Origin of the sequence: Pseudomonas sp. AU12215, from assembly GCF_001675465.2 — a bacterium.
Lineage (GTDB): Bacteria > Pseudomonadota > Gammaproteobacteria > Pseudomonadales > Pseudomonadaceae > Pseudomonas > Pseudomonas nitroreducens.
The window spans coordinates 1-98,472 of sequence record NZ_MACM02000183.1 but is presented as its reverse complement, the minus strand read 5'-3'; the positions used below and the strand labels follow the sequence as shown (position 1 = coordinate 98,472).

The following is a 98,472-nucleotide window of genomic DNA, read 5'->3' as shown; positions in this document are numbered from 1 at the left end:
CGCGAACGCTTGGGCGCCGGTATCAAGCGGTTCGCGAGCAAGCTCGCTCCTACAACCAGCCGCTTGGCGCCGGCGGAATCACAACTCCTCGCGGTACTCCCCCGGCGTCTTGCCGAACCAGCGGCGGAAGGCACGGAAGAAGTTGCTCGGCTCCGAGAACCCCAGCAGGTAGGCAATCTCCAGCAGTGTCATGCGCGGCGTGGCGAGGTACTGCTGGGCCAACTCGCGGCGGGTGTCGTCGAGCAGTTGCTGGTAGCTGGTGCCCTCTTCCTGAAGGCGGCGCTGCAGGGTGCGTTCGGACAGGTGCAGCGCCTGCGCCACGTTCTCGCGCTTGGGCTCGCCCTGGGGCAGCAGGCGGCACAGGACCTGGCGCGTCTGGTGGCTGAAGCGGCTGCTGACGAAGCGCGCCAGGTATTCCCCGGCAAAGCGGTCGTGCAGGCGCGCCAGTTCCTCGTTGGCAGTGGGTAGCGGCGCAGCCATGTCCTCGTGGGAAAACAGCATCGCGCAGTCGGCGTGGCCGAAGCTCAGCGGCGCCTGGAACAGTTCCCGGTAGGGCTCGATGTCCTGCGGCGGCTCGCCCGCCAGGCGTACCTCGAGCGGCTTGATTGCCCGCCCGGTAATCCAGCGCAGCATGGCGGTCAGGCTGGCCAGCGAGCATTCCGCGCTCTGCCGCGGCACCGGCAGGCGGTCGCCGTGGACCACGATGCGGTAGAGGCAGCCTTCGGGGAGGCGGCGGAAGCTCAGGTCGGCGCCCTCGGCAATGATCCGCTGGTAGCGCTCGAGCCGCTCGAAGCCCTCGCCCAGGTTGCGGCTGGACATCAGCGCGTAGCCCACCACCGGGAACGCCGGAGTGTGCACGCGGGCAATGTTCAGGCCGATGGCCGGATTGCCGGACAGCTCCACGGCGCGGTTCCACAGGCGGCTCATGGCGTCCTGCGGGAAGCGCGCATCGGGGTCGTCGAGGGCAGCGAAATCCAATCCCAGTTCGGCGAACAGCGCTCGGCTGTCCAGGCCTTCCAGTTCCAGGGACTGGACGATTCCCCGCACCCAACTGGACAGGGTCGTACGCTCAGGCATGCGTTTTCTTCTGGTTATGGTGGTCAACGGCGCCACCGCCAGTCAGCTGGCGGCGCAGGGGGATACTAAACTGGTCCCCTATGCCATCCGCAAGTCCGATAGCTCCAGCCTACACTGGGCCACCACAACAACAGGAGGTGCGCCATGAGCACCCAGACCGCCGATCGGTTCCGGAGCTTCGCCGAGTTCTACCCGTATTACCTGCAGGAGCACAGCAATGCCGTGTGCCGTCGCCTGCATTACGTGGGCAGCCTGCTGGTGCTGTCGATCCTCGCCTACGCCATCGTCAGCGGGCACTGGTTGTGGCTGCTGGCCATGCCATTGGCCGGCTACGGCTTCGCCTGGGTCGGCCACTTCGTGTTCGAGAAGAACCGCCCCGCCACCTTCAAGTACCCGTTGTGGTCGCTGATGGGCGACTGGGTGATGCTCAAGGACGCCTTTACCGGACGCATCCGCTTCTAAGGCTGCAACGCAACGCGTGCCCTCAACGCGCCGCGTTACGCTGCGCCGTGCGCTCGAAGAGGATCGCCTGCACCTCGCCGCCGGCGTGTTGCGCCACCCGTTTCCAGGTGGCCGGCACGTCGGGAATCTCCTGGTCGTTGTAGCGGCTCATCACCAGCCAGACGCGCCCCTGGTCCTGCGGCAGGTCCGCCAGGTGGTCGACGAAGGCATGCTGGCGGTCGTCGATCAGCGAACCAAAGCCATAACGCCCCGGCCGGCCCGAGCTGCCATCCGCCGCCGGTGCGGTGTAGAGCAATGGTTCGTGGCCGGTCTGGTTGTAATAGCGGAAGGTCAGGTACCAGAGGATGTCATCGACCACCACCCGGTCGCCGGCGCGGTAGTGGGCGTTGACGTAGGCCGCCATGCCGTCGAACTGCTCGTCCGGGTCGATGGCGATCGCGCGCCCCACCCCGATGCCCTGCAACCCCAGCAGGGTCACCAGCAGCACCGTCCCCAGCGCACGGCGCTTATCCAGCAGGCGATCCAGCGCCAGCGCCAGCAGCAGCGGCAAGCCCAGGGCGAAAGCCGTGAGGTAGCGTTCGACGAAGACCGGGGAAATGAACGAGATGCCATACAGCAGCAGCAAGGGCATGCCGCAATAGAGCGCCAGCAGTACCCCGCCACGCTGGGGACTGCGGTCGGCGCGCAGCACCAATGCAGCCGCCGCCACCAGCAGCAGCGGCACGCCGAGCAGCACGGGCCAGGGCAACTCGTTGCCATCGGATTGCGCCAGCCACTGCCAGAGCATCGAGGGTAGCGAGCGCGCATCCACCGGCGGCTGCCAGCCCACGTCGCCACCCGCTTCCAGCACCGCCATGTGGCGGATCAGGTCGAACAGCCCGGGCAACCAGGGCAGGAACAGCACGGCGATGGCCAGGTTGGCCAGCCACCAGTCGCGTCGGCGCAGCGGGCTGTTCGGCAGCGTTGCCAGCCACAGCCACTGCACGAGTGCGCCGAACAGGCTGAAGTAATGGGTGTAGAAGGCCGCGGTCATCAGCGCGACATACACCAGCAGATAGCGCCGCCGCTGCACCTGCCGCCAGTACAGCAACGCCAGGGTCGCCGCCAGCAACCAGCAGCCGAGCAGCGAATACATGCGCACTTCCTGGCTGTAACGTACCGCCGTGGGCAGCATTGCCAACAACAGCACGGCGATGAAAGTGGCCCGCGGCGAAGCCAGCCGCCATACCAGCCAGCCGCCGAGAAACACCGCAAAGGTGCCGAACACGGCGCTGAACGATCGCAGCGAAAGAACGCCCTCGCCCGCCACTGCGACCCAGGCATGCAGCAGGAAGAAGTACAGCGGCGGATGCACGTCGTGGGCGGCGTGCTGCCAGAGCTGGACGGGCGAATAGCGGGCGAGGAACAGGCTGGAGGTCTCGTCCCCCCACAGTGCCGAATCCGACAGACCATAAAGGCGCAGGCACAGGGCGAGCACCAGCAGCGGCAGGAACCACCACTGGCGCAACAGGACAGGCAGAGTCGGCGGCTCGCGGGACAGCATCACACCCTCGTAGGAAAGACGTGCGTGCCGCTGAGTGTAAGCCAGGCAAGGCCGAAATCAGCGACGGATCAGCAGCTCCCGCGCACGGGCCTGGTCCGCGGGCGGCAGTTCAGCCAGCAGTTCCACCTCACCGGCGATCAGCGCACCCACCGGCACGCCATCGCGATAGAGCACGCGGTTGCCGCTCACTGCCGGCACCTTGCGTCCCGGCAGCAGCGTGCCGGCGAGGTTCAGCGGATCCACCGCGGAGACCACCACCCATTCGCCGTTCGCCTCCCGGCGCCGGACTTCGCGCAGCAGGCCGACCGCTTCAGGGAGGGCGAACTGCTCCCCGGTCAGCCCGGCGACGAAGCGCCCGCCGCGGATTTCCCCGCGCGCCTCCAGGCGATGGTAGACCCGCAACAGGTCGCGCCACGGCGGCAGCCAGTCAGCCTCGCGGTCAAGCAGGCGCCAGCAGACCACGCCATAGCGGCGCAGCAGGGTCATGGCGACGTGTTCCAGGGTTTCCGCCGGCAACCGTGCTCCGGGCTCCAGCGCGGAGCGCCGCAGCAACGCCCAGCGCCCGGCATCGGCCATACCGAACAGCGGCGTGCGCGAACGGCGCTGCGGATGGCGACGCGCCGCCGGCATCAGCAGGGCGCGCAGGCCGGCGAAGCTGTCGGCATTCACCCGCCCAGCCGCCACCAGCTCGCCCAGCACGCTTTCCAGTTCGGTGCGCAGCAGGTGGCTGTCGCTGGCCAGTTCCTCGAAGAACGACGCGCCGTGCTCCTTGAGCACGTCAAGCACCTTGCCGGCCTTGGCCGACAGCTCGGCATCCGCCTGCCCCGCACTCAGCTCGCGCCACTGCGCCATCTGCGTGCGCGGAAGCAGCACGATGGGCGTGCTCTTCAGTGGCCCGCCGCGGGCCTTACCGGCGCTGCGACCGGGCAAGCGCGCCCAGACGATGCGACCGGCGCGGCAGAGGTCGTCCAGCCAGTTGATCCCGTAGTCGGCCACGCGGCTGGGCAGGATGTCGCTCTCCCAGGCCGAGGCTGCGGCCTGGAAGCCTTCCAGCTGACTGAGCACGCCGGCCAGGGACTCGGCCCCGCGCACCCGCGTGCCGCTGGCGACGCGCTGCCAGTCGAAGAGGAAGCGCATGAAGTCGGCACGTTGCACCGGTTCGATTTCCCGGCGCAGGCGCTTCACCGTGTAACGATGGATACGCGCCAGCAAGTGGCGCTCGCACCACTCCTCTTCCTGCGCGCCCGGCGTGAAGCGGCCGCGCAGTACGTAACCCTCGCGCTCCAGGCTGGCCAGGGCGAAACCGGCATCGCCGGTGGATATCCCCAGGTCGTCGGCCAGCTCGCGCAACAGCCGCGGGCCGAAACCGGTCAGGCGCGCCCGTACCAGTTCGACCTGCGCCTCATCGGTCATGCAGGGTTGAAGCAGTGACGGTGGCAGGTCCAGCAGTGGCGTCCGTGTGACCTGCGGATGCAGCGCCAGCCACTGGCTGAGCCGCTCCGCCGCCACCCAGACATCGCCCACCGGCAGCGCCAGGCGCGTCGCCCGGCCCGCCCTGGCCAGCGACTTGAGCAGGAAGGGCCAGCCCTCGTTGGCCTGTGCCTCGCTCTCGCGAATACCGCCCAGGCCCGTCAGCGCCTCATGCATCTCGTCGGCGTCGCGAGCCTCCGGCCAGGCCTCGGCGCGCACCGCGTCGATGGCGTCGGCATCCAGCGCACCGAGGTCGTCGGCGCTGTCCGGATCGGTCCAGCGACGGCTCTGCACCGCCTGGGTACGCCGCTCCTCCAGTGGCGCATCGTCGAGGAAGGCATAGGGGCTGGCCGACAATACTTCCGCCGCCAATGGCGAAGGTGCTGGAAGGTCGCGCGCCAGCAAGGTCACCTCGCCGCGCTCCATGCGCCGCAGCAATGCCAGCCAGCCCTCGCAGTCCATGGCTTCGTGCAGGCAGTCGTCGAGGGTCTGCGCCACCAGCGGGTGATCGGGAATCTCTCGCTCGCCAACGATGTTCTCCAGGCACGCCACCTGGTCGGGGAACACCGAGGCCAACAGGTCTTCGCTGCGCATGCGCTGCAACTGCGGGGCGACCTTGCGGCCGCCGCTGTAGCGCGGCAACGCCAGCGCCGTGGTGGCGTTCCAGCGCCAGCGCACGCCGAACAGCGGCGCGTCGAGCAGCGCCTGGGTCAGCACGTGCTCGGCGCTGTTGGAATGCAGGTAGCGCCAGACCTCGTCCAGCGGGAAGCTGTGGCTGGTGGACAGCGACAGGATGATCGCGTCTTCGGTGGCGGCGGCCTGCAGTTCGAAGTTGAAGGTGCGACAGAAGCGCTTGCGCAGCGCCAGGCCCCAGGCGCGGTTGAGGCGGCTGCCGTAGGGCGAATGGATGACCAGCTGCATGCCGCCGGATTCATCGAAGAAACGTTCGAGTATCAGGGTCTTCTGCGTCGGCAGTGCACCGAGGGCATGGCGCGCACGGGCCAGGTATTCCACCAGTTGCCACGCTGCCGCATCGATCAGGCCGAGCTGTTCCTGCAGCCAGTCGATGGCCCGCGCCAGCGGTTCAGGATCGTTCTCGCCTTGGGCCAGCAACTCGTCCAGCTGGCCGCGCAGACGAGCGACACTGGTGGACAGCTCGTCGCTGCGCCCCGGCGCCTCGCCGAGCCAGAAGGGAATGTTCGGCGGTTGGCCCTGGGCGTCCTCGACGCGCACGCGGCCCGGTTCGACGCGCAGGATGCGGTAGGAAATGTTGCCGAGCTGGAACACGTCGCCCGCCAGGCTTTCCACGGCGAAGTCCTCATTCACCGTGCCCACGGTCAGGCCTTGCGGCTCCAGCAGTACGGCGTAGTCGCCGGTATCGGGGATGGTGCCGCCGGAGGTCACGGCGGTCAGCTTGGCACCGCGCCGGCCGCGCAGGCGCTGGTGGACCGCATCGCGGTGCAGGTAGGCGCCGCGCTGGCCATTACGGCTGGTGTAGCCCTCGGCGAGGGTGCGCAACATGCCGTCGAAGTGCTCGCGGCTCAGTTCGGCGTAGGGCTGCGCGCCGGTGAACAGGTCGAACAGCGCGTCCTCGCGCCATTCCTGGCAAGCCACTTCAGCGACGATCTGCTGGGCCAGGACGTCCAGCGGTGCGCGGGGAATTGCCAGCGCGTCCAGCTCCCCCAGGCGCACGCTGTCGAGCAGCGCTACGCATTCGATCAGATCGTCCCGCGAGGTCGGGAACAGCCGCCCCTTGGGCGTGCCGCCAACACTGTGCCCGGAACGCCCCACACGCTGCAGGAAGGCTGCGATGGAGCGCGGCGAGCCGAGCTGGCAAACCAGCTCCACGTCGCCGATATCGATACCCAGCTCCAGCGAGGCCGTGGCTACCAGCACCTTCAACTGCCCGGCCTTGAGCCGCTGCTCGGCGCCCAGGCGCAGTTCCTTGGAAAGGCTGCCATGGTGCGCCGCCACCCAGCCGGCGCCGATGCGCTCGGCGAGATGCCGGGTCACGCGCTCAGCCAACCGCCGGGTGTTGACGAACACCAGCGTGGTGCGGTGTTCGCCGGCCAGTTCGGCGAGGCGGTCGTAGACCTTGTCCCAGACGTCGTGGGACATCACCGCTTCCAGCGGCGCGGACGGCACCTCCAGGTTCAGGTCGCGCTGGCGGCTGTAGCCGATGTCGACGATACGGCAGGCCGGGTGGCGGCCGACCAGGAAACGCGCCACCGCTTCGATGGGTTTCTGCGTGGCAGACAGGCCGATGCGCACCAGCGGCGCCTCGCACAACGCCTGCAAACGCTCCAGCGACAGCGCCAGGTGGCTGCCGCGCTTGCTCGCCGCCAGTGCATGGATTTCATCGACGATCACGCTGCGCGCCCCGGCCAGCATGGCGCGGCCGGAGTCCGAGCCGAGCAGCACGTAGAGCGATTCGGGCGTGGTCACCAGGATATGCGGCACCTGCCTGCGCATGGCCTCACGTTCCTTGGTCGTGGTGTCGCCGGTGCGCACGGCAGTGCGGATCTCCACTTCCGGCAGGCCCATCTCGCCCAGCACGGCGCGGATACCGGCCAGCGGTTCCTCGAGGTTGATGCGAATGTCGTTGGACAGCGCCTTGAGCGGCGAGACATAGACCACCGTGGTGCGGTCCGGCAGCACGCCGCCGTTATCCAGCCCCTCGCGGACCAATGCATCGATGGCCGAGAGGAAAGCCGTGAGCGTCTTGCCCGAACCGGTGGGTGCGGCGACCAGTGTCGATTCCCCCGCCTGGATCGCCGGCCAGGCCTGTACCTGCGCCTGGGTCGGCGCCTTGAAATGCGCACGGAACCAGCCGGCCACCGCCGGGTGGAAGGCGGACAGCACATCGGCGCGCTTGCCGCGGGTGGAGGTTCGAGGGGCAGTCATGCAGACCAATATGGTGGTGCGCGAAGCCCGTCACAAGGACCACTGATCGCGCCTCGCCGCACGCGGCGCCAGCCGTTACGCTGCACCCATCCAGCCGGCGGAATGACACTCGATGAGCGAGCGTGATCGCGACTACTACTGGGAACAGGTCAAACAACAGAACCGGCAGAAGCCGCCCGATGCGCCGAAGCGCAAGTGGCGGATGCTGGTGAAGGCGTTGCTGTGGTTCCTCATCCCCTTGCTGATCGTGGCGGCAGGCGCAGCCCTGTGGCGCAACCCCGCCAGCCAGTTCTGGCTCCAGGAACGCTGGGGGCTGCTGCAGACACGCCTGGGCATTTCCCCGAGCGGCCTGCAGGCCACTCCGCCAGCTTCGCCCTACAGCGACAGTCCGCGCAGGCTGTCGGACTGCATCAAGCCGGGCAACGTGATCGACGACGAAGTGCGAGCCTGCGTCAAAGGCTATCGGCCGAAGACCTGGTGACGGGCAGCCTGCGGATCATGGCCATGGCCGCACAGCGCGATGAGAACCCCGCCCGCTCGGGCGGGGTATCGGCCGATCACTTGGCCTTGTAGATGATGCCCGGGCTGCACTGGACCATCTGGTAATGATCCGGCAGCGCGTTGAGCGCCTCGGAAGCGCCGAGGAACAGGTAGCCGCCGGGCTTGAGGGTGGCATGGATGCGCAGCAGGATGTCGCGCTTCACCTCGGCCGAGAAATAGATCAGTACGTTGCGGCAGAACACCATGTCGAACTTGCCCAGCGTCGCGTAGCTGTCCAGCAGGTTCAGCGCGCGGAACTCCACGCGGCTCTTGATCGCTGGCTTCACTGTCCAGCGTCCCGGGGTCTTCTGGTCGAAGTAGCGCGCCAGGCGCTCCTGCGACAGGCCGCGGCCAATCGCCAGGCTGTCGTACTCACCGGCCTTGCAGGCACTGAGCATCGAGCCGGAGAGATCGGTGGCGACGATCTGCACGCCCGCCTTGAGCTGGCCGAGGTTGGTGCGCTCGAACTCGTCGATGGCCATCGACAGCGAATAAGGCTCCTGCCCCGAGGAACAGGCCGCCGACCAGATGCGCAGGCGCTGGCCGGGCGCAGCCTTGATCATCTCCGGCAGCACGCGGTTCTTCAGTACTTCGAAGGGGTAGGTATCGCGAAACCACAGGGTCTCGTTGGTGGTCATCGCGTCGACCACCTGCTCGCGCAGCTGGCTGCGCATCTGGATCTTCTGCACCAGCTCGCCCAGGGACTTGATGCCCTGCTGTTCCATCAACTTGTTCAAGCGGCTGGAGACCAGGTACTGCTTGTTGGCGCCCAGGAGGATGCCGCAGGTCTTCTCCAGGAAATCCCGGAACAGCTCGAATTCAGAATTGGTGGATGTCACAGATAAACCTCTTTGCTCGTGGACGGCTGCCGACGGTGCGGCGGCAACTGCCTGACCGGTGCTCAAAAAAACATAGACGATGCGGGCGGCACCGGCGCCACCCGCACCTCGTCACTGCCCGTCAGGCCGACGCGCCATCCACGGCCTTGATCCGGTCCGACACGCGGGCCGCCAGGTCATCGGGACGGAACTTGGCAAGGAAGTCGTCAGCGCCGACCTTCTTCACCATGGCCTGGTTGAACACCCCGGACAACGAAGTATGCAGGAGAATGTGCAGATCCTGCATGCGCGGGTCGTGACGGATTTCCGCCGTGAGCGTGTAGCCGTCCATCTCCGGCATCTCGATATCCGAGATCACCATCAACAGGTCGCTGCCCGGATGCCCGCCGGCCTCCACCATCTGGTGCAGGTAATCCAGCGCCTGGCGGCCATCGTTGAGTGCCAGCACCTCGACGCCGACGGTTTCCAGGCAACGCACCAGTTGCTTGCGCGCCACCGAGGAGTCATCCACCACCAGCACGCGCTTGCTCACCGCGCGGGCCTGAGTGTCGGCATCCAGCACGCCTTCGGAGATATCCTCCGAGGTCGGCGCCACTTCGGCGAGGATCTTCTCCACGTCGATGATTTCCACCAGCTGGTTGTCCACCCGCGTCACTGCCGTCAGGTAGTGGTCGCGACCGGTGCCCTTGGGTGGCGGATGGATCGATTCCCAGTTCATGTTGACGATGCGCTCCACCGAGTGCACCAGGAAGCCCTGCACCTTGGTGTTGTACTCGGTGATGATCACGAAACTGTTGGCGACATCCCGCAGGGCGTGACGCCCCGTGGCCAGCGCCAGATCGAGGATCGGGATGGTACCGCCGCGGATGTTCGCCACCCCGCGCACCACCTGGCTGGACTTGGGCATCACGGTCAGGCGGGGGCACTGCAGCACCTCCTTCACCTTGAACACGTTGATCCCGTACAGCTGGCTGCCGTTCAAACGGAACAGCAGCAGTTCGAGACGATTCTGGCCAACCAGCTGCGTACGCTGGTTGACCGAATCCATGACTCCGGCCATTGAGCCTCCTGTGCACGCAACGCCGCCCTGCTGGCAGAGACGGCATGACCATTGCTTAAACCGTTGCATGAAACAGGCAACGACATTTTTCCGACATCCGAGACCCGCGCGCGCCCCGGTGGCTGCGCTACTCGGCATGGCGGGTGCGCTGACCCTCTCCCCGGCTGGGGCGGAAGGCTTCACCGCGCCTGAGATCCTTATCGGCTCCACCCAGGGCTTTCTTGAGTTCAAGGTGGAAGATTATCTGCAGACTTCCGGCATAGACGCACGCTACGAGATCGAAGTCGCCCGCATCGACCCCCGGCTGCGCCTGGCGCAGTGCGACAAGGACCTGACGCAGAAGCTGGAAAGCCCGGCACAGCCCGTTGGTCGGGTCACCGTGCGGGTCATCTGCGAAGGCAGCTCTCCCTGGACGGTATTCGTTCCGGCGACGGTCAGGCTGTACCGTCAAGTTGTCGTCACCACCCTGCCCCTGCAGCGCAACCGGGTCATCGAGCCTGGCGATATCAGCGTCGTCGAGCGCGACGTCGGGCAACTGAACCAGGGCTACCTGACCGATCCGCAGCAGGTGGTCGGCATGAAGCTCAAGCGCCCGACGGTCAACGACCAGGTACTGGCGCCGGTGTTCCTCGAACAGGCAGCGGCCGTGCGCAAGGGCGACCAGGTGGTGATTCGCGCCAAGACCAATGCGATCAACGTATTCATGCCCGGCGAAGCGCTCTCGGACGGGGTGCCCGGCGAGCAGATCCGCGTGCGCAACCTGCGCTCGCAGCGTATCGTCAGGGCTCGCGTGGTCGAGCCGGGGACCGTGGAAGTCAGCCTGTAGCGCTCGGCCCCGGCGATTTTCTGGCATGATGAACGCAGCCCTCTGCAAAATGTGCTCGGGCGCACGAAAATTCGGCCTAAAGTTTCTCTCAGGACGGCCGAAAAGCTTGGCAAGCGTCCAATACCTCCAGAGGTTTCCACCATGGTCATCGACTTCAACCGGCTGAACCCAGCCTCTACGACAGCCAGCACTGGCCGTAGCAGTGCTGCCCAGAGCGGTCGCAGCGAAGCCGCCGCAGAGAATGCCTCCGTCAACGCCCCGGTCAAGAGCGGCGAGTCGGTACAGCTGAGCGATACCGCGCAGCAACTACAGAAAGTAAGCGATCAACTGAAGGACCAGCCCGTGGTCGACAACGAGAAAGTGGCTCGCATCAAAGCGGCCATCGCTGACGGCAGCTACCAGGTCGACAGCCAGAAAGTCGCCAGCAAGCTGCTCGATTTCGAATCCCAGCGCTGAGTTCACTCAGCGCCTGGTCAACCGCTAGTACGCCGAGCCCAAGATGTCCGACGCCCTGCTTTCCCTGATCAACGGCGACATCGAAGCAGCCAGCACCCTGCTGCAACTGATCGACGACGAGTACCAGGCGCTGCAAGCGCGGGATCTCGATCAGCTGCAGAAGCTGCTCGACGGCAAGCTGCCGCTTCTGCAGCAGCTTGAGCAGAATGGCCGCATCCGCGCCCAGGCACTGCTGCAGGCCGGCGTCAGCGTGGATCGCGAAGGGCTCGCGCAGATCGCCCAGGCCACCGGCAATCCCCTGCTCCCCGCACGCGCGGAAGAACTGGGTGCGCTGCTGGAACGCTGCCAGGAAGCCAACCAGCGCAACGGCCGAATCATCCGCTCCGGCCAGGCCAGCACCGAGCGCACGCTCGACATCCTGCGCGGCCAGGACACCCCACGCCTCTATGACCGCTACGGCGGTTCGACCCAGGGCAACCGCCAGCGTCCGCTGAGCCAGGCCTGAGCGTTCGTCGGAAAGCTGGCCTGGCAGCCAGCCTTTGGGCAAAATGCCACTATCGATCCTGCCCCGTGCCTTACTCATAACAAACACAATGGAGATTCGCGGACCGTGTCCAATCCGTTCGTCGAGGAAAATGGCCCTCAACCACCGAAGGTCCTGAAAGCTCCGGTGGAGATCCACGCCAGCCTGAAATTACTGATGGACAGTCACGATCCCCTGGTCATCACCTTCGAAGGGCGCGGCCAGCGCTTCCAGAGCTTTGTCGTCGAGGTCAACCGCGAACGCAACATCGTCGCCCTGGACGAACTGATCCCCAACGATGGCGAGCGCTTCCTGCAGAACGGCGAGCAGTTCCGTATCGAAGCCTTCCATGAAGGCGTGCGCATTGCCTGGGAGAACACCCAGAACGCCTACTTCTCCGAGATCGACGGTGCCCGCTGCTACTGGCTGCCGGTGCCGACCGAGATGCTCTATCACCAGCGCCGCAACGCCTTCCGCGCCCCCGTGGGCCAGGGCCAGCCGGTGGCCGTGGAAATTGCCGGCAGCAAGCTCAAGGCCCCGCTCAAGGGCAACCTGATCGATATCTCCGCCACCGGCTGCAAGATCCGCCTGGAAGGCAACGCTGCCGAGCGCCTGCAGCCCGGCCAGATCTACGAGGAATTCACCGCGCGCCTGCCCTTTGGCGCCCTGACCATGGAAGTCGAACTGCGCCACGTGCATTTCGAGGAAAAGGTCGGCTACAGCTTCGCTGGCGTACGCTTCCACCAGATGAGCGGCCTGGCCCAGCGCAACATCGAGCGCTTCGTCTACCAGCTGCAGCGCGAAGCCCGACGCTTCGAGAAGGACGAACTGTTCTAGTCCCTGCGGGGCGGCAAGCACCTGCCGCCCTTCCCTCTCGGCCTCACGCGGGCCGGCTTTCTTCCTCTGCTTCCGTGCCCTTCTCGGGTACCGGCGCGCTGTTGTCGTTGCCCTTCATCTGCTCTTCCACGGCGGCCTCGTCGACCCGCGGGTCGAGCGCGGCGGACAATGGCGAGGATGCCAGGCTGTCCGGCGTGGCGACGTGCTTGACCGGCGCCTCGTCGACCCGGTGTACGCCGCTGACCCTCTCCGGGCGCACGCGCCAGATCAGGATCAGCGAACAGGCGCAGACGAACGCATAGAGCATGTTCGCACCGAAGACCTTCATCAGCGCACCGGCCGCCAGCGGGCCGATACAGGCACCGACACCGAAGGTCACCAGCAGCATGGCGGTCAGCGAAACGCGCCGCTCGCCTTCGACGTGGTCATTGGAGAACGCCACCGCCAGCGGGTAGAGGGTGAACTGCACCAGGCAGACCACGAAGCCCAGCGGCAACAGCCAGGCCAGCGTCATCGGCGGCAACGGCAGCACCGGCAGCAGGGCCAGCGGCAGGGCGACCACCAGCAGCAGTATCGCGGCATTGCGGATGAGCGCCGCGCGGTCATAGCGATCCGACAGCCAGCCCAGCGGCCACTGCACCACCAGCCCGGCGAAGATGCAGCCGCCCATGAACAGGCCGATTTCCTCGGTGCTCAAGCCCTGGCGCACCGCGTAGAGCGGCGCCAGGCCGTAGAACGAACCGATCACCAGCCCCGACACCAGCACCGTGGTCAGCGACTGCGGCACCCGCTGGATGAAGAAGCGCGGCTCCAGTGGCGCCGGGCGCAGCGGCGCGGGGTGGACCTTGTGGGTGATCGCCACCGGGATCAGCGACAGCGCAAAGCACAGCGCAATCAGCATCGGCAGCTCCGGGCCCAGGCCCGGATGCACCACCAGCACCAGTTGGCCAAGTACCAGGCCCAGGTATGACGCGACCATGTAGCCGGCGAACACCAGCCCGCGCTGGCGCGCCTCGGCCTGCTCGTTGAGCCAGCTTTCGATGACCATGTACTGGCACATCATGCCCAGGCCGATGGCGACCCGCAGCACCAGCCAGAAGCCCACCCACGGCAGCAGACCAATGCCCAGCACGGCGGCGGTCACCAAGCCGCCACAGGCGACGTAGGCGCGGATATGGCCGACGCGGGCGATCAGCCGGTGGCCGATCTTGCCGCCCAGCACCAGGCCAAGGTAGTAGGCGGCCATCATGGCGCCGATCCATAACCCATCGACCTTCTCCGCGCCCAGGCGCAGGGCGAGGTAGGTACTGAGCAGACCGGAACCGGTCAGGAGCATGACGGCGGCGAAGTACAGAGCGCGGAAGGCAGTGACGATCCGAAGCATTGGACCTCCTGGTCCAGAACAACCCCGGCACAGTGTCCGGGCAGCGGAAAGCGGGACTTGCCGTGACACATTAGAGGCTGCCAATCGACGCGTCGAGAGCCCTGCCGGGCCCGGAATAGCGAGTGTCGCCCCCGGTGATGCGGGCCAGTTCGAAGGATACCGGCGGGATGAGCGAGGATGGCTTGAAGATCGCCTGGAGATAGGCGCCGATCACAGCTGCATCAGACTTTCGCCGCAGCTGTGTCGGCGGGCACGCGGCTCACGACCTTGACATCAGGCTTTCGACTTCAGGCCTGGGCTGCGAGTACGCGGCGCTCCCAGGGGCTGATCTCGTCGAAGAAGCTGGTCAGCTCCATGGACTTGGTCGCGCAGTAGCCGTCGATGAACTCGTTGCCGAATACCTCGCGGGCCAGCTCGCTGCGCTTGAGGCGCTGCATCGCGTCGTACATCGTGCACGGCAGCAGCAGCTCGTCCGGCACCTCGAACTCACCCTGGATCGGCGCGGTGGGCTCCAGCGCCTGCTCGATGCCGTGCAGGCCGGCCGCCAGGCTCGCGGCGATGGCCAGGTAGGGGTTGGCGTCGGCGCCGGCCAGGCGGTTTTCCACTCGCCGGGCGACCGGTGCGCTGGCCGGAATGCGCAGGCCGGCGGCGCGGTTGTCGTGGGACCAGCAGGCGTTGTTCGGCGACGCGTAGGGGTGGCACAGGCGCTGGAAGGAGTTCACGTTCGGCGCGAACAGCAGGGTGAAGTCCGCCAGGCACGCCTGCTGGCCGCCGATGAAATGCCGGAACGCCGGCGTGGCCTCGCCATGGGCATCGGTGAAGATGTTGCGGCCCTCGCCATCGACCACGCTCTGGTGGATGTGCATCGAACTGCCCGGCGTGTGCGCCAGCGGCTTGGCCATGCACACCACGATCAGCCCGTGCTTGAGCGCGACTTCCTTGAGCAGGTGCTTGAAGAGGAAGGTCTGGTCGGCCAGCAGCACCGGGTCGCCGTGCAGGAAGTTGATCTCGAACTGGGTGGTGCCCATCTCGTGCATGAAGGTGTCGCGTTCCAGCCCCACCGCTGCCATGCAGCGGTAGACGTCCTGGAAGAACGGCCGCAGGCCGTTGTTGGAAGACACGCTGAAGGCCGAGTGGCCGATCTCGCGGCGACCGTCGAGGCCGACCGGCGCCTGGAAGGCTTCGTTGGCGTCGGGGTTGGGCGCGAAGACGAAGAATTCCAGCTCGGTCGCCACCACCGGGCTCCAGCCGCGCTCGGCGTAGCGCGCGACGACTTGCTTGAGCAGGCCGCGGGTGGACAGGCCGGACGGCTTGCCGTCGAGCTCCACCGCATCGCAGATAGCGAAGGCGCGGGGTTCGTCGCTCCAGGGCAGGCGGTGGATCTGGGTGGGCTCGGCGATCAGCGCGAGGTCGCCGTCGTCGCTGCCGTAGTACTTGGCCGGCGGGTAGCCGCCCATGATGCATTGCAGCAGGACGCCACGCGCCAGTTGCAACCGGCGCCCGGTGAGGAAGCCCTCGCCGGTCATCACCTTGCCACGCGGCACCCCGTTGAGGTCGGGGGTGACGCACTCGATCTCTTCCACTCCAGCCAGGCGTTCGGCGAGCGGGATTCCTAGATCGTTACTCATGACTTCTTATCCTTGTTCTTCTTGTCCTTGTCACAGGACGCCGCGCGAGGTGCGCGAGCCCGTACAAAATACGCACCACGCGTTCGATATTTCAAGCGGGCGAAGATCGGATTTTCCTCGCCGGATCGCAGGCAGGACACGTGTGGAATGAGTTCGCGCGAATGAAGACGCCGCTCCCTGGAGCGGCGTCTTCATTGAGTCACCCGCCCTCAGAACAGGTGGGTGAACAGCCAGTACAGCGAAGCAGAGAGCACGATGGCCGCCGGCAGGGTCAGCACCCAGGCCATCAGCAGGTTGCGGATGGTGCGCATCTGCAGGCCGGAGCCGTTGGCGGCCATGGTGCCGGCGACGCCGGAAGACAGCACGTGGGTCGTCGATACCGGCAACCCGTACATGTCCGCTGCGCCGATGGTCATCATCGCCACCAGCTCCGCCGAGGCGCCCTGGGCGTACGTCAGGTGGGTCTTGCCGATCTTCTCGCCGACGGTGACCACGATGCGCTTCCAGCCGACCATGGTGCCCAGGCCGAGGGCGATGGCCACGGCAACCTTCACCCACAGCGGGATGAAGCGGGTCGACTCGTCGATCTTGCCCTTGAACGCCGCCAGCTTGCTGGTGGTATCGGCGTCGAAGTTGCCGACATTGTCCTTGTCCATCAGGCGGATCGCCTCGCTGGTCAGGTACATGTCGTTGCGCACGTTGCCCATGGCTTCGGCCGGCACGCGAGCAAGGCTGCCGTAGCCCTTCACTTCCGCGCCGATGGCGCCGGTCAGCGCCGCCAGCGACGGGATCAGTTCCGGCCTGGCTTCCTTGGTACGCACGTACTCCGACAGCACCGCGCGCGGGTCGGCCGGGGCCGGCTGCGGCGCGGCGCGGACCAGCGCCTGCTGGGTGACTTCGGCGATGGCGACGAACTGCACGGTCTGGTCCGCCGGCATGGTGCGGTTCAGCGCGTAGGCCATCGGCAGGGTGCCAACCAGGATCAGCATGATCAGGCCCATGCCCTTCTGCCCGTCGTTGGAACCGTGGGCGAAGGAGACGCCGGTGCAGGTGAGAATCAGCAGGCCACGAATCCACCACGGCGGCGGCGTCTTGCCCTTGGGCGCCTTGTACAGCGCGCGGTTCTTCACCAGCAGGCGCAGCGCCAGCAGCAGGAGCGCGGCGCAGACGAAGCCGATCAGCGGCGAGAGCAGCAACGAGTAGCCGACCTTGGTCGCCTGCGCCCAGTCGACGCCGCTGGTGCCGTCGCGGCCGTGCATCAGCGCATTGGCGATGCCCACGCCGATGATCGAGCCGATCAGGGTGTGCGAGGACGACGCCGGCAAGCCCAGCCACCAGGTGCCGAGGTTCCACAGGATGGCGGCGATCAGCAGGGCGAAGACCATGGCGAAACCGGCCGAGGAACCGACCTGCAGGATCAGCTCCACCGGCAGCAGGGCGATGATGCCGAAGGCCACCGCGCCGCTGGAGAGCAGCACGCCGAGGAAGTTGAAGCAGCCCGACCAGACCACCGCGAAGTGCGGCGGCAGCGAGTGCGTATAGATGACGGTGGCCACCGCGTTGGCGGTGTCGTGGAAACCGTTGACGAACTCGAATCCCAGGGCGATGAACAGGGCGACCCCGAGCAGCAGGAACGGCGTCCAGGTGGTGACCGCAGTGGTGACGTCGTCGACGTCACGCACCAGGCTCCAGGCCGAGAACAGCAGGCCGACGGCGAGCACGGCGAAGAAGACGAAGGCGGTCAGGCGGCCGGGTTTGTGCTCCAGATGGGGCCGTCCTTCGGCGATGGGAACGGCCAGGGTATCGGTGGTCATGCTGGGAGTCCGCGTGGGGGATGTCCCAGTCATGATCGGCGGGGAATGTTACAGGTTATGTCTCTGCCGGAGCTGTCCGCAGGTGGGCTTTACGTAGGAGCGGACTCCGTCCGCGATGTGCCGCCGGCCGGCTCGGAGCCGCTGGAAAACGATCGCGGACAGAGTCCGCTCCTACCCGACAGTCCTGTACTCGGATCAGCCCTCACCCCAGCCCTCTCCCTCTGGGAGAGGGCTGGGGTGAGGGAAGGCACTAGCACGGACTTACCTGAAGAAGACAGTTGCTCCTACGGGGTATGCAACGCCTCAGTAAACCTCTGGCACCACGATTTCCCGTGGGGTCGGCGTGCGCGAGTAATCCTCGTTGCGCTGCCGCGCGGGCAGGATCACCGACGGATGCTCCACGTCCTCATAGGGAATCAGGTTCAGCAGGTGGCTGATGCAGTTCAGCCGCGCGCGCTTCTTGTCGTCGGCCTGCACCACCCACCAGGGCGCCTCGGCAATGTGGGTGCGCTCCAGCATGATTTCCTTGGCCTTGGTGTAGGCCTCCCAGCGCCGGCGCGACTCCAGGTCCATGGGGCTGAGTTTCCACTGCTTGAGCGGGTCGTGGATGCGGCTGAGGAAGCGCAGGTGCTGTTCGTCGTCGGAGATGGAGAACCAGTACTTGATCAGCTGGATGCCCGAGCGCGCCAGCATGCGCTCGAACTCCGGCACGCTGCGGAAGAACTCCTCGTACTGCTCGTCGTTGCAGAACCCCATGACCCGCTCGACGCCAGCGCGGTTGTACCAGCTGCGGTCGAACARGACGATCTCCCCCGCCGCCGGCAGGTGCGAGACGTAGCGYTGGAAGTACCACTGGGTCTGCTCGCGGTCGTTSGGCGCGGGCAGCGCGGCGACCCGGCACACGCGCGGATTGAGGCGCTGGGTGATGCGCTTGATCACGCCGCCCTTGCCSGCCGCGTCGCGGCCCTCGAARAGGATGACCACCTTGTGGCCGGTCTTCACCACCCAGYTCTGCAGTTTCACCAGCTCGCCCTGCAGGCGGAACAGCTCGCTGAAGTAGCGACGGCGGGCGAGCTTCTCCTCGTCGACGTCGGCGTGCTCGTCGAACAGCTCATCGAGGTTGCGCACGTCTTCCAGCAGTTCCAGCTCCAGCTCTTCGTCGCTGTGGTCGAGCAGTTCGCGGTGGATGCGGCGGATCACGGATTCATGGGTCAGGGGCATGGCAGCGGCCTACGCGTCGGGGCTTTGCCGCCAGACTAGGGGCGCCCGGTGTCAGGCTGGTGACAGCCTTGCTCGGCCCTCTGTGCTGAGGCTTGCCCCTCTCCCCCGCCCTGGCTGCGCGCCCCGATCCGAAGGGAGAGGGAGCCGTTCGGCGCAAGCTGATAGATCGGAGAGTTCATGACGCTGCCTGCACTGAGGACAGTTCCCTCTCCCTTCAGGGAGAGGGAAACCGGCACACGCACCGACCTCGTATCCGCTCTCGCTGCTATCTCCCTACTTCTCGCGCAGTTCCATCACCTTCAGCTCCGGATCGGCCTTGATCTGCTCGTCGGTAAACGGCAGCTCCGGCCATTGCTGCCGGGCGAACAGCTCCGTCTGGTCCCGATGGTGCGGCGAGCCGGGTTCGCTGGACTGCGAGAACGCCAGCAGCCCGCGCGCCTTCGGCCCGTCGGCGGTGAAGTCGACCAGCTGGATATAGCTGCTGCCGCTGAGCACGCGATAATGGTCGCCCTGCCACTGCGAAGTGATGGCGTTGTACACGCCCTCGTTGCCGGTGCCGCCAGGGATGCCCAGGGGATTGGCCTGGTCGCCGGTCAGTTGCAGTTCGCCCCAGGTCTCATCTGCCTGGATCTTGCGGGCGCCGATCTCCTGCCCGGCTGCCACCAGGGCCTGCTGCGCCTGCTGGCGGACCTCCGGCTTGTCCAGGGCGATGCCCGAGGGCGTGGCCAGCGGCAGCTTGGGATCGAAGGGCAGGCGCCAGCCACCCTCGATCTTCAGGAAGCGCGCGACAAACGCCTGGAAGTAGGCGAAGCCGGGATTGCTGTCGAGGTTGACGTGGCGGTCCCACGAGCCCAGCGCGGCGCAGGCCGCCTCCGCGCCCGCCGGGGCTGGCTTGCACAGTTGCAGCAGGTCGTCGAGGAGCATGTCGGCGACGTAGACGCGGTTGTCAGTGACCAACTTCTGCAGGTCATCCGGGCCGATCTTGCCGTCGCCCTTCAGGCGTTCCAGGGCGAAGCGAGCACGGGCACTGACCGGGATCGAATCGCGGCTCACCAGCGGCGAGAAGCCGGTCAGCGGCTGCGCCGGGTTGCTCAACCAGGCGCTGTCATTGGAGTTCTGCACGAAGTCCTGGCGCTCCAGCGCCGGCATCTGCTCCGGCGGAGTAAGGCCGGCATGACGCGCCCCCGGTGCGCTGGACCAGTTGCAGGCACGGCGTCCGCCCTGCAGCACCGGCAGGCCCTGCTTCTGGAACGCGGGGATCGCGCAGTCGGCCAATTGTTGCTGGCTCAGGTAAGGCACCACCGATTGATTGAGGTAGAGCACCTTGCCTTCTGCGTCAGTGGCCAGGGTGTTGACCCACGGAATCCCCTGTATCCGCTCCACGCTGTCGCGCAGCTCATCCAGGCTGCGCGCGTGATCGATGGCGTACCACTGCTGCAGCACGCGGTCGTTGCCCAGGTTGGCGTCGCGCACGGCGAAGGCTTCATTGGCGTTCCAGGGGAATTTGCCGGGCACGCTGAGCAGCGGGCCGTACTCGGACTCGTACAGCGTATGGCTGCGCGTGCCCACGCGGCCGTCGGCCTCACGTACCCGCACGCGCAGGGTGACTTCCTTCAACGGCCGCGACTGGCCATCGACGCGGTAGCTGTGCGGGTCCTGCGGGTCGAGATCCAGTCGATACAAGGTGAAGTGGCTGGAGGTGTCCACCGTATGGCTCCAGGCCAGGTCCTTGCCGAAGCCGATGTTCACCAGCGGCATGCCCGGCAGCGAAGCGCCCATCACATCGAGCTGGCCGGGAATGGTCAGGTGCATCTGGTAGAAACGCAGCGCGCCGAACCAGGGGAAATGCGGGTTGGCCAGCAGCAGGCCGTTGCCGTCCACAGAACGCTCGCTGCCCACCGCGACGGCGTTGCTGCCGTGGTTCTGATGGAAGTTCTCGCGACGCTCCATCGCCGCCAGCACCTCGCCGTCGCTGACGATGGAGGACGTTGCCTGGCCCGGCGGCGTCGCTGCCATCATCGCCTCGGCGAACTGCCCGGCACCGGATTGCACCAGCAGCCGGCGGGTCAGGCGCAGCAGGTCGTCGCTCTCCAGCGGGCGCAGCCAGGCCTTGCCCGCGCACTGCGTGCCGGCCGCCTGGGTATCCCACAGCCAGCGGTTGTAGCCGGCCGCGTAGCCATCGAGCAGGTCGCGGATCGGCTGCGGCTGGGCGCTGCGCAGGCGACGCAGGGATTCGTTGTCGTTGAGCCAGGTGTAGAAGAAGTCCGAGGGCAGGTTGCCGATGCCGGCGGAGGACTTGCCGTCCACGCCGAAGTAGCGCGAGCGTTCGCCCCGCGCAGTGAGGACTTCCTCGGCCAGCAGGCAGGCGTTGTCGCGGGCATAGGCGTAGCCGATGCCGTAGCCCAGGCCCAGTTCGTCCCTGGCCTGGATGTGCGGGATGCCGTAGCGGGTCCAGCGGATCTGCGCCTCGAGTTCGGCGCCATAGGCCAGCGCGGGTAGTCCGGAAGCCAGCAGGCTGCCGGCCACGGCGGCCAGTCGGAAGGTCTTGCTCATTGATTCCCTCAATGCTCGGATGACGGCCGGATGCCCGGCCAGGGGCACGCGGCCGCGCCGCTCGCGCGGTGCCGGTGCAAGGGTTGAGTGGCGGCTCACGCCGGCCAATGCAGTGCGCTGAAGGTCATCGCGCCGCGCCTTCCGAGGCACGCGCGCAGGCAGGTTGCTGAGGACATGGGTTCTCCTTTTTCTTGTCGGTCGCCTCGCGAAAAAAGCGACGCGCCTCTTCAGGGGAACGGATGGGCCGCACGCGAAATTAACCCGCGACCGATGGCGATCGGCCACACAGCAAGGCTCTATCTCGCGGCTTTCGCCCGTTCCAGAGGCGTCGCGGGCGGTTCGACTTCAGGGCGCCGGGAGGGTTCCGGACTGACGCTTCCAACGACCGGGCGACTGCCCCGTCCAGCGCTGGAAAGCGCGGGAGAAACTCGCCGCCTCGGCGTAGCCCAGGCACTGCGCGATGCCATGCAGATCCATCCGCGATTCGCATAGCAGGCGCTCGGCCAGACGCCGTTTGATGCCGTCGTTCAGCCCCTGCAGGCTCTGCCCCTCCTGCGCCAGGCGCCGTTGCAGCGTGCGCTCGGAAAGACCCAGTCGCTCGGCCACCGCGGCAGCGCCGAGCAGGCTGGCGGAATCACGCAACAGCAGTTGCTGGACCTGCCGAGCGGTCGGTGTGGCGGCCAGGGTCAGCGCCAACTCTCCACAGAGGCGCTCGCAGAGCTGCTCGCCGCTGTCGCGCGCGCTGATCTGCGCTTGCGGCAGCGGCGCCTGCAGGTCTTCCAGGGCAAAGAGCATGGCGTTGCGTGGCGCCTCGAACAGTGGCTCGATGCCGAAGATGTCGTGGAACACGCTGGCATCGGCTGGCGCCGCGCAGCGCAATTCGATGGCCAGGGGCTGCAGCGGCCGCTGCAGCAACTCGCCGGACAATTGCCAGCAACCGGCAATGCCGCGCTCCACCACGAAAGCTCGGGCATCCTCGGGCAGTACGCGATCGTCGTACACCAGCCACACCCCGCGCGCCTCCACCTCGCTGCTCACGGGGCAAAGGGTCAGGGCCAGGCTCTGGTAACGGCCGAAGGTTTCGAAGGCTTCCTGCAGGGTGCGGCTGGCGAGCATGGTGAAACCCAGCAGCCCCAGCGACGTCAGGTGATAGCGCCGCCCGGTGGCCAAACCCAGGCCCGGCCTGTTCCTGCGCTGCAACAGGTTGCGGATCACCGCCAGTTCCTGCCACGCCTGGATGCGCCCGGCGCGCGCCTGCAGGTCGGCGGGCGAGATGGCGCTGCCCACCAGGCAATCGTCGGCGTCGATGCCTTCGTCGCGGGCGCTGTCGAGCAGGTACTGCACTCCGGTGATTTCGCGGGTCTGGCGCCAATCCATCACGAATTCCTCATTGGCCGCCGCATGGCGGGAAAAGTCAATTTTTGGCGGCTTTGATCATGGAAGAAAGTGACGGCGCTGACCATGCTTGAGGTGCCAATAACACTCACAAGAGGCTTCCCCATGTTCGAGTTCTTCTACGCGTTGCCCAGCCAGAACCGCGCCGCCGAGTACAAGCACTTCCGCATCGTCCCGGCCACCGGCGCCATCGGTGCGGACGTCAGCGACCTGGACCTGACCACCCTGGGCGACGACGGCTTCGCCGAGCTGCGCCAGGCACTGCTGGCGCACAAGGTGCTGTTCATCCGCGGGCAGAACCTGAGCGTGGAAAACCTCGAAGCCGTGACCCTGCGCTTCGGCGAATTCGGCCGCGAACCCTATGTGGTCGGCATGGAAGATCACCCGCATGTGGTGCGGGTGGTGAAGGAAGCCAACGAGAAGACCCCGGTGGTGTTCGGCGGCGCCTGGCACAGCGACTGGTCGTTCCAGGAACGCCCGCCGGCCTTCACCCTGCTCTACGGCCATGACATCCCGCCGTTCGGCGGCGACACCCTCTACGCCAACCTGGCGCTGGCCTACGAATGGCTGTCGCCGAAGCTGCGCGCGCAACTGGAAACCCTCGACGCCATCCACAGCCCCGAACGCGCCTACGGCGCCGAGGCCAAGCACAACGACCTGATGGAGAACATGGCGGTGCGCTACGGCAGCCACGATGGCGAAGTGCGCTCCCACCCTCTGGTGACCCGGCACCCGGAAACCGGCAAGAAAGTCCTCTACATCAACCCGGCCTACACCAGCGGCATCAAGGGCATGCGCCCGGCCGAGTCGCAACCGCTGCTGGACTACCTGTTCGGCATCGCCACCCAGCCGGCCTTCACCTGCCGCATGCGCTGGACTGCCGGCACCCTGGCGATCTGGGACAACCGCAGCACCTGGCACTACCCGGTGTCGGACTACCACGGCATGCGCCGGGAGATGTACCGCACCACTGTGGTGGGCGAAGTACCGAGCCGCTGAGGAGCCCCACGATGAACACGGACAAGTTCCACGCCGCCGCCCACGCCCTGGCCGAGGCGCGGGCCAGCCGAACGCCCATCGCCGCGCCAGCGGCACACTTTGGCCTCACCGGGCTGGACGACGCCTATCGCGTGCAGGCGCTGGGCATCGACCTCGCGATGGCCGGCGGCGAGCGCCTGGCGGGCGCCAAGGCCGGGCTGATCTCGCCGGCAATGCAGGCGGCGCTCAAGGTCGACGAACCGGTTCACGGCCGCTTGCTCGCCAGCCTGCGCTGTCGATCCGGCGCGCTTATCGCCCGCAAACGCCTGCTGCAACCGCGAATCGAGGCAGAACTCGCCCTGCTCATCGGCCGCGACCTGCCGACGGGAGAGCTCAATCTGGCCACTTTTCGCGCCTGCATCGAAGGTGCGGTCCCGGCCATCGAGATCAACGACACCGCCGTGGCCAACTGGCAGATCGGCCTGCTCGACTCGGTGGCCGACAACCTCTGCGCGGGCCTCTACCTGACCGGCGACCAGCCGGTGGCGCTGGAAAGACCGGACGACGCCGCGCTGGCAGTGCAACTGCTGCGCAATGGCGCGCCGGCCTTCCCGCCGACCCGGACGACCTTCGGGGCGATGCTTGACATCGGCCTCTGGCTGGCGCGGCGCATGGCACGACTGGACGCACCGTTGAAGGCCGGCGACGTCTTGCTATGCGGGGCTCTGGCGCCGATGTCGCCGGTTGCGCCGGGGGATGCGTTCGAGCTGGAAATGGGGGGTGTGGGACACGTCGGCTGCAGCTTCGAGCGGTGAGTGACTGGACGGCCCGCTCGAGATTCGCGCGCGTGGTCTCCTACAACCCCGCCCCAAACCGCCCTGCATGCTCGCGCAGCATCCCCCGCAGCAACTGTGCGGCGGGCGACAGGTAGGCTCCCTCCCGCACCGTCAGCCCGATGGTCCGCGTCAGCGTGGTCTCGGCCAACTGCACCTCGCGCAACTGATCCATCCCGTGCCCGCCCGCCAGCGCCTCGCGGGCGATGAAACTGAGCAGGCGGGTGCGGGCGATCAGGTTGGGCAGCATGGGAATCGCGTTGGTCTCGATCTGCACCTGCGGCAGTGGCAGTTGGTAGGCCTGGAAGGTGGCGTCCATCCAGCGTCGCGACGACACCCCGGTAGCCGGCAGTACCCAGCGATAGCGGCACAGGTCGGCCATGGCTACGGGTGCGTCGAAGATCGGATGGTCGTGGCTGGCGACCACCACTACCTGGTCCTGCAGCAGCGGTTCGCTGCTCAGTTGCGGGTCGTCGACGATCCGCGAGCAGATCGCCATGTCCAGTCGCCCGCTGCGCAACGCTTCGCGCAGCACGTCGTCCTGGCCCAGCACCAGGCTCATGGTGACCTCCGGCGCACGGGCCAGCAGGTCCTCGGTGAGGCGCGGCAGCAGGTACTCGGCCATGGTCGCCGCGCAACCCAGGCGGATGTTACCTACGACACCACTGGCGAAGTCGCGCACCTCGCGGCGGGTTTCCTCGATGTCCTGACGCAATTGCCGGGCCCGCTGGAGCATCAGTTCACCGGCCGGTGTCAGGCGAATCCGTCGGCCGTCACGCTGGAACAGGCGCGCGCCAAGGGACTCCTCCAGGCGCTGGATGCTCTTGGTCAGCGCCGGCTGGCTGCGCCCCAGCCGCTCGGCGGCGCGCCCCAGGTGGCCGAGCTCGGCGATGGTTTCGAAGTAGGCGAGATCACGCAGGTCCATGGCGGCCAACCGATAAATTTCAGGAATGGATTCATGACTATTAGAAAATAGACTTGATCGATCCGGCTACCGATAATTCTTCCGTCTTCCCCGTCCGGAGCCGTCCGTGTCCAGTCGCCCCGCCCTCTTCGTCGCCCGTATCCCCGTCAGCCTGCAATGGTTGACCCTGGCGCTCGGGGCCGCAGGCGCCGGGCAACTGCTCACCTGGCTCGGCATTCCCGCCGCGCTGTTCCTCGGGCCCATGCTGGTGGCCATCGCCTTCGGCGTCAGCGGCGCGGAAATCCGCCTGCCGCGCAGCGCCTTCCGCCTCAGCCAGGGCTGCATCGGCCTGCTGGTCGCCCACGCCATGAGTTGGTCGGTACTGCAGGCGATGGTCGCCTCCTGGCCGCTGATGCTCAGCGCCACGGTGCTCACCGTGCTGCTGTCCGCTGCCGTCAGCTATGCCATGGTGCGCTTCGGCGGCATCCCCGGCAGCACCGCCGCCTGGGGCACCGCGCCGGGCGGCGCGGCGGCCATGGTGTCGATGGCCGAAGCCAACGGCGCCGACCCGCGCGTGGTCGCCACCATGCAGTACGTGCGGGTGGTCTGCGTGGTCATGGCCGGTGCGCTGGTGGGGCGCTTCCTCGGCATCGAGGGCGGCGGTTCAGTGGCGCACAGCACGCCGATCATCGACACCGCCACCCTGCCCGACCTGATCAATTGCCTGTTGCTGATCTTCGTCTGCACCACTGCCGGCGCGAAGCTGCCGGCCGGTCCGCTGCTGGTACCGCTGGTGGCCGGAGCGGTTCTTCAGCTCACCGGCGTGTTGCACATCACCCTGCCGCACTGGTTGCTGGCCAGCGCCTACGGCGTGATCGGCTGCTACATCGGCCTGCGCTTCGACCGCGAAAGCCTCGCCTACGTCGGCCGCCACCTGCCGGCCATGCTGGTCAGCGCACTGGCGCTGATCGCCAGCTGCGCCGCATTCGCCTGGGTGCTGGCGACCATCACCGGCATGGACTTCCTCTCCCTCTACCTCGCCACCAGCCCCGGCGGCCTGGATGCCATGGCGATCATCGCGGTGGACACCCATTCCGACGTCGGCCTGGTGCTGGCGATGCAGACACTGCGGCTGTTCGTGGTGCTGTTCACCGGGGTTTCCGTGGCGCGGACGGTGATTCGCCTGAGCCGCGCCTGAGGCTGGCGCCGGGCCTGTAGGAGCGACAGTCTTCTTCGGTCAATTTGTGCCACTGAATTCCCCTCACCCCAGCCCTCTCCCACCGGGAGAGAGCTGGGGTGAGGGGGCTCTTGATTTTGCAGGAGCGAGCTTGCTCGCGAACCGCCCAACCCTGGAGACGCCGGCTGACTCCGTTCGCGAGCCAGCTCGCTCCTACACAATGCGCCCACCCGTGCCCTTGTGCCGGCGAACCCACCCCCGCTAAGGTCGTCGCTCCTTCACCGAGCGAGCCCGCCATGGATAGCCTTCGCTACCGCCCCACTGCCTTCCACGTCACCCACTGGAGCACTGACCCGTTCAGCCGCGGCGCCTACAGCACCCTGCTGCCCGGCGGCACGCCTGAGCATCGGCGTCGGCTCGGCGAAGTGCTGGGCGGCAAGCTGGTGCTGGCCGGCGAGGCCTGCAATCCCGTCGCCCCGGCCATGACCCATGGCGCCTGGAACGATGGCCTGCGCGCCGCCGAAGCCGCCATCGAAAGCGCCGCCCGCCGGGTGCTGGTGATCGGCGCAGGGTTCGCCGGGCTCGCCGCCGCGCGCCGTCTCAGGGAGGCGGGAATCGAGTGCGTCGTTATGGAGGCCCGTGGCCGCATCGGTGGCCGCGTCCACAGCATTTCCCTCGGTCCGGTGCGAGTGGACGAAGGCGCCGCCTGGCTGCAGCACTTCGACGATAACCCGCTGGCCGCTCACGCCCGGCAGCTCGGCCTGCCGCTGCGGGAAACCGATTTCGGCCAGCCTCTGGCCGCTGCGGTGGATGGCCCGGTGCCCGATATCGACGCGGCCTGGGAAGCCCTGCGCGCCGGAATCGACCGCAGCCTGCCGCTGGCGGAAGGTGTCGCGCGCTATCTCGAAGAGCGCGATGAGCCAACCCGCCGCGCCACCCGCTTCGCCCTGGATGCCAACCTGATCCTGGAAGCCTGCCTGCCGCTGGAATCGCTGTCGGTCGATGCACTGGACGAAGAAGGCGTCGGTGCCGGCGACCGTTTCCTGCCGCAGGGGTACTCACAACTGGTCGAGCATCTGGCCGAAGGGCTGGATATCCGCCTGAACCAGCCGGTGACCGCCATCGACTGGTCCGAAGCCTCGGTGCGGGCAGGCGGTGAAAGCGCCGATTTCTGTATCTGCACCGTGCCCATCGGCGTGTTGCGTGATATCCGCTTCACCCCGCCCCTGCCGGCGGCGCAGCAGGACGCGCTGGAGCACCTGGGCATGGGCCGACTGGAGAAGGTCGTACTGCAGTTCGACGAGCGCTGGTGGCCGGTGTCACCGTCGGGTTACCTGCGCTGGTACGACGAGCCGGCCAGCTTCGGCGAGTGGTTGGATCTCACCGACGCGGTGGGTACGCCGACCATTGCCGGGTTGATCGCGGCGGATGCGCTGGAGCGGGTGTTTGCGGGCCGCAGCGATGAGGAGATTGCGCGCGCGGCCTCTGAAGCTCTGCAGGCGTGGGCGAATGCCATTCGAAACGCCGGCGCTCCGAGTTGAAACGTAGGATGGGGTGGAGCCTAGGCGATACCCATGCTGCCGGTGCCAGGGTCGATAGGTATCGCTGCGCTCCGCGCCATCCTACGAATGCGCCAATGGCAGGCAGGAAGCCTGTCCACGAATCCGCTACACCCCGTCCAGCGTCAGATCGACCAACCGCTCGACATAGCCCGTATCCAGCTCCTCGGCGGAAAACAGGATGCGGTACACCAGCGGCGCCATCAGCCGGTCGACGATGCGGTCGACGTCCGGCAGCTTCTCGCCGCGCTCCCTGGCGCGCAGCAGGATGATGTCGAACTGGCCACAGGCGATGGCCATGCAGCGCCCTGAGCAGCCACCGCCGGCCGCGAGCAGATCGAGCACCACCGCGCGGCCGGGCACCGAGGCGGTCTCCTCCATGTACTGCTCGCCCCAGGCCAGCAGGTCGCCACGCAGGCTGCCGGTATCGGCCGGCTCGGCATCCGGGCGGATGCGCTCCAGCGCGACATCGCCGAGCAACTCGCTGAGGTCGCCCCAGCGCCGGTAGATGGTCGAGGGCGTGACACCAGCGCGCGCCGCGATCAGCGGCACGGTCAGTTCCGCGCGGTCGCGCTCTTCCAGCAACTCCTGGACAGCCTTGTGCACCGATGCCTGCACCCGCGCGCTGCGGCCGCCTGGACGAACACCCTGATTAATTGCCATGAGCACCTTAACGCAAAGAATTTGCTTTTATCCGAAATCGGGTCCAGCATCTCGCAAAAGCAAAATCTTAGCCTTTGCGAGCTGAATCATGGCACAGACCTTACCCAAAAGCGCGCCCGGCTTTTTCCCGGCCCTGCTGCTGACCGCGATCCTCATGGCCTTCCTCGCCGCCGCTGCCGCGCCCACGCCGCTCTATGCGCTGTACCGCGAGTCCTGGCAATTCTCCCCCGCCCTGCTGACGCTGGCCTTCAGCATCTACGCCGGCGGGCTGATGCTGGCGCTACTGGTGTTCGGTTCGCTGTCGGACCACCTCGGCCGTCGCCCGCTGATTCGTGCGGCACTGATCATCGAGTTGCTGGCGATGAGCGTGTTCCTCTACGCCAACTCGGTGGAACTGCTGATCGCCGCGCGCCTGCTGCAAGGCTTCGCCACCGGCGTCGCGACCGCTGTACTGGGTGCCGCCATGCTCGACATCGACCGCGAGCGCGGCCCGTTGATCAACAGCGTCGCGCCCATGCTCGGCATGGCGCTGGGCGCACTGGGCAGCAGCGCACTGGTGCAGTTCGGCGGCGACCCGCTGCACCGCGTCTATGTCTGGTTGCTGGCGGTATTCGCGCTGGCCCTGGTGCTGTTGCGCTGGCTGCCGGAAAGCGTCAGCAGGCAGCCCGGCGCGCTGGCCTCGCTGAAGCCGCGCATCCGCATTCCCCCGCAGGCGCGCCGGGCGTTCTGGAGCGTGGCGCCGCTGAACGCCAGCCTCTGGGCGCTGGGCGGTTTCTACCTGTCGCTGGGCCCGACCCTGGCGCGCCAGGTGACCAGTCTGCCGGTTCCGATGATCGGCGGTGGGCTGGTCTCGCTGCTGTGCTTCTGCGGCGCCGTGGCGATCTTCGCGCTGCGCAACCGGCCGGCAGCGGTCATCCTGCGCCGCGGCGGGCTGGCCCTGATCATCGGCCTGCTGATTACCCTGCTCGGCGTGGATTCCTCCAACCTCTGGCTGTTCTTCCTCGGCACCGCGGTGGCGGGCCTTGGCTTTGGCGGCGCCTTCCTCGGCGCATTGCGCTCGGTGGTGCCGCTGGCCCACGCCCACGAGCGCGGTGCGCTGATGGCGAGCTTTTATGTGCTCAGCTACCTGGCGTTCAGCGTGCCGGCGATCCTCGCCGGGCTGGCGATCCAGCGTTATGGCCTGGTCGCCACCACCAACGGCTATGCCGGCCTGCAGATTCTCGCGGCGTCGCTGGTCCTGCTGCTGTCCCTGCGCGCACCCGCCGCGCAGAAGGCGCCGGCCTGAATCAGGCCGCCTCGCGGGCGCGCAGGAAGTCGTAGAGCGCGCGCACGGCCGGCTGCTCCAGCGCCTGGGCGGCGTGGCAAAGGCCGATGCGGCGCACGGGTAGCGGCAGGTTCAAGGTTCCGCTGCGCACGGCCGGGGCGCCGCCGAGCAACGAGGCCGGAAGGATCGCCGCGCCCAGGCCGGCACTGACCAGCCGCAGGGCAAGATTCAGGGTGCTGGCCTGCGCGACCACCGGTGCGCTGCCGTAGGCAGTCATCAAACGCTGGTGCGACGGGTGCGACGGACAGGTGATCCACGCGTCGACTGGCACACTCTCGGCGCCGGGCGGCAGCGCCAATACGTACGGATCGTCCCACACCGGAACGAACAGTTCGTCTTCGCAACAGAACTCCTCCGCCGCCAGCCGCGCCTCCCCCACACAGCCTTCCTCCAGGTGCAGTTGCAGGTTGGGGATCGCTTGCCGGGCCAGGCCGACGAAGCGCTCGATCTGCTCGGCGCTGATGTCCCCTTCCACCCCCAGGTGCAGCGGCTGCCGCTCCGACGACTGGCGGAACAGCTTGCGCAAAACCTCCGCCTCGGCCAGCAGGGCACGGGCTCGCGGGTACAGGGTACGCGCCGCTTCGCTGACATCCACACCGCGCGGTTGGCGCACGAACAGCTCGGTGCCCAGGCTCTCCTCCAACTGGCGAACGGTGGCGGACAGCGTGGGTTGGCTGACGAACAGGCGCTGCGCGGCGGCGGTGATGTTGCGCTCTTCGAAGACCGCGACGAACGCGGCGAGCTGTCGAATATCCATAGGAAATCCCGATACCAGGCACAGGAATAAGCCATTTTTCAGGCAGCAATGCGCTAAATATACTTCACTGCATCGTCCAGGCATCCAGATTTTCGATTGCAGGAGAACCATCATGAGCAAGCCCCTGATCATCGTCACCGGCGCCAGTTCCGGCATCGGCGAAGCCACCGCCCGCCTCTTTTCCCGGCAAGGTCACCCGCTGCTGCTGCTCGCCCGGCGCATCGAGCGCCTGGAAGCACTCAAGCTGCCAAACGCGCTGTGCCGTGCCGTCGATGTGACTGACCGCGAAGCCCTGCTGGCCGCCGTCGAGGAGGCCGAGAAGCGTTTCGGCCCGGCTGACGCGCTGGTGAACAACGCCGGCGTGATGCTGCTGGGCAATATGGTCGAGCAGGATCCGGCCGAGTGGGAGCGCATGCTCGACGTCAACGTGAAGGGCCTGCTCAATGGCGTGCACGCCGTGCTCAAGGGCATGGTCGAGCGCAACCAGGGCAGCGTGATCAATGTCAGCTCGGTGGCCGGGCGCAAGACCTTCCCCAACCACGTCGCCTATGTCGGCACCAAGTTCGCCGTGCACGCGATCTCCGAGAACCTGCGCGAGGAAGTCGCGGCGCATAACGTCCGCGTGGTGACCATCGCTCCCGGCGCGGTGGAAACCGAGCTGCTCAGCCACACCACCGACGAGGCGATCAAGAGCGGCTACCAGGACTGGAAACGCGAGATGGGCGGCAAGGTGCTCAGTGCCGAGGACGTGGCCAACGCCATCGGCTACGCCTACAACCAGCCGCAGGGCGTGTGCATCCGCGAGATCGTGCTGGCGGCGACTCGGCAGCAGGCTTGATCGGCCAGGCCCGAGGGTTCTCGCAAGAGCGCATGCGCGAACTCCCCGGAAGAACACCACCGTAGGATGGGTGGAGCCTAGGCGATACCCATGCTGCCAATGCGGCAGGAGTCGAGGGGTATCGCTTCGCTACACGCCATCCTACGAAGGCGTCAGCCGGTGAAGATCATCCCGCCTGCCTAGCCGCCCAGCGGCGGTACTGCTTGGCCCGGCGCAGCGTGCGCCACTGCTCCATCACCAGCGTGCGCCACGGCGAAGCCTGCGGGTTGGGCGCACGGTGGGCGCCGATGCGGTGCAGCTGCAGCTTGACCAGCGCCATGTAGGCCAGCGCCGCCAGCGGCTTGGAGCGCCAGCGGATCGGCGGAAGTTGCGGCTGGGTCTGGCTGCCACGCTGCCAGTGCAGTACCAGTTGCGGCTCCAGGGCCAGGGCGGTGCCGATGCCGACCATGTCCAGCCCGCTGTCCAGCACCTGTTCCGCCACCGGCAGACGACGGATGCCGCCAGTGACCATCAGCGGCATGCGCGCCGCTTCGCGCATCTCGCGGGCGAATTCGAGGAAGTAGGCCTCCCGCGCCAGGGTACGGCCGTCACGGGCGTCGCCCTGCATCGCCGGCGCCTCGTAGCTGCCGCCGGACAGCTCGACCAGGTCGACCTTCTCGTCGTTCAGCCACTCGATCACCTGGCGCGCGTCGCTGGCGTCGAAGCCGCCGCGCTGGAAGTCCGCGGAATTGATCTTCACCCCCACACAGAATTCCGGCGACACTGCGGCACGCACCGCACGCACGACCTCGAGCAGCAGCCGCGCACGGTTTTCCAGCGAACCGCCCCAGCGATCCCGGCGCTTGTTCGCCAGCGGCGAAAGGAACTGGCTGAGCAGGTAGCCGTGGGCGGCGTGGATCTGCACGCCGGTGAAGCCGGCCAGTTCGGACAACTGCGCGGCGCGGACGAAGCGCCGGATCACCTCGGCGATATCGGCCTCGGTCATCTCGCGGGCGACGGCGAACAGCTTGGAGAACTTGCCCATCTCCAGCGGCACCACCGACGGCGCGATGGCGCCCTGGCCGAGGTTGGTCTGCACCTGGCGGCCAGGATGGTTCAACTGCAACCAGAACTGCGCCCCCCGGGAACGGCCGATGCGCGCCCATTCGCGGAAGCGCTCCAGATGCCGGTCATTTTCCAGCACCACGCCGCCGGGGCCGGTCATGGCGCGGCCGTCGATCATCACGTTGCCACTGAGGATCAGGCCGACGCCGCCGTCCGCCCAGGCCTGGTAAAGGCGCAGCAAGGCAGCCGAAGGCGCCTGGTCGGCATCGGCCATGTTCTCTTCCATGGCGGCCTTGGCAATACGGTTGGGGACTTCGCCGCCGTTGGGCAGGCGCAGGGGCTGGAAGGGCGACATGGCTAGGCTCCGAGGTTGTCCTGATGGGTTGTGACGGCAGCGAGGTTAAGCTTAAAGTTCACTTCAAGGTCAAGCCCCTTCGGAGCCCTGCATGAAAATCGGTGAACTGGCCAGGCTCAGCGGCCTCGCCCCCTCGCGCATCCGCTTCTACGAAGCCAGCGGGCTGATCGCTCCGGCGCGCCGCCTGGCCAACGGCTACCGCGAGTACCCGGCAGAAACCCTCGACCTGCTGGAAATCATCCGCAGCGCCCAGCAGACCGGTTTCACCCTGGAGGAAATCCGCAGCCTGCTGCCGCACTCCAGCCCCATCGAGAACGGCCACGGCGAACTCGTCGCCGGCCTGCGCCGCAAGGTCGCGGAGATCGAGGCGATGGAGCGGCAACTGCGGCAGAACCGTTTACGCCTGCTGGAAGTGATCGAGGGTATCGAGAACAAACCCGAGGGCATGGGTTGCGCGGCGAATGCCGAACGCATGCTGGCGGAGATGCGCGAGCGCAAGGAACGGCGCTGACGCAGAACCTGTAGGAGCGAGCTTGCTCGCGAACCGCTTCGCGCCGGAGCTGCCTGGAACACCGTTCGCGAGCAAGCTCGCTCCTACAAAAAGACTCCGCGCCAGTATGTAGGGCGCATAACCTGGAACAGGTTATCCGCCGCCAGTCCCGAAACGGCGGATAACGCTGGCGCGTTATTCGCCCTACGGTTGCGTCTCACGCTCCCCAGTTATTTCCAACCCTCGAGTCGCAAGGTCGCGCGCACCAGCCGCTGTTCCTCCTGCTCGATCTCCCGCAGATTGTCGCGCACGCCGTGGATATGCTCGCGGGCGGCGCGCTGGGCCTGTTCCGGCTGGCGCTCGACGATGGCGCGATACAGCCGCGCATGCTGGCGATCGATCTGGCGCTTTTGCGGCGGGCGGTTGTAGAGGTTGTTCACCGAGGCGAACACAGTGCTGAGCATCAGTTCGTTGAGCGACTGCAGCGTATGCACCAGCACCGGGTTGTGCGAGGCCTCGCTGACCGCCTGGTGGAAGGCGTGGTCGCGCCGCGCGTGTTCGCGTGGGTCCAGCGGTTGCGGCTCGTCGAAACCCGCATGCATCTCCTCGAAGCGCCGGCCGATCAGCAACAGGTCGACCTCGGTGGCGCGCAGGGCGGCCAGCCGGGCGGACTCGCCCTCCAGCAGCGCGCGCACTTCCAGCAGGTCGTAGAGCGTGCGCGGCTGCGAGCGGAACAGGTGCATCAGCGGCGAGATATCCTCGGCGCCGGTCAGGTCGGCAACGAACGATCCCCGCCCCTGCTCGGTATCGACGATGCCGCGTCCGCGCAACGCGCGCAGCCCTTCACGCAACGCCGAGCGCGAGCAGCCGAGCTTCTCCACCAGGCGCCGTTCCGACGGCAACGCCTGGCCGACCTTGAGTACGCCATCGACGATCAGGCGCTCGATCTTTTCCGCCACCTGGTCGGCGACGCGCTGCTTGCGCTGCTGGATGCTGGTCATCGAATGGCTCCACAACTGGTAGGACCAGCAGGTAACCACCTGCCTCATGCCCAACAACCCTAGCCGCCATGACGGGGCGTTTCCAGCGCAGCAGCACGCAACAACTGGTCCGACCAGTGTGAAAGCCGATGGACGCCCGCGAAGCGGCGGCCGCATGTTCACGGCGCTGTGGCTCATGAAGCCCGCCTGACGGGCTCGTCCAATAACAAGATCAGAGCACCGTGGCCCATGAATATCCTCTACGACGAGCGCGTCGACGGCGCGCTGCCTGCCGTCGACAAGTCCGCCCTGCTCGCCGAGCTGCGCGCGACACTGCCCGACCTCGAACTGCTGCACCGCGCCGAAGACTTGAAGCCCTATGAGTGCGACGGCCTCTCCGCCTACCGCAGCGTGCCGATGCTGGTGGCGCTGCCCGAGCGTATCGAGCAGGTGCAGGCGCTGCTCAAGCTCTGCCATGCGCGCCAGGTACCGGTGGTGGCGCGTGGCGCGGGTACGGGCCTGTCCGGCGGTGCGCTGCCGCTGGAGAAAGGCATCCTGCTGGTGATGGCGCGCTTCAACCGTATCCTCGAAGTGAACACCGCCGGCCGCTTCGCCCGCGTGCAACCCGGCGTGCGCAACCTGGCGATCTCCCAGGCCGCCGCGCCGCACGGGCTTTACTACGCACCCGATCCGTCGTCGCAGATCGCCTGTTCCATCGGCGGCAACGTCGCCGAGAACGCCGGCGGTGTGCATTGCCTCAAGTACGGCCTGACCGTGCACAACCTGCTGAAGGTGGACATCCTCACCGTCGAAGGCGAGCACCTGACGTTGGGCAGCGACGCCCTCGACAGCCCCGGCTTCGACCTGCTGGCGCTGTTCACCGGATCCGAAGGCATGCTTGGCATCGTCACCGAGGTCACCGTCAAGCTGCTGCCCCGGCCGCAGGTGGCGCGGGTGCTGCTGGCCAGTTTCGATTCGGTGGAAAAGGCCGGCCGCGCGGTGGCCGATATCATCGCCGCCGGCATCATCCCCGGCGGGCTGGAGATGATGGACAACCTGTCGATCCGTGCCGCCGAGGACTTCATCCACGCCGGCTACCCGGTGGACGCCGCGGCCATCCTGCTGTGCGAACTGGATGGCGTGGAAGCCGACGTACAGGACGACTGCCAGCGCGTCGACGGCGTGCTGCGCGCAGCCGGCGCCACCGATGTGCGGCTGGCCTGCGACGAGGCCGAGCGCGTGCGCTTCTGGGCCGGGCGCAAGAACGCCTTCCCCGCGGTGGGGCGCATCTCCCCGGACTACTACTGCATGGACGGCACCATCCCGCGCCGCGAACTGCCGCGCGTGCTGCACGGCATCGCCGAGTTGTCGAAGGAATTCGGCCTGCGCGTGGCCAACGTATTCCATGCCGGCGACGGCAACATGCACCCGCTGATCCTCTTCGACGCCAACCTGCCCGGCGAGCTGGAGCGCGCCGAAGCCATCGGCGGCAGGATCCTCGAACTCTGCGTGGCGGTGGGCGGCAGCATCACCGGCGAACACGGCGTGGGGCGCGAGAAGATCAACCAGATGTGTGCGCAGTTCAACAGCGACGAACTGACCCTGTTCCATGCGGTGAAAGCGGCCTTCGACCCGGACCGCCTGCTCAACCCCGGCAAGAACATCCCGACCCTGCACCGCTGCGCCGAATTCGGCGCCATGCACGTGCACCACGGCCAGTTGCCCTTCCCCGACCTGGAGCGTTTCTGATGGCCGATGCCAGTGCCGACCTGCTCGAACAGGTGAACCAAGCGCTCCACGCTCGAACGCCGCTGCGCCTTCGCGGCGGTGACAGCAAGGCCTTCCTCGGCCGCCCGGTGAACGGCGTGGACCTGGATACCCGCGCCCATTGCGGCATCGTCAGCTACGACCCGACCGAGCTGGTGCTCACCGCCCGCGCCGGCACGCCGCTGGCGGAGATCGAAGCGGCGCTGGAGGCCGCCGGGCAGATGCTGCCCTGCGAGCCACCAGACTTTTCCACGGCAACCTTCGGCGGCATGGTCGCGGCCGGGATATCCGGCCCGCGCCGGCCCTGGTCGGGCTCGGTGCGCGACTACGTGCTGGGCACACGGGTGATCACCGGCCATGGCAAGCTGCTGCGCTTCGGCGGCGAGGTGATGAAGAACGTCGCCGGCTATGACCTCTCCCGCTTGCTCGCCGGCAGTTTCGGCTGCCTGGGGCTGATCACCGAAGTGTCGATGAAGGTGCTGCCCAAACCCCGGATGTGCGCCAGCCTGCGCCTGCAAATGGACGTTCACCAGGCGCTGGGAGAACTGGCGGAATGGGGTGCGCAACCGATCCCGATCACCGCCGCCTGCCACGACGGAGCGGCGCTGCATCTGCGTCTGGAAGGCGGCGAAGGCTCCGTGTGTTCCGCCCGCCTGCGCCTGGGTGGCGAGGAGATCGACAGTACCTACTGGCAGGACTTGCGCGAGCAGCGCCTCGGCTTCTTCACCGGCCCCGGCACGCTGTGGCGGCTGTCACTGCCCAACGCGACCCCGGCGATAGCCCTGCCGGGTGAACAACTGATCGACTGGGGCGGCGCGCAGCGCTGGCTGAAGTCCGACGCGGACGCCGAGCTGATCCGCCACAGCGTCGCCGAGTTCGGCGGCCACGCCACTCGCTACGCGCCGGGTGACGATGCGTTCCATCCACTGCCTGCCGCCCTGCTGCGCTACCACCGCAGCCTCAAGCAGCAGTTGGACCCGCAAGGCATCTTCAACCCCGGCCGGATGTACAGGGAGCTCTGATGCAAACCAACCTGAGCGAACAGGCCAGGCACCTGCCGCGCGCCGAGGAAGCCGAGCGCATCCTGCGCTCCTGCGTGCACTGCGGCTTCTGCACCGCCACCTGCCCGACCTACCAGTTGCTGGGCGACGAACTGGACGGCCCGCGCGGGCGCATCTACCTGATCAAGCAGGTGCTCGAAGGCGTTGATCCCAGCGCCAGCACCCGCGAGCACCTGGACCGCTGCCTGAGCTGCCGCAATTGCGAAAGCACCTGCCCTTCCGGGGTGGACTACCACAACCTGCTGGACATCGGCCGCGCGGTGGTCGAGGAGCAGGTGCCGCGAACCTTCGGCGAGCGCGCGATGCGTCGCGGCCTGCGCGCCGTGGTGCCGAATGCCGCTTTGTTCGGCGCGCTGGCCAAGGCCGGGCGGACCTTCTACCCACTGCTGCCGGAGAGCCTGCAGAGCAAACTGCCGCGCCATCCGCACCCACCCGTGGAACGCCCGAAACCACACCACACCCGGCGCATGCTGATGCTCGAAGGCTGCGTGCAACCGGCGCTGTCGCCCAACACCAATGCCGCTGCAGCGCGGGTGCTGGATCGCCTGGGCATCAGCGTGATCCCGGCGGCGGACGCCGGTTGCTGCGGCGCCGTGGACTATCACCTGAATGCCCAGGCGCAAGGCCTTGAGCGCGCACGCCGGAACATCGACGCCTGGTGGCCGTCCATCGAAGCCGGCGCCGAGGCCATCGTGCAGACGGCCAGCGGCTGCGGCGCCTTCGTCCGCGACTACGGCCATCTGTTGGAACGCGACACCGCTTACGCCGCCAAGGCGAAGCGGATCAGCGAGCTGTCCCGCGACCTCTCCGAAGTGCTGCGCGACGAGCCGCTGGAAGAACTCCACCTGCAGGGCGACCGCCGCCTGGCCTTCCACTGCCCCTGCACGCTGCAGCACGCGCTGAAGCTTGGCGGCGCGGTGGAAAGCGTGCTCACACGCCTGGGCTTCAGCCTCACCGGCGTGCCGGACAGCCACCTGTGCTGCGGCTCCGCCGGCACCTATTCGCTGACCCAGCCGGCGCTGTCCAGGCGGCTGCGCGACAACCGGATGCAGGCACTGGAAAGCGGCAACCCCGAGGTCATCGTCACCGCCAATATCGGCTGCCAGACACACCTGGGCGGCGCGGGACGCACGCCGGTTCGGCACTGGATCGAACTGGTGGAGGAAGCGCTGGCCGACGCGCCGCAACCCCACTCTCAAGGCGAGGTGCAAGCATGCTCAACAAAGCCGTTCTGACCCAGCAGGAGGTCGGCCGCATCCTCGCCGCCGCCCGCGATGAGGCGCAGCGCAATCACTGGGCGGTGTCCATCGTGGTAGTGGACGACGGCGGCCACCCGCTGGCCCTGGAGCGCCTCGACGGCTGCGCGCCGGCCAGTGCCTATATCGCCACCGAAAAGGCCCGCAGCGCGGCGCTGGGTCGGCGTGAAACCAAGGGTTACGAGGACATGGTCAACAACGGCCGCGTGGCCTTCGTCAGCGCGCCGCTGATCACTTCGCTCGAAGGCGGCGTGCCGGTCGTCGTCGAAGGCCAGGTGATCGGCGCGGTCGGCGTCTCCGGCGTGAAAGCCGGGGAAGATGCGCAGGTCGCCAGCGCAGGCGTGGCGGCGCTGTGAAGTCGTCCACGCGGCTCTGGCGTCAGGTGCCCAGCGTCCGGGCTGCAGTCGCCGTCGGCTTCAAGCGGGCCGGCGGCGACCCCCGCGAAAGCTTGCCCGCCTCGTTGTTTAGAAGCCCCGCTACGCGCCGCGTGCCGGGGCTTTTTCCATGGGCGCCGGCACATCGCCGACCGCCGTCCAACGCACCACCGACAAAAGTTATCCACCGCTGACGCTTTGCCGTGTGCATCCACAACAACAAGGGACAATCCCCATGCAAACCTGGCAACAGCTCTACACCCCGCTCGGCAGCCTCGGGCTGTCGGCACTGGCGGCCCTCGTGCCGATCATCTTCTTCTTCCTCGCCCTGGCGGTGTTCCGCTTGAAGGGCCACATCGCGGGGGCGATCACCCTGCTGCTGTCGCTGCTGATCGCCGTCACCGTCTACCATATGCCGGTGGACAAGGCGCTGGCCTCGGCGATCTACGGTTTCTTCTACGGGCTCTGGCCGATCGCCTGGATCATCGTGGCCGCAGTGTTCCTCTACAAGCTGACGGTGAAGAGCGGGCAGTTCGAGATCATCCGCAGCTCGGTGTTGGCGATCACCACTGACCAGCGTTTGCAGGTGGTGCTGATCGGCTTCTCCTTCGGCGCGTTTCTCGAAGGCGCGGCGGGCTTCGGCGCACCGGTGGCGATCACCGCGGCGCTGCTGGTCGGCCTGGGCTTCAACCCACTGTATGCGGCAGGGCTGTGCCTGATCGCCAACACCGCGCCGGTGGCCTTCGGTGCGCTGGGCATCCCGATCATCGTCGCCGGGCAGGTGTCGGGCGTGGATGCCTTCAAGATCGGCGCCATGGCCGGGCGGCAGTTGCCGATCCTGTCGGTGATCGTGCCCTTCTGGCTGGTGGCGATGATGGACGGCTGGCGCGGAGTGCGCGAAACCTGGCCGGCGCTGCTGGTGGCCGGCGGTACCTTCGCGATCAGCCAGTTCCTCACCTCCAACTTCATCGGCCCGGAACTGCCGGACATCACCTCCGCACTGCTGAGCATGGTCTGCCTGACGCTGTTCCTGCGCGTGTGGCAACCGGTGAACCTGCGTGAGACGGAGTTCTCCAGCCTCAACGCCGACGGCACCACGACGCTCGGCGGCCTGGGTGGTGGAGGCGGCGGAAGGCAACGCGAATCCCAGTACAGCTTCGGGCAGATCTTCAAGGCCTGGTCGCCGTTCCTGATCCTCACGGTGCTGGTGACCATCTGGACCATGAAGCCGTTCAAGGCGCTGTTCCTGCCCGGCGGCGCGCTGGAAAGCTGGGTGGCGGTGATCGCCGTGCCCTACCTCGACCAGCTGGTACTGAAGGCCGCGCCGATTGTCGCCAACCCGACGCCGATGCCGGCGGTCTACAAGTTCGACCTGGTCTCGGCCAGCGGCACGGCGATCTTCCTTGCGGCGCTGGTCTCCATGGCCATCCTGCGTATTGGCGCGAAGAGCGGCGCAGCGACCTTCGGCGAGACACTGAAGGAGTTGAAGTGGCCGGTACTGACCATCGGCATGGTGCTGGCCTTCGCCTTCGTCACCAACTACTCGGGGATGTCCACCACCCTGGCGCTGGTGCTCGCCGGAACCGGAGCGGCCTTCCCGTTCTTCTCGCCTTTCCTCGGCTGGCTGGGGGTATTCCTCACCGGGTCGGACACGTCATCCAATGCCCTGTTCGGCTCGCTGCAGGCGACCACCGCGCACCAACTCGGCGTGAGCGACACGCTGCTGGTGGCCGCCAACACCACCGGCGGGGTGACCGGCAAGATGATCTCGCCGCAGTCCATCGCCGTGGCCTGCGCGGCCACCGGCATGGTCGGGCGCGAGTCGGACCTGTTCCGCTTCACGGTCAAGCACAGCCTGATCTTCGCCGCGTTCATCGGGCTGATCACCCTCGCGCAGGCCTATGTATTCACGGGGATGCTGGTGCGCTGAGTCGCCACTGGAGTTTCCTGCAGGAGCGCGTGTGGTGCGCTCCTGCAGGGCGCGTTATCGCTTCAGAAGTCCACCTTCCCCCGCCCCGCCTTGATCGACCCACGCTTGCTCTTGCCCTCCAGCCGGCGCGTCTTCGAGCCCAGCGTCGGCTTGGTCGGGCGGCGCTTCTTCTCCACTTTCGTGGCGCTGCGGATCAGCTCCGCCAGGCGGTTGAGCGCGTCCTCGCGATTCTGTTCCTGGGTCCGGAACTGCTGCGCCTTGATTACCACCACGCCGTCGCTGGTGATGCGCTGGTCGCTGAGCGCGAGCAGGCGTTCCTTGTAGAACTCCGGCAGGGACGAGGCGCGCACATCGAAGCGCAGGTGCACCGCGCTGGACACCTTGTTGACGTTCTGCCCGCCGGCGCCCTGGGCGCGGATGGCAGTCAGCTCGATCTCCGCATCGGGGATCTGCACGGTGTTGGAAATCTGCAGCATGGGAAGCATTCAAAGTGGAAATGAACGTCAGGATACCGCGCAGCGCCGCTGGTGTCCCGAAGCCATCTAGCCCGCCGTGAAGCGCCCGTTCCTGACTTCTGCGTCAATTTTTGTATACGAATTTGTGTACAAGTTTTTTCTTGCAATGTCATCAATTCACCATTAGAACCCAGCCTGTCACCGACCGCAGTTCCTCCTGCGGGACGCCGGCCCCCCAGCCACAAAAACAAGAAAAAGACAGAGGTGCAGCATGGTTTCATCCGCGACGACGGCCGTTGGCGCCGCCCGCCCCCAACCGCGTTCCAGCCGCCGCCTGAGCAACGGCCGCCGGTTCGCCCTCGGTACTGCACTAGTCCTCGCCCCGCTGGGCATGGCGCAGGCCGAAGACGATCGCTTCTTCGAGTGGACCAGCAACACGCTGGGCTTCCGCTACGGCAAGGGCTTCACCAACCCGAACAACCCGCACGACATCAGCAAGCGCATCTTCAGCTTCAGCCACGCCGACGGTTACCGCTACGGCAGCAACTTCTTCCACCTCGATGTGCTGCAGTCCGACAGCGATGATCCGCGCAAGGGCACCGACCACGGCAGCAGCGAGGTCTACGGGGTATTCCGCAGCCAGCTGTTCGCCTCGCGGGTGTTCGACCTGCCGCAGGGCAAGGGCCTGGTGAAGGACCACGCCTTCACCTTCGGCTTCGACGCCAGCCGCAACAACAACCTGGGCTCGGCGAAGAAGCGCGCGCTGGTGTTCGGCCCGACCATCAAGTTCAACGGCCCCGGCGTGCTGGACCTCTCGCTGTTCTACTACCGCGAGAAGAACCACTCCGGCATCCCCAACGCGAAACACCCGGACCACACCTTCGACACCACCTACATGCTCAACCTGACCTGGCTGAGGCCGTTCCAGCTGGGTGATCACGGTGCGAAGTTCCAGGGCTTCCTGAACTACACCGGGGAGAAGGGCGAGGACTACAACGACAACGACACCGCGCCGGAAACGCTGGTCCGTACCTCGCTGATGTTCGCCACCCTGCCCGGCACCAAGCGCCAGCCGAACCTGTGGCTGGGCGTGGGCTACGAGTACTGGCACAACAAGTTCGGCGTGGATGGCGGGCGCGGCACCCGTACCTCGACGCCGACGGTGAACCTGGAGTTCACTTTCTGATCATTTGGCTCGACGGAGGGTGGGTGGAGCTTGCGATACCCATCAGCGATGCCGTGAAGAGTCGATGGGTATCGCTGCGCTCCACGCCATCCTCCGGCTGCTCCCGTTGTCGACGCAGATTGATCTACCCATGAAAAAGCCCGGCCAATGCCGGGCTTTTTCGTCAGCGCAGTGCAGGAAGCATCAACGCTCCTTGCAGGCCACGCCATCGGCGGGCTCGCCGCCTTTCCAGTCCTTGTACAGAGTCGCGTCTTCGCCCTTGGTCCACCAGACGTACTGCCCGGCGGCATAGCGCGCACCGGAGGCGGAGATGACGTTGGCGAAGACCAGGCTGGAGGCGTCCGTCACCGGCACTACGGCCAGGCTGTTGTCGCCCTTGTTCAGGTACTGCACGCTGATCTTGCGGCCGTCCTCGCACTTGTACGAGACGCTGCGCGAATCCAGCTTGGCGTCGCCGGGCAGGACCAGCGCATCGACCTGGGGTGCTTTCTTCTCTTCGCCGCCGCAGGCGACGAGGATGACCGGCACGGCCGCCGCGAGCAGCCAAAGTGCTTTTTTCATGAGTATCCCTCTGACGAAAAATGGCCCGGTCACTCTAGGAAGGATCGGGCCACGCGGTCAATCGCGCGCGGCTCGACCCAACGTAGGATCAGGCCGCCAGGTCAGTCAGCCAGCGCGGCGCTGGCGCTGCTGTGCGCCGCCGGCTGGCGCTTGAGGCGATAGCAACCGTACATCACCAGCAACCACACCGGGATCGCGTAGACCGAGATCTGGATGCCCGGCGTGAGCAGCATGACGCCGAGGATGAACACCAAGAAGCCCAGGCACAGCCAGTTGGCCGCCGGATAGGCGACGGCCCGGAAGGCGCTGCGCTTGCCCTCGGCATCCATGTGCGCGCGGAACTTCAGGTGCGCCAGGCTGATCATCGCCCAGTTGATCACCAGCGCGGCGACCACCAGGGACATCAGCAGCTCCAGCGCGCGGGCCGGCACCAGGTAGTTCACCAGCACGGCGAGGAAGGTCACCGCCGCGGAGACCATCAGCGAGCGTACCGGCACGCCACGGCTGTCCACCTTGGCCAGCGCGCGCGGGGCATCGCCCTGCTCCGCCAGGCCCACCAGCATGCGGCCGTTGCAGTAGGTGCCGCTGTTGTAGACCGACAGCGCGGCAGTGAGCACCACGAAGTTGAGCACGTGCGCCGCGGTGCCGCTGCCGATCATCGAGAAGATCTGTACGAAGGGGCTGCCGCTGTAGGAGTCGCCGGAGGCGTTGAGGGTCTGCAGCAGGCTGTCCCATGGGGTCAGCGAGAGCAGCACGGTGAGCGCGCCGATGTAGAAGATCAGGATGCGGTAGATCACCTGGTTGATCGCCTTGGGGATCACCTTTTTCGGCTGGTCGGCCTCGGCGGCGGTGAAGCCGAGCATCTCCAGCCCGCCGAAGGAGAACATGATGATCGCCATGGCCATCACCAGCCCGCTGATGCCATTGGGGAAGAAGCCGCCGTGGGCCCACAGGTTGCTCACGGTTGCCTGCTCGCCCCCGGTGCCGCTGGCCAGCAGGTAGCAGCCCAGGGCGATCATGCCGACGATGGCGGCGACCTTGATGATGGCGAACCAGAACTCCGCCTCGCCGAAGGCCTTCACGTTGAACAGGTTGATCGCATTGACCACCACGAAGAAGACTGCCGCCGTCGCCCAGGTCGGTACGTCCGGCCACCAGTAGTGGATGTACTTGCCCACCGCGGTGAGCTCCGACATGCCCACCAGGATGTACAGCACCCAGCAGTTCCAGCCCGAGAGGAAGCCGGCGAAGCCGCCCCAGTACTTGTGCGCGAAGTGGCTGAAGGAGCCGGCCACGGGCTCCTCGACGATCATTTCGCCGAGCTGGCGCATGATCAGGAAGGCAATGAAGCCGGCGATGGCATAACCGAGGATCATCGACGGGCCGGCGGACTTGAGCACCCCGGCCGAGCCGAGGAACAGCCCGGTACCGATGGCGCCGCCGAGGGCGATCAGCTGGATATGGCGATTCTTCAGGCCGCGCTGGAGCTGGCCTGCGTGTTGAGTTTCACGCGTCATGCGTCACCTGTTGTTTTTATCTGTGACGGGATTCGGCCGCCCGGCTTGTGGCCAGGCGGTGCGGGCAAGGCAAGGCTAAAGAGCGGTGGAGCGGGAAGGCTGGTTTACAGGGTTACTGGGCGTCGGGCTGCACCTCCGGGGCGGCCTGCTGGAAGGCTTCGAGGAGCTCGCAGCGCGCGGCGATGGCGAGCAGGCGCGGGCAGCCGGAGAGGTCGCAGTCAAAGCGACGGGCGTTGTACAGCTGGGGAATCAGGCAGGCCTCGAAGTAGCCGGGACGCTCGCCGAGGGATAGCGGGCCGCTCCAGTTGGTTACGCCCTCCTCCAGCGCGTGCAGGCCGGTTTCGACCCAGTGGCGAATCCATGCCGTCTTCGCCTCGTCCGCCACCGCCAGCGGGCCGCTGAGGTACTGCAGCACACGCAGGTTGTTCAGCGGGTGAATGTCGCAGGCGATATGCAGGGACAGTGCACGAACCTGCGCACGCTGCAGCGCATCGCGCGGCAGCAGGCCGGGTTGCGGATGGGTTTCGTCGAGGTATTCGAGGATGGCCAGGGACTGGGCAATGCGCGCGTCAACGTCCACCAGCAGCGGCACCAGTTCCTGGGGATTGAGCGCCTTGTAGTCGGCAGCGTGCTGCTGGCCGCCGTCCTTCACCAGGTGCACGGGCACCTGGCGGTAGGCCAGGCCCTTGAGGCCAAGCGCGATGCGCACACGGTAGGCGGCGCTGGAGCGCCAGTAGGAGTACAGGGTGAGCATGGCGTTTCTCCGAGGGTGGCCACGCTACGCGCAGCCACCCTGCTAGCGATTTACTGATCGGAGATCACGCCACGGCGAATCTGGTCTTCCTCGATGGATTCGAACAGGGCCTTGAAGTTGCCCTCGCCGAAGCCCTGGTTGCCCTTGCGCTGGATGATCTCGAAGAAGATCGGGCCGATCACCGTGTTGGTGAAGATCTGCAGCAGGATGCCGTCGTCGCCCGGCGCGCCGTCGATCAGGATGTTCAGATCGCGCAGGTCCTTCAGGGATTCGCCGTGGCCGGCGACGCGGGTATCGACCTTCGCGTAGTAGGTGTCCGGGGTGCTCATGAAGTCCACGCCGTTGGCGCGCAGCTGGCGCACGGTTTCGTAGATGTCGTTGGTGGACAGGGCGATGTGCTGGATGCCTTCGCCGTGGTACTCGCGGATGAATTCCTCGATCTGCGACTTGTCGTCCGCCGACTCGTTGATCGGGATGCGGATCTTCCCGCAGGGCGCGGTCATCGCGCGGGACAGCAGGCCGGTGAGCTTGCCTTCGATGTCGAAGTAGCGGATCTCGCGGAAGTTGGCGATGCGCTCGTAGAAGCCGGACCAGACGTCCATCTGGCCGCGCTTGACGTTGTGGGTCAGGTGGTCGATGCACAGCAGGCCGACGGCGTTGTCGGTGGCGCTGCGGCCTTCGATGAACTCGAAGTCGACGTCATAGATGCTCTTGTCGCCATAACGGTCGACGAGATACAGCAGCGAACCGCCGATGCCCTCGACGCAGGGGATGTTCAGCTCGCCGAAGTTGGCGTGGCTGCCCACCAGCTTGGCGCCCTGGGACTCGACGTAGGCGGCGGCCTGGGCGGCATTCTTCACCCGGAAGGCCATGGCGCAGGCGCTCGGCCCGTGCTTCCTGGCGAACTCGTGGACGTGGCCGGTGGGGCTGCCGTTGAGCACGATGTTGATGTCGTTCTGCTGGAACAGGAAGACTTCCTTGGAACGGTGCTTGGCGGTCTCGGTGAAGCCCATGCCGGTGAACAGCTGGCGCAGTTGCTCGATGCCCTGGGCGTCGGGGGCGGTGAATTCGACGAACTCGAAGCCGTCGGTGCCGATGGGGTTGTGTTGCTCGATCTTGGTCACGGCGTTCATCCGGCCTCCTCGTTGTCGTTATCGGCTGGTTCGGCGCAGGGGCCGTCCAGGCGTTTGGAATACCTTCATCACAACCGTCGCGGCGCTTTGGAACAAGCCACCGGCGGGGCGTTACCGGGGCCACGGGAGCCGCGGCGCGGCAAGAAATCCTTACGTCGCCCAAAGCCCCGTGCGGCATGCCGCCGCACCGTAAAGAATTCGTGACAAGGTGGAGCGCCGGCGTGCCAGTGCGAGTGCCGCGTACTCGTCAGGCCGTCACGCGGCGGCTACCATGCGGCCCATCTCCCCTGCCCGAATCGTCCCATGGCCCGCGCCGCTCCCCCCGATTTCGACGCCACGCCCGCTCCACTGCGCGCCCTCGCCCGCAGCTATCCGCGCGGCCTGCACATCGAGCCGCACTCCCATGACTGGGGGCAGGTGCTCTATGCGATGTCCGGGGTGATGTGGCTGGAGACCCCCTCCGAAGCGCTGCTGGTGCCGCCCAATCGTGCCGTCTGGCTGCCGCCCCAGGTGCCCCACGGCATCCGCGTGGTCAGCGAGCTGCAGATGCGCAACATCTATCTGCGGCCGGGCACGGCGGACTCGCTGGGTGAGCAGGTGCAGGCATTCGAGGTCGGCGGGCTGCTGCGCGAGCTGATCGTCACGCTGGTGCAGCACGAGCGCGAGCCAGACACTGACTACTACCAGGCGCTGTCGCAACTGGCCGTGCTGGAGCTGCAAAGAGCCCGAAGCCTGCTGCTGCGCGTACCGCTGCCGGAGGATTCCGACCGCCGCCTGCTGAACCTGTGCCTGACGGTGATGGCCAAGCCGAGCCAGGAGATTTCCTTCGAGCAGCACGCCGCCGACGCCGGCGCCAGCGTGCGCACCCTCGCCCGCCTGTTCCAGCGCAGCCTGGGCATGGGCTTCGCCCAGTGGCGGCGGCAGGTGCAGTTGGCCACGGCGGTGGCGCAACTCAACGAGGGTATGCCGGTGAGCCAGATCGCCCATGGTCTGGGGTACCAGCCGGGCAGCTTCAGCGAGATGTTCCGGCGCGAGCTGGGCGTGGCGCCTTCGGAGTATTGCGCCCGGTAGCGCATCGTTTCGGGAGCGGCGCTTCTTCGTGATCCGCGATCAGCGCCGGCACGGGGCGGGTTCGCGAGCAAGCTCGCTCCTACAGGAAAAGCATGCTCCACGCTTCGGCTCTGGCTCCGGCTTCTGGAAGACTTCCAGAGAAGTATCCGCACACTCCGGACTGCCCCKTTCAACGAGGGAATTTTTCGCCTARGCGAAAAACCGGATGGAGGGGCAAGACTTTTTGGTTCCTTTTGTGGCGTTTGACAAAAGGGACTCGCCGAGAGGCGAAACCCAATCCATCAGCACACGCCGAAGCGACGCAGGAAACTTCAGAGCAAGGCAGGCACATCGCGGACGAAGTCCGCTCCTACGCGGGTGCACGCCCATCCCATACTCCCCACCGACATCTGTCCGATATTCCGAAGTCCCTGACCGGCGACACCCTCCAGCAGTCCCTAGACTGCCCCTATCCCATCCAGCCGCCGGAGCGATCCACGGAGGACACATGAGCTACCTGATCTCCCTGGCCATCGGCATTGCCGTCGGCCTGGCCTACCACTTCCTCGACTTCCGTTCGCCAGCGCCGCCGCTGGTGGCGCTGGTCGGCCTGCTGGGCATGCAGATCGGCGAGAACGCCCTGCCGCTGCTGACCCGCTGGTTCCACTGATCCCATCTCCCACTGCTTGCCAAGGACCCGTGCCATGAAAGCCCTGCAATTCGACCGCACCGGCGACCTCGCCGCCCTGAGCTTCACCGAAATCGCCGATCCGGTGCCCGCCACCGACGAGGTGCTGGTGGAAGTCCACGCCGCCGGCCTGAACCCCAGCGACGTCAAGAATGTCCTCGGCCGCTTCCCCTACACGACCCTGCCCCGCGTGCCCGGCCGCGACTTTGCCGGCACCGTGGTGAAAGGCCCGACCGAGCTGCTCGGCAAATCCGTCTGGGGCACCGGCAAGGGCCTGGGCTTCACCCGCAATGGCAGTCACGCCCAACTGATGAGCGTACCGCTCGGCGGCGTGGCGCTGATGCCAGAGCGCATGAGCTTCGCCCAGGCCGCCAGCTGCGGCGTCCCCTTCACCACCGCCTGGGATGCCCTGGAGCGTAGCCAGGTCGGCAACGGGACGCGCCTGCTGGTGATCGGCTCCGGCGCTGTCGGCGCGGCGGCCATCTCCCTGGCCAAGGCCCGAGGCGCGCAGGTGCTGGGCGCAGTGCGGCGCGCCGAGTCGCAGGTGGAACTGCAGGCCCAAGGCATCCCGAGCCTCCTGCTGGACTCCGCGGAAACGCTGGCGGCGCAGGTGGACGAACATTTCCCCGGCGGCGCCGAGGTGATTTTCGATACCACCGGTTTCTGGCTGCCGGCCGCCGTTTCCGCCCTCGCCACCTTCGGCCGTATCGCTATCATCGCCGCGCCAGTGGACGGCCACGTGCAGTTGCCGGCCCTGGCGCTGTATCGCCGAGGCGGTTCGGTGGTGGGGGTGAATTCGCTGCTGTACGACACGGTCGCCTGCGCCGCGATGCTGCGCCAGTTCGGCCAGTGGTTCGACGACGGCAGGCTGCCGCTGCCCGGCGGCCTGCGCGAAGTGCCACTGAGCGAGGGTATCCAGCGTTATCACGAGATCAACGAAGGCAGCAGCGAGAAGATCATTCTCGTGCCTTGAAGCTGGATCACCGAGCGCTGGAAGCGCCCCTAACCTCGGCCCTCTGCCGAGAAAGAGGGGGCGCCCGGCGTGCCCCCGGGGAAAAGGGTCATTAAGGCGGCTATCCGGCAGGCACCGAGGCAGGCCATCACACCGAACCGCCCCCTTTCCCTCTGCAAAGGGGTGCACAGCCAGGGTGAGGGGATGGCATCACCCCGCTCCCATGCCGACAGAGACCTGAGCGCGGGTGAAGACTACCCCGCCGCCTTCATCGAAGCAGTGCGCCGCGCCCCGCCCTGCGCCTGTTCCAGCGCGAGGCAGTGGTCAAGGAACATGCGCATGTAGCCGTAGCTCTTGCAGACGGCCTCGCGCAGCGCCAGCACACGCGGCACCGGTACCTGCGGGCCACAGAGGGTACAGATGATCTCCAGCGCTTCCCAGGGGTGATCGTCATCGTAGCGGGCGTGCATCTTCAGCCAGCGCATGGCGTCCTTGCGGGCGCCACTCGGGAGGGTGCGTTCGTAGGTATCCAGGGAACAGACCAGTGCCGACCAGTCCCCCGTCGCACCTTCGATGGCGTAATTGGTGGCCGCCATCGCCAGCGCCAGATCGTCGGTAGCGCAGGTGTGCCAGCACCAATGACCGAGGGCGTGCAGCTCCGCCGGCACCAATTGCGCCTTGAGCTCGGCGAGGGTCACGCCGTAAGCCTCGGCCCAGTGCAGCCAGTAATCAGCGTGATTGAGCTCGACGCGAATGTTACGCATCAACCAGCGCCGCGCCATGTCTTCGCCGGGGCTGCGGCCAAAGCGCGTCTTGAGCAGGTTCTGGGACATGTACAGGGGGAACTGCTCGACTACCTGCCAGCCGCCGATGAGGAAGGCGCGCATGGTCTGCCGGCTCAGGTGGCCGTCTCGCATGCGAGCGTAGAGTGGATGGCCCACCACCGCCAGGCGGCTGATCTCGCACTCCTGCACCAGGCGTTGCGCCCAGTGCGGATAACTGGAAAGCTCCTTGAGCGGCCCACTTCGAACAAAGGTGTCGTTCATCCAAGGCTCCGTGCTGGTCGATCCATGCGAGCACCGGTAAATCAGGCCTCAGGTTAGTCCCCTATAGGCTGCGCGTCACCGTCCGGAGGTTGTGTCGGTTGCCACGACTGAGACGTGCGTCTCACGCAGGAAGCTGCGATTGAAGGGTTGCGGCCGAGCCAGGCCGTAACCCTGGGCATAGTCGATGCCTATTTCGCGCAGGACTTCGAGGATTTCCTGCGTTTCGACGAACTCCGCCACGGTGCGTTTGCCCATCACGTGGCCGATCTGGTTGATCACCTGGACCATGGCACGGTCGATGGGGTCTTCGAGCATGTCCTTGATGAAACTGCCATCGATCTTCAGATAGTCCACCGGCAGATGCTTGAGGTAGACGAAGGAGGACATGCCGGCGCAGAAATCGTCCAGGGAGAAGCGGTACCCGAGGGCCTTGAGCTCCTGGATGAAGCGCGTGGCGTTGACCAGGTTGGCAATGGCGCTGGTCTCGGTGATCTCGAAGCACACGCTTGACGGCTCGATGCCATAGCGCGGCTGCATCTCGCGGAGGAAATCGAGGAAGGTGTCGTCACCGATGGTAGCGCCGGAGAGGTTGATGGCGCAGGTGTGGATCGGTTCGTAACCACCATCGGCGATGCGCTCGGCCAGGGTCCGGAAGGCGTTCTCGACCACCCAGCGGTCGATGTCCGGCATCAGGCCGTAGCGTTCCGCGGCGGGGATGAAGTTGATCGGCGCCACCAGCCGGCCGCACTCGTCGTTCAGGCGCAGCAACAACTCGACGTGTGCGCCTTCCATCACACTGTCGTCGACCGGGAAGATCGACTGGGCGTAGAGACAGAAGCGCTCTTCCTCCAGCCCCAGGCGGATGCGCTGCACCCAGGCCATTTCGCCGACGCGGTTGGACAACTCGGTGTCATCCGGGCGGAACACCTGGGCTCGGTTGCGGCCCTTCTCCTTGGCCATGTAGCAGGCCATGTCGGCGCAGCGCAGCGCCTCCTCCACCGACACCAGCATGGCGGAAATGTGCACCACACCGATGCTCACGGTGATGTTGAAGCCACGGCCTTCCCACATGAAATGCAGGGCCTGGACGGTCAGGCGGATGCGCTCGGCGATCTGCACCGCCATGTCCGGCGGGCAATGCTCCAGTAGGATGCCGAACTCGTCGCCACCAAGGCGCGCGAGGGTGTCGCCGTCACGCAGGCACTGCTGCAACACCGAGCAGACCTGGCGCAGCAGTTCGTCGCCGGCGGCGTGGCCGCAGGTGTCGTTGACCAGTTTGAACTGGTCCAGGTCCAGGTACATCAGCGAATGCTGGTCGTGGGAGTCCGCCGAGCTTTCCAGCGCCTGCTTGAGGCGGAATTCGAATTCGCGGCGGTTGGTCAGGCCGGTCAGCGCGTCGTGGGTCGCCTGCCAGGAGAGGCTGGCCATGTACTGGCGCTCGCGGGTCATGTCGTGCAGCACCAGCACCACGCCGACCACCCGCCTGTCGGCATGGATCGGCGTGGCCACCAGGGTCACCGCCACACTGGTGCCATCCAGGCGCTGGATCAGCTTGCTGGTCTCGCTGCCGCCGTCCACTTCGCCACGCAGGATCTGCCCGACCAGCGGCAGGCCCTCAACCTGGGAGCTCTCGTCGAGCACCCGTAGCAACGAGCGCAGCGGCAGGCCGACAGCCATGGAATTGTCCCAGCCGATCAGGCGCTCCGCCGCGGGGTTGAAGTAGGCGATGCACTCATGTTCGTCGAGGGTGACCACCCCGTCGCCGATGGCCGCAAGGGTGGTCTGCGCGCGCTCCCGCTCAGTGTCCAGGGCACTTTCGAAGGCGCGTTGCTGGTGCAGAAGCTTGCGCGTGCGCCACACGGCCAGAAGGATCAGCGCCAGGCCAGTGACGCCGTTGGTGACCAGCAGCACCCACATGATCATCCGCGAGCCCTGCCCCAGCGCGGCCGAGAAGGCCATGGCCGCCGGTGTGACGCCGTCGTTGATCGCCTGGATACGGCTGTTCCAGTAGCTCAGGTCGCCCGGGCGGACGTCATTGGCGCGGATCCTCGCATTCATCTCCTCGGACAGTTGCTCCAACTGATCGAGATAGGCGTCGCCGATGATCCACATCTTCACCGCCTGATCGAAGTAGCTGTACTCGTGGAAGTAGCGGTACAGCCAGATCAGCACGCCAATGTCGTCGGGATGGATACCGCCCTGCAACGCTCCGGCGCGAGCCAGCGCAAAGTCCGGTTGATTGAGGTCAAGGGCGGCGCGGAAGGTCCGGTCGCCCTGGGGAATGGCGATGGCGGCGCGGTAACGCGCGTAATCCGCGCTGTCCCGACTCTGGCCGTAGAGTTGCAGGTAATGGATGGCGTCCTTCTGACCCTTTGACCAGAGGCTCTCACCGCCGACGTAAGCGCGCACGCCAGAGAGGATGAAGAAGCTGCCGCTGCCGATCAGCGTCTGCAGCAGGACCACGACCATGAAGGGCCAGACCAGCTTGAGCAGACGCGTCGTACGCCGGGTCGGCAAGAGTCCCATTGCATCCATAACCAGTTTCGACTTCCCTCTTCTGATCCCTGCCAGGCCACAGGGCGGAGTTACCCTCTCCGCCTCGGGGACATCTCTGTCAGGCCGCCCCTTCTTAACTTCTAGCCGATCACGGGAAATCCACAAACCAGACGGCATGACGCTTGGTCGGCTAGATACCCGCCGTCCGGCGGAAAATGTCGGGAACGTGCAGGGAAAATGCCTTGGTCGCCTGCCAGGTACTAGCCGCGAACAGCCGATTAGTGGCCTTGCGACAGCTAAGGCCATGTGCCATACCTCAGTCGATCGTGCAAAGTGCAATCCGCGAGCAACCGATGGAGCGACCATGCCGCAGCGGGATATGGAGATGCAGTACGACCGGCTGGTGGGCCTGACCTACGAGTGCGTGCTCGATGAGGCCAATTGGCTGCCGCTGCTCACCGAGCTGATCTGCGCCAGCGGCCGTCAGCAAGGCGCCCTGCTGTTCTGGGACCAGACCGAGAGCGGCGCGCTGGCGAGCGAGATCAACCTCTGCGATCCCGGCGCCATCGAAACCTATAACCGCGAGTTCTGCACCATCGACCCGTCCAAGGGGTTCATGCTCCACCGCCCGGTAGGCCACTGGTACCACGATCGCGACGAGTACGGCCCGCAGCGCATCGCCCGCGATCCGTACTACCAGGAGTTCCAGCGCCCCAACGGCATGCACAACGTGTCCTGCCTCAAGCTCAACGAACAGGCCAACTGCGGCGTCTACCTGTCGGTGCTGACCAGCCTCGGCGCTCGCTATCCAGATACGCAGGAACAAACCTTGCTGACCCGCCTGAGCGAGCATCTGACCCGTGCGGCACGGATGTTCGGACGCATCGATGAGATGCGCCAGCAACTGGCCCACCGCGACCTGCTGCTGGACCGGCTCCCCACCTCGCTGTGGCTGCTGGAGGGCAATGCCCGCGTGCTCTACGCCAACCAGGCGGCGCGGCAACGGCTCGGGCAGCGCGCCGGGCTGTTCCATGAAGTCTTCGGCCGCCTGCACTGCCGCCAGCACGACTCGAGGCTCCAGGCGCTGGTGCGCCAGGCCGCGCCACGCGCCGGCAAGGCAAAGGCCGGTTGGCTACCGCTGGACGATGGCAGCGGGCAGGAGCTGCTGGTCACCCCGGTGCCTGCCGAAGCAAGCTTCAACCAGCCCTTCCAGCGCCCGCTGGTGCTGCTGGCGCTGCTCGATGCGCACCGCCAGAGCGGTCTGCTGGGCGACCTGTTCGGCCTCACCCCGGCCGAACAGCGCCTGGGCGCCCTGCTGGTACGCGGCCTGACACCCGAACACTGCGCCGACCAGCTCGGCACCTCGATCAATACGGTACGCAGCCAATTGCGCGCGCTGTTCCGCAAGACCAACACCAGCCGCCAGGCCGAACTGGTCAGCCTGCTGGTGCGGCTCGGGCAGCGCTGAGTTTTCGCGGCCGTCATTCATTCAGATGATGGCCCGGGGCCAACTGCCCCCTAAGGTGTTGGACGGATCACCGGCCAGGCCGGTGGCGCTTTCTTATCACTGAGCATTCTCTCAGGTGGACGGCATGGACAACGGCACCCAGCAGAATCCGAACTCGCTTACCGAAGCCATCGAGCAACTCGAACAGCATCTGCGTCACCTGAGGGATGACGAGGCCGACCTGCTGGCGCTCGCCACGGGTGGCGCGCCGCCGTCCGCAGCACCGCGTGTGGTGCCCTTCCCCCGGCGCCGTGAACGGCCGATGGGAGAAGGCGCCGGCAACGCCGTGCTGATGGACTATCTCTACGGCATCGACAGCACCCTGCGCTCACTGCTGCCCGACGGACCAACCGATGAGTTGTTCCGCTACGCCAGCTCCGCCCCTGCGTCTCGCGCACTGCGCTCGCGCCGCCAATTGCTGGCGCGAGAGATCGACCGCTGCTGCGATCAGCTCAGCGGCCAGGCGCGCATCCTCTGCGTGGGCTGCGGACACCTGCGCGAGGTCGAGCTGGCACGCTCGCTGCGCCACGGTCAGTTCCGCGAGTTCGTTGCCCTCGACACCCAGACACTGTCGCTGCAGACCGTGGAGGCCTGCTACGCCGCGCTCGGTGTGCTGACGCAGCAGTGCACCCTGGACGACCTGTTCTACGGCCGCCCCGACCTCACCCGCTTCGATCTGATCTACTCCCCCGGCTTGTACGAAGTGCTCGACGACCACGACGCCCGCGACCTGACGCGCAACCTGTTCGCCCGCCTGCTGCCTGGCGGTCGCCTGCTGATGGGCAACTTCCTGCCCGGCGTACCGGACATCGCCTACCTCGAAGGGCTGCTCGACTGGCGCCCGCATTACCGCAGCGACGCCTGCCTGCTCGACCTGCTGCTGGGCATTCCCTACAACGACATTGGCGGCGCGCGGGTCTTCCACGATCTGGGCAATTGCGTGGCCTTCCTCGAAGTCACCCGCTACGGCTGATCAGCCCTGCTGCAGGTGGCCATACAGGCGAGCGTAGAGCCCGCCTTCGGCGATCAGTTGCTGGTGATCACCGTCCTCGGCGATGCGCCCACCGTCGAACACCAGCACGCGGTCGGCCTGTTTCACCGCGGACAGGCGGTGGGCGATGATCAGCGTGGTGCGGCCTTCGAGGAAGCGCTGCAGAGCCTGGTGCAGGGCATATTCGGTGGCGGCATCCAGCGCCGAGGTAGCCTCGTCGAGGATCACCACCTTCGGCTCGGCGAGCACCATGCGAGCGATCGCCAGGCGCTGCCGCTGGCCGCCGGAGAGGCGTACGCCGGAACGCCCGACCACGCTCTCCAGCCCCTGTGGCAGGGCGCGAATGGTGTCCGCCAGCTGCGCCACATCCAGGGCGCGCCAGCAGGCTTCGTCGCCGCGCTCGCGGCCCATGGTCAGGTTGGCGCGCACCGTGTCGTTGAACAGCGCCGGATGCTGAAGGACCACGGCGACATGCTCGCGCACGCAGTCCAGGCCAATCTCCTCCAGCGCCGCGCCGCCATAGCGGATGGTCCCGGACTGCGGCTGGTAGAGACCCAGCAGCAACTGCACCAGGGTGCTTTTGCCACCGCCGCTGGCGCCGACGATGGCAACCTTCTCGCCGGGGGCGATATCCAGGTCGAGACCGTCCAGCACCAGCTCATCGCGGTAGGCAAAGCTCAAGTCGCGCACCTGGATGCCGACGCTGCTCTGCCCGGCGAACGGATCGCGGCGATGTTCGTAATGCGGTTCATCGGCGCGGGCCAGTAGCTCGTTGATCCGCGCCAGCGCACCGCCGGCGGCGTAATACGCGTATTGCAGGCTGAGCAATTGCTCGACCGGACCGATCATGAACCAGAGGTAGCTGAATACCGCCAGCATCTGGCCGATGGACAGGTCCGAGAACAGCACGGTGACCATGGCCGCAGCGCGGAACAGGTCGATACCGAACTGGAACAGCAGGCCGCTGGCGCGCCCGGCGGCATCGCTCTTCCATTGCGAGGCGACGGCATAGTCACGCACTTCGCGGGCGCGCACGCCGAGGCGGCCGAGGAAGAAGCCCTGGCGATTGCCGGCGCGCACTTCCTGGATGGCTTCGAGGGTTTCGGTCAGGGCCTGGGTGAAGCGCGAAGTGCTGTCGTTCTCCAGCTTCTTCAGGTGCTTCACGCGCTTGCCCAGTTGCACCGTGGCGAAGATCACCAGCGGGTTGAACAGCAGGATCAGCAGTGCCAGCTTCCAGTGCATCCAGATCAGGATGCCGGCGGTGCCGCACAAAGTCAGCAACGCCACCAGGAAGCGGCTCAGGGTGTCGCCGACGAACTTGTCGAGGGTGTCGAGATCGGTCACCAGGTGTGCGCTGACCGAGCCGCCACCGAGAGTCTCGTACTCGCTCAGGGCGATGCGCTTCAGACGCTCGACCAGGCGCAAGCGTATGCGGTACACCACGTCCTTGGACAGCCGCGCGAACAGCTTGGCCTGCAGCACGTTGAACACCAGCGCGCAACTGCGCAGCACCAGGGTCACCAGCAGCATCAGGCCGATGTAGCCGGCGGGCTTGTGCCAGCCGGCGGGCAGCCAGAGGTTCATCACCTGGAGGGCAGCGTCGCCCTTGCCCAGCAGCACTTCGTCCACCAGCAGCGGCAGCAGCAGCGGGATCGGCACGCTGCAGGCGGTGGCCAGCACGGCGACCAGGTTGGCGAGGAGCAGGGCCTTGCGATGACGGAAAGCGAGCCGGCGAATCTCCGCCCAGCTCAGGCGGTCAGCGGACAGCTCAGGCATGCCGCCCACGCTCCAGCCAGCGCGCCAGCAGCGGCGCGAGTTCGCCCAGCGGCTGGTAGCCGTTGGTCAGCAGGGCCAGTTGGCCATCGCGCTCGGCCAGCAGCGTGGGGAAACCGGCGATGCCCAGGTCGCGGGCCCAGGAGAAGTCGGCGAGCGTTGCCAGGTGATTATCCTGGCTGTCGAAGGCTTCGGCGAATTCGATGCGCGGCAGGCCGACCTGTTCGGCCAGTTCGGTAAGCACGCTGGCCTGGGTGACATCGCGGCCTTGCACATAGAAGGCCCGCTGGATTTCGCCGACCAGCGCCCAGGCGCAGTCTTCATCGAGGCGGCGCGCGGTAACGATGGCGCGGCAGGCCGGCTCGGTGTCGTAGACGAAGCCATCAGGCAGCGCGTCTTCGAAGCGGAACGGCTGGGCAGTGGCACGGTGCACCGCTTCCCAGTGTTCGAGGATGTAGCGCTTGGTGGTCGGCTCCAATGCCGCGCCCTGCCCCGTGCGCAGGCCACCCATCACCAGTGCCAGCGGCACGCCGGCGGTGCGCGCCTGCTCTGCCAGTGCCTGGGCAACCGGGGCAAAGCCCCAGCACCAGGAGCACATCGGGTCCATCACGTAGAGCAGGCGACTGGTCATGGATCAGTTCTCCGCGCGGGGATCACGGCCAATGGGGTGCGGCTGGTTGCGCTGGCGCGCCAGCTCGATCTGTTTCTGCCGTTCGCGGGCACTGGCACGGGTCTTCTCCGAGAGCGAGTCCCAGCAGTGCGGGCAACTGATGCCGGGGGCGTAATGTTCGGAGGCGCGGTCCTCGACCGAGATCGGGTTGCGGCAGGCGTGGCACTGATCGTAGTCGCCTTCGCTCAGGTCATGGCGCACGGTCACGCGGTTGTCGAACACGAAGCAGTCGCCACGCCAGAGGGTTTCGGCCTCGGGCACTTCTTCCAGGTACTTGAGGATGCCGCCCTTGAGATGGAAAACCTCTTCGAAGCCTTCATTGAGCATGTAGCTGGAGGCCTTCTCGCAACGGATACCGCCGGTGCAGAACATCGCGACCTTCTTGTGCTTGGCCGGATCGTAGTGCTCGCGGATGTAGTCGGGGAATTCACGGAACGACTTGGTCTTCGGGTCGATGGCGCCCTCGAAGGTGCCGATGGCCACTTCGTAGTCGTTGCGGGTGTCGATCAGCAGGACTTCCGGGTCGGAGATCAGCGCGTTCCAGTCCTTGGGTTCGACGTAGGTACCGACCTTGGCGTTGGGGTCCACCCCAGGCACGCCGAGGGTGACGATTTCCTTCTTCAGCTTGACCTTGGTGCGGTAGAAGGGTTGCTCGTCGCAGTAGGACTCCTTGTGGTCCACATCGGCCAGGCGCGGGTCGTTGCGCAGCCAGGCCAGCAGGCCGTCGATACCGGCGCGGGTGCCGGAGACGGTGCCGTTGATGCCCTCTTCGGCGAGCAGCAAAGTGCCCTTCACGCCGTTTTCCAGCAGGGTTTGCAGCAGGGGCTCGCGCAGGGCGACGTAGTCGGGCAGGGAGACGAACTTGTATAACGCCGCGACGACGATTCTTTCGGTGGTCATGCATCACTCCAGTGGTCGCCCGCGTAAAGGGCGGACCGGGTCTTTATCAACAAGAGCTGAAACGAACAGCTGAAAATGACAGCGCCGGCAGAAGCCGGCGCTGGGTGTCGCATTCTACCGGAGCGGGACGAAGCCCGCATCCGGCAGCCGATCAATGCGGAAGATCGTGCTTGCTGCCGCCACGGCAGGTCGGCGAATCCGGCGCTTGTCCCTGCTGCGCCCACTCCTCGGGGGTGTAGGTGTGCAGAGCCAGCGCATGGATCTGGCCCATCAGCTCGCCGAGCGTGGCATAGACCTTCTGGTGCCGCTTCACCGCGTTCAGCCCGGTGAACGCCGGGCTGACGATCACCGCCTTGTAGTGCGTTTCCTGCCCGCGGCTGTGCATGTGGCTCTCGTCCAGCACGTCGAGGTGCTGAGGTTCGAGGGCGCCCAGGGCGGTCTGGAGTCGGTCACGCATGCTCATGTCGGGTCTCGCTGGCAATCAGTACGGTTCAGGCAAGTGGTAATCAGGACGATCAGGGCTTCTTGGCCGGAGCGGCCGGGGCTTTCACGCCCAGTTCCTTGTCCATGTCGGCCATCAGCTTGTTCACCGGCTCCACCGCGGTCTGCAGTTTGGCCTGGGTCAGCTGGGCGGATTCGGCGGTCAGGCGCGGCATCTTCTCCAGCACCTTGCGGCCCAGGGGGGATGCGTAGAAATCGTTCAGCTGCTTGAGCTCGGACTCGCTGAAGTTGCTGGTGTAGAGCTTGACCAGTTCGGGCTTGAGCTTGTCCCAACCCACGGCACGGTCCAGCTCGGCGTTGGCCTTGGCCTGGTAGCGGTCGAGCACGGCCTTCTTGCTGTCCGGTGCCTTGGCCTGGGCGAAGCGCTGGGCGAGCATCTGCTGGACTTGCGCGTAGACCGGCACGGTCAGCTTGTCGGCGTGCACCTGCTTGAGGAATTTCTCCGCCTCGGCGTTGGCATCAGCCAGTGCCACGGAACTGAAGCCAACCAGAAGTGCTGCGGTGCAGAGGGAACGAAGAACGGTCATGGGGCAGTCCTGTGAGTCTGAAGGGTGTCCGTGTCGGACCCGCCATTCTGCGCCTAAGTTCGGAATGCGCTCAAGTGAGTGCCAATTGAGCGGGAAGTGACCGGCTTCTCTTGTAGGACAGTTCATGAAACGGCATGCTGCGGCGCGTTGCCACATGGATGTGACCGATGAACACCCTCAGCCACCCGCCGACTTCCATCGCCGCACCGCCCCTGTGCGATGCGCGCGGCCGCCTGAACAGCGCGGCCGTGGGCTGGTCGTCGCGGCCACAGACGCTCTGCCAGCTCTCCGGCAACGCCGGCCGGCGCAAGCGCTGGAACCACTGGTGCATCAACGCGCCGGGCTGGATGCTCTCGATCACCATCGCCGACCTCGATTACCTGGGCTACGGCGCCGTGTACTTCCTCGACCTGGAAACCGGACAGTCGGTGCACCGCACCCAGTTCAGCCCGTTCGGCCTGGGCTGCCACCTGCCGGACATGCCGAATCAGAGCCACCGTTTCGCGCATGGCCAGCTCAGCCTGGGCTTCGACGAGCAGCCGGGCCAGTTGCGCATCACCGCCTGCGCGCCGAACCTGGGGGGCCAGCCGCTCAACCTCTCCCTGGAAGTACAGCGCCCGGCGCACCTGGAGTCGGTCAACCTGGTGGTGCCGATGAGCGGCAAGTGCTTCCACGCCTGCAGCCGGCAGATGGGCCTGCCGATCAGCGGCAGCCTCAGCCTCGGCCACAAGACCTACCGCTGCAGCGAGGGCCAGAGCTTCGCCGCGCTGGATTTCGGCCGCGGCGTCTGGCCCTTCCACACCCGCTGGACCCGCGCCGCCTTCGCAGCGCCCGGCGGCATCGCCGGCAACTTCGGCGCCGGCTGGACGGAAAACAGCCACCTGAGCGAGAACGCCTTGTGGTTCGGCGGCGAACTGCAGGCGCTGGCCGGCCCTGTGGAGATCCACCAGGTTCCCCACGACCCGCTGTCGCCGTGGCAATTGCGAGATGCCGACGAGCGTGTCGACCTCACCTTCACTCCGCGCAAGCTGCATCGCGCCAGCCCGCGCCTGGGCCCGCTGTTCGCCGAGACCAGCCAGTGGTTCGGCCGCTTCGACGGCTCCCTGCGCGAAGCCGGCGGCGAACTGGTGCCGGTCAACGGCGCGCTCGGCTGGATCGGCGCCACTCACGCCCGCTGGTAACCCGGCGCGTCGTTGAAACCGCTCTATCACGGCCATTGAGCCAGAGTGGAACCCGGAAGCCCCGTGGCGGCCTAAACTGGCCGGGACCCTTTTCCGGAGAAGCACCATGAGCCGCACCGAAACCGACAGCCTCGGCCCCATAGAAGTCCCCGAAGACGCCTACTGGGGCGCCCAGACCCAGCGTTCGCTGGAGAACTTCGCCATCGGCGGGCAGCGCATGCCACTGGCGGTGGTCCACGCCCTGGCGCTGATCAAGAAGGCCGCTGCCCGCGTGAATGCACAGCTGGGCGAGCTGCCGGAGAACATCACCAGCCTGATCGAGGAAGCGGCTGACGAAGTGCTCGCGGGCGAGCACGACGACCAGTTCCCCCTCGTCGTCTGGCAGACCGGCAGCGGTACCCAGAGCAACATGAACGTCAACGAGGTCATCGCCGGGCGCGCCAACGAGATCGCTGGCAACGGCCGCGGCGGCAAGAAGCCGGTGCACCCCAATGACCATGTGAACCGCGCGCAGAGCTCCAACGACAGCTTCCCCACCGCCATGCACATCGCCGCCGCCCAGGCGGTGCAGAACGACCTGCTGCCGGCCATCGCCGAACTCAGCGGCGGCCTCGCCCAGCAGGCCGCGCGCCACGCCAACCTGGTGAAGACCGGGCGCACCCACCTGATGGACGCAACGCCGGTCACCTTCGGCCAGGAACTTTCCGCCTTCGTCGCCCAGCTCGACTATGCCGAGCGCGCCCTCCGCGCGGCACTGCCGGCCGTCTACGAGCTGGCCCAGGGCGGTACCGCCGTCGGCACCGGGCTGAACGCGCCGAAGGAGTTTGCCGAGGCCATCGCCGCTGAACTGGCCGACCTTTCCGGTTTGCCTTTCGTTTCCGCACCGAACAAGTTCGCCGCCCTCGCCGGCCACGAACCGCTGGTGACTCTCGCCGGCGCGATGAAGACCCTGGCCGTGGCCCTGATGAAGATCGCCAACGACCTGCGCCTGCTCGGCTCCGGCCCCCGCGCGGGATTCGCCGAGGTGAAGCTGCCGGCCAACGAACCGGGCTCATCGATCATGCCCGGCAAGGTCAACCCGACCCAGTGCGAGGCCCTGTCGATGCTCGCCTGCCAGGTCTTCGGCAACGATGCCGCGATCACCTTCGCCGCCAGCCAGGGGCACCTGCAGCTCAACGTCTACAAGCCGGTGATCATCCACAATCTGCTGGAGTCCGCACGCCTGCTGGCCGACGGCTGCCGCAACTTCAACACCCACTGCATCGCCGGCATGGAACCGGACGCCGCGAAGATGCGCGAGCATCTCGACCGCGGCCTGATGCTGGTGACCGCGCTCAACCCGCACATCGGCTACGACAAGGCCGCCGAGATCGCCAAGAAGGCCTATGCCGAAGGCAAGACGCTGCGCGCCGCCGCACTGGAACTGGGCTACCTGAGCGACGCCGAGTTCGACCAGTGGGTCCGCCCGGAAACCATGCTGGAGGCCGGGCAGAATGGTTGAAGCCGTCAAGCATGGCGCCACGCCCCTTGAAGGCGACGGCAAGCGCGTGCTGCTGGTGCTGGGTTCGCCCAAGCCGGGCGGCTTCTGCCACGCGCTCGCCGAGGCCTACGCCCACGGCGCCCGCACCAAGGGCCATGTGGTGCACATGCTCAAGCTCGGCGAGCTGAACTTCGACCCCGTGCTGCGCGGCGGCTATGAACTGGGCCAATCCCTCGAACCGGACGTGCTCGAAGCGCAGCGGCAAATCCACTGGGCGCAGCACATCGCCTTCGTCTACCCGGTCTGGTGGGGCGGCCTGCCGGCGCTGCTGCAGGGCTTCTTCGACCGCGTGCTGCAACCCGGCTTCGCCTTCCGCTACCGCTCGGTGGAGTCCCGCGAGTTCGAACCCTTGCTGGGCGGGCGCAGCGCCGACCTGCTGGTCAGCCACGACCAGACGCACTGGCACTACCGCCTGCGTCAGGGCGCACCGGCCCATCGGCAGATGACCCGCTGCATCCTCGCGCCCTGCGGCATCGCCCTCCATCACCTGGAGGAATTCAGCCCGGTGCGCGGCTCGGGCGAGGAACAACGCCAGGGCTGGCTGCGGCGGGCGGAGCAGATCGGCTCACAAGTCTGATTCGGTCGTAGAGCACGGGATTACAGTGTTCTACGCCGCCTTCGGCTTTCATGATCGGCTTTTGCCCCGTCACACATAGGATTTCCCCTACACCAGTCGCCCCGACCCTTTCTCTTAGCATGCCTACACCCAAATTCCGGGTACCTCTCCCCGCCTCTGGAGGCAGCATGCTTCGCAAACTTTCCGCCGAGATGATCGGCACCTTCTGGCTGGTGTTCGGTGGTTGCGGCAGCGCCATCTTCGCCGCCCACGCCATTGGCGTCCTGGGTGTCGCCCTGGCTTTCGGCCTGACGGTCGTGACCATGGCCTACGCCATCGGCCCGATCTCCGGTTGCCACCTCAACCCCGCGGTCAGCCTCGGCCTGTGGGCCGGCGGCCGCTTCCGCACCGCTGAGCTGGTCCCGTACATCGTCGCCCAAGTGGTTGGCGGCATCCTCGCTGGTGCGGCGCTGTACTTCATCGCCAGCGGCAAACCGGGCTTCGACGCGCTGGCGGGCTTTGCCGCCAACGGCTTCGGCGAAGGCTCGCCAGACCACTACAGCATGCTCTCCGCGCTGACGGCCGAAGTACTGCTGACCGCGTTCTTCCTGTTCGTGATCATGGGCGCCACCGACAGCAAGCTGGCCCCGGCGGGCTTTGCGCCGATCGCCATCGGCCTGACGCTGACGCTGATCCACCTGATCAGCATCCCGATCGACAACACTTCGGTGAACCCGGCGCGCAGCCTGGGCGTGGCGATCTTCGCCGACCCGCTGTTCATGAAGCAACTGTGGCTGTTCTGGGTCGGCCCGCTGGTGGGCGGCGTGATCGGTGCGCTGGTCTACCGCGTGGTGCGTCCGGCTGCCTGAGCCTGATACCTGCAATAGCAAACGGGCGCCTTCGGGCGCCCGTTTTCGTTGGTACTTGGCGCAGGCCTTTTGGTAGGGTGGATAACGCCAACGGCGTTATCCGCCGTGAGCACCATCGGCGGATAAAGCGTCCCGCTTTATGCGCCCTACGGGCACGCCGGATCGTAGGAGCGAGCTTGCTCGCGAACCCGCCCTGCTCCGCTGCTGCCGGGAAATCCGCTCGCTAGCAAGCTCGCTCCCACAGTCGACAGGAAGCCTCTCAGAAGCACTGGGTAAGGCTGAACTTGGCGTTGCGGCCCTGGCTGTAGACGCTGTCGCCGGCCAGCGCCGGGTGGTAGTCGCGGTTGAACAGGTTGTCCACGGTGAAGTTCAGCTCGGTATTCTCGAAGCCCAGGCGGCGCGGCTTCCAGCTGGCGAAGACGCGCTGGGTGTCATAGCTGTCGTTGACCGTCTGGTCCCAGAAGATGTCGCCGACGCTGGTGCCCATGCCGCCCTTGTACTTGTCGCTGGGCAGACGGTCGGTTTGGCGGACGAACTCGCCCTGCCAGCCGATCTGCGCGTCCCACGCCGGAATCTTGGTGCCCAGGGTGGCGACCCACTTGGCCGGCGGCACGTCACGCGCCCACACGTTCGGCCCCCAGGGATTGCTGTAGGCGCCGTCGTGCTTGCCGGTCACCCACGAGTACGACAGCCCGCCGAACAGCCAGGGGCTGTCGTAGAAACTCTCGATCTCGAAGCCCTTGTAGGTCACGCCCGGCAGGTTGCGGTAGTTGGAGAGCGGCAGGTAGTCGCCGCAGCTGCCGGAGATGGTGCCGTTGTCGATGGCCTGCTGCTCGCAGCCGACGCTGCGGGTGCGGAAAATCTCGTCCTTGATCTTGTTCTGGAACAGCGTGGTGCGCACCTGCAGGTTGTCGCCATTGATGAACAGGTCCGGCAGGTTGACCAGCGAGCCGAAGCGCAGCGCATGAATGCGCTCGGGATCGAGGTCGCGGCTGGTGGCGCTGACCGTGCTGCTGTTCTGCACCTCGTACATCTCGTCGATCACCGGCGCACGCCAGGTGCGGCTGTAGTCGGCGAAGAAGCCCAGACGCTCGGTGGCCGTCCAGAACAGCGAGAGGCGCGGCGACCAGCCGCTGTAGGTCTGCGAGCTGTAGTCGTGGCCTTGCGCGGCGTTGTTGTAGATCGGCGCGTCATTGTCCTTGCCCTGGTTGCGCACATGGTCGAAGCGCAACGACGGGGTGATGGTCACGCTGCCCAGGGTCAGCGCGTCCTGGATGTAGGCGCTGTTGGTGTTCTGCTTGCCGCTGGGCATGAAGGTCGGCTGGAAGTGCCCATAGTTGTAGCGCGCGGTGTTGTAGGTGGAGCCGGGGATATACATGTCGGTGGTGCGGGTGTGCCGGTGGAACTCGGTACCCACGGTGAACGCATGCTGTACCGGGCCGGTGGCGAACAGGCTGGTGTTGCGCAACTCCAGCACCTTGTCCTTGTAGTCGGTATCCATCTTGCGGCCACCGGTGGAGACCTGGAAGAAGGCGTCCGGATTACGCTCGTCGGTCTGGTCGATGTGCGACTCGGAGTACTGCGCCATCAGGTCGATCAGCGGGTTGTCGATAGGGTGGTATTCGTACTTGCCGGACCAGGTCGTGTCGGTGGTGTCGCGGTGCGCCAGCAGGCGCTTGAGCGCCGCTTCATAGCCGTAGCGATCAATGTTCGACTGGGTCGGTGGCGTCGGGTAGGAGGCCGAGGAGAACGGCGTCCAGCGGGTGCTGTGGGAGCGGCTGTAGGCCAGGCTGATGTCGTTGTCGAGGTTGGGGTGCAGGTTCAGCTTGAACAGCCCGGCGTCCAGGTCCTGGGCGCTGTTGGGCAGGCGGCTGGGGTTGATCGGGTAGTTGTTGTACGGGTCGGGAATGTGCCCGGCGAGCTTGATGTCGCGGCCATCGCGGGCGGTAACGTAGGCCAGCGCATCGACCTTGCGGTCCTCGGTGCGGCCATAGACGGCGCCGCTGTAGATCTTCTGCTGGTCGTTGGAGTGGTAGCCGTACTTGAGCATGGCGCCGACGTTCTGATCGTCGCGCAGCAGGTCCGGCGCGTCCTTGGTTTCCATGTGCACGGTGCCGCCGAAGCCGCCGTTGCCGTTGTAGACCGAGTGCGGGCCCTTCTCCACTTCGATGCGCTTGATCAGCTCCGGCTCGATGAACACGGTGCCCTGCTGGTAGCGCTCGAAGCCGCTCTTGGGTGCGCCGTCGAGGGTGAAGGGCACGTCCTCGGCATCGCCCAGGCCCCAGATGTTGACGGTCTGCCCGCCCGGCTTGGGCGAGCCGCCCATGGTCACGCCGGGCAGGGTCTTCAGCAGGGTGGGAATGTTGTCGGCCTGGATGCGCTCGATGTCCTTGCGGGTCAGGGTCGAACGGCCGACATTGCTGGAGTCCACCGACAGGCCGCTGCCGACGATGGTCTGCGAATCCAGTTCCATGGCGTTGTCGCTGAACTTGTCGACCTTGCCGGAGCGCCGCACGACAAAGCCGTCGCCCGCCTCCACCAGTTCCAGCGACGAGCCCTTGAGCAGGTGCTCCAGGGCTTCGCGCATGCTGTAGCGGCCGGCTACCGCGGGAGCCTTGAGCCCCTCCAGCTGGGAGGCGTCATAAAGCACCTGCACGCCGGCCTGCTGCGACAGGCTGCCGATGGAGTCGCTCAGTGCCTGCGCCGGCAAGTCGATCTGCCAATCGGCAGCGCGGCTGTACTCGGCCATCATCAGGCTGCCGAGCAGCACGGCACAGCCCAGCGGGCGCGCGAACGGGAAGTTGAAACGAGACTGCATGCAAGGCCCTCCCCAGGGACGAAAAGCGCTGCGCGTTTCGCAGCGAATGACGGGGAAGACCCTCACTCGAGAAAAACCCACACCTGCAAATAAAAATATTTCTCAAGAAAGATTTGCGGCACGTGTGATCCGGTTGGGTAGGAGCAACCGTCTTCATTCGACTATATCGGTGCCCGTCCCTTCCCTCACCCCAGCCCTCTCCCGGAGGGAGAGGGAGCATTCCGAGCCGACTGACGCGAAGGTTTCACCCGGCACCGAACGGTCCCCTCTCCCTCTGGGAGAGGGTTAGGGTGAGGGCCGGCCCCAGCGCGGAGTCAAATCGTTAGGGCCCCTGCAGGAGCGAGCTTGCTCGCGAACCGGCCCAGGTCCGGTGCTTCCGGGAAATACGTTCGCGAGCAAGCTCGCTCCTACAAGGGCGGGGCGATCAGCGCGGCAGGATCACGGCGCTGCCATCGGCCTTGCGCTGCACGCGCACGTCGAGCAGTACCGGCAGGGCCGCGAGGAAGTCGTCCGGGCGGGCCAGGCGCACGTTGCCGGAGATGGGCCTCTGCGCCAGGCGCTCATCGCCGAGGCGGATGGGCGCAGCGCGGTACTGCGACAGCTCGTTCACCAGCGCCCCCAGGGGCTGATTGCGGAAGGCGAGCATGCCGTCGCGCCACGCGGCGATGGAGGCGACAGGTACGCGGTCGATCTGCGCCTCCCCTGCCCCTGCAGCAAGCTGGGCGCGATCACCCGCGGTCAGGGTCTGCTCGTCACGCGCATCGAGTTTCGCCTGCAAGGCCACCTTGCCGTGGCGCACGGCCACCGTCAGGCCGTCGTCCGTACGGTGCACATCGAAACCGGTGCCAAGGACGCGCACACGGCTGCCACCGGAGGTCACCCGGAAGGGCCGGGCAACATCGTGGGTGACTTCGAAATAGGCCTCGCCGCGCAGCAATTGCACATCGCGGAACGCATCCGAGGAGTTCACGCGCAACGACGAATCCCCCGCGAGGAAAACCCGCGTGCCGTCGGCCAACGTCACCTCGCGCTGCTCGCCCGCAGCGGTGGTCTGCACCTGTTGCGGATCGGCCAGGCGGCCGCCGCTGAAGTCGTTTGCCAGCAGCAACGCCGCGCAGAACACACTGGCAGCCGCGAGCCCGCGCCAAGGCCATGCCGGGCGACGGCCAGGCACGATGGCCGGTCGGCGGATATGGTCGAGATCGCTCCACAACTGCTCGATCTCACGGTAGGCGGATTCATGCGCAGGGTCTTCCGCCAGCCAGTCGGCGAAGGCCTGGCGCTCGCGGGCATCCCAGGCGCCTGCGCGCTGGCGGCTGAACCACTTGGCGGCGAGTTCGTCGATCACCTGCTGGCGTTCTTCCTGCGGCGTCATGCTTCGCCCTCTCCCTGAACCTGACGCTTGCAATGCAGCAGCGCGCTGGCAACGTGCTTCTCCACCATGCTCAATGAAATCCCCATGCGCCTGGCCACCTCCGGCTGCGAAAGGCCATCGAACTTGTGCAGGATGAAGGCCTCGCGGCGCCGTGGCGGGAGGCTGTCGAGCGCCTTCGAAAGCTGGCGAAGATAACGTTGTCGCTCGAACTGCACCACGGGTTCGCCTCCTTCGGCGGCCGGTTGCTGGTCATGGTCGAGGGCCTCTTCCGGCTCATTGGAGAAGCGCCGGGAGCGCTGCCAGTGGTCGCGCAGCAGGTTGCGCGCGACCTGGAAGAGAAATGCGCGCGGCTGTTCCACTTCATGCCGCGAGGAGGACTTGAGCCACTGGGCGAAGGCATCCTGGGCGAGGTCGGCGGCATCCGCCGAACTGCCCAGCTGCTTGCGCAGGAAGCGCAGGAGCTCGCCGTGGAAGGAGCGATAGGCCTGGGACACCGAACGGGAGAAGCGCTCATCCATCGACCCACGCCTCCCGGCGTCGCCGCCCTGCCCCGCTATTGCCCGCTACCACGTCGCCCCCGAACCGAGGCGCTGGGCCTCGACAACCATCGAATTGCACAAATGATAATACATATCATTTGCGAAAATGAAGCCGAACACGCGCGCTGGATAGCAGAAGGCCGCCTCGCGGCGGCCCTCGGGGATTCAGAGGTTGGCGATGCGCGCCCTTCGGGCCCGGTAACTGCGCAACAGTGAAGGCGCCAGCGCGGTCAGCGCGGAGCCGCTGACCACCAGCAGCGCGCCGACATAGGCCAGCCCGTTGAGGTCTTCGGGCAGCACGAACTCCGGCCACAGCGAGGCAGCCAGCGCCACCGACGCGAAGGTCACCAGCGGGGTGATCGCCAGGGTCGCGCTGACCCGCGAGGCCTCCCAGTGCGCCAGCGCCTCGGCGAAGGCGCCATAGGCCACCAGGGTGTTCAGGCAGCAGGCCAGCAGCAGCCAGCCCTGGAGCGGCGAGAGGTCCAGCGCTTCCAGCGGATGCGCCCAGGGCGTGAGCAACGCACCGCAGCCCAGGTAGATCACCATCATTACCTGCACCGAGGTCCACTGGGTCAGCAGTTGCTTCTGCGCCAGGCCGTAGAAGGTCCAGATGAAGGCGGCGAAGACCACGATCAGCACGCCGGTGGTGTACTCGCCCAGCGAGCTGAACAGCTCCGCCAGCCGCTGGTTGAAGAACAGCCCGAAACCGAAGATGAGTACGGCAAGCCCCAGCGCCTGACCGATGCTGAAGCTCTCCTTGAAGACGAACAGGCTGCCCAGCAGGAGCAGGATCGGCGCGATCTGGATCACCAGTTGCGTGGTGCCCGGCGTGAGCATGCGCAGGCCGATCAGGTAGCACACGTAGTTGCCGGTCAGGCCGAGAATGGCCAGCAGCACCAATCCCTTGCCGCGCGCGCCAAGTGGCGAGAAGCGCGGCAGCTGGCGGGTGAAGGCCAGATAGATCAGCAGCAGACCACCGGACACCACCAGGCGAAACCAGGTGACGGTGATCGGGTCCATGACCTTGAGCACTTCCTTGAGCTTGATCGGCAGGATGCCCCAGAGAACGGCGGTGACCAGGGCCAGGAACAGGCCGAATTGCCAGCGGCCGGATGAAACGTGCATGGAAGCCTCGACGCGTGTGCGGTCCGCCATGCTAAGTCATGGCGGTATCGCCCCATAGGAACAGTTGCGTTGCGCAACTGTTCCGGTCGCCGCTCAGATCAGGGTCGAGAGGCGCAGCAGCCACCAGATCAGGATGATCAGCTGAACGAAGAAGGCAGCGAAACGCACCCACACCGCCAGCGTGGAAGTACTGCGCAGGTGCACCACCGACTGGACGATGCGCGCCACCAGCAGGGTTGGCGCCAGCGGGTCGGTGATTACCGTCTGCTGAGTGACCATCGCATAGAGCAGCACCGCGCAGAACAGCGGCACGTTCTCCACGCAGTTGGCGTGGGCACGCACCAGGCGCTGGCCGAAAGTGCCGGGGGTGTTGCTGCCGTCGGCGGCGAAGACGTTGACCTTCATGCGGCCGCTCATCACCAGCAGGCCACGCTGGTTGACCAGCAGCAGAACCAGCAGCACGGTCCAGGCGACCAGGCCGAGCAATGCGAAGGCAGAGGGACTCAGGGACATGCGGGACTCCTTTCTCTTGTTGGTTTGAACGGGAGTCTAAGGGAAGTAGAGCAATTGCTCTAGCCGTTTGCCGCTGGCGCAAAGCCTGGCTATTCGTAGGATGGGTGGAGCTTGCGATACCCATCGGGCCACGCGCCGACAGCATGAGTGTCGCTGCGCTCCAGCCATCCTACAAAATCCCCCGGTGCGTCCCGGAAGCCGTCGCGCAAAAGGAAACGGGCAGCCCGTTTCCGGACTGCCCGTTGTATTCCAGCGCCGCATTCAGAGCTTGGCGATGGACACCTCGGTGGATTTCACGAAGGCGATCACTTCGCTGCCGATGGCCAGTTCCAGCTCTTTCACGGAACGGGTGGTGATCACCGAGGTGACGACGCCGGCGGCAGTCTGCACGTCGATTTCCGACAGTACATCGCCTTCGACGATTTCCTTGATGGTGCCCTTGAACTGGTTGCGGACGTTGATGGCTTTGATGGTCATGGCGTAGCTCCTTGGGAGAATGGGGTCTTCGGATGAACGTTGGATCAGAGCGCCCAGCGCAGCTGCGTGGGCAGTGGGGAAACAGGTTCCGGCTCGGGCGGCTGCGCCGGCAGCGACAGCACGCGCTCGAGCACTTCGGCTTCCAGCGCGGCCAGGCGTGCCGAACCACGGGCGCGCGGGCGGTGCAGCTCGACATTGAGATCCAGGCCGATCTCGCCATCCTCGATGAGGATCACCCGGTCGGCGATGGCCACGGCCTCGGCGACATCATGGGTGACCAGCAGCACGGTGAAGCCATGCTGCTGCCAGAGGCGCTCGATCAGTTGCTGCATCTCGATACGGGTCAGGGCATCCAGCGCGCCCAGCGGCTCGTCGAGCAGCAGCAGGCGCGGCTGGTGGATCAGGGCGCGGGCCAGGGCCACGCGCTGCTTCTGGCCACCGGACAGGCTGGCCGGCCACTCGTTGGCGCGGTCGGCGAGGCCCACGGCTTCCAGCGCGTCCAGCGCCTTCTTGCGCCAGTCGCCTTTGAGGCCGAGGCCGACGTTGTCGATCACCCGCTTCCAGGGCAGCAGCCGCGAGTCCTGGAACATCAGACGGGTTTCTTCGCGGGCACTGTCCAGCGGCGCGGAGCCGGCCAGCAGTTGCCCGTCGCTGGCCTCGTCGAGCCCGGCCAGCAGTCGCAGCAGGGTGCTCTTGCCGCAACCGCTGCGGCCGACGATGGCGACGAACTGGCCGGCGGGAATCCGCAGATCGATACCTTTGAGCACTTCACGCTCGCCGAAGCGTTTACGGACGTTTTCCAGCGCCAGCGGGATGCCTTTCTTGAGTTTCTGAGGCAGGTTGTTCACCGCATTCATGCCGCACCTCCCTTGACCTGATAGGCCGGGTGCCAGCGCAGCCAGACGCGCTCAAGGCCGCGGGCGGCGAGATCGGCCAGCTTGCCGAGCACGGCGTAGAGCAGGATGGCCAGGACTACGACGTCGGTCTGCAGGAATTCGCGGGCGTTCATCGCCAGGTAGCCGATGCCGGAGTTGGCGGAAATGGTCTCAGCGACGATCAGGGTCAGCCACATGAAGCCCAGGGCGAAGCGCACGCCGACCAGGATCGAGGGCAGCGCGCCGGGCAGGATCACCTGGCGGAACAGGGCGAAGCCGGACAGCCCGTAGCTGCGCGACATTTCCAGCAGGCCCGGGTCGATGTTGCGGATGCCGTGGTAGGTGTTGAGGTAGATCGGGAACAGCGTGCCGAGGGCGACCAGGAAGATCTTCGCCGACTCGTCGATGCCGAACCACAGGATCACCAGCGGGATCAGCGCCAGGTGCGGCACGTTGCGGATCATCTGCACGGAGCTGTCGAGGAAGCGCTCGCCCCACTTCGACAGGCCGGTGATCAGCCCCAGCACCAGGCCGATGCTGCCGCCGATGAGGAAGCCGACGGCGGCACGCCAGGTGCTGATCGCCAGGTGTTGCCACAGTTCGCCGCTGACCACCAGGTGGTAGCCCGCCTCGGCCACCGCGCTGGGCGCCGGCAGGATACGGCTGGACAGCCAGCCGAATTCCACCGCCAGTTGCCAGATCACCACCAGGCCCACCGGCAGGGCCCAGGGCGCGAGGCGCTGGGCGAGTTGATTGGAATTGCTCATTTCGTCTCTCCGGATTCTTCGTCGGGCGGATCACGCGGCGCGTTTTCCGCCCGACCGCCTTATCAGCTCGCCGATGCCGCCTTGGGCAGGATGTCGTTGGCGACCATCTCGCCGAACGGGCTGACGTAGCCGCGCTCCTGCGGTTGCTGCGGGCGAGCGAGGTCCAGGTGCGGGAAGAGCAATTCGGCGACCCGGTACGACTCTTCCAGGTGCGGGTAACCGGAGAAGATGAAGGTGTCGATCCCCAGGTCCGCGTATTCCTTGACGCGCGCCGCCACGGTCGGGCCATCGCCGACCAGCGCGGTGCCGGCACCGCCGCGAACCAGGCCGACGCCGGCCCAGAGGTTGGGGCTGACCTCCAGCTTGTCCTTGTTGCCGCCATGCAGGGCGGCCATGCGTTGCTGGCCGACGGAATCGAAGCGCGCCAGGGACGCCTGGGCACGGTCGATGGTGTCCTGGTCCAGGTGGGAGATCAGGCGGTCGGCGGCCTGCCAGGCTTCGTCGTTGGTCTCGCGGACGATCACATGCAGGCGGATGCCGAAGCGCACGCTGCGGCCTTGCCTGGCGGCCTTCTCGCGGACCTGGGCGATCTTCTCGGCGACGGCGGCCGGCGGCTCGCCCCAGGTCAGGTACAGCTCGACCTGCTCGGCAGCGAGGTCCTGCGCGGCGTCGGAGGAACCGCCGAAGTACAACGGCGGACGCGGTTGCTGGATCGGCGGGTAGAGCAGCTTGGCGCCCTTCACTTGCAGGTGCTTGCCGTCGTAGTCGACGGTCTCGCCCTCCAGTACGCGGCGCCAGATGCGGGTGAATTCGACCGAGGCTTCGTAGCGCTCGGCGTGGCTCAGGTGCAGGCCGTCGCCGGCCAGTTCGTCCGGGTCACCGCCGGTCACCAGGTTGAACAGCGCGCGCCCACCGGAGAGCCGGTCGAGGGTTGCGGCCTGGCGGGCGGCCACGGTCGGGGAAATGATGCCCGGACGCAGGGCGACCAGGAACTTCAGGCGCTGGGTCACCGGGATCAGCGAGGCGGCAACCAGCCAGGAGTCCTCGCAGGAGCGGCCGGTGGGGATCAGCACGCCGCCGAAACCGAGGCGGTCGGCGGCCTGCGCGACCTGTTGCAGATAACCGTGGTCCACGGCACGGGCGCCTTCGGCGGTGCCCAGGTAGTGGCCGTCGCCGTGGGTCGGCAGGAACCAGAAGATGTTGAGACTCATCGCTGTAACTCCAGATAAGCGCGCCGGCGTGGCGTAGCCGCGCGATGATGGGATGGGTGTACGTGTTGCTACTGTTCTTCGCAGGAGCGAGCTTGCTCGCGAACAGACTCCCGGCAGCTCTGGAGCTGGGCGGGTTCGCGAGCAAGGACTAGGCGTCCCCCTCGCTCCTACAAGGGAATCATTGGGCGGTAGCGACCTTGGCAGGCGCCGTCCACACCACGTCCTTGATGCTCAGCTTCTTGGGGATCAGCTTCAGGTCGGTGAAGGTGTCGGCGATCTTCTGCTGCGCGGCGGTAACGTCCGGGGTGATCGGCTGGGCGCCGTAGCCCTGGCGTTTCACCGCGGTGAAGGTGATGTCCGCCGGCAGGCCGAGCAGCGGCGCGACCTGGTCGGTCACCTGCTGCGGGTTCTGCTGCGACCACTCGCCCACCGAACGCACTTCGTCGATCAGGGTGGTGATAACCTGCGGGTGCTGGTTCGCGTACGGGCGGGTGGCGAGGTAGAACTGGTGGTTATCCACAAGGCCGGTGCCATCCACCAGGGTGCGGGCGGAGAGCTGTTTCTCGGCGGCGGCCTGGTACGGGTCCCAGATCACCCAGGCATCGACGCTGCCACGCTCGAAGGCGGCGCGGGCGTCGGCCGGCGGCAGGTAGACGGGCTGGATATCGGTGTATTTCAGGCCGGCTTTCTCCAGGGCGCGCACCAGCAGGTAGTGCACGTTGGAGCCTTTGTTCAGGGCGACTTTCTTGCCCTTGAGCTCGGCGACGGATTTGATCGGCGAATCCTTGGGCAGCAGGATCGCTTCGCTGGTCGGCGCCGGCGGTTCGTGGGCCACGTAGACCAGATCGGCGCCAGCGGCCTGGGCGAATACCGGCGGGGTTTCGCCGGTGACGCCGAAGTCGATGCTGCCGACGTTCAGGCCTTCGAGCAGCTGCGGGCCGCCGGGAAATTCGGTCCATTGCACCTTGACGCCCTGCTCGGCCAGGCGCTTCTCCAGCGTGCCACGGGCCTTGAGCAGCACCAGGGTGCCGTATTTCTGATAGCCGATACGCAGGGTGCCGGGTTGTTCGTCCGCCTGGACGTTGTAGGACAGGGCCGCGATCAGCAGGGCCGCCAGTCCACTACGCAAAGTAAGGGTCCGCATGGGAGTGATCCTTCGTCGAGTGTGATTGCCGGACCTGCGGTCCCGTTGACGGGACGGTGAGGGCCTTTTCTTGTTGGTGACACAGTTGCCGCCTGCCGGGTTGGGGCTTGGCGCTCTCCTGCGTGGGGTTGTCTGTCAGATGCTCCAGCGGGCGTTGATCAGCCGTTCGTTGAGCAGGTTCGGGTCGATGGGTTTCGGCCGGCGCGCGAGGGCGCCATGGAACTGTTCCAGGGACTCCAGCAGTCGGTGTTCGAGGGTCGGTTCCAGGCGCGCCGGGGAATTGCCCTCGGGGTATTGCACCTGGCTCTCTTCGGCGAACACCCCATGCAGGGTTTCCTGTGCCTTCAACGCAGCGAGGACCGGCTTGAGCGCGTAGTCCACCGCCAGCATGTGCGCGTTGCTGCCGCCAGTAGCCAGGGGCAGCACCACCTTGTGCGCCAGCGCCCGCTCCGGCAGCAGGTCGAGAATGACCTTCAGCGCACCGGCGATGGATGCCTTGTACACCGGGGTGGAGATCACCAGGCCGTCGGCACGCAGGACCTGTTCGATCAGCTCGACCACCCGCGGGCTGTCGAAGCGCGCATGCAGCAGGTCTTCCGCCGGAAAATCGTGCACGGAGTAGGAGCGCACCTCGGCGCCGTGGGCGTGCAGCCAGTTCCGTGCGACGTCCAGGAGGACGCCGGAGCGGGAACGCTGGCTGGGGCTGCCGGCTAGGGTGACTACATACATCTGCACGCTTCCTTATAACGATCAGGACGATACAAATGCCGCCCTGCTAACCAATGTGCATAGACCTTAACAGGCAACCTCATATTCCAATAAATGTTATTTTTTCATTTGGTTATGCGATTTTGTTTTTAATGTAGGAGCGAGCTTGCCCGCGGACGCTTTCCGGGCAGCTCCGGCATCAAGCGGTTCGCGAGCAAGCTCGCTCCCACAGAACAGTGATGAGTCAGATGACGTGAGACTGGTGCAGCTCGGTCAGCGCTTCGCCGCGCAGGAAGGCCAACTCGACGGCGCGACGATCCCGAGGGCGCGGCAGCGGTACGGGGAATTCGCGGCGCAGGCGGCTGGGTGCGCCGCCCAGCAGCAGGACGCGGTCGCTGAGGTAGAAGGCTTCGTCGAGGTCGTGGGTGACCAGCAGGATGCTGATGTCGTACTCCAGCGCCAGTTGCTGGATCAGATCCTGCAGGCGGATGCGGGTGAAGGCGTCCACCGCGCTGAAGGGTTCGTCCAGCAGCAACACCTGCGGACGACCATAGAGACCACGGGCGATGGCCGCACGCTGGGCCATGCCGCCGGAGAGTTGTTTGGGCAGCAGGTCACCCTTGCCTTCCAGGCCCACGTCGCGCAGCAGGTGCGCGATACGGTGGTCATCGGCCAGCCAGCCGTCGGCGAAACCGATGTTCTGCGCCACGGTGAGCCAGGGCAGCAGGCGCGGTTCCTGGAACACCACGCCGACGCCACCACCGCCACGACCGGTGTCGCCGTCCGGGCCGAAACCCAGCAGCGGGTTGCGCTCCAGCGAGCCGGCGAACTCGTCGTCCAGCCCGGCGGCGATGCGCAGCAGGGTACTTTTGCCACAGCCACTGGGGCCGAGCAGGCTGACCACTTCGCCCGGCGCCAGGCTCAGGCTGACGTCGTCCAGCACCCGCACGCCGGAGAAGCTCTTGCGGATATCACGCAGTTCCAGCAAGGCGCTCATCAGCTCTCTCCATTGCCCAGGAAGGTATCGCGCCAGGCCAGCGCACGCTGCTCCAGCGCCTTGAGCAGGCTGTCGCTGAGCTTGCCGAGCACTGCCAGCACCAGGATGGCGGCGATGACGATGTCCGGCCGCGAGGTTTCCCGGCCGTCGCTGAGCAGATAGCCGAGGCCACGGGTGGCGGCGATCAGCTCGGCAGCAACGAGGAACATCCAGCTCAGGCTCAGGGCGCCGCGCAGGCCGGTGAACAGGCTCGGCAGCGCGGCCGGCAGCAGAATCCGCCGCACCAGGGCAAAGGGCGAGAGGTGATACAAGCGGCCCAGCTCGACCCACTTGCGGTCGACGTTACGCACGCCGGCTACCAGCGAGAGATACACGGGGAAGAAAGCGCCGAGGGCGATCAGCACGATTTTCGGCGTCTCGTCGATGCCCAGCCAGAGCAGCAGGAGCGGCACCCAGGCGAGGCTGGGAATGGCCCGCAGCGCCTGGAAAGTCGGTTCGAGATAAGCCTCGGCACGCTGGCTGAGGCCGACCCAGGTGCCGATCAGGATGGCCAACGCCGCGCCGATGGAGAAGCCGGCAGCCACCCGTGCGAGGCTGGCCGCCACATGCCTCCACAGCTCGCCCTGGGCCAGTTGCCAGAGCGTCAGCGCGACACTGCTGGGCGCGGGCATCTGGTGCTCGGGCAGCCAGCCGACGCGTACCACCAGCTCCAGCACCGCGCACAGCAGCAGCGGCAGCAGCCAGGCGCGCCAGCTCAGTCGCGGCCAGCGCAGCCTTGGCAGGCGGCGCTGGCGAGCGAGGCGCAGGCTCTGGGTTGGCATGGATTACTGCTCCGCCTTGGCGACAGCGCCAGCCTTGCCAATCACCTCGCCGGCCAGTTGCGGGGCAATCAGCTGATCCACCACGGCGGTGACATCAGTGCCCGGGCGAACCAGTTGCTCATCGATCAGGATCGGCGCGGCGGCTTTCAGCGCGGCAACTTGTTCGGCGCCCGGCAGCGGCTTGCTGAAATCAGTGCGCGAGAGCTGCAGCTTGGCCACTTCCAGCGGCAGCTTGGCCTCCTCGGCGAGCAGCTTGGCGGTCTCCTCCGGATGGGCGATGGCCCACTGGCGCGCCTCTTCGTAGGCGGCGATGACCTGCTTGATCAGCTCCGGCTGCTCCTGCTCGAATTTCTCGGTGACGCTGAGCACGCCGTAGCTGTTGAAGTCGACGTTGCGGTACAGCAACCGCGAGCCGGCCTGCAGTTCGCTGGCGGCCATGTGCGGGTCCAGCCCCGCCCAGGCATCCACCCTGCCCTGCTCCAGCGCGGCGCGGCCGTCCGGGTGCTGCAGGTGGACGATTTCCACGTCGTTCTTGTCCAACCCGGCCTTTTGCAGGCTGCGCAGGAGGAACAGATAGGGATCGGTGCCCTTGGTGGCGGCGATCTTCTTGCCCTTGAGGTCAGCGACGGACTTGAGCGGCGAATCCTTGGGCACCACCAGCGCGGTCCACTCCGGCCGGCTGGCGATGTAGACGGTCTTCAGCGGCGCGCCGTTGGCGCGGCTGAGTACGGCGGCCAGCCCCGCGGTGGAGGCGAAGTCGGTACTGCCGGCGTTGAGGTATTCCAGGGAACGGTTGCTGCCCTGGCTGAACACCCAGCGCACTTCGGTGCCCTGCGGCTTGAGGGACTTCTCCAGCCAGCCGAAGTGCTTGAGCACCAGGCTGGTGGGCGCGTAGTAGGCGTAGTCCAGGCGCACCTCCTTCGGTGCGTCGGCGGCTTGGGCGGGGCTGTTGTAGGCGCCGATCGGCAGGCTCGCGAGAAGAGCGACGGCCAGGCTGCGGCGCCAGGTGGAATGACCCATGGTCGTTCTCCTTGGCGTGGGCTGGTGTCTTCTTCCCGTCTGGCGGGCAAGTCAGATCCTTGGTGGTGGAGCGAATAAAAAAGCGCGGCGTGGTCCGCGCGTGAAAGATAAAAAAGGGGCCGGCGGACCGGCCCGATTTCCCGCTCGAGGCGTGAGTGATTCCCCGGATGGGGAGCGGAGAATCACTTGTTCGGTTGAGGGGTGAGGCGCAGGTACGGCTTGATGGCGCGGTAGCCCTTGGGGAAGCGCTGCTTGATCTCTTCCTCGTCCTTGAGCGAGGGCACGATCACCACGTCGTCGCCGTCCTGCCAGTTACCGGGCGTGGCGACCTTGTGGTTGTCGGTGAGCTGCAGCGAGTCGATGACGCGCAGGATTTCGTTGAAGTTGCGCCCGGTGCTCGCCGGGTAGGTGATGGTCAGGCGCACCTTCTTGTTCGGGTCGATGACGAACAGCGAACGCACGGTGAGGGTGTCGTTGGCGTTCGGGTGGATCAGGTCGTACAGCTCGGAGACCTTGCGGTCGGCGTCGGCGATGATCGGGAAGTTGACCACGGTGTTCTGGGTCTCGTTGATGTCGTCGATCCACTTCACGTGGGAGTCCACCGGGTCGACGGACAGGGCAATCACCTTGACGCCCTTGGCGGCGAACTGGTCCTTGAGCTTGGCGGTCAGGCCCAGCTCGGTGGTGCACACCGGGGTGAAGTCGGCCGGGTGGGAGAACAGAATGCCCCAGCTGTTGCCCAGCCATTCATGGAAACGGATGCGGCCTTCGCTGGATTCCTGTTCGAAGTCGGGGGCGATGTCGCCGAGTCGCAAGCTCATGGGTCTCTCCTTGTTCGTGTTGGTAGCCACTATGCACAAGGTCTTTACGCATTAAAAAGAATATATTTTGATTTTCTTATAACCAAAATCAAGCACTCGTATCGACCCTGCCCTGGCGCCCCGGGCGCGCTGGACACTGAGCATAGCCAAGGCTGCGGGAAGCTCTGCCCGCCAAGTGTTTCACCGCTGAGACAAAACCCAACCGTTCGTCGCCATCCCCCTGCAGCCCCTGTACGGCGGGGCTTTGCGGCATACACTCGAATCAATTAATCCTTTTGTACGGGAGGTCAGCGTATGTTGGGACAACGTGTCGGCGACAATCAGGCGGCCACCCATTACCGCAGCGATCGGATCAGCGCGGTGAATGGCCAGTACTTCTTCTCCACCCGCGAAGGGACTCTCGAAGGGCCCTACTTCACCCGTTTCGATGCCGAACGCGAGGTGGCGCAATACATCACCCGCATGCGCCAGGCGGCAGGGTTGATGGCGCGCGTGGCGCAGTGACGGCGAGCTGACCGAACGCGAGTGCACAACCCCGGCCCGGTGCCGGGGTTTTGTTTTTCCCGCTGCGTTCAATTCCTGGGAGTCGCTCAGGACTCCTCGCTTTGCCCCAACCCATGCAGGCGCAGCTTGTTGGCGATGGTGGTGTGCGACACCCCCAGGCGCTTGCCCAGTTGCCGGCTGCTCGGGTGCTCGCGGTAGAGCCGCTCCAGCACCGCTCTCTCGAACCGACCGACGATGGCGTCCAACCCGCCCTCCAGGGAGAAGTCGCCCAACGGATGCGGCGCGCCGTAGTCCGGCAGGCGGATGTGTTCGGGGCGAATGGTGCCGCCTTCGCACAGCGAGACCGCCTGGAACAGCGCGTTTTCCAGCTGCCGCACGTTGCCCGGCCAGTGGTAGCGGCCGAGGCGGTCCAGCGCCTGGGGCGAGAGCTTGGGCAGAGCGCAACCGATCTGCCGGCTGGCCTGGTCGAGGAAGTGCTGCACCAGCGGTTCCAGGCCGTCCAGGCATTCGCGCAGCGGCGGAATGTGCAGCGACAGCACGTTGAGGCGGTGGTAGAGGTCCTGGCGGAACTCACCCTTGGTGCACAGCTCGGACAGATCCACCTGGGTCGCGCAGATCACCCGCACGTCCAGGTACACCTCCTCGTCACTGCCGACGCGGCGGAAGCAGCCATCCTGCAGGAAGCGCAGCAGCTTGGCCTGCAGGCGCGGGCTCATCTCGCCGACACCATCGAGGAACAGCGTGCCGCCCGCGGTGAGTTCCAGCAGGCCGAGCTTGCCTTCCGGGCGCGCGCCCTCGAAGGCGCCCGGGCCGTAGCCGAACAGCTCGGTCTCGGCCATGGATTCGGGCAGGCCGGCGCAGTTCAGCGCCATGAACGGCGACTGCCCGCGCGGGCTGGCCAGGTGACAGGCGCGGGCCAGCAGTTCCTTGCCGGTGCCGGTCTCGCCCTCGATCAGCAGCGGCGCATCCAGCGGCGCCATGCGGCGCGCCTCGCGCACCACGGCGGCCATCACCCGCGAGCTCTGGAAGATGCTGTCGAAGCCGCGCAACTCCAGGCGCCGCACGTTGTAGATGCGCTCGCCGACGCGGTCGGCGCGGTGCAACGTCAGCACGGCGCCGGCCAGCGCCTCGCTCTCGTCGTGTTCGGATTGCAGCGGCGCGATGTCCGCGAGGAACACATCGCCCTTCACCTTCACGCGCAGGCCGTTGATGCGTGCCTTGTTGGCTCGCACCAACTCCGGCAGGTCGAGGTCCTCGACGTAGCGCGACAGCGGAATCCCCGGCACTTCGTCGACCCGCGAGCCCAGCAGCTGCGCGGCGGCCCGATTGGCCGCGACGATCTGCCCGGCCATGTCGATGGACAGCACCGGGAACTCCAGCGCCGCCAGCAATGCGTTCAACTCCAGGTGGCGCCGTTCGCTGGGCATCAGGCCGACACGCTTGACGCCGAACACGCCGGGCACCGCTTCGAGCTTGGGCTTGAGCGACTGGAACTGCAGGTTGATCAGGTTCGGGCAGAGCAGGTAGATGGCGTTGCCCTGCTCGCCGCCGACTTCGCCGCGGTTGACGTTGATGCCGTAGTCGACCAGCAGGTTGAGGATGTCGCGCAGGATGCCGACGCGGTTCTGGCAGTGCACTTTGATGCGCATGGCGGGCCCGTGGTTGTCGTTGTGGTGGGCGCTCCGGCGCGGATTTTCGCAAGGCAGCCGGAAATTACCGTCAAGAATATGTGACACCAAGCCGCACCTTCAAGCCATGGCCGGATGCCTGCGCCGCTTTGCGTAATTTTTTCTTTACGGATTACAGCCCTGGCAGCCTGAAAACACCGCGAACAGGGGGCTGATTGGCGGCACGACTCGCGCTATCTGTTGGTCATCACAACAACAAGGCCTCGACGCCACAGTACCTATGAGGGCACCCATGAAGACAACGCAGTACGTGGCCCGCCAACCTGATGAAGATGGCTTTATCCACTACCCGGAAGCCGAGCACCAGGTCTGGAATACCCTGATCACCCGCCAGCTGAAAGTGATCGAGGGCCGCGCGTGCCAGCAGTACCTGGACGGCATCGAACAGCTCGGCCTGCCCCACGACCGCATCCCGCAACTGGGCGAAATCAACCGGGTGCTCCAGGCCACCACCGGCTGGCGCGTGGCGCGGGTGCCGGCGCTGATTCCCTTCCAGACCTTCTTCGAGCTGCTGGCCAGCCAGCAATTCCCCGTCGCCACTTTCATCCGCACCCCGGAAGAGCTGGACTACCTGCAGGAGCCGGACATCTTCCACGAGATCTTCGGCCACTGCCCGCTGCTGACCAACCCCTGGTTCGCCGAGTTCACCCACACCTACGGCAAGCTCGGCCTGGCCGCCAGCAAGGAAGAACGGGTGTACCTCGCCCGCCTCTACTGGATGACCATCGAGTTCGGCCTGCTGGACACCCCGCAAGGCCTGCGCATCTACGGCGGCGGCATCCTTTCGTCGCCCAGGGAGAGCGTCTACAGCCTCTCCGATGCGCCCGAGCACCAGGCCTTCGACCCGCTGGAATGCATGCGCACGCCGTACCGCATCGACATCCTGCAGCCCCTGTATTTCGTGCTGCCCGAGCTCAAGCGCCTGTTCGACCTGGCCCATGAGGACATCATGGCGCTGGTGCGCGAAGCCATGCGTCTGGGCCTGCACGCGCCGAAGTTTCCGCCGAAACAGGCCGCCTGATCCGCTGCAATCGATCCCATCTGTGCCTAGGATGAGACGTGCTCGCGAGCCTAAGATGGGTCGCGAGCGCACTCCTATGCCACCCCACGACAAGGAGAACCTTTCATGACCGCACTTACCCAAGCCCATTGCGAAGCCTGCCGCGCAGACGCCCCGAAGGTGTCCGACGAAGAACTGGCGGTGCTGATCAAGCAGATCCCGGACTGGAATATCGAGGTCCGCGACGATCACATGGAGCTGGAGCGGGTCTTCCTGTTCAAGAACTTCCGCCATGCCCTGGCCTTCACCAACGCGGTGGGCGCCATCGCCGAGGAAGAAGGCCACCACCCCGACCTGTTGACCCAGTGGGGCAAGGTCACCGTCACCTGGTGGAGCCACGAGCTGAAGGGCCTGCACCGCAACGATTTCATCATGGCCGCGCGCACCGACGAGCTGGCCGCGAAAGCAGAGGGACGCAAATGAGCCATTTCGCCAAGGTCACCCGCGTACCGGGCGACCCGATCCTGGGCCTGCTCGAAGCCTACCGGGCCGACCCCAACCCCGCGCGGCTCGACCTTGGCGTGGGCGTCTACAAGGACGCCCAGGGCCTCACGCCGATTCCCCGCGCGGTGAAGCTGGCCGAGCAGCGCCTGGTGGATAGCGAGACCACCAAGAGCTACGTCGGCAGCCACGGCGACGCGCTGTTCGCTGCACGCCTGTGCGAGCAGGTACTGGGCGTCACCTCGCCGCTGCTGGCCGATTCGCGTGCCGACGCCACGCAGACGCCCGGCGGTACCGGCGCCCTGCGCCTGGCGGCGGAGTTCATCGCGCATTGCCTGCCGGGGAAAAATATCTGGTTGAGCGACCCGACCTGGCCGATCCACGAGACCCTGTTCGCCGCCGCCGGCGTGCCGATCAAGCACTACCCCTACGTCGGCGCGGACAATCGTCTCGACGCGGAGGCCATGTTCGCCATGCTGGAGAAAATCCCGCAGGGCGACGTGGTGCTGCTGCACGCCTGCTGCCACAACCCCACCGGCTTCGACCTGGATCACGCGCAATGGCAGCGCGTGCTGGAGATCGTCCGTCGCCGCGAGTTGCTGCCGTTGCTGGACTTCGCCTACCAGGGCCTGGGCGATGGGCTGGAGGAGGACGCGTATTCCGTGCGCCTGCTGGCCGAGAGCCTGCCGGAAGTGCTGATCACCAGCTCCTGCTCGAAGAACTTCGGCCTCTACCGCGACCGCGTCGGCGCGCTGATCGTCTGCGCCGAGAACGCCGACAAGCTCACCGACATCCGCAGCCAACTGGCACTGTTCGCCCGCAACCTGTGGTCCACCCCACCGGCCCACGGCGCCGAAGTGGTCGCCACCATCCTCGGCGACCCGGAACTGAAGAACCTGTGGCTGGCAGAGCTGGACGCCATGCGCGGGCGCATCGCCGACCTGCGTATCGGCCTGGTGGAAGCCCTGCGCCCCCACGGGCTGGCGGAGCGCTTTGCGCACATCGCCATCCAGCGCGGCATGTTCTCCTATACCGGCCTGCAGGCCGAGCAGGTGCGCATCCTGCGCGAGGAGCACAGCATCTACCTGGTCAGCAGCGGTCGCGCGAACATCGCCGGGCTCGACGGCGAACGCCTCGACCACCTGGCAGCGGCCATCGCCCGCGTCTGCCGCTGACGACGAATTCTTCCCCCTCGACCGGCCTTTGAGCCGGTCTTTTTTTGCCTGGGCGCGGGAGTTGGCCCGCTTCTACGTAGTTTGGGAGTCCTCAGCGGGTACTTACCCTCTCCCTAACCCTCTCCCTGAAGGGAGAGGGGACTGAAATGGAGCAGGCTGACACCATGGCATCAGCCGGCACATACCGCTCCCTCTCCCTTCAGGGAGAGGGCTGGGGAGAGGGAAAAGCGTAGGCACGAGCTCACAGAAGAAGACAGTTGTTCCTGCAGGGAGACTCGGTCAATAGTCGTCGCGCTTGCGAAACGCCCAGCGCCCGGCCAGGCCGGTGAAGCTGGCTACCAGCACGACCAGAATCCAGAACCCCTCCGGGTCGCTGGAGAAGGGAATGCCGCCGACGTTCATGCCGAAGAAGCCGGCGATGATGTTGATCGGCAGCGCCAGCACCGTGACCACGGTGAGGGTGAACAGCGTGCGGTTGCTCTGCTCGTTGATCTTCGCGGCGATCTCTTCCTGCAGCAGCTTGATGCGTTCGCCCAGCGCGGTGAGGTCGTTGATCACCAGGGAGAACTCCTCGGTGGCCTCGCGCAGCACGCGCACGTCGTCTTCCTTCAGCCACAGCGGCGGGCGGTTGAGCAGGCGCATCAGCGAGCCCGGCTCCAGCGCCAGCAGGCGTTGCAGGCGCACCAACACCCGGCGCATGCCGCCCAGGTCGGCGCGGCTGGCGGAGAGGCGCGAGGACAGCAACTGGTCCTCGATGCGGTCGACGCTGATGCTGGTCTCGCGGACGATGCGGGTGAGGATTTCGCCCTGGTCGCGCAGCAGGTGGACCAGCAGCTCCAGCGGCGAGTTGAAGCTTTCGCCGTGCTTCACCGAGGAGCGCAGCGTATCCACCGAACGCAGCGGCTGCGCACGGGCAGTCACCAGCAGGCGACCACGGGCGCAGACCCACAGCGTGGCGACGTCCGAGGACATGCGGCTGCTGAAGTCGAACACCACGTCGTTGACCACCGCCAGCAACGCGCCGTCCACATGCTCGATGCGGGTGGAGCGCGAACCTTCGCGCAGGGTCTCGAAGAAGTAGTCGGGCAGTTCCAGGTGCGACTTCATCCAGCGCTCGCAGGCCGCGTGCGCCAGGTTCAGGTGCAGCCAGAGGAACTCATCCGTCGCCCGCGGCTCCTGCAGGCGCTGCAGCGCGGTAGGCGAGTCGATTTCCAGGCCGGGCTGGCCGGGACGAAAGCTGAAGCCATAGAGCAGGCCGAACAGGTCGGAATCCTGATGGCTCTGAACGATGCTGTGGTTCATGTCTCTCCGCGCGCGCAGCCTGTAGGAGCGAGCTTGCTCGCTCCTACAAAAAAGCGAATCCGTGTGTGCCGGTAGTACCAGAACCCAGTGAACGGCAGATGACAGCTGCGTGTCAGCCAAACAATCCGGCCACGGTGCGCTCGCCCAGCGCCGGGCCGATGCTCATGCCGACGCCGGTGTGCATCAGCACGGCGGTGATGCCGTCGGCGGCCTGCAGCACGGAGAACGGCCCCGGCCCGCGCGAGCCGTAGACGCCCTGCCAGCGCTCGACCACCTCCACATGCATGCCCAGGGTGTCCTCGGCCAGCTCCAGCATGAGTCTGTCCACTGCCTCGGCATTGAACGGCGCGGCGTCGCTGCCGTAATGGTGGGAGTCGCCGATGATCAGCTCGCCATGGGGCGTCGGGCTGACCAGCAGGTGGATGCCCTGCTCTTCCAGTTCCGGCGTCTCGCGGCGAATCTGCTCGCGCACCGCGTCGGCCTCGGGCAGGTCGGAGAAGGCACCGTAATGCACGCAACTCAGGCCGGTGAGGATCGAGTGGGCGAGGCCGAAATCGACCTGCGGGCGGGCGCGCAGCATCTGCAGGCGGCACACCTGCGGCTCCAGCGGCGCGATGACCTCGGCCAGCAGCGTCTGGTAGTCGTGGCCGGAGCAGACGATCACCTGCCCGGCGGTGAAGCTGCCCGCCGTGGTGCGCAGCACGCCGCTGTCGACGTCACGCACGAGGGTGGAGAAATGGAACTGCACGCCGTGCTCGCGGCGCAGGTAATCGATCAGGCTCGGCAGCGCTTCGCGGGAGTACAACTGCTGGTCGTCGAAGCCGAGCAGCGCGGCACGGTGATGGCGGAAGTGCCCCTGGTAGAGGTCGTTCAGCTCGCTGCCGCGCAGCAGGCCCACTCGGTAGTCCAGCGCCTTCGCGCGGCCGGCGCAGAAGGCTTCCAGCAGATGCTCCTCGGCCTCGGTGCGAGCGAACAGCAACGAACCGTTGCGCCGCAGGGAGAACCCGGCGCCTTCCGCCCATTGCCCCCAGATCGGCCGGCTGGCTCGTGCCAAGTCGGACATCACGCCCGGCGGCTGGCCGGTGACCAGCGCCTGGCCGAAGTTGCGTATCGAGGCGCCCAGGGGTGTGGCGGTGCGTTCGAAGACACGCACGGAAAGCCCGCGGCGGGCGGCGGCGTAGGCGTGGGAAAGGCCGAGGATACCGGCGCCGACGATGGCGACGTCGCAGTGGGTGTGGCTCATGGGGGTATTTCCTGCGTGGCGAAGAGCCCCTCTCCCCCGCCCTCTCCCTGAAGGGAGAGGGAACTCTCCTCTGCGAAGAGAAACCCTGAGTTCATCCTGAAACCATCAAAGGCACAGGCAGACGCTGAAACCGAACCAACACACCGAACAGCCCCCTCTCCCGTCAGGGAGAGGGTTGGGGAGAGGGAGCCATCGGTGTCAAACCTTACTTCTGCGCAACCTTCTCCGACTTGCCGTCATAGCGCTTGCGCCACTCGGCGAGGATCTCGTCGCGGTTCTTCGAAGCCCAGGCGAAGTCGTTCTTGATCAGGCGCTGCTCGTAGTCGGCCGGCAGTTCGGTCTGCGGCTTGGCGATGCCCGGTTGGGCCAGCACGGCGAAGTTTTCCTTGTACAGCTCCATGGCTTTCGGGCTGGCGGAGAAGTCGGCGAGTTTCTTCGCGGCGGCTTCATGCTGGGTGCCCTTGACGATACCGGTGGCTTCGATTTCCCAGCCCAGGCCTTCCTTCGGCAGGACGATGTCCAGCGGCGCGCCCTGGCGCTTGAGCTGCACGGCCGGGTACTCGAAGGAGATGCCGATCGGGAACTCGCCGGCGGCGGCCAGTTTGCACGGCTTGGAGCCGGAGTGGACGTACTGGCCAATGTTCTCGTGCAGGGCGTCCATGTAGGCCCAGCCCTGCTTCTCGCCGAAGGTCTGCAGCCAGGCGGAAACGTCGAGGAAGCCGGTGCCGGAGGATGCCGGGTTCGGCATGACGATCTTGCCCTTGTATTCCGGCTTGGTCAGGTCCTGCCAGCTCACCGGTTTCTCCAGGCCCAGTTTCTCGGCCTCGACGGTGTTGAAGCAGATGGTGGCGGCCCAGACATCCATGCCGACCCACGCCGGCGGGTTGGCCGGGTCGCGGTAGTTCTTGCCGATGGCGTCCAGGTGCTTGGGCGCGTACTTCTCCAGCATGCCCTGCGCATCGAGGATGGCCAGGCTGGAAGCCGCCAGGCCCCAGACGGCGTCGGCCTGCGGACGGTCCTTCTCGGCCAGCAGCTTGGCGGTGACGATGCCGGTGGAATCACGTACCCACTTGATCTTGATGTCCGGGTTCTCGGCTTCGAAGGCCTGCTTGTAGGCGGTCAGCTGTTCCGGTTCCAGGGCGGTGTAGACGGTCAGTTCGGTGTCGGCGGCGTGGACCTGTGCGGCGAAACCGGCAACCACGGCGGCGGCGAGGGCGAGACGTTTGAACATGTGGAGCTCCTTGGCAGTGTTTTTCCCCGCGCGGGGCGGGTGTTGTCAGGGGTTGAGCCCTCGCCGAAACGGGGGCGACAGCGTCCAGCGGTGTTACGGGTTTCTCCAGGCCTGGGAGCGGCGCAGCAGGCCGTGCGAGGCGCCGGCCAGCAGCAGCGACACAGCCGCGGAGGTGAGCAGGATCAGGGTGGACATGGCGGCGGCGGCGCCGACGTTGCCGGAGTCGTCCATGTTCAGCACGGCGACGGCGGCGAGGATGGTGTCCGGGTTGTAGAGGAAGATCGCCGCCGAGACCGTGGTCATCGCCGAGACGAACAGGTAGCGGGTGATGTCCAGCAGCGCCGGCAGGCAGATCGGCACGGTGACGCGCAGGTAGTGGCGCCACAGCGGCATCTTCAGCGACAGCGCGGCCGCCTCGAACTCGCCGTCGAGCTGGCGCAGCGCGGCGGTGGCGGTCATCTGCGCGGTGGTCAGGTAGTGGGCGATGGTGCACACCACCAGCAGCGCCATGCTGCCGTAGAACACATGCAGCGGGTTGCCCGGCAGGTTGAAGAAGAACACGTAGCCCAGGCCCAGCACGAGGCCCGGCACGGCCATCGGCACGAAGCAGAGCATGCGCAGCAGCTGGCTCAGCCAGCGCTGCTCGCGGGTCTTCTCGATCAGGTAGGCGCCGGTGAAGATCAGCGCGCTGCCGATGATCGCGGTGCACACGGCCATGGTCAGGCTGTTGCGATAGGCCAGCCAGCCGCCGCCGGCAGTGGTGTTGAAGTCGTAGTGGTTCAGCGACAGCGAGAGGTTATAGGGCCAGAACTTCACCAGCGAGGAGTACACGGCCATGCCCAGCACGCCCAGCAATACCATGCTGATCAGCACGACGATGGCGAGGAAGGCGGCATCGCGGCGACGCGAGGGTTTCGGGTGATAGACCTGCGCGCGGCCGCTCATGGCGTCGCCCTGGCGACGGCGCAGCCAGGTATCCACCGCAAAGCTGAGCAGCGCCGGCAGCAGGAGGATCATGCCGATCTGCGCGCCACGGCCGAACTGTTGCTGGCCGACCACCGCCTTGTAGGCTTCCAGCGCCAGCACCTGATAATCGCCGCCCACCACGACCGGCACGCCGAAGTCGGTGATGGTCAGGGTGAACACCAGGCAGAAGGCGGCGAACACGCCCTGCCGCGAAGCCGGCCAGGTGATGCTGCGGAAGGCCTTCCACGGACCGGCGCCCATGCTGGAGGCGGCATCGAACAGGCGCGCGTCGGCCAACGACAGCGCGGACAACAGGATCATCAACGCATGGGGGAAGGTGTAGATCGCCTCGCCGAGGACGATGCCCCAGAAGCCGTAGATGTTGTCCGACAGCAGGTGGCGCAGCAGGCCCTGGTTGCCGAACAGGTAGATCAGCGCGATACCCGGCAGCATCGAAGGCGCCAGCAGCGGCAGCAGGGAAATCCCGCGCCACAGGCCCTTGGCCGGGATCAGCGTGCGTTGCAGCGCATAGGCGAACAGGTAGGCCGCCGGCACGACGATGCACGCCACGCTCACCGAGACCTTCAGGCTGTTGCCCAGCAGCCAGTGGAAGTTGTCGCTGCGCAGCAGCTCGCCCATGGCCGCCAGGCCGCCGCCCTGCCCCGCCTCGCCGCTGAAGCCGCGCCAGAAGATGGCCAGCAGCGGCATCAGCACCGCCAGGATGAGCAGGACCAGCAGCAGGACCTTGCCGCCCCCGACGAACAGGCGATCACCCAGATCGCCACGAACCTTGCCGACGGACAGCGTCGGGCTGTGCTTCACCACGGCTTCCATTTCAGGCGAACACCTGCAGGCTGCGCGGCGGTAGTGACACCCAGATATCCGGAGTGCCCAGGCGCGGCATGTCCTCCGGCGCCAGCTCGGCGAGCAGCGCATGGCCCGGCAGTTGCTCCAGCTCGAAGCTCATGCGGCAGCGGTTGCCGAGGAAGGTGATCTCGCGGATCTGCGCGCGGAACAGGTTTTCCTGGTGCACCGCCGGGTTCACGCTGATCGCTTCCGGGCGGCAGAACAGCCGGCCCGAGGCGCTTTGCGCCTGGCTGTGCAGGCGCAGGTTGAGGCTGCCGACGCGAGCATGACCATCACTGCCGCGCTCGAAGGGCAGCCAGTTGCCCTGGCCGACGAACTCGGCGACGAAGGGCGTGCTCGGCGTGCTGTAGATTTCCTGGGCGGTGCCGTACTGCTCGATGCGCCCGTGGTTCATCACCGCGATGCGGTCGGCCATCAGCATGGCTTCGTCCTGGTTGTGGGTAACCATCACGGTGGTGATGCCCAGGCTCTTCTGCAGCTGGCGCAGCTCGCCGCACAGGTGTTCGCGGACACGGGCGTCGAGCGCCGACATCGGCTCGTCGAGCAGCAGCAGCGACGGACTCGGCGCCAGCGCGCGGGCCATGGCGACGCGTTGCTGCTGGCCGCCGGAGAGCTGGCCGGGGTACTTCTTCTCGCTGCCGGTCAGGCCGACCAGTTCGAGCATCTCGGCGACGCGGCGGCGGGCTTCTTCCTTGGCTGCATTGGTCAGGCCATAGGCAATGTTCTGTTCCACCGTGAGGTTGGGGAACAGCGCGTAGGACTGGAACAGGATGCCGTAGTCCCGCGCCTGCGGCGGCAGGTTCGACACGTCGCGCTCGCCCAGGTGCAGGCTGCCGTCATCCTGTTGCTCCAGGCCGGCGATGCAGCGCAGCAGCGTGGTCTTGCCGCAACCGGAGGGACCGAGCAGACAGACCAGCTCACCGGCCTTGACGTCCAGCGACACGCCGTCGAGAGCGACGAACTGGCCGAAACGCTTGCGGATGCGGCGCACGCTGAGCGGTGTGCCGGCGATGGTGGGATGCATGGCGGTACCTCGTTTTCTTGTGGTCCACGCTGCGGGTGCCGCGGCGTGAAGGAACGAGGTCCATGCTAGGGACGGATTGCGACGGCACTATTTCCAAAGGGCCAAGTGCGCCGATAGATCCATAGGCAGATTTTGGTACAGGGGCGAAAAAATTTTGGAAGTGGCGGCGTTGAACGGCTCGTCCTTCGTCCTGCAGGAGCAGACATGAAAAACCCCCGGCGTCGCCGCCGGGGGTTCTCCTGGGCCTCGTCCCGCTTGCGTGGAGCGGTCGCTGCCGATCAGCCAGCGGCGCAGGCCGCTGGCCGTCTTGCCTGGATCAGCGTACCGCCTCGAACAGGCCGGTGGCGCCCATGCCGCCGCCCACGCACATGGTGACGATGCCGTAGCGCAGGTTGCGCCGCTGCAGTTCGCGCACCAGGTGGCCGACCTGCCGGGAGCCGGTCATGCCGAACGGGTGGCCGATGGAGATGGAGCCGCCGTTGACGTTGTACTTCTCGTTGTCGATGCCCAGGCGATCGCGGGCATACAGGCACTGGGAAGCGAAGGCTTCGTTAAGCTCCCAGAGGTCGATGTCGGCGACCTGCAGGCCCTTGGCCTTGAGCAGTTTCGGTACCGAGAACACCGGGCCGATGCCCATTTCGTCCGGCTCGCAGCCGGCGACGGTGAAGCCACGGAAGAAGGCCTTGGGCTTGAGGCCCAGTTCCAGCGCCTTTTCCAGGGTCATGATCAGGGTCATCGAGGCGCCGTCGGAGAGTTGCGAGGCGTTGCCGGCGGTGACCGAGCCATCCTCGGCGAATACCGGCTTGAGGGAGTTCAGGCCCTCGAGGGTGGTTTCCGGGCGGTTGCAGTCGTCGCGATCCACCACGGCGTCGAGCACCTTCTTCTCGCCGGTGGCCTTGTCTTCCACCAGGTACTTCACGCTCATGGGCACGATTTCGTCGTCGAACAGGCCTTCGGCCTGGGCCCGTGCGGTGCGCTGCTGGCTCTGCAGCGAGTACAGGTCCTGCGCCTCGCGGGTGACGTTGTAGCGGCGGGCGACGATCTCGGCGGTCTGCCCCATGGGGTAGTAGATGCCGGGGAAGTCCGACTCCAGGCGCGGGTTGACGAAGTTGTCACGGTTCATCTTGCCCGCGGTCAGGCTGATGGACTCGACGCCGCCGGCCACCAGGATGTCGCTGCAGCCGGAGGCCACCTGGTTGGCGGCAATGGCGATGGCCTGCAGGCCCGAGGAGCAGTAGCGGTTGAGGGTCATGCCGGCGACGTGGGTGCCCAGGCGCGACAGTACCGCGGCATTGCGGCCGATGTTGTGGCCCTGGGCGCCTTCGTTGGAGCCGGCGCCGACCACGCAGTCGTCCACCAGCAGCGGATCGAGGTTGTTGCGCGCCAGCAGCGCGTCGATGCAATGGGCGACCATGTCGTCCGGACGGGTCATGTTGAATTTGCCACGGAAGGACTTGGCCAGGCCGGTACGGACGCTGTCGACGATCACCACTTCGCGCATGGGAAACCTCGTTGCTTGTTGTTGGACTGAGGAAGGTGTGCGTGGAGCATAAGCGCCACTGACGGAGCACCGCGACGATCATTCACCAGCCGTATAGCCGTGCCCCCACCCTCGTTGGGCAGGCACGAACGAAACCGCCGCCCGGAGGCGGCGGTTTCGACCGGTATTGCGCCGGTCAGACGGTGTCGGTCTTGATCGCGTGGTCACCCAGCAGGCCGTTGAGCACGGTGTGGGTATCTCCCGCCGAGAGCACGCCGCTGCCGGCGTGGCCCGCGTACTTGGCGGAGAGATCGACGTTGGCCAGGTCGATGGTCTGGGTCGCGGCGCCGCCACTGGTGGGGCTGACGGCGATGCTGGTGGTGCCCGAGTTGACCGAGAAGGACAGGTAGTGGGACAGCGAATCGGCGGTGGGCAACGCGCCCTGCAGCAGGTCGGCGAGGTTCAGCGAATCCCCTTCGGCGATGCTGAAGTCCTTGATCACGTCGTGCCCGGTATCGCCCGACTTCCAGATGAACTCGTCCGCGCCGGTACCGCCGTACATGATGTCGTCGCCGGGGCCACCGATCAGCTTGTCGTTGCCGCCCTGGCCGAACATCAGGTCATTGCCGGCGCCGCCCTCGAGGATGTCGTTGCCACCGCGGGTATCGCCGGCGACGTTGAACTGGTCCGCGTGCTGGACGATGTAGTTGGTGACCTGCGCGACCGTTGGCGCGCTGCCGTTGGTGGCGGTCAGGTAGTCCACCAGCGCCTGGTAGCCCTGTCCGTTGTGCGATCCGGCGGCATGCCCGGCCCAGGCCAGCGCATCGGTGTTGATGACGTCACCGAAGATGATGTCATTGCCCGAGCCACCGACCAGGTGGTCGTTGCCCACGGTGACCGGCGTGCTGGTGCTGAAGCCTTCCTGCAGCGCCGCCTGCAATTGCTCGGCGGTGTTGATGATCTGCGGCTCGCCGACGCTGGCGTTGATGGTCTTGCCATCCAGGGTGACCGAGCCGGTGCCCGTGGTGTCGGTGTTGTCGAAGAACTTTAGGTAATTGCTGTTGATGCCGTTGCCGATACCGATGGCATTGACGTCCACCGCGTTGTCGCCCGTGAGCGCCCCGGCGTGGTGAAGCATGTCATTGCCCGACACCAGTGCATTGTTCATGTCGCCGTAGTTGGTGATGTTGCCCGAGCTGGAGTCGCTGTTGGAAACGGTCGGGTTGCCGTCGGTGAGGAAGAACGCCAGGTTGATGTAGCCATGGGCCGCATCGGCATGGTTGGTCGTCACCTGGGTGTTGAACCACTGCGAGGCCGCTTTCATCGCGTCATCGTAGTTGGTCGCACCGCTGGCACTCAGAGCGTTGATGGCGGCGATCAGCGCGGTCACGTTAGCGGCGCTCAGGCCATTGAAAGTGGTGACGTGGGAGTTGTCGCTGAACGACACCAGGCTCACGTTGATCACCCCGTCGTGTCCCTTGATGGTGTTGACCAGGTTGATCAGTGCGTTCTTCGCCAGGGCCATGCGCGACATGTTGCTGCCCGACGGGTCGGCCATGCTGCCGGAGGTATCGACGATCAGCGAGATGTTGTAGTTCTTGCCCGGCTGGGTGTAGACCGAGACCCCGCCGGCATCGCCGATCAGCACGTCGTTGCCGCCGCTGCCGTTGATCTGCCCGGCCTTGTCCGCATCCAGCGGGCTGGGGACGGTGTGCAGGACGGTCGAGCCATCCACGTCGCCGCTGTTGCTGCCCACCACCAGGATCGGCTGGCCGTACTTCAGGCAGATGTTGAGGTTGGCCGACGCAGTGTCGCCGTCGCCATCGACGATGGTGTACTTGAAGACCTCGCTGATCTGCCCGCTTTCCGGGAACGCCACGCCGGCCTTGGAGGCGTAGCTGTAGTCGCCGGCCTGGTGGCCGGTCACGTCCTTGAGGTAGACGGTGAGCGTGCCGTTGGCCGTCTGGATGGTCAGCAGGCCGCTGCTGGCGTTGTAGCTACCGGTCGCGGTGGTGGCGTTGGGGTTCTCGTTGGTGAGGTTGCCCGCGGCATCCACCGCGAACTTCTCGCCGCCGAACTCGACCTGGGTGATGCGCACGGTGCCATCGGCGCTGACCGGCAGGTCGTTGGCCAGCAGGTTGCCGCTCACCGAGTCGATGGTCACCAGGTTCTGCAGGGTGGCCGTCAGGTCGCTGGGCTTGGTGACGATGATCGGATCGCCAGTGTTGGTCACGCCCTTGAGGTCGACATCGGTGATCGAGGCTCCCAGACCGACGGCGTAGGCATCCACATGGTTGGTGGCGTCATTGCCGTCGCCGTCCGGGTTGGCCAGGAAGGCCTTCCACTGGGTGATTGCCGAGTTGGTGTTGCCGGTGGTCGGCTCGCCATCGGAGATGAAGTACACCCGGTTGATCGCCGCCGGATCATGGCCGCTGACGGTGATGTCGGAGGTGACATTGGTCCTGGCCAGGTCCAGGGCAGCCTGGTAGTTGGTCTCGCCGTCGGCGCTGAGGCCATTGATCTTGTTCACCAGCGCCGTGTACTGCGCGTCGGAAGTGCCGGTGAAGTTGAAGTCGCCCAGGTCCTTGGCAGTGGCCGCGAAGCTCAGCAGCGATACATGGATGGCAATCCCCATGGCCGCATACTGCTGCACCAGGTTGACCAGGGCCGCCTTGGCGTTGGTCAGCTTGTCGCCGGCCATGCTGCCGGAAACGTCGACCACCAGGGTCAGGTTCACCGCTGGCGGCGCCTGCTGCACCAGGCAGCGCGGCGAGTCGTCCACCGCGGTCGGGCCGTCGTCGAGGAAGCTGAGCTTGCTGCCTAGGTCGATGCTCGCTGATTTCGTGTCGCCGTCACCGTCGGTCACGGTGGCGACCAGGCCGATCTTGCCGCTGGCCAGGCTCAGCGAATCGTTCGGGTCGCTGGCGTTGGGGTGCTTGAGCGCCAGTTGCTGGTCGAGCTTGACCACACCGGTGCCGCTGTCGAGCGTCAGGGTGAAGGCGGTCGCGCCACTGGCAGTGCCGACGTGGCCTTCCACCACGGTGGCGCTGACCTTGACCAGCACGATGTTCTGCCCGGCGGTGGTCTGCAGGCCGCTCTGGGTGCCCGTGGTCGCGCTCAGGCTGTAAGTCGTGCTGCCGCCGTCAGCGCCGGCATTGGCGGTGAAGGCCGTGCTGAAGTTGGCGGTGGCATCGACGTTCAGGTGCGTTTCATCGACGGTCAGGGTCGGCGCCGCAGCGGCATTGGCGGTGATGCTCGGGCCGTCGTCATGGAAGCTGAGCTTGCTGCCCAGGTCCAGGCTGGCGGACTTCGAATCGCCATCGCCATCGGTGATGGTGGCGGTCAGGCTGATCTTGCCGTCGGCGATGCTCAGCGTATCATCGGGGTTGCTGGCGTCGGCATGCTTGAGCGCCATCTGCTGGTCGAGGGTCACGCTGCCGTTGTTCAGCGTCAGCGTGAAGGCAACGGCGCCGTTGGCTCCGCCCACTCGACCGACGACACCATTGCCCTCGTTGTACAGGTAGATCTTGTCGCCGCTGGTGACGCGCAGGCCGCTGTCGCTGCCATCCTGCGCCGCGACCACCTTGTACACCAGCGAGCCCGCACCGTCGGCGCCATAGCTGCTGGTGAACAGACTGGTGATGTTGGCGCTGGCGTCGATACCCAGGTTGGTCTCGTCCACCACCAGAGCCGGTGCACCTTGCGCACTGGCAGTGATCCTCGGGCCGTCGTCATGGAAGCTCAGCTGGCTGCCCAGTTCGACACTGGCGCTGTGGGAGTCGCCATCGCCGTCGGTGATGGTGGCCGTCAGGCTGATCTTGCCGCTGGCGATGCTCAGCGGGTCATCCGGGTTATTGCCATCGGGATGCTTGAGCGCCAGTTGCTGGTCGAGAGTGACAGTGCCGTTGTTCACCGTCAGCGTGAAGGCGACCGCCCCACTCTGCCCGCCGACCCGGCCGACCACGCCATTGCCTTCGTTGTACAGGTAGATCTTGTCGCCATTGGTGACGCGCAGGCCGCTGTCGCTGCCATCCTGCGCCGCGACCACCTTGTACACCAGCGAACCCGCGCCATCGGCGCCGTAGTGGCTGGTGAACAGGCTGCTGACGCTGGCGCTGGCATTGGCGCCCAGGTTGCTCTCGTCCACCACCAGGGCAGGGCCATCGGCCTGGTTGGCCACGATGCTCGGCCCGTCGTCGTGGAACACCAGCTTGCTGCCCAGATCGATGGAGGCGCTGTCGCTGTCGCCATCCTTGTCGGTGATGGTGGCGGTCAGGGTGATCTTGCCGCTGGCGATGCTCAGGGCTTCATCGTCGTTGTGGGCATCGGGATGGATGAAGGCGACACGCTGGTCCAGCGTGAGCGCACCGCCATCGGGACGCACCACGAAGGCGATGGCGCCAGTGCCCTCGACCTTGCCCACCACGCCGTTGCCGTCGTTGAACAGCAGGATGCGCGCGCCGCCGGCGGTTTCGCGCAGGCCGCTGTCGGTGCCGTCCACGGTGCTGACCTTGTACGTGACCGACCCGGCGCCGTCAGCGCCGAAGCTGGCGGTGAACAGTTCCGACACCAGCGGCGCTTCGACCCGCGCGTCACTGGCGAGGTTGCTTTCGTCCACTTCCAGGCGGATGTCGGCATCGGTGCACGGCTGGATGCTGGGACCATCGTCGAGGAAGGTCAGCTTGCCGCCCAGGTCGATGCTGGCCGATGCATGATCGCCGTCGCCATCGGTGATGGTCGCGGTGAGGGTGATCTTGTCGGCGCCGATGCTCAGCGGATCATTGGCATCGGTGGTCACCGGGTGTACCAGCGCCCGTTGCTGGTCGAGGGTAATCACCCCGTTGTGCTGGTTCACGCTGAAGGCCACCAGGTTGGTGCCCTCCACGCGCCCTTCGACACCATTGGCGGTGTTGTAGAGGAAGATCTTCCCGCCCGTGGCGGTGTCCTTCAGGCCGCTGTCGGTGCCGTCGGTGGTGGTGACCTTGTAGGTGATGCCGCCGGCGCCATCGGCGCCGAAGTGGCCGGTGAACAGTGCCGCGACATCACCCGCCGAAGCCTGCGCGTCGACACCCAGTTTGGTCTCGTCCACGGTCAGCTGGATATCGGCGTCGGTGCACGGCTCGATGCGCGGACCGTCGTCGTAGAACACCATCTTGCTGCCCAGGTCGACATGGGCCGAAGCCTTGTCGCCGTCACCATCGGTGATGGTGGCGGTCAGGGTGATCTTGCCGCTTTCCAGGCGCAGCGGATCATCGGCGTCGTTGGTGTCCGGATGCTTGAGCGCCAGGCGCTGGTCGAGCATGAGCGCGCCCTGGTCTTCGCTGACCACGAAGGCGATCGCGCCGCTGCCCTGGACCTTGCCGACCACGGTGCCGTCGACGTTGTACAGCAGGATGGATTCGCCCTGGGTGGTCTTCAGGCCACTGTCGGTGCCATCCACCGTGCTGACCTTGTAGGTGATGCTGCCCGGACCGTCGGCGCCGAAGTGCGTCTCGAACAGCAGCGAGACCAGGCTGGACTCGACGCGGGCGTCGTTGGAGAGGTCGGATTCGTCCACTTCCAGGCTGATGTCGTAGATGCTCGACGGGGCAATGCTCGGGCCGTCATCGAGGAAGGTCAGCTTGCTGCCCAGGTCGACATGGGCACTGGCACTGTCGCCGTCCTTGTCGGTGATGGTCGCTGTCAGGGTGACCTGGCCGCTGAGGTTGAGCGCATCGTTGGCGTCACTGGTATCGGGGTGCGCCAGGGCGCGCAACTGCTCCAGGGTGACCTTGCCGTCGCCGTCGATGGACACGCGGAAGGCCACGGTATTGGTGCCCTCGAGGCGCCCCTCGATGCCGTTGGCGGTGTTGTAGAGGAATACCCGGCTACCGGTCGCGGTGTCCTTCAGACCGGTATCGGTGTTGTCGGCCCCGGCCAGCTTATAGGTGATCTCGCCGGCGCCGTCCGCACCGAAGTGGGTGGTGAAGAGATCGGCGACCGAAGCGCTGCTGGTGTCCGGCACGCCCAGGTGGGTTTCGTCCACGCTGAGCTTGATRTCGGCGTCYTSGCACGGSGTGATGCTCGGGCCGTCGTCGAGGAAGGTCAGCTTGCCGCTCAGGTCGATGTGGGCCTGGGCACTGTCGCCGTCCTTGTCGGTGATGGTCGCCGTCAGGGTGACGCTGTTCGCGTCGAGGCTGACGCCATCGTTCGCRTCGCTGGTGTTCGGRTGAACCACCGCGCGYACCTGGTCCAGCGTGACCTTGCCGTCCGCGCCAAGGGTYACGCGGAAGGCCACGTCGGCACTGCTGCCGACCCGCCCTTCCACGCCATTGGCGGTGTTGTAGAGGAAKATCTTCTCGCCCGTGGCGGTATCGGTCAGGCCRCTGTCCTTGCCGTCCTCGGTCGTCAGCTTGTAGGTGATAGCGCCYGCRCCGTCRGCGCCGAARTGGGAGGTGAACAGGTCGGACACGGTGATCGAGCTGGTGTCGYTCACGCCCAGGTGGGTTTCGTCCACGGTSAGCTTGATATCGGCGTCCTGGCACGGGGTGATGCTCGGGCCGTCGTCGAGGAAGGTCAGCTTGCCGCTCAGGTCGATGTGGGCCTGGGCACTGTCGCCGTCCTTG

General features: G+C 66.5%; 83 protein-coding genes. 32 read left to right on the top strand and 51 right to left on the bottom strand.

All coding sequences use genetic code 11. The annotated features are described in order from the left end of the window. Positions 1–78 precede the first annotated feature (78 nt). On the bottom strand, positions 79–1,077 hold the full coding sequence (locus tag A9513_RS31800; RefSeq protein WP_065086467.1) for an AraC family transcriptional regulator: 999 nt from the start codon (positions 1,075–1,077) through the stop codon (positions 79–81). Positions 1,078–1,221: 144 nt separating this feature from the next. Here A9513_RS31800 and A9513_RS31795 point away from each other — a divergent pair, with 144 nt between their 5' ends. Continuing rightward, a complete protein-coding gene (locus A9513_RS31795) occupies positions 1,222–1,539 on the top strand; it encodes an Mpo1-like protein (protein WP_024767436.1) in 318 nt (105 codons plus the stop codon). A 22-nt stretch (positions 1,540–1,561) separates the two neighbouring features. Here A9513_RS31795 and A9513_RS31790 read toward each other — a convergent pair whose 3' ends face one another. Continuing rightward, positions 1,562–3,082, bottom strand: a complete 1,521-nt coding sequence (locus A9513_RS31790; RefSeq protein ID WP_065086466.1) for a glycosyltransferase family 39 protein — start codon at positions 3,080–3,082, stop codon at positions 1,562–1,564. A 57-nt stretch (positions 3,083–3,139) separates the two neighbouring features. Then, positions 3,140–7,456 carry a DEAD/DEAH box helicase gene (locus tag A9513_RS31785; RefSeq protein ID WP_065086465.1) on the bottom strand — a complete coding sequence of 1,439 codons (4,317 nt, stop codon included), beginning with the start codon at positions 7,454–7,456 and terminating at the stop codon, positions 3,140–3,142. Positions 7,457–7,568: 112 nt separating this feature from the next. Here A9513_RS31785 and A9513_RS31780 point away from each other — a divergent pair, with 112 nt between their 5' ends. Then, positions 7,569–7,937, top strand: coding sequence for a hypothetical protein (locus A9513_RS31780; protein ID WP_024764332.1), 369 nt, complete (start codon positions 7,569–7,571; stop codon positions 7,935–7,937). A 76-nt stretch (positions 7,938–8,013) separates the two neighbouring features. Here the strand turns inward: A9513_RS31780 and cheR are convergent, their stop codons facing one another. Next, positions 8,014–8,835, bottom strand: a complete 822-nt coding sequence (gene cheR / locus A9513_RS31775; protein WP_024764333.1) for a protein-glutamate O-methyltransferase CheR — start codon at positions 8,833–8,835, stop codon at positions 8,014–8,016. Between the two features lie 121 nt (positions 8,836–8,956). Next, the gene (locus A9513_RS31770; protein WP_037011045.1) at positions 8,957–9,895 is read right to left on the bottom strand and encodes a chemotaxis protein CheV; all 939 of its coding nucleotides are present in this window, start codon (positions 9,893–9,895) and stop codon (positions 8,957–8,959) included. A 136-nt stretch (positions 9,896–10,031) separates the two neighbouring features. On the opposite strand from A9513_RS31770, the gene flgA reads away from it, so the two are divergent. The 4 genes from flgA (at position 10,032) to A9513_RS31750 (ending at position 12,537) form a co-directional block, all read left to right on the top strand. After that, entirely contained in the window at positions 10,032–10,721 is a 690-nt protein-coding gene (gene flgA / locus A9513_RS31765; protein ID WP_037007051.1) for a flagellar basal body P-ring formation chaperone FlgA, read from the top strand. 141 nt (positions 10,722–10,862) lie between these two features. After that, a complete protein-coding gene (flgM, locus tag A9513_RS31760; RefSeq protein ID WP_024764336.1) occupies positions 10,863–11,177 on the top strand; it encodes a flagellar biosynthesis anti-sigma factor FlgM in 315 nt (104 codons plus the stop codon). A gap of 43 nt (positions 11,178–11,220) precedes the next feature. Next, positions 11,221–11,682 (top strand): flagella synthesis protein FlgN, encoded by a 462-nt coding sequence (locus A9513_RS31755; RefSeq protein ID WP_054909388.1) that lies wholly within the window; start codon positions 11,221–11,223, stop codon positions 11,680–11,682. Between the two features lie 105 nt (positions 11,683–11,787). Beyond that, positions 11,788–12,537 carry a flagellar brake protein gene (locus A9513_RS31750; RefSeq protein WP_038803415.1) on the top strand — a complete coding sequence of 250 codons (750 nt, stop codon included), beginning with the start codon at positions 11,788–11,790 and terminating at the stop codon, positions 12,535–12,537. 43 nt (positions 12,538–12,580) lie between these two features. Here A9513_RS31750 and A9513_RS31745 read toward each other — a convergent pair whose 3' ends face one another. The 6 genes from A9513_RS31745 to A9513_RS31720 all read right to left on the bottom strand — a co-directional run bounded on the left by A9513_RS31745 (position 12,581) and on the right by A9513_RS31720 (position 22,514). After that, complete coding sequence (locus A9513_RS31745) at positions 12,581–13,921, bottom strand: MFS transporter (protein ID WP_024764338.1); 1,341 nt, start codon at positions 13,919–13,921, stop codon at positions 12,581–12,583. A 287-nt stretch (positions 13,922–14,208) separates the two neighbouring features. Then, a complete protein-coding gene (locus tag A9513_RS31740) occupies positions 14,209–15,447 on the bottom strand; it encodes a glutamine synthetase family protein (RefSeq protein WP_162484004.1) in 1,239 nt (412 codons plus the stop codon). A 311-nt stretch (positions 15,448–15,758) separates the two neighbouring features. Next, positions 15,759–17,363, bottom strand: coding sequence for an inorganic phosphate transporter (locus tag A9513_RS31735; RefSeq protein WP_065086462.1), 1,605 nt, complete (start codon positions 17,361–17,363; stop codon positions 15,759–15,761). Between the two features lie 303 nt (positions 17,364–17,666). Then, positions 17,667–18,584, bottom strand: coding sequence for a polyphosphate kinase 2 (gene ppk2 / locus A9513_RS31730; RefSeq protein WP_065086461.1), 918 nt, complete (start codon positions 18,582–18,584; stop codon positions 17,667–17,669). Between the two features lie 273 nt (positions 18,585–18,857). Beyond that, positions 18,858–21,137: an acylase gene (locus tag A9513_RS31725; RefSeq protein ID WP_083196261.1), complete on the bottom strand. Its 2,280-nt coding sequence runs from the start codon at positions 21,135–21,137 to the stop codon at positions 18,858–18,860. A gap of 345 nt (positions 21,138–21,482) precedes the next feature. Further along, on the bottom strand, positions 21,483–22,514 hold the full coding sequence (locus A9513_RS31720; RefSeq protein WP_065086460.1) for an AraC family transcriptional regulator: 1,032 nt from the start codon (positions 22,512–22,514) through the stop codon (positions 21,483–21,485). A gap of 123 nt (positions 22,515–22,637) precedes the next feature. On the opposite strand from A9513_RS31720, the gene A9513_RS31715 reads away from it, so the two are divergent. Both A9513_RS31715 and A9513_RS31710 read left to right on the top strand, forming a co-directional pair. Continuing rightward, positions 22,638–23,531, top strand: a complete 894-nt coding sequence (locus A9513_RS31715; protein ID WP_065086459.1) for a TauD/TfdA family dioxygenase — start codon at positions 22,638–22,640, stop codon at positions 23,529–23,531. A gap of 11 nt (positions 23,532–23,542) precedes the next feature. Then, positions 23,543–24,325, top strand: coding sequence for a 2-keto-4-pentenoate hydratase (locus A9513_RS31710; RefSeq protein ID WP_065086458.1), 783 nt, complete (start codon positions 23,543–23,545; stop codon positions 24,323–24,325). Positions 24,326–24,365: 40 nt separating this feature from the next. Here A9513_RS31710 and A9513_RS31705 read toward each other — a convergent pair whose 3' ends face one another. Next, positions 24,366–25,268 (bottom strand): LysR family transcriptional regulator, encoded by a 903-nt coding sequence (locus A9513_RS31705; RefSeq protein WP_037012587.1) that lies wholly within the window; start codon positions 25,266–25,268, stop codon positions 24,366–24,368. A gap of 106 nt (positions 25,269–25,374) precedes the next feature. Between A9513_RS31705 and A9513_RS31700 the strand changes: the two genes are divergently transcribed. Beyond that, a complete protein-coding gene (locus A9513_RS31700; RefSeq protein WP_065086457.1) occupies positions 25,375–26,445 on the top strand; it encodes an AbrB family transcriptional regulator in 1,071 nt (356 codons plus the stop codon). Positions 26,446–26,720: 275 nt separating this feature from the next. After that, on the top strand, positions 26,721–27,965 hold the full coding sequence (locus A9513_RS31695) for an NAD(P)/FAD-dependent oxidoreductase (RefSeq protein ID WP_065086456.1): 1,245 nt from the start codon (positions 26,721–26,723) through the stop codon (positions 27,963–27,965). 126 nt (positions 27,966–28,091) lie between these two features. On the opposite strand, the gene A9513_RS31690 is transcribed toward A9513_RS31695, so the two are convergent. Continuing rightward, the gene (locus tag A9513_RS31690; protein ID WP_065086455.1) at positions 28,092–28,646 is read right to left on the bottom strand and encodes a TetR/AcrR family transcriptional regulator; all 555 of its coding nucleotides are present in this window, start codon (positions 28,644–28,646) and stop codon (positions 28,092–28,094) included. 88 nt (positions 28,647–28,734) lie between these two features. Between A9513_RS31690 and A9513_RS31685 the strand changes: the two genes are divergently transcribed. Then, positions 28,735–29,931 (top strand): MFS transporter, encoded by a 1,197-nt coding sequence (locus tag A9513_RS31685; RefSeq protein ID WP_065086454.1) that lies wholly within the window; start codon positions 28,735–28,737, stop codon positions 29,929–29,931. A gap of 1 nt (position 29,932) precedes the next feature. On the opposite strand, the gene A9513_RS31680 is transcribed toward A9513_RS31685, so the two are convergent. Continuing rightward, a complete protein-coding gene (locus tag A9513_RS31680) occupies positions 29,933–30,727 on the bottom strand; it encodes a LysR family transcriptional regulator (protein ID WP_037012994.1) in 795 nt (264 codons plus the stop codon). Between the two features lie 112 nt (positions 30,728–30,839). On the opposite strand from A9513_RS31680, the gene A9513_RS31675 reads away from it, so the two are divergent. Further along, positions 30,840–31,565 carry an SDR family oxidoreductase gene (locus A9513_RS31675; RefSeq protein WP_037012993.1) on the top strand — a complete coding sequence of 242 codons (726 nt, stop codon included), beginning with the start codon at positions 30,840–30,842 and terminating at the stop codon, positions 31,563–31,565. 166 nt (positions 31,566–31,731) lie between these two features. Here A9513_RS31675 and A9513_RS31670 read toward each other — a convergent pair whose 3' ends face one another. Then, positions 31,732–32,964: an NADH:flavin oxidoreductase/NADH oxidase family protein gene (locus A9513_RS31670; RefSeq protein ID WP_037016832.1), complete on the bottom strand. Its 1,233-nt coding sequence runs from the start codon at positions 32,962–32,964 to the stop codon at positions 31,732–31,734. Positions 32,965–33,055: 91 nt separating this feature from the next. On the opposite strand from A9513_RS31670, the gene A9513_RS31665 reads away from it, so the two are divergent. Beyond that, positions 33,056–33,475: a MerR family transcriptional regulator gene (locus A9513_RS31665; RefSeq protein ID WP_065086453.1), complete on the top strand. Its 420-nt coding sequence runs from the start codon at positions 33,056–33,058 to the stop codon at positions 33,473–33,475. Between the two features lie 209 nt (positions 33,476–33,684). Here A9513_RS31665 and glcC read toward each other — a convergent pair whose 3' ends face one another. After that, complete coding sequence (gene glcC, locus A9513_RS31660; RefSeq protein ID WP_065086452.1) at positions 33,685–34,455, bottom strand: transcriptional regulator GlcC; 771 nt, start codon at positions 34,453–34,455, stop codon at positions 33,685–33,687. A 228-nt stretch (positions 34,456–34,683) separates the two neighbouring features. Between glcC and glcD the strand changes: the two genes are divergently transcribed. From glcD to A9513_RS31635, 5 genes are all read left to right on the top strand, one after another. Beyond that, positions 34,684–36,183: a glycolate oxidase subunit GlcD gene (gene glcD / locus A9513_RS31655; protein WP_024764354.1), complete on the top strand. Its 1,500-nt coding sequence runs from the start codon at positions 34,684–34,686 to the stop codon at positions 36,181–36,183. Further along, a complete protein-coding gene (gene glcE / locus A9513_RS31650) occupies positions 36,183–37,223 on the top strand; it encodes a glycolate oxidase subunit GlcE (RefSeq protein ID WP_065086451.1) in 1,041 nt (346 codons plus the stop codon). The genes glcD and glcE overlap by 1 nt, the downstream gene beginning before the upstream one ends. Then, positions 37,223–38,497: a glycolate oxidase subunit GlcF gene (gene glcF, locus A9513_RS31645; protein WP_037016817.1), complete on the top strand. Its 1,275-nt coding sequence runs from the start codon at positions 37,223–37,225 to the stop codon at positions 38,495–38,497. Before glcE ends, glcF begins: the two co-directional genes overlap by 1 nt. Further along, on the top strand, positions 38,476–38,874 hold the full coding sequence (locus A9513_RS31640; protein WP_024764357.1) for a heme-binding protein: 399 nt from the start codon (positions 38,476–38,478) through the stop codon (positions 38,872–38,874). The genes glcF and A9513_RS31640 overlap by 22 nt, the downstream gene beginning before the upstream one ends. A gap of 253 nt (positions 38,875–39,127) precedes the next feature. Next, positions 39,128–40,822, top strand: coding sequence for a lactate permease LctP family transporter (locus A9513_RS31635; protein WP_065086450.1), 1,695 nt, complete (start codon positions 39,128–39,130; stop codon positions 40,820–40,822). A gap of 62 nt (positions 40,823–40,884) precedes the next feature. On the opposite strand, the gene arfB is transcribed toward A9513_RS31635, so the two are convergent. Further along, the gene (gene arfB / locus A9513_RS31630) at positions 40,885–41,298 is read right to left on the bottom strand and encodes an alternative ribosome rescue aminoacyl-tRNA hydrolase ArfB (protein ID WP_024764359.1); all 414 of its coding nucleotides are present in this window, start codon (positions 41,296–41,298) and stop codon (positions 40,885–40,887) included. 370 nt (positions 41,299–41,668) lie between these two features. On the opposite strand from arfB, the gene A9513_RS31625 reads away from it, so the two are divergent. Next, positions 41,669–42,463 carry a nucleoside-binding protein gene (locus tag A9513_RS31625; protein WP_226046570.1) on the top strand — a complete coding sequence of 265 codons (795 nt, stop codon included), beginning with the start codon at positions 41,669–41,671 and terminating at the stop codon, positions 42,461–42,463. Positions 42,464–42,646: 183 nt separating this feature from the next. Here A9513_RS31625 and A9513_RS31620 read toward each other — a convergent pair whose 3' ends face one another. The 4 genes from A9513_RS31620 to hppD form a co-directional block, all read right to left on the bottom strand. Continuing rightward, the gene (locus tag A9513_RS31620) at positions 42,647–43,024 is read right to left on the bottom strand and encodes an MliC family protein (protein WP_024764361.1); all 378 of its coding nucleotides are present in this window, start codon (positions 43,022–43,024) and stop codon (positions 42,647–42,649) included. A gap of 101 nt (positions 43,025–43,125) precedes the next feature. Further along, positions 43,126–44,541, bottom strand: a complete 1,416-nt coding sequence (locus tag A9513_RS31615) for an amino acid permease (protein ID WP_065086449.1) — start codon at positions 44,539–44,541, stop codon at positions 43,126–43,128. Between the two features lie 112 nt (positions 44,542–44,653). Further along, positions 44,654–45,295 carry a maleylacetoacetate isomerase gene (gene maiA, locus A9513_RS31610; RefSeq protein WP_065086448.1) on the bottom strand — a complete coding sequence of 214 codons (642 nt, stop codon included), beginning with the start codon at positions 45,293–45,295 and terminating at the stop codon, positions 44,654–44,656. Positions 45,296–45,345: 50 nt separating this feature from the next. Further along, positions 45,346–46,428, bottom strand: a complete 1,083-nt coding sequence (gene hppD, locus A9513_RS31605) for a 4-hydroxyphenylpyruvate dioxygenase (protein WP_024764364.1) — start codon at positions 46,426–46,428, stop codon at positions 45,346–45,348. 303 nt (positions 46,429–46,731) lie between these two features. Between hppD and A9513_RS31600 the strand changes: the two genes are divergently transcribed. The 3 genes from A9513_RS31600 (at position 46,732) to A9513_RS31595 (ending at position 49,139) form a co-directional block, all read left to right on the top strand. Continuing rightward, a complete protein-coding gene (locus A9513_RS31600; protein WP_065086447.1) occupies positions 46,732–47,499 on the top strand; it encodes a helix-turn-helix domain-containing protein in 768 nt (255 codons plus the stop codon). A 487-nt stretch (positions 47,500–47,986) separates the two neighbouring features. Continuing rightward, positions 47,987–48,148 (top strand): DUF1427 family protein, encoded by a 162-nt coding sequence (locus tag A9513_RS35300; protein ID WP_081754002.1) that lies wholly within the window; start codon positions 47,987–47,989, stop codon positions 48,146–48,148. Between the two features lie 34 nt (positions 48,149–48,182). Then, entirely contained in the window at positions 48,183–49,139 is a 957-nt protein-coding gene (locus A9513_RS31595; RefSeq protein ID WP_065086446.1) for a zinc-binding alcohol dehydrogenase family protein, read from the top strand. A gap of 233 nt (positions 49,140–49,372) precedes the next feature. Here A9513_RS31595 and A9513_RS31590 read toward each other — a convergent pair whose 3' ends face one another. Both A9513_RS31590 and A9513_RS31585 read right to left on the bottom strand, forming a co-directional pair. Beyond that, positions 49,373–50,164 (bottom strand): TenA family transcriptional regulator, encoded by a 792-nt coding sequence (locus A9513_RS31590; protein ID WP_065086445.1) that lies wholly within the window; start codon positions 50,162–50,164, stop codon positions 49,373–49,375. Between the two features lie 75 nt (positions 50,165–50,239). Continuing rightward, a complete protein-coding gene (locus A9513_RS31585) occupies positions 50,240–52,690 on the bottom strand; it encodes an EAL domain-containing protein (protein ID WP_065086444.1) in 2,451 nt (816 codons plus the stop codon). Positions 52,691–53,024: 334 nt separating this feature from the next. On the opposite strand from A9513_RS31585, the gene A9513_RS31580 reads away from it, so the two are divergent. Further along, on the top strand, positions 53,025–54,128 hold the full coding sequence (locus A9513_RS31580) for a helix-turn-helix transcriptional regulator (RefSeq protein ID WP_065086443.1): 1,104 nt from the start codon (positions 53,025–53,027) through the stop codon (positions 54,126–54,128). 124 nt (positions 54,129–54,252) lie between these two features. Then, entirely contained in the window at positions 54,253–55,140 is an 888-nt protein-coding gene (locus A9513_RS31575; RefSeq protein ID WP_065086442.1) for a class I SAM-dependent methyltransferase, read from the top strand. Here A9513_RS31575 and A9513_RS31570 read toward each other — a convergent pair whose 3' ends face one another. The 5 genes from A9513_RS31570 to A9513_RS31550 all read right to left on the bottom strand — a co-directional run bounded on the left by A9513_RS31570 (position 55,141) and on the right by A9513_RS31550 (position 59,529). Continuing rightward, entirely contained in the window at positions 55,141–56,934 is a 1,794-nt protein-coding gene (locus A9513_RS31570) for an ABC transporter ATP-binding protein (RefSeq protein WP_065086441.1), read from the bottom strand. Continuing rightward, positions 56,927–57,562, bottom strand: coding sequence for a DsbA family protein (locus A9513_RS31565; protein WP_024764371.1), 636 nt, complete (start codon positions 57,560–57,562; stop codon positions 56,927–56,929). The genes A9513_RS31570 and A9513_RS31565 overlap by 8 nt, the downstream gene beginning before the upstream one ends. A 3-nt stretch (positions 57,563–57,565) precedes the next feature. After that, positions 57,566–58,501, bottom strand: coding sequence for a rhodanese-related sulfurtransferase (locus tag A9513_RS31560; protein WP_065086440.1), 936 nt, complete (start codon positions 58,499–58,501; stop codon positions 57,566–57,568). A gap of 151 nt (positions 58,502–58,652) precedes the next feature. Continuing rightward, entirely contained in the window at positions 58,653–58,964 is a 312-nt protein-coding gene (locus A9513_RS31555) for a BolA family transcriptional regulator (RefSeq protein WP_037010396.1), read from the bottom strand. Positions 58,965–59,016: 52 nt separating this feature from the next. After that, entirely contained in the window at positions 59,017–59,529 is a 513-nt protein-coding gene (locus A9513_RS31550; RefSeq protein ID WP_017517659.1) for a DUF2059 domain-containing protein, read from the bottom strand. A gap of 167 nt (positions 59,530–59,696) precedes the next feature. Here A9513_RS31550 and A9513_RS31545 point away from each other — a divergent pair, with 167 nt between their 5' ends. The 4 genes from A9513_RS31545 (at position 59,697) to aqpZ (ending at position 63,675) form a co-directional block, all read left to right on the top strand. After that, complete coding sequence (locus tag A9513_RS31545) at positions 59,697–60,710, top strand: DUF2804 domain-containing protein (RefSeq protein ID WP_065086439.1); 1,014 nt, start codon at positions 59,697–59,699, stop codon at positions 60,708–60,710. Positions 60,711–60,816: 106 nt separating this feature from the next. Further along, a complete protein-coding gene (locus A9513_RS31540) occupies positions 60,817–62,211 on the top strand; it encodes a class II fumarate hydratase (protein WP_024764375.1) in 1,395 nt (464 codons plus the stop codon). Next, positions 62,204–62,827: an NAD(P)H-dependent oxidoreductase gene (locus tag A9513_RS31535; RefSeq protein WP_024764376.1), complete on the top strand. Its 624-nt coding sequence runs from the start codon at positions 62,204–62,206 to the stop codon at positions 62,825–62,827. Before A9513_RS31540 ends, A9513_RS31535 begins: the two co-directional genes overlap by 8 nt. A 167-nt stretch (positions 62,828–62,994) precedes the next feature. After that, entirely contained in the window at positions 62,995–63,675 is a 681-nt protein-coding gene (gene aqpZ, locus A9513_RS31530) for an aquaporin Z (RefSeq protein ID WP_024764377.1), read from the top strand. A gap of 259 nt (positions 63,676–63,934) precedes the next feature. On the opposite strand, the gene A9513_RS31525 is transcribed toward aqpZ, so the two are convergent. The 15 genes from A9513_RS31525 to A9513_RS31455 form a co-directional block, all read right to left on the bottom strand. Next, positions 63,935–66,427 carry a TonB-dependent receptor gene (locus A9513_RS31525; RefSeq protein WP_304362957.1) on the bottom strand — a complete coding sequence of 831 codons (2,493 nt, stop codon included), beginning with the start codon at positions 66,425–66,427 and terminating at the stop codon, positions 63,935–63,937. A gap of 490 nt (positions 66,428–66,917) precedes the next feature. Then, positions 66,918–67,868, bottom strand: a complete 951-nt coding sequence (locus tag A9513_RS31520; protein WP_065086437.1) for a FecR family protein — start codon at positions 67,866–67,868, stop codon at positions 66,918–66,920. Beyond that, entirely contained in the window at positions 67,865–68,386 is a 522-nt protein-coding gene (locus tag A9513_RS31515; protein ID WP_024764379.1) for a sigma-70 family RNA polymerase sigma factor, read from the bottom strand. Before A9513_RS31515 ends, A9513_RS31520 begins: the two co-directional genes overlap by 4 nt. A gap of 186 nt (positions 68,387–68,572) precedes the next feature. After that, positions 68,573–69,532: a DMT family transporter gene (locus A9513_RS31510; RefSeq protein ID WP_045212278.1), complete on the bottom strand. Its 960-nt coding sequence runs from the start codon at positions 69,530–69,532 to the stop codon at positions 68,573–68,575. 93 nt (positions 69,533–69,625) lie between these two features. Further along, positions 69,626–70,045 carry an MAPEG family protein gene (locus A9513_RS31505; protein WP_065086436.1) on the bottom strand — a complete coding sequence of 140 codons (420 nt, stop codon included), beginning with the start codon at positions 70,043–70,045 and terminating at the stop codon, positions 69,626–69,628. A gap of 261 nt (positions 70,046–70,306) precedes the next feature. Next, positions 70,307–70,522, bottom strand: a complete 216-nt coding sequence (locus A9513_RS31500; RefSeq protein ID WP_065086435.1) for a molybdopterin-binding protein — start codon at positions 70,520–70,522, stop codon at positions 70,307–70,309. A gap of 44 nt (positions 70,523–70,566) precedes the next feature. Beyond that, positions 70,567–71,379 (bottom strand): aliphatic sulfonates ABC transporter ATP-binding protein, encoded by an 813-nt coding sequence (gene ssuB, locus A9513_RS31495; RefSeq protein ID WP_065086434.1) that lies wholly within the window; start codon positions 71,377–71,379, stop codon positions 70,567–70,569. After that, a complete protein-coding gene (ssuC, locus tag A9513_RS31490; protein WP_024764383.1) occupies positions 71,376–72,164 on the bottom strand; it encodes an aliphatic sulfonate ABC transporter permease SsuC in 789 nt (262 codons plus the stop codon). The genes ssuB and ssuC overlap by 4 nt, the downstream gene beginning before the upstream one ends. Before the next feature lie 62 nt (positions 72,165–72,226). After that, positions 72,227–73,375, bottom strand: coding sequence for an FMNH2-dependent alkanesulfonate monooxygenase (gene ssuD, locus A9513_RS31485; protein ID WP_024764384.1), 1,149 nt, complete (start codon positions 73,373–73,375; stop codon positions 72,227–72,229). A 178-nt stretch (positions 73,376–73,553) separates the two neighbouring features. Beyond that, entirely contained in the window at positions 73,554–74,519 is a 966-nt protein-coding gene (locus A9513_RS31480; protein ID WP_038803409.1) for a sulfonate ABC transporter substrate-binding protein, read from the bottom strand. A 135-nt stretch (positions 74,520–74,654) separates the two neighbouring features. Then, positions 74,655–75,248, bottom strand: coding sequence for an NADPH-dependent FMN reductase (gene ssuE / locus A9513_RS31475; protein WP_037012392.1), 594 nt, complete (start codon positions 75,246–75,248; stop codon positions 74,655–74,657). A gap of 223 nt (positions 75,249–75,471) precedes the next feature. Beyond that, entirely contained in the window at positions 75,472–76,224 is a 753-nt protein-coding gene (locus A9513_RS31470) for an ABC transporter ATP-binding protein (RefSeq protein ID WP_065086433.1), read from the bottom strand. Then, the gene (locus A9513_RS31465; RefSeq protein WP_037012387.1) at positions 76,224–77,045 is read right to left on the bottom strand and encodes an ABC transporter permease; all 822 of its coding nucleotides are present in this window, start codon (positions 77,043–77,045) and stop codon (positions 76,224–76,226) included. The genes A9513_RS31470 and A9513_RS31465 overlap by 1 nt, the downstream gene beginning before the upstream one ends. A gap of 3 nt (positions 77,046–77,048) precedes the next feature. Then, complete coding sequence (locus A9513_RS31460) at positions 77,049–78,065, bottom strand: aliphatic sulfonate ABC transporter substrate-binding protein (protein WP_037012385.1); 1,017 nt, start codon at positions 78,063–78,065, stop codon at positions 77,049–77,051. Between the two features lie 182 nt (positions 78,066–78,247). Continuing rightward, positions 78,248–78,886, bottom strand: coding sequence for a peroxiredoxin (locus tag A9513_RS31455; RefSeq protein WP_024764389.1), 639 nt, complete (start codon positions 78,884–78,886; stop codon positions 78,248–78,250). Between the two features lie 294 nt (positions 78,887–79,180). On the opposite strand from A9513_RS31455, the gene A9513_RS31450 reads away from it, so the two are divergent. Then, positions 79,181–79,390 (top strand): DUF6316 family protein, encoded by a 210-nt coding sequence (locus A9513_RS31450; RefSeq protein WP_037012382.1) that lies wholly within the window; start codon positions 79,181–79,183, stop codon positions 79,388–79,390. Positions 79,391–79,476: 86 nt separating this feature from the next. Here A9513_RS31450 and A9513_RS31445 read toward each other — a convergent pair whose 3' ends face one another. Beyond that, positions 79,477–81,039: a sigma-54-dependent phenylalanine hydroxylase transcriptional regulator PhhR gene (locus A9513_RS31445; RefSeq protein ID WP_038803408.1), complete on the bottom strand. Its 1,563-nt coding sequence runs from the start codon at positions 81,037–81,039 to the stop codon at positions 79,477–79,479. A gap of 271 nt (positions 81,040–81,310) precedes the next feature. Here A9513_RS31445 and phhA point away from each other — a divergent pair, with 271 nt between their 5' ends. The 3 genes from phhA (at position 81,311) to A9513_RS31430 (ending at position 83,754) form a co-directional block, all read left to right on the top strand. After that, a complete protein-coding gene (phhA, locus tag A9513_RS31440) occupies positions 81,311–82,099 on the top strand; it encodes a phenylalanine 4-monooxygenase (RefSeq protein ID WP_037012379.1) in 789 nt (262 codons plus the stop codon). Positions 82,100–82,204: 105 nt separating this feature from the next. Further along, complete coding sequence (locus A9513_RS31435) at positions 82,205–82,561, top strand: 4a-hydroxytetrahydrobiopterin dehydratase (RefSeq protein ID WP_024764391.1); 357 nt, start codon at positions 82,205–82,207, stop codon at positions 82,559–82,561. Next, on the top strand, positions 82,558–83,754 hold the full coding sequence (locus A9513_RS31430; protein ID WP_024764392.1) for an amino acid aminotransferase: 1,197 nt from the start codon (positions 82,558–82,560) through the stop codon (positions 83,752–83,754). The genes A9513_RS31435 and A9513_RS31430 overlap by 4 nt, the downstream gene beginning before the upstream one ends. 279 nt (positions 83,755–84,033) lie before the next feature. On the opposite strand, the gene A9513_RS31425 is transcribed toward A9513_RS31430, so the two are convergent. From A9513_RS31425 to A9513_RS31395, 7 genes are all read right to left on the bottom strand, one after another. Then, positions 84,034–85,056, bottom strand: coding sequence for a transporter (locus A9513_RS31425; RefSeq protein ID WP_037012376.1), 1,023 nt, complete (start codon positions 85,054–85,056; stop codon positions 84,034–84,036). Between the two features lie 112 nt (positions 85,057–85,168). Then, complete coding sequence (locus A9513_RS31420; RefSeq protein ID WP_065086432.1) at positions 85,169–86,299, bottom strand: TIGR03364 family FAD-dependent oxidoreductase; 1,131 nt, start codon at positions 86,297–86,299, stop codon at positions 85,169–85,171. Positions 86,300–86,504: 205 nt separating this feature from the next. Beyond that, positions 86,505–87,530: a putative 2-aminoethylphosphonate ABC transporter substrate-binding protein gene (locus A9513_RS31415; protein ID WP_024764395.1), complete on the bottom strand. Its 1,026-nt coding sequence runs from the start codon at positions 87,528–87,530 to the stop codon at positions 86,505–86,507. Positions 87,531–87,623: 93 nt separating this feature from the next. Next, positions 87,624–89,330, bottom strand: a complete 1,707-nt coding sequence (locus A9513_RS31410; RefSeq protein ID WP_065086431.1) for a putative 2-aminoethylphosphonate ABC transporter permease subunit — start codon at positions 89,328–89,330, stop codon at positions 87,624–87,626. Between the two features lies 1 nt (position 89,331). Next, positions 89,332–90,387, bottom strand: a complete 1,056-nt coding sequence (locus A9513_RS31405) for a putative 2-aminoethylphosphonate ABC transporter ATP-binding protein (protein ID WP_065086430.1) — start codon at positions 90,385–90,387, stop codon at positions 89,332–89,334. Positions 90,388–90,703: 316 nt separating this feature from the next. Continuing rightward, positions 90,704–91,888, bottom strand: coding sequence for a thiolase family protein (locus A9513_RS31400; protein ID WP_024764396.1), 1,185 nt, complete (start codon positions 91,886–91,888; stop codon positions 90,704–90,706). Between the two features lie 175 nt (positions 91,889–92,063). Then, positions 92,064–98,472: DUF5801 repeats-in-toxin domain-containing protein (locus tag A9513_RS31395; protein WP_141678560.1), on the bottom strand; the 6,409-nt coding region annotated here is incomplete at its 5' end.

Excerpts from the sequence above, each read along its gene's own strand:
- A9513_RS31800 (WP_065086467.1), bottom strand. The coding sequence starts at position 1,077 with ATGCCTGAGCGTACGACCCTGTCCAGTTGGGTGCGGGGAATCGTCCAG.
- A9513_RS31795 (WP_024767436.1), top strand. The coding sequence starts at position 1,222 with ATGAGCACCCAGACCGCCGATCGGTTCCGGAGCTTCGCCGAGTTCTAC.
- A9513_RS31790 (WP_065086466.1), bottom strand. The coding sequence starts at position 3,082 with ATGCTGTCCCGCGAGCCGCCGACTCTGCCTGTCCTGTTGCGCCAGTGG.
- A9513_RS31785 (WP_065086465.1), bottom strand. The coding sequence starts at position 7,456 with ATGACTGCCCCTCGAACCTCCACCCGCGGCAAGCGCGCCGATGTGCTG.
- A9513_RS31780 (WP_024764332.1), top strand. The coding sequence starts at position 7,569 with ATGAGCGAGCGTGATCGCGACTACTACTGGGAACAGGTCAAACAACAG.
- A9513_RS31770 (WP_037011045.1), bottom strand. The coding sequence starts at position 9,895 with ATGGCCGGAGTCATGGATTCGGTCAACCAGCGTACGCAGCTGGTTGGC.
- flgA (WP_037007051.1), top strand. The coding sequence starts at position 10,032 with ATGGCGGGTGCGCTGACCCTCTCCCCGGCTGGGGCGGAAGGCTTCACC.
- flgM (WP_024764336.1), top strand. The coding sequence starts at position 10,863 with ATGGTCATCGACTTCAACCGGCTGAACCCAGCCTCTACGACAGCCAGC.
- A9513_RS31755 (WP_054909388.1), top strand. The coding sequence starts at position 11,221 with ATGTCCGACGCCCTGCTTTCCCTGATCAACGGCGACATCGAAGCAGCC.
- A9513_RS31745 (WP_024764338.1), bottom strand. The coding sequence starts at position 13,921 with ATGCTTCGGATCGTCACTGCCTTCCGCGCTCTGTACTTCGCCGCCGTC.
- A9513_RS31740 (WP_162484004.1), bottom strand. The coding sequence starts at position 15,447 with ATGACCGGCGAGGGCTTCCTCACCGGGCGCCGGTTGCAACTGGCGCGT.
- A9513_RS31735 (WP_065086462.1), bottom strand. The coding sequence starts at position 17,363 with ATGACCACCGATACCCTGGCCGTTCCCATCGCCGAAGGACGGCCCCAT.
- A9513_RS31725 (WP_083196261.1), bottom strand. The coding sequence starts at position 21,137 with ATGAGCAAGACCTTCCGACTGGCCGCCGTGGCCGGCAGCCTGCTGGCT.
- A9513_RS31720 (WP_065086460.1), bottom strand. The coding sequence starts at position 22,514 with ATGGATTGGCGCCAGACCCGCGAAATCACCGGAGTGCAGTACCTGCTC.
- A9513_RS31715 (WP_065086459.1), top strand. The coding sequence starts at position 22,638 with ATGTTCGAGTTCTTCTACGCGTTGCCCAGCCAGAACCGCGCCGCCGAG.
- A9513_RS31710 (WP_065086458.1), top strand. The coding sequence starts at position 23,543 with ATGAACACGGACAAGTTCCACGCCGCCGCCCACGCCCTGGCCGAGGCG.
- A9513_RS31705 (WP_037012587.1), bottom strand. The coding sequence starts at position 25,268 with ATGGACCTGCGTGATCTCGCCTACTTCGAAACCATCGCCGAGCTCGGC.
- A9513_RS31695 (WP_065086456.1), top strand. The coding sequence starts at position 26,721 with ATGGATAGCCTTCGCTACCGCCCCACTGCCTTCCACGTCACCCACTGG.
- A9513_RS31690 (WP_065086455.1), bottom strand. The coding sequence starts at position 28,646 with ATGGCAATTAATCAGGGTGTTCGTCCAGGCGGCCGCAGCGCGCGGGTG.
- A9513_RS31685 (WP_065086454.1), top strand. The coding sequence starts at position 28,735 with ATGGCACAGACCTTACCCAAAAGCGCGCCCGGCTTTTTCCCGGCCCTG.
- A9513_RS31680 (WP_037012994.1), bottom strand. The coding sequence starts at position 30,727 with ATGGATATTCGACAGCTCGCCGCGTTCGTCGCGGTCTTCGAAGAGCGC.
- A9513_RS31675 (WP_037012993.1), top strand. The coding sequence starts at position 30,840 with ATGAGCAAGCCCCTGATCATCGTCACCGGCGCCAGTTCCGGCATCGGC.
- A9513_RS31670 (WP_037016832.1), bottom strand. The coding sequence starts at position 32,964 with ATGTCGCCCTTCCAGCCCCTGCGCCTGCCCAACGGCGGCGAAGTCCCC.
- A9513_RS31665 (WP_065086453.1), top strand. The coding sequence starts at position 33,056 with ATGAAAATCGGTGAACTGGCCAGGCTCAGCGGCCTCGCCCCCTCGCGC.
- glcC (WP_065086452.1), bottom strand. The coding sequence starts at position 34,455 with ATGACCAGCATCCAGCAGCGCAAGCAGCGCGTCGCCGACCAGGTGGCG.
- glcD (WP_024764354.1), top strand. The coding sequence starts at position 34,684 with ATGAATATCCTCTACGACGAGCGCGTCGACGGCGCGCTGCCTGCCGTC.
- glcE (WP_065086451.1), top strand. The coding sequence starts at position 36,183 with ATGGCCGATGCCAGTGCCGACCTGCTCGAACAGGTGAACCAAGCGCTC.
- glcF (WP_037016817.1), top strand. The coding sequence starts at position 37,223 with ATGCAAACCAACCTGAGCGAACAGGCCAGGCACCTGCCGCGCGCCGAG.
- A9513_RS31640 (WP_024764357.1), top strand. The coding sequence starts at position 38,476 with ATGCTCAACAAAGCCGTTCTGACCCAGCAGGAGGTCGGCCGCATCCTC.
- A9513_RS31635 (WP_065086450.1), top strand. The coding sequence starts at position 39,128 with ATGCAAACCTGGCAACAGCTCTACACCCCGCTCGGCAGCCTCGGGCTG.
- arfB (WP_024764359.1), bottom strand. The coding sequence starts at position 41,298 with ATGCTGCAGATTTCCAACACCGTGCAGATCCCCGATGCGGAGATCGAG.
- A9513_RS31625 (WP_226046570.1), top strand. The coding sequence starts at position 41,669 with ATGGCGCAGGCCGAAGACGATCGCTTCTTCGAGTGGACCAGCAACACG.
- A9513_RS31620 (WP_024764361.1), bottom strand. The coding sequence starts at position 43,024 with ATGAAAAAAGCACTTTGGCTGCTCGCGGCGGCCGTGCCGGTCATCCTC.
- A9513_RS31615 (WP_065086449.1), bottom strand. The coding sequence starts at position 44,541 with ATGACGCGTGAAACTCAACACGCAGGCCAGCTCCAGCGCGGCCTGAAG.
- maiA (WP_065086448.1), bottom strand. The coding sequence starts at position 45,295 with ATGCTCACCCTGTACTCCTACTGGCGCTCCAGCGCCGCCTACCGTGTG.
- hppD (WP_024764364.1), bottom strand. The coding sequence starts at position 46,428 with ATGAACGCCGTGACCAAGATCGAGCAACACAACCCCATCGGCACCGAC.
- A9513_RS31600 (WP_065086447.1), top strand. The coding sequence starts at position 46,732 with ATGGCCCGCGCCGCTCCCCCCGATTTCGACGCCACGCCCGCTCCACTG.
- A9513_RS35300 (WP_081754002.1), top strand. The coding sequence starts at position 47,987 with ATGAGCTACCTGATCTCCCTGGCCATCGGCATTGCCGTCGGCCTGGCC.
- A9513_RS31595 (WP_065086446.1), top strand. The coding sequence starts at position 48,183 with ATGAAAGCCCTGCAATTCGACCGCACCGGCGACCTCGCCGCCCTGAGC.
- A9513_RS31590 (WP_065086445.1), bottom strand. The coding sequence starts at position 50,164 with ATGAACGACACCTTTGTTCGAAGTGGGCCGCTCAAGGAGCTTTCCAGT.
- A9513_RS31585 (WP_065086444.1), bottom strand. The coding sequence starts at position 52,690 with ATGGGACTCTTGCCGACCCGGCGTACGACGCGTCTGCTCAAGCTGGTC.
- A9513_RS31580 (WP_065086443.1), top strand. The coding sequence starts at position 53,025 with ATGCCGCAGCGGGATATGGAGATGCAGTACGACCGGCTGGTGGGCCTG.
- A9513_RS31575 (WP_065086442.1), top strand. The coding sequence starts at position 54,253 with ATGGACAACGGCACCCAGCAGAATCCGAACTCGCTTACCGAAGCCATC.
- A9513_RS31570 (WP_065086441.1), bottom strand. The coding sequence starts at position 56,934 with ATGCCTGAGCTGTCCGCTGACCGCCTGAGCTGGGCGGAGATTCGCCGG.
- A9513_RS31565 (WP_024764371.1), bottom strand. The coding sequence starts at position 57,562 with ATGACCAGTCGCCTGCTCTACGTGATGGACCCGATGTGCTCCTGGTGC.
- A9513_RS31560 (WP_065086440.1), bottom strand. The coding sequence starts at position 58,501 with ATGACCACCGAAAGAATCGTCGTCGCGGCGTTATACAAGTTCGTCTCC.
- A9513_RS31555 (WP_037010396.1), bottom strand. The coding sequence starts at position 58,964 with ATGAGCATGCGTGACCGACTCCAGACCGCCCTGGGCGCCCTCGAACCT.
- A9513_RS31550 (WP_017517659.1), bottom strand. The coding sequence starts at position 59,529 with ATGACCGTTCTTCGTTCCCTCTGCACCGCAGCACTTCTGGTTGGCTTC.
- A9513_RS31545 (WP_065086439.1), top strand. The coding sequence starts at position 59,697 with ATGAACACCCTCAGCCACCCGCCGACTTCCATCGCCGCACCGCCCCTG.
- A9513_RS31540 (WP_024764375.1), top strand. The coding sequence starts at position 60,817 with ATGAGCCGCACCGAAACCGACAGCCTCGGCCCCATAGAAGTCCCCGAA.
- A9513_RS31535 (WP_024764376.1), top strand. The coding sequence starts at position 62,204 with ATGGTTGAAGCCGTCAAGCATGGCGCCACGCCCCTTGAAGGCGACGGC.
- aqpZ (WP_024764377.1), top strand. The coding sequence starts at position 62,995 with ATGCTTCGCAAACTTTCCGCCGAGATGATCGGCACCTTCTGGCTGGTG.
- A9513_RS31525 (WP_304362957.1), bottom strand. The coding sequence starts at position 66,427 with ATGATGGCCGAGTACAGCCGCGCTGCCGATTGGCAGATCGACTTGCCG.
- A9513_RS31520 (WP_065086437.1), bottom strand. The coding sequence starts at position 67,868 with ATGACGCCGCAGGAAGAACGCCAGCAGGTGATCGACGAACTCGCCGCC.
- A9513_RS31515 (WP_024764379.1), bottom strand. The coding sequence starts at position 68,386 with ATGGATGAGCGCTTCTCCCGTTCGGTGTCCCAGGCCTATCGCTCCTTC.
- A9513_RS31510 (WP_045212278.1), bottom strand. The coding sequence starts at position 69,532 with ATGCACGTTTCATCCGGCCGCTGGCAATTCGGCCTGTTCCTGGCCCTG.
- A9513_RS31505 (WP_065086436.1), bottom strand. The coding sequence starts at position 70,045 with ATGTCCCTGAGTCCCTCTGCCTTCGCATTGCTCGGCCTGGTCGCCTGG.
- A9513_RS31500 (WP_065086435.1), bottom strand. The coding sequence starts at position 70,522 with ATGACCATCAAAGCCATCAACGTCCGCAACCAGTTCAAGGGCACCATC.
- ssuB (WP_065086434.1), bottom strand. The coding sequence starts at position 71,379 with ATGAATGCGGTGAACAACCTGCCTCAGAAACTCAAGAAAGGCATCCCG.
- ssuC (WP_024764383.1), bottom strand. The coding sequence starts at position 72,164 with ATGAGCAATTCCAATCAACTCGCCCAGCGCCTCGCGCCCTGGGCCCTG.
- ssuD (WP_024764384.1), bottom strand. The coding sequence starts at position 73,375 with ATGAGTCTCAACATCTTCTGGTTCCTGCCGACCCACGGCGACGGCCAC.
- A9513_RS31480 (WP_038803409.1), bottom strand. The coding sequence starts at position 74,519 with ATGCGGACCCTTACTTTGCGTAGTGGACTGGCGGCCCTGCTGATCGCG.
- ssuE (WP_037012392.1), bottom strand. The coding sequence starts at position 75,248 with ATGTATGTAGTCACCCTAGCCGGCAGCCCCAGCCAGCGTTCCCGCTCC.
- A9513_RS31470 (WP_065086433.1), bottom strand. The coding sequence starts at position 76,224 with ATGAGCGCCTTGCTGGAACTGCGTGATATCCGCAAGAGCTTCTCCGGC.
- A9513_RS31465 (WP_037012387.1), bottom strand. The coding sequence starts at position 77,045 with ATGCCAACCCAGAGCCTGCGCCTCGCTCGCCAGCGCCGCCTGCCAAGG.
- A9513_RS31460 (WP_037012385.1), bottom strand. The coding sequence starts at position 78,065 with ATGGGTCATTCCACCTGGCGCCGCAGCCTGGCCGTCGCTCTTCTCGCG.
- A9513_RS31455 (WP_024764389.1), bottom strand. The coding sequence starts at position 78,886 with ATGAGCTTGCGACTCGGCGACATCGCCCCCGACTTCGAACAGGAATCC.
- A9513_RS31450 (WP_037012382.1), top strand. The coding sequence starts at position 79,181 with ATGTTGGGACAACGTGTCGGCGACAATCAGGCGGCCACCCATTACCGC.
- A9513_RS31445 (WP_038803408.1), bottom strand. The coding sequence starts at position 81,039 with ATGCGCATCAAAGTGCACTGCCAGAACCGCGTCGGCATCCTGCGCGAC.
- phhA (WP_037012379.1), top strand. The coding sequence starts at position 81,311 with ATGAAGACAACGCAGTACGTGGCCCGCCAACCTGATGAAGATGGCTTT.
- A9513_RS31435 (WP_024764391.1), top strand. The coding sequence starts at position 82,205 with ATGACCGCACTTACCCAAGCCCATTGCGAAGCCTGCCGCGCAGACGCC.
- A9513_RS31430 (WP_024764392.1), top strand. The coding sequence starts at position 82,558 with ATGAGCCATTTCGCCAAGGTCACCCGCGTACCGGGCGACCCGATCCTG.
- A9513_RS31425 (WP_037012376.1), bottom strand. The coding sequence starts at position 85,056 with ATGAACCACAGCATCGTTCAGAGCCATCAGGATTCCGACCTGTTCGGC.
- A9513_RS31420 (WP_065086432.1), bottom strand. The coding sequence starts at position 86,299 with ATGAGCCACACCCACTGCGACGTCGCCATCGTCGGCGCCGGTATCCTC.
- A9513_RS31415 (WP_024764395.1), bottom strand. The coding sequence starts at position 87,530 with ATGTTCAAACGTCTCGCCCTCGCCGCCGCCGTGGTTGCCGGTTTCGCC.
- A9513_RS31410 (WP_065086431.1), bottom strand. The coding sequence starts at position 89,330 with ATGGAAGCCGTGGTGAAGCACAGCCCGACGCTGTCCGTCGGCAAGGTT.
- A9513_RS31405 (WP_065086430.1), bottom strand. The coding sequence starts at position 90,387 with ATGCATCCCACCATCGCCGGCACACCGCTCAGCGTGCGCCGCATCCGC.
- A9513_RS31400 (WP_024764396.1), bottom strand. The coding sequence starts at position 91,888 with ATGCGCGAAGTGGTGATCGTCGACAGCGTCCGTACCGGCCTGGCCAAG.